101 protein-coding genes and 1 riboswitch (1 of these 102 running past the window's edge) are annotated in these 115,343 nt (G+C 40.8%); of the genes, 64 read left to right on the forward strand and 37 right to left on the reverse strand.

Annotated elements, in window-relative coordinates; translation table 11 throughout:
• The first annotated feature begins 56 nt into the window (after window positions 1-56).
• A complete protein-coding gene (folP, locus tag I8752_RS04650; protein ID WP_214431159.1) occupies window positions 57-905 on the forward strand; it encodes a dihydropteroate synthase in 849 nt (282 codons plus the stop codon).
• A 96-nt stretch (window positions 906-1,001) separates the two neighbouring features.
• Here folP and I8752_RS04655 read toward each other — a convergent pair whose 3' ends face one another.
• Together I8752_RS04655 and I8752_RS04660 are read right to left on the reverse strand one after the other, a co-directional pair.
• On the reverse strand, window positions 1,002-1,844 hold the full coding sequence (locus I8752_RS04655; RefSeq protein WP_214431160.1) for an SPFH domain-containing protein: 843 nt from the start codon (window positions 1,842-1,844) through the stop codon (window positions 1,002-1,004).
• Window positions 1,845-2,496: 652 nt separating this feature from the next.
• Window positions 2,497-3,549: an aromatic ring-hydroxylating dioxygenase subunit alpha gene (locus I8752_RS04660; RefSeq protein ID WP_214431161.1), complete on the reverse strand. Its 1,053-nt coding sequence runs from the start codon at window positions 3,547-3,549 to the stop codon at window positions 2,497-2,499.
• Between the two features lie 434 nt (window positions 3,550-3,983).
• Here I8752_RS04660 and I8752_RS04665 point away from each other — a divergent pair, with 434 nt between their 5' ends.
• Window positions 3,984-5,696: a putative bifunctional diguanylate cyclase/phosphodiesterase gene (locus I8752_RS04665; protein WP_214431162.1), complete on the forward strand. Its 1,713-nt coding sequence runs from the start codon at window positions 3,984-3,986 to the stop codon at window positions 5,694-5,696.
• 396 nt (window positions 5,697-6,092) lie between these two features.
• On the opposite strand, the gene I8752_RS04670 is transcribed toward I8752_RS04665, so the two are convergent.
• Entirely contained in the window at window positions 6,093-6,308 is a 216-nt protein-coding gene (locus tag I8752_RS04670; protein WP_214431163.1) for a hypothetical protein, read from the reverse strand.
• Between the two features lie 259 nt (window positions 6,309-6,567).
• Between I8752_RS04670 and I8752_RS04675 the strand changes: the two genes are divergently transcribed.
• Window positions 6,568-7,917 (forward strand): serine/threonine-protein kinase, encoded by a 1,350-nt coding sequence (locus I8752_RS04675; RefSeq protein WP_214431164.1) that lies wholly within the window; start codon window positions 6,568-6,570, stop codon window positions 7,915-7,917.
• A gap of 311 nt (window positions 7,918-8,228) precedes the next feature.
• Window positions 8,229-9,923, forward strand: a complete 1,695-nt coding sequence (locus tag I8752_RS04680; protein ID WP_214431165.1) for an iron uptake porin — start codon at window positions 8,229-8,231, stop codon at window positions 9,921-9,923.
• Between the two features lie 243 nt (window positions 9,924-10,166).
• On the opposite strand, the gene I8752_RS04685 is transcribed toward I8752_RS04680, so the two are convergent.
• A complete protein-coding gene (locus I8752_RS04685; protein WP_214431166.1) occupies window positions 10,167-10,541 on the reverse strand; it encodes a nuclear transport factor 2 family protein in 375 nt (124 codons plus the stop codon).
• A gap of 189 nt (window positions 10,542-10,730) precedes the next feature.
• Between I8752_RS04685 and I8752_RS04690 the strand changes: the two genes are divergently transcribed.
• The 8 genes from I8752_RS04690 (at window position 10,731) to msrB (ending at window position 16,576) form a co-directional block, all read left to right on the forward strand.
• Window positions 10,731-11,291, forward strand: coding sequence for a DinB family protein (locus I8752_RS04690; protein ID WP_214431167.1), 561 nt, complete (start codon window positions 10,731-10,733; stop codon window positions 11,289-11,291).
• A 265-nt stretch (window positions 11,292-11,556) separates the two neighbouring features.
• Window positions 11,557-13,023 (forward strand): signal recognition particle protein, encoded by a 1,467-nt coding sequence (gene ffh, locus I8752_RS04695; protein WP_214431168.1) that lies wholly within the window; start codon window positions 11,557-11,559, stop codon window positions 13,021-13,023.
• A gap of 116 nt (window positions 13,024-13,139) precedes the next feature.
• On the forward strand, window positions 13,140-13,400 hold the full coding sequence (rpsP, locus tag I8752_RS04700) for a 30S ribosomal protein S16 (RefSeq protein WP_214431169.1): 261 nt from the start codon (window positions 13,140-13,142) through the stop codon (window positions 13,398-13,400).
• Window positions 13,363-13,797 (forward strand): KH domain-containing protein, encoded by a 435-nt coding sequence (locus I8752_RS04705; protein ID WP_214431170.1) that lies wholly within the window; start codon window positions 13,363-13,365, stop codon window positions 13,795-13,797. Before rpsP ends, I8752_RS04705 begins: the two co-directional genes overlap by 38 nt.
• Before the next feature lie 128 nt (window positions 13,798-13,925).
• Window positions 13,926-14,102 (forward strand): 30S ribosomal protein S21, encoded by a 177-nt coding sequence (gene rpsU, locus I8752_RS04710; protein WP_214431171.1) that lies wholly within the window; start codon window positions 13,926-13,928, stop codon window positions 14,100-14,102.
• Between the two features lie 377 nt (window positions 14,103-14,479).
• Window positions 14,480-15,433, forward strand: coding sequence for a PhoH family protein (locus tag I8752_RS04715; RefSeq protein WP_214431172.1), 954 nt, complete (start codon window positions 14,480-14,482; stop codon window positions 15,431-15,433).
• A gap of 57 nt (window positions 15,434-15,490) precedes the next feature.
• The gene (locus I8752_RS04720; protein ID WP_214431173.1) at window positions 15,491-15,895 is read left to right on the forward strand and encodes a ChuX/HutX family heme-like substrate-binding protein; all 405 of its coding nucleotides are present in this window, start codon (window positions 15,491-15,493) and stop codon (window positions 15,893-15,895) included.
• 180 nt (window positions 15,896-16,075) lie between these two features.
• The gene (gene msrB / locus I8752_RS04725) at window positions 16,076-16,576 is read left to right on the forward strand and encodes a peptide-methionine (R)-S-oxide reductase MsrB (RefSeq protein ID WP_214431174.1); all 501 of its coding nucleotides are present in this window, start codon (window positions 16,076-16,078) and stop codon (window positions 16,574-16,576) included.
• A 117-nt stretch (window positions 16,577-16,693) separates the two neighbouring features.
• Here the strand turns inward: msrB and I8752_RS04730 are convergent, their stop codons facing one another.
• On the reverse strand, window positions 16,694-16,951 hold the full coding sequence (locus tag I8752_RS04730; RefSeq protein WP_214431175.1) for a hypothetical protein: 258 nt from the start codon (window positions 16,949-16,951) through the stop codon (window positions 16,694-16,696).
• A 99-nt stretch (window positions 16,952-17,050) separates the two neighbouring features.
• On the opposite strand from I8752_RS04730, the gene I8752_RS04735 reads away from it, so the two are divergent.
• From I8752_RS04735 to crtO, 3 genes are all read left to right on the forward strand, one after another.
• Window positions 17,051-17,884 carry a carbonic anhydrase gene (locus I8752_RS04735; RefSeq protein WP_214431176.1) on the forward strand — a complete coding sequence of 278 codons (834 nt, stop codon included), beginning with the start codon at window positions 17,051-17,053 and terminating at the stop codon, window positions 17,882-17,884.
• A 327-nt stretch (window positions 17,885-18,211) separates the two neighbouring features.
• A complete protein-coding gene (locus I8752_RS04740) occupies window positions 18,212-18,952 on the forward strand; it encodes an LmeA family phospholipid-binding protein (RefSeq protein WP_214431177.1) in 741 nt (246 codons plus the stop codon).
• Window positions 18,953-19,084: 132 nt separating this feature from the next.
• Window positions 19,085-20,779 (forward strand): beta-carotene ketolase CrtO, encoded by a 1,695-nt coding sequence (gene crtO / locus I8752_RS04745; RefSeq protein WP_214431178.1) that lies wholly within the window; start codon window positions 19,085-19,087, stop codon window positions 20,777-20,779.
• A 116-nt stretch (window positions 20,780-20,895) separates the two neighbouring features.
• Here the strand turns inward: crtO and I8752_RS04750 are convergent, their stop codons facing one another.
• Entirely contained in the window at window positions 20,896-21,699 is an 804-nt protein-coding gene (locus I8752_RS04750; RefSeq protein ID WP_225895444.1) for a hypothetical protein, read from the reverse strand.
• A 516-nt stretch (window positions 21,700-22,215) separates the two neighbouring features.
• Between I8752_RS04750 and I8752_RS04755 the strand changes: the two genes are divergently transcribed.
• The 6 genes from I8752_RS04755 to recG all read left to right on the forward strand — a co-directional run bounded on the left by I8752_RS04755 (window position 22,216) and on the right by recG (window position 30,164).
• The gene (locus I8752_RS04755) at window positions 22,216-23,190 is read left to right on the forward strand and encodes a glycosyltransferase family 2 protein (protein ID WP_214431306.1); all 975 of its coding nucleotides are present in this window, start codon (window positions 22,216-22,218) and stop codon (window positions 23,188-23,190) included.
• Window positions 23,191-23,537: 347 nt separating this feature from the next.
• Window positions 23,538-23,918 carry a hypothetical protein gene (locus I8752_RS04760; protein ID WP_214431180.1) on the forward strand — a complete coding sequence of 127 codons (381 nt, stop codon included), beginning with the start codon at window positions 23,538-23,540 and terminating at the stop codon, window positions 23,916-23,918.
• Between the two features lie 296 nt (window positions 23,919-24,214).
• A complete protein-coding gene (gene rpsB, locus I8752_RS04765) occupies window positions 24,215-25,012 on the forward strand; it encodes a 30S ribosomal protein S2 (protein WP_214431181.1) in 798 nt (265 codons plus the stop codon).
• Between the two features lie 284 nt (window positions 25,013-25,296).
• A complete protein-coding gene (tsf, locus tag I8752_RS04770; protein WP_214431182.1) occupies window positions 25,297-26,241 on the forward strand; it encodes a translation elongation factor Ts in 945 nt (314 codons plus the stop codon).
• A gap of 264 nt (window positions 26,242-26,505) precedes the next feature.
• On the forward strand, window positions 26,506-27,552 hold the full coding sequence (locus I8752_RS04775; RefSeq protein ID WP_214431183.1) for a hypothetical protein: 1,047 nt from the start codon (window positions 26,506-26,508) through the stop codon (window positions 27,550-27,552).
• Between the two features lie 110 nt (window positions 27,553-27,662).
• A complete protein-coding gene (gene recG, locus I8752_RS04780; protein WP_214431184.1) occupies window positions 27,663-30,164 on the forward strand; it encodes an ATP-dependent DNA helicase RecG in 2,502 nt (833 codons plus the stop codon).
• A 73-nt stretch (window positions 30,165-30,237) separates the two neighbouring features.
• Here the strand turns inward: recG and I8752_RS04785 are convergent, their stop codons facing one another.
• From I8752_RS04785 to I8752_RS04795, 3 genes are all read right to left on the reverse strand, one after another.
• Window positions 30,238-32,742, reverse strand: a complete 2,505-nt coding sequence (locus tag I8752_RS04785; protein ID WP_214431185.1) for a caspase, EACC1-associated type — start codon at window positions 32,740-32,742, stop codon at window positions 30,238-30,240.
• 29 nt (window positions 32,743-32,771) lie between these two features.
• A complete protein-coding gene (locus tag I8752_RS04790) occupies window positions 32,772-33,149 on the reverse strand; it encodes a hypothetical protein (RefSeq protein ID WP_214431186.1) in 378 nt (125 codons plus the stop codon).
• Window positions 33,150-33,318: 169 nt separating this feature from the next.
• A complete protein-coding gene (locus I8752_RS04795; protein WP_214431187.1) occupies window positions 33,319-34,101 on the reverse strand; it encodes an ABC transporter permease in 783 nt (260 codons plus the stop codon).
• 166 nt (window positions 34,102-34,267) lie between these two features.
• On the opposite strand from I8752_RS04795, the gene I8752_RS04800 reads away from it, so the two are divergent.
• Together I8752_RS04800 and I8752_RS37935 are read left to right on the forward strand one after the other, a co-directional pair.
• A complete protein-coding gene (locus I8752_RS04800; RefSeq protein ID WP_214431188.1) occupies window positions 34,268-34,873 on the forward strand; it encodes a DedA family protein in 606 nt (201 codons plus the stop codon).
• A gap of 91 nt (window positions 34,874-34,964) precedes the next feature.
• Complete coding sequence (locus tag I8752_RS37935) at window positions 34,965-35,090, forward strand: hypothetical protein (RefSeq protein ID WP_263985284.1); 126 nt, start codon at window positions 34,965-34,967, stop codon at window positions 35,088-35,090.
• A gap of 92 nt (window positions 35,091-35,182) precedes the next feature.
• Here I8752_RS37935 and I8752_RS04805 read toward each other — a convergent pair whose 3' ends face one another.
• Window positions 35,183-35,680 (reverse strand): hypothetical protein, encoded by a 498-nt coding sequence (locus I8752_RS04805; RefSeq protein WP_214431189.1) that lies wholly within the window; start codon window positions 35,678-35,680, stop codon window positions 35,183-35,185.
• Between the two features lie 380 nt (window positions 35,681-36,060).
• On the opposite strand from I8752_RS04805, the gene I8752_RS04810 reads away from it, so the two are divergent.
• Complete coding sequence (locus I8752_RS04810) at window positions 36,061-37,329, forward strand: glycoside hydrolase family 10 protein (protein WP_214431190.1); 1,269 nt, start codon at window positions 36,061-36,063, stop codon at window positions 37,327-37,329.
• Window positions 37,330-37,523: 194 nt separating this feature from the next.
• Here I8752_RS04810 and I8752_RS04815 read toward each other — a convergent pair whose 3' ends face one another.
• From I8752_RS04815 to I8752_RS04830, 4 genes are all read right to left on the reverse strand, one after another.
• Complete coding sequence (locus I8752_RS04815; RefSeq protein WP_214431191.1) at window positions 37,524-39,008, reverse strand: site-2 protease family protein; 1,485 nt, start codon at window positions 39,006-39,008, stop codon at window positions 37,524-37,526.
• Between the two features lie 374 nt (window positions 39,009-39,382).
• Window positions 39,383-39,625 (reverse strand): hypothetical protein, encoded by a 243-nt coding sequence (locus I8752_RS04820; protein ID WP_214431192.1) that lies wholly within the window; start codon window positions 39,623-39,625, stop codon window positions 39,383-39,385.
• Between the two features lie 81 nt (window positions 39,626-39,706).
• Window positions 39,707-39,901, reverse strand: coding sequence for a hypothetical protein (locus I8752_RS04825; protein ID WP_214431193.1), 195 nt, complete (start codon window positions 39,899-39,901; stop codon window positions 39,707-39,709).
• A gap of 312 nt (window positions 39,902-40,213) precedes the next feature.
• A riboswitch (cyclic di-AMP (ydaO/yuaA leader) is annotated at window positions 40,214-40,391 on the reverse strand.
• Window positions 40,392-40,731: 340 nt separating this feature from the next.
• A complete protein-coding gene (locus tag I8752_RS04830) occupies window positions 40,732-40,944 on the reverse strand; it encodes a hypothetical protein (protein WP_214431194.1) in 213 nt (70 codons plus the stop codon).
• Window positions 40,945-41,743: 799 nt separating this feature from the next.
• Here I8752_RS04830 and I8752_RS04835 point away from each other — a divergent pair.
• The 12 genes from I8752_RS04835 (at window position 41,744) to I8752_RS04890 (ending at window position 53,643) form a co-directional block, all read left to right on the forward strand.
• Window positions 41,744-43,759 (forward strand): AGE family epimerase/isomerase, encoded by a 2,016-nt coding sequence (locus I8752_RS04835; protein WP_214431195.1) that lies wholly within the window; start codon window positions 41,744-41,746, stop codon window positions 43,757-43,759.
• Between the two features lie 10 nt (window positions 43,760-43,769).
• The gene (locus tag I8752_RS04840) at window positions 43,770-44,432 is read left to right on the forward strand and encodes a DJ-1/PfpI family protein (RefSeq protein ID WP_214431196.1); all 663 of its coding nucleotides are present in this window, start codon (window positions 43,770-43,772) and stop codon (window positions 44,430-44,432) included.
• Window positions 44,433-44,448: 16 nt separating this feature from the next.
• On the forward strand, window positions 44,449-45,354 hold the full coding sequence (locus tag I8752_RS04845; protein WP_214431197.1) for an EthD domain-containing protein: 906 nt from the start codon (window positions 44,449-44,451) through the stop codon (window positions 45,352-45,354).
• Window positions 45,355-45,385: 31 nt separating this feature from the next.
• On the forward strand, window positions 45,386-45,745 hold the full coding sequence (locus tag I8752_RS04850) for a carboxymuconolactone decarboxylase family protein (protein ID WP_214431198.1): 360 nt from the start codon (window positions 45,386-45,388) through the stop codon (window positions 45,743-45,745).
• 62 nt (window positions 45,746-45,807) lie between these two features.
• Window positions 45,808-46,620 carry a VOC family protein gene (locus tag I8752_RS04855; protein WP_214431199.1) on the forward strand — a complete coding sequence of 271 codons (813 nt, stop codon included), beginning with the start codon at window positions 45,808-45,810 and terminating at the stop codon, window positions 46,618-46,620.
• Between the two features lie 20 nt (window positions 46,621-46,640).
• Entirely contained in the window at window positions 46,641-47,459 is an 819-nt protein-coding gene (locus I8752_RS04860; protein ID WP_214431200.1) for a nuclear transport factor 2 family protein, read from the forward strand.
• 82 nt (window positions 47,460-47,541) lie between these two features.
• A complete protein-coding gene (locus tag I8752_RS04865) occupies window positions 47,542-47,958 on the forward strand; it encodes a nuclear transport factor 2 family protein (protein WP_214431201.1) in 417 nt (138 codons plus the stop codon).
• A gap of 39 nt (window positions 47,959-47,997) precedes the next feature.
• Window positions 47,998-48,801: a hypothetical protein gene (locus I8752_RS04870; RefSeq protein ID WP_214431202.1), complete on the forward strand. Its 804-nt coding sequence runs from the start codon at window positions 47,998-48,000 to the stop codon at window positions 48,799-48,801.
• A gap of 21 nt (window positions 48,802-48,822) precedes the next feature.
• Window positions 48,823-49,395, forward strand: a complete 573-nt coding sequence (locus I8752_RS04875; RefSeq protein WP_214431203.1) for a hypothetical protein — start codon at window positions 48,823-48,825, stop codon at window positions 49,393-49,395.
• Window positions 49,396-49,415: 20 nt separating this feature from the next.
• Window positions 49,416-50,045: a DJ-1/PfpI family protein gene (locus tag I8752_RS04880; protein WP_214431204.1), complete on the forward strand. Its 630-nt coding sequence runs from the start codon at window positions 49,416-49,418 to the stop codon at window positions 50,043-50,045.
• A 37-nt stretch (window positions 50,046-50,082) separates the two neighbouring features.
• Window positions 50,083-52,608, forward strand: coding sequence for an alpha-amylase family glycosyl hydrolase (locus I8752_RS04885; RefSeq protein ID WP_214431205.1), 2,526 nt, complete (start codon window positions 50,083-50,085; stop codon window positions 52,606-52,608).
• A 153-nt stretch (window positions 52,609-52,761) separates the two neighbouring features.
• Entirely contained in the window at window positions 52,762-53,643 is an 882-nt protein-coding gene (locus I8752_RS04890) for an SMP-30/gluconolactonase/LRE family protein (RefSeq protein WP_214431206.1), read from the forward strand.
• A gap of 104 nt (window positions 53,644-53,747) precedes the next feature.
• Here I8752_RS04890 and I8752_RS04895 read toward each other — a convergent pair whose 3' ends face one another.
• Window positions 53,748-53,990 (reverse strand): hypothetical protein, encoded by a 243-nt coding sequence (locus I8752_RS04895; RefSeq protein ID WP_214431207.1) that lies wholly within the window; start codon window positions 53,988-53,990, stop codon window positions 53,748-53,750.
• 610 nt (window positions 53,991-54,600) lie between these two features.
• On the opposite strand from I8752_RS04895, the gene I8752_RS04900 reads away from it, so the two are divergent.
• A complete protein-coding gene (locus I8752_RS04900; RefSeq protein WP_214431208.1) occupies window positions 54,601-54,786 on the forward strand; it encodes a hypothetical protein in 186 nt (61 codons plus the stop codon).
• Between the two features lie 302 nt (window positions 54,787-55,088).
• Here the strand turns inward: I8752_RS04900 and I8752_RS04905 are convergent, their stop codons facing one another.
• Window positions 55,089-55,973 carry a pirin family protein gene (locus I8752_RS04905; RefSeq protein ID WP_214431209.1) on the reverse strand — a complete coding sequence of 295 codons (885 nt, stop codon included), beginning with the start codon at window positions 55,971-55,973 and terminating at the stop codon, window positions 55,089-55,091.
• A 155-nt stretch (window positions 55,974-56,128) separates the two neighbouring features.
• Here I8752_RS04905 and I8752_RS04910 point away from each other — a divergent pair, with 155 nt between their 5' ends.
• Window positions 56,129-57,286 (forward strand): transporter substrate-binding domain-containing protein, encoded by a 1,158-nt coding sequence (locus I8752_RS04910; protein WP_214431210.1) that lies wholly within the window; start codon window positions 56,129-56,131, stop codon window positions 57,284-57,286.
• 100 nt (window positions 57,287-57,386) lie between these two features.
• On the opposite strand, the gene I8752_RS04915 is transcribed toward I8752_RS04910, so the two are convergent.
• Window positions 57,387-58,208 (reverse strand): SDR family oxidoreductase, encoded by an 822-nt coding sequence (locus I8752_RS04915; protein ID WP_214431211.1) that lies wholly within the window; start codon window positions 58,206-58,208, stop codon window positions 57,387-57,389.
• Between the two features lie 18 nt (window positions 58,209-58,226).
• Window positions 58,227-59,348 carry an alpha/beta hydrolase gene (locus I8752_RS04920; protein WP_214431212.1) on the reverse strand — a complete coding sequence of 374 codons (1,122 nt, stop codon included), beginning with the start codon at window positions 59,346-59,348 and terminating at the stop codon, window positions 58,227-58,229.
• A 667-nt stretch (window positions 59,349-60,015) separates the two neighbouring features.
• Between I8752_RS04920 and I8752_RS37180 the strand changes: the two genes are divergently transcribed.
• Window positions 60,016-61,005: a hypothetical protein gene (locus I8752_RS37180; RefSeq protein ID WP_225895445.1), complete on the forward strand. Its 990-nt coding sequence runs from the start codon at window positions 60,016-60,018 to the stop codon at window positions 61,003-61,005.
• 484 nt (window positions 61,006-61,489) lie between these two features.
• Here the strand turns inward: I8752_RS37180 and I8752_RS04935 are convergent, their stop codons facing one another.
• Entirely contained in the window at window positions 61,490-61,690 is a 201-nt protein-coding gene (locus tag I8752_RS04935; protein WP_214431213.1) for a hypothetical protein, read from the reverse strand.
• A 353-nt stretch (window positions 61,691-62,043) separates the two neighbouring features.
• Between I8752_RS04935 and I8752_RS04940 the strand changes: the two genes are divergently transcribed.
• Window positions 62,044-62,250, forward strand: coding sequence for a hypothetical protein (locus I8752_RS04940; RefSeq protein WP_214431214.1), 207 nt, complete (start codon window positions 62,044-62,046; stop codon window positions 62,248-62,250).
• A 46-nt stretch (window positions 62,251-62,296) separates the two neighbouring features.
• Window positions 62,297-62,614: a hypothetical protein gene (locus I8752_RS04945; RefSeq protein ID WP_214431215.1), complete on the forward strand. Its 318-nt coding sequence runs from the start codon at window positions 62,297-62,299 to the stop codon at window positions 62,612-62,614.
• An 84-nt stretch (window positions 62,615-62,698) separates the two neighbouring features.
• Here I8752_RS04945 and I8752_RS04950 read toward each other — a convergent pair whose 3' ends face one another.
• A complete protein-coding gene (locus tag I8752_RS04950) occupies window positions 62,699-64,435 on the reverse strand; it encodes a mechanosensitive ion channel (protein ID WP_214431216.1) in 1,737 nt (578 codons plus the stop codon).
• Window positions 64,436-64,573: 138 nt separating this feature from the next.
• Here I8752_RS04950 and I8752_RS04955 point away from each other — a divergent pair, with 138 nt between their 5' ends.
• A complete protein-coding gene (locus tag I8752_RS04955) occupies window positions 64,574-65,374 on the forward strand; it encodes an SDR family oxidoreductase (protein ID WP_214431217.1) in 801 nt (266 codons plus the stop codon).
• 70 nt (window positions 65,375-65,444) lie between these two features.
• Here I8752_RS04955 and I8752_RS04960 read toward each other — a convergent pair whose 3' ends face one another.
• Window positions 65,445-65,786: a 4Fe-4S dicluster domain-containing protein gene (locus I8752_RS04960; protein ID WP_214431218.1), complete on the reverse strand. Its 342-nt coding sequence runs from the start codon at window positions 65,784-65,786 to the stop codon at window positions 65,445-65,447.
• A 535-nt stretch (window positions 65,787-66,321) separates the two neighbouring features.
• Between I8752_RS04960 and I8752_RS04965 the strand changes: the two genes are divergently transcribed.
• From I8752_RS04965 to I8752_RS04975, 3 genes are all read left to right on the forward strand, one after another.
• Entirely contained in the window at window positions 66,322-67,491 is a 1,170-nt protein-coding gene (locus I8752_RS04965; protein WP_214431219.1) for a patatin-like phospholipase family protein, read from the forward strand.
• Window positions 67,492-67,669: 178 nt separating this feature from the next.
• Window positions 67,670-68,623, forward strand: coding sequence for a serine/threonine-protein kinase (locus I8752_RS04970; RefSeq protein WP_214431220.1), 954 nt, complete (start codon window positions 67,670-67,672; stop codon window positions 68,621-68,623).
• 122 nt (window positions 68,624-68,745) lie between these two features.
• A protein-coding gene (locus tag I8752_RS04975; RefSeq protein ID WP_214431221.1) for an IS5 family transposase occupies window positions 68,746-69,560 on the forward strand; the annotation gives its coding sequence in 2 pieces (ribosomal slippage) (window positions 68,746-69,112 and window positions 69,112-69,560; 816 coding nt in all).
• Window positions 69,561-69,830: 270 nt separating this feature from the next.
• Here the strand turns inward: I8752_RS04975 and I8752_RS04980 are convergent.
• From I8752_RS04980 to I8752_RS04990, 3 genes are all read right to left on the reverse strand, one after another.
• Window positions 69,831-70,172 (reverse strand): 4Fe-4S dicluster domain-containing protein, encoded by a 342-nt coding sequence (locus I8752_RS04980; RefSeq protein WP_214431218.1) that lies wholly within the window; start codon window positions 70,170-70,172, stop codon window positions 69,831-69,833.
• Window positions 70,173-70,185: 13 nt separating this feature from the next.
• A complete protein-coding gene (locus I8752_RS04985; protein ID WP_225895446.1) occupies window positions 70,186-71,820 on the reverse strand; it encodes an FAD-dependent oxidoreductase in 1,635 nt (544 codons plus the stop codon).
• Window positions 71,821-72,093: 273 nt separating this feature from the next.
• Entirely contained in the window at window positions 72,094-73,149 is a 1,056-nt protein-coding gene (locus I8752_RS04990; protein WP_214431222.1) for an LLM class flavin-dependent oxidoreductase, read from the reverse strand.
• 264 nt (window positions 73,150-73,413) lie between these two features.
• Between I8752_RS04990 and I8752_RS04995 the strand changes: the two genes are divergently transcribed.
• Complete coding sequence (locus I8752_RS04995; RefSeq protein WP_214431223.1) at window positions 73,414-74,106, forward strand: HAD family hydrolase; 693 nt, start codon at window positions 73,414-73,416, stop codon at window positions 74,104-74,106.
• A gap of 98 nt (window positions 74,107-74,204) precedes the next feature.
• Here the strand turns inward: I8752_RS04995 and aroA are convergent, their stop codons facing one another.
• Together aroA and I8752_RS05005 are read right to left on the reverse strand one after the other, a co-directional pair.
• The gene (aroA, locus tag I8752_RS05000; RefSeq protein WP_214431224.1) at window positions 74,205-75,485 is read right to left on the reverse strand and encodes a 3-phosphoshikimate 1-carboxyvinyltransferase; all 1,281 of its coding nucleotides are present in this window, start codon (window positions 75,483-75,485) and stop codon (window positions 74,205-74,207) included.
• Window positions 75,486-75,821: 336 nt separating this feature from the next.
• Window positions 75,822-76,454, reverse strand: coding sequence for an HAD family hydrolase (locus I8752_RS05005; RefSeq protein ID WP_214431225.1), 633 nt, complete (start codon window positions 76,452-76,454; stop codon window positions 75,822-75,824).
• A gap of 208 nt (window positions 76,455-76,662) precedes the next feature.
• Here I8752_RS05005 and I8752_RS05010 point away from each other — a divergent pair, with 208 nt between their 5' ends.
• The 15 genes from I8752_RS05010 (at window position 76,663) to I8752_RS37185 (ending at window position 99,279) form a co-directional block, all read left to right on the forward strand.
• Window positions 76,663-77,772 (forward strand): LLM class flavin-dependent oxidoreductase, encoded by a 1,110-nt coding sequence (locus tag I8752_RS05010; protein WP_214431226.1) that lies wholly within the window; start codon window positions 76,663-76,665, stop codon window positions 77,770-77,772.
• Window positions 77,773-77,863: 91 nt separating this feature from the next.
• Window positions 77,864-78,679, forward strand: coding sequence for a hypothetical protein (locus I8752_RS05015; RefSeq protein ID WP_214431227.1), 816 nt, complete (start codon window positions 77,864-77,866; stop codon window positions 78,677-78,679).
• Window positions 78,680-79,084: 405 nt separating this feature from the next.
• Window positions 79,085-80,170 (forward strand): aliphatic sulfonate ABC transporter substrate-binding protein, encoded by a 1,086-nt coding sequence (locus I8752_RS05020; RefSeq protein WP_214431228.1) that lies wholly within the window; start codon window positions 79,085-79,087, stop codon window positions 80,168-80,170.
• A 60-nt stretch (window positions 80,171-80,230) separates the two neighbouring features.
• Window positions 80,231-81,142, forward strand: coding sequence for a MetQ/NlpA family ABC transporter substrate-binding protein (locus I8752_RS05025; RefSeq protein WP_214431229.1), 912 nt, complete (start codon window positions 80,231-80,233; stop codon window positions 81,140-81,142).
• A 35-nt stretch (window positions 81,143-81,177) separates the two neighbouring features.
• Window positions 81,178-82,155: a methionine ABC transporter ATP-binding protein gene (locus I8752_RS05030; RefSeq protein WP_214431230.1), complete on the forward strand. Its 978-nt coding sequence runs from the start codon at window positions 81,178-81,180 to the stop codon at window positions 82,153-82,155.
• Between the two features lie 69 nt (window positions 82,156-82,224).
• The gene (locus I8752_RS05035; protein ID WP_214431231.1) at window positions 82,225-83,562 is read left to right on the forward strand and encodes an LLM class flavin-dependent oxidoreductase; all 1,338 of its coding nucleotides are present in this window, start codon (window positions 82,225-82,227) and stop codon (window positions 83,560-83,562) included.
• Between the two features lie 305 nt (window positions 83,563-83,867).
• Window positions 83,868-84,896: a sulfonate ABC transporter substrate-binding protein gene (locus I8752_RS05040; RefSeq protein WP_225895447.1), complete on the forward strand. Its 1,029-nt coding sequence runs from the start codon at window positions 83,868-83,870 to the stop codon at window positions 84,894-84,896.
• Between the two features lie 331 nt (window positions 84,897-85,227).
• A complete protein-coding gene (locus I8752_RS05045) occupies window positions 85,228-86,040 on the forward strand; it encodes a class I SAM-dependent methyltransferase (protein WP_214431232.1) in 813 nt (270 codons plus the stop codon).
• Window positions 86,041-86,151: 111 nt separating this feature from the next.
• The gene (locus tag I8752_RS37940) at window positions 86,152-86,280 is read left to right on the forward strand and encodes a hypothetical protein (RefSeq protein ID WP_263985285.1); all 129 of its coding nucleotides are present in this window, start codon (window positions 86,152-86,154) and stop codon (window positions 86,278-86,280) included.
• A 116-nt stretch (window positions 86,281-86,396) separates the two neighbouring features.
• The gene (locus I8752_RS05050; protein WP_214431233.1) at window positions 86,397-87,683 is read left to right on the forward strand and encodes a hypothetical protein; all 1,287 of its coding nucleotides are present in this window, start codon (window positions 86,397-86,399) and stop codon (window positions 87,681-87,683) included.
• Window positions 87,684-88,041: 358 nt separating this feature from the next.
• Entirely contained in the window at window positions 88,042-92,841 is a 4,800-nt protein-coding gene (locus tag I8752_RS05055; protein WP_214431234.1) for a response regulator, read from the forward strand.
• A gap of 190 nt (window positions 92,842-93,031) precedes the next feature.
• A complete protein-coding gene (locus I8752_RS05060; RefSeq protein ID WP_214431235.1) occupies window positions 93,032-93,688 on the forward strand; it encodes a hypothetical protein in 657 nt (218 codons plus the stop codon).
• Between the two features lie 180 nt (window positions 93,689-93,868).
• Window positions 93,869-96,067: an OmpA family protein gene (locus tag I8752_RS05065; protein WP_214431236.1), complete on the forward strand. Its 2,199-nt coding sequence runs from the start codon at window positions 93,869-93,871 to the stop codon at window positions 96,065-96,067.
• A 31-nt stretch (window positions 96,068-96,098) separates the two neighbouring features.
• A complete protein-coding gene (locus I8752_RS05070; protein WP_214431237.1) occupies window positions 96,099-96,623 on the forward strand; it encodes a Rab family GTPase in 525 nt (174 codons plus the stop codon).
• Window positions 96,624-96,627: 4 nt separating this feature from the next.
• On the forward strand, window positions 96,628-99,279 hold the full coding sequence (locus tag I8752_RS37185) for a PAS domain-containing hybrid sensor histidine kinase/response regulator (RefSeq protein WP_225895448.1): 2,652 nt from the start codon (window positions 96,628-96,630) through the stop codon (window positions 99,277-99,279).
• A gap of 65 nt (window positions 99,280-99,344) precedes the next feature.
• On the opposite strand, the gene I8752_RS05080 is transcribed toward I8752_RS37185, so the two are convergent.
• A complete protein-coding gene (locus tag I8752_RS05080) occupies window positions 99,345-99,761 on the reverse strand; it encodes an ATP-binding protein (RefSeq protein WP_214431238.1) in 417 nt (138 codons plus the stop codon).
• Window positions 99,762-100,036: 275 nt separating this feature from the next.
• Between I8752_RS05080 and I8752_RS05085 the strand changes: the two genes are divergently transcribed.
• Window positions 100,037-101,227 (forward strand): PP2C family protein-serine/threonine phosphatase, encoded by a 1,191-nt coding sequence (locus I8752_RS05085; protein ID WP_214431239.1) that lies wholly within the window; start codon window positions 100,037-100,039, stop codon window positions 101,225-101,227.
• A 32-nt stretch (window positions 101,228-101,259) separates the two neighbouring features.
• On the opposite strand, the gene I8752_RS05090 is transcribed toward I8752_RS05085, so the two are convergent.
• From I8752_RS05090 to I8752_RS05115, 6 genes are all read right to left on the reverse strand, one after another.
• The gene (locus I8752_RS05090) at window positions 101,260-101,586 is read right to left on the reverse strand and encodes an STAS domain-containing protein (RefSeq protein WP_214431240.1); all 327 of its coding nucleotides are present in this window, start codon (window positions 101,584-101,586) and stop codon (window positions 101,260-101,262) included.
• A 111-nt stretch (window positions 101,587-101,697) separates the two neighbouring features.
• Window positions 101,698-102,402 carry a PIG-L deacetylase family protein gene (locus tag I8752_RS05095; RefSeq protein ID WP_214431241.1) on the reverse strand — a complete coding sequence of 235 codons (705 nt, stop codon included), beginning with the start codon at window positions 102,400-102,402 and terminating at the stop codon, window positions 101,698-101,700.
• Between the two features lie 141 nt (window positions 102,403-102,543).
• Complete coding sequence (locus I8752_RS05100; protein WP_214431242.1) at window positions 102,544-104,529, reverse strand: glycosyltransferase; 1,986 nt, start codon at window positions 104,527-104,529, stop codon at window positions 102,544-102,546.
• Between the two features lie 31 nt (window positions 104,530-104,560).
• Entirely contained in the window at window positions 104,561-106,024 is a 1,464-nt protein-coding gene (locus tag I8752_RS05105) for a DUF3131 domain-containing protein (protein WP_318780812.1), read from the reverse strand.
• A gap of 137 nt (window positions 106,025-106,161) precedes the next feature.
• On the reverse strand, window positions 106,162-108,912 hold the full coding sequence (locus tag I8752_RS05110) for a DUF3131 domain-containing protein (RefSeq protein ID WP_214431244.1): 2,751 nt from the start codon (window positions 108,910-108,912) through the stop codon (window positions 106,162-106,164).
• A 139-nt stretch (window positions 108,913-109,051) separates the two neighbouring features.
• A complete protein-coding gene (locus I8752_RS05115) occupies window positions 109,052-109,276 on the reverse strand; it encodes a phage integrase N-terminal SAM-like domain-containing protein (protein WP_214431245.1) in 225 nt (74 codons plus the stop codon).
• 242 nt (window positions 109,277-109,518) lie between these two features.
• Here I8752_RS05115 and I8752_RS05120 point away from each other — a divergent pair, with 242 nt between their 5' ends.
• Together I8752_RS05120 and I8752_RS05125 are read left to right on the forward strand one after the other, a co-directional pair.
• A complete protein-coding gene (locus I8752_RS05120; protein ID WP_214431246.1) occupies window positions 109,519-110,358 on the forward strand; it encodes a hypothetical protein in 840 nt (279 codons plus the stop codon).
• Window positions 110,359-110,406: 48 nt separating this feature from the next.
• On the forward strand, window positions 110,407-110,787 hold the full coding sequence (locus I8752_RS05125; RefSeq protein WP_214431247.1) for a hypothetical protein: 381 nt from the start codon (window positions 110,407-110,409) through the stop codon (window positions 110,785-110,787).
• Between the two features lie 304 nt (window positions 110,788-111,091).
• On the opposite strand, the gene I8752_RS05130 is transcribed toward I8752_RS05125, so the two are convergent.
• The 4 genes from I8752_RS05130 to I8752_RS05145 form a co-directional block, all read right to left on the reverse strand.
• Window positions 111,092-112,699, reverse strand: a complete 1,608-nt coding sequence (locus I8752_RS05130) for an FAD-dependent oxidoreductase (protein ID WP_214431248.1) — start codon at window positions 112,697-112,699, stop codon at window positions 111,092-111,094.
• Between the two features lie 177 nt (window positions 112,700-112,876).
• Entirely contained in the window at window positions 112,877-113,923 is a 1,047-nt protein-coding gene (locus I8752_RS05135; RefSeq protein WP_214431249.1) for an ABC transporter substrate-binding protein, read from the reverse strand.
• 39 nt (window positions 113,924-113,962) lie between these two features.
• Window positions 113,963-114,361: a 4Fe-4S dicluster domain-containing protein gene (locus tag I8752_RS05140; protein ID WP_214431250.1), complete on the reverse strand. Its 399-nt coding sequence runs from the start codon at window positions 114,359-114,361 to the stop codon at window positions 113,963-113,965.
• On the reverse strand, window positions 114,358-115,343 hold the 3' portion of the coding sequence (locus I8752_RS05145) for an FAD-dependent oxidoreductase (RefSeq protein WP_214431251.1). 643 nt of this gene lie beyond the right edge of the window; the window shows 986 of its 1,629 coding nt (coding positions 644-1,629); the start codon falls outside the window, past its right edge — the gene reads right to left on this strand; the stop codon is at window positions 114,358-114,360. Before I8752_RS05145 ends, I8752_RS05140 begins: the two co-directional genes overlap by 4 nt.

Raw genomic sequence — 115,343 nt, forward strand, 5'->3', positions numbered from 1 at the left:
CCCTCATCTTCCCCTGCTCCCCCTGCTCCCCAGTCTCTCTAAGCAAGAGCATATTTATGTCCAGCAAGTTGATAATTCGGGGGCACTGTTTCGATTGGGGACAGCGTACTTATTTGATGGGTGTTTTGAATGTAACGCCTGATAGCTTTAGTGATGGAGGTGATTTTAACAGTGCTTCTGCTGCTTTGGCACAAGCGCAAGCAATGGAGGCTGCTGGTGCTGACATTATCGATGTGGGCGGTCAATCAACTCGACCAGGAGCAGAACAAATAACTCTTGGAGAAGAACTCGACCGAGTAATCACTGTATTGCAAGTGCTACGAGAAAAAATCTCAGTACCGATTTCTGTAGATACAACTAGGGCTGCTGTAGCCAAAGCATCTGTAGAAGCTGGAGCGGATATTATTAATGATATTTCTGGTGGGACGTTTGACTCAGATATGTTGTCAACAGTGGCGAGTTTAGATGTGCCGATTATTTTGATGCACATCAAGGGAACACCGTTGACGATGCGACAAATGACTGATTATCAGGATTTAATGGGAGAGATTTATAATTTCCTGGCAAAGCAAATAGCGGCGGCGACTGCTACGGGTATTAACCGAGAGAAAATCATCATCGATCCCGGTATTGGTTTTGCGAAGAACTACGAGCAAAATTTAGAAATTTTTCGCCGCTTGCAGTCATTAAAAGCGCTCAACAGCCCTATTTTAGTTGGAGCATCGCGTAAAAGTTTTATCGGCCGCATTTTAAATCAACCAGAGCCAAAAGCACGAGTTTGGGGAACAGCAGTTGCATGTTGTGCTGCTATTTTCAATGGCGCAGATATATTACGAGTTCACGATGTTCGAGAAATGCGTGATGTTTCGCTGGTTGCTGATGTATTGTTGCGACAATCTAATTAAAACTCACACAGATCGATTTTAGATTTGGGATTTTGGATTTTAAATTGTACCTTTGATGCGTTCTGCCTTTTCACAACAAGAAATATTTACACCTACCTACTTAGAACTTTTCTCGGAACCATTGCCTTCAATTTCATGACTTGCTGCTTCGCCAATCATCTGATCCAATGCTCCTTCTGATAATGCTGGATTGAGAAAGACAATTTTAGCATTTTGGCTGGCACTGAGCCTTTGGCTAGCTTCCAGATGTTCTTGAGCTACAAGATACTTGAGAATGTCTTTAGTTTCGGTCTTGGACGTTATGGCTTCAGAAAGTATGCGAATAGATTCTTTAGTTGCTTCAGCTCTCTTAATTGCAGCTTGCAAATCTCCTTCTGCCGCACTAATGGTTGCTTGTTTTTTGATTTCAGCGGCTTGCTGCTCTGCCATTGACTTCTGTACGCTCTCAGGTGGTGTAATGCTCTGAATATCCACCCGAATAATTTGAACTCCCCACTCTGCACTTGTATCGTTCAAAACCTGTAACAGTGATTGGTTCATCTCGTTTCGAGAGGCTATGGTTTGCGATAGTGTTCTATCGGCAATATTGGCACGGAGTTCGACCTGAGCTAGGTTTGTTAATGCAATCTGAATATCATCGATTCTATAAAAACTTTTTTCCATATTAGTAATCCGCCAGTTGACAACGCCATCAACTTCTAGGTAGACGTTATCTTTGGTAATTACATTCTGCGGCTTAATGTCTAAAATTTGTTCGCGTGTAGTATCTTCCATAACAATGGAATCAACTAGCGGAACGATGAAGTTAAGACCTGGCGTAAGTTTGCGATGATATCGCCCTAAACGTTCGACTAAAGCTTCATTTCCTTCATTAATAATTTTTGCAGATCCTAAGGCATAGCCTACAAGCGCTAAGACAATAGCAATGATTGGTTCCATATATGCTCCAATTAGTCTAGCTTTTAGAGAAATTTTAGTTTAAAGGACATGGTACTACCTTGTCCTTTCTTTAAGTCTAATGTTTCGAGTCTGTAATTTTATGAACATAGCAGCCATGTATGATGACAAGGCGCTATGGGTTTGTGCATCTTTTGCCACTAGGACTATGTAGCAGAACGCAATCGTTATTAAAGCACCTAGATTACATACTGGCAAGGAGTATTTTTGTAATTAACTTTACTTCCCCACTGTTTGACTCATCTGTTATAGTATACTTCTTAAAAAAATTGTAAATTTTTAATACAAAAAATTAAATATATAGAATTTATGCATTTACAGAAAAGCCGAAATGGCAGATATACCTTTTTCATCCAAAAGAGAGCCGCTATAAAATAAGCTAATCTGCTTTGAAGTTGCACAATCCTTTGCCTTAGAAAGACGCAAAGATGAAGTTGCGTGCAAAGAGAAGTGCGGTCTTGGGGAGACACTGCTAGCCCTTGGTTCCCTCGGTTGAAGCAAGTGTCATCTTTGCCCCTTCGGGTGACGCTCCTGCGTCGCTAACGCTTCGCTAACGGCAGTTCGGACTCGACGGAAAGCGGAGTCCAAACTTCCGAACCTGAAAGGGGATGCAATTTGAATGATTATTAGCTTATCAATTTAAAATCTTAACTTGACTTTTTATTAATCTTTGCACGCTCACTAAGGCTCGATTCAACTCATAATTCCGCCTTTGGGAATTATGCAAATATGCTTGCTGTTCTTCCTCAATCATTTGCACATCTTGAAAAACTAAACCATCAAGTAATTTTTGTGCTGCACCAAATAAACTATCTTTCACAAATCTGCGAAACCACACAGGCAATTTATGCAATCGCCAAAAGGCATTTAATGAGGTGAAATGAATTAAATAAGCCTTTGTTTGTGTCTCATTTATCGGACACAATAAACAGTAAATTTTAAAATCTTTGCCTAACGTAGAAACCCAATGAGGATAAACATAACTGACATTTAAGGCTTCAGTATGTAACCGTCGCAGTGCAGGAATAAATAACTGTGATATAGACCAAATTTTATCTATTTTATAATAACTTTGTGCTGTGTAATGAGCATCGACACGGTTATCATCTTCATCAATGTCTTGCAATGCTGCTTCTGCCCAAGCTTGTAAATCTTGATGCAAATGCCCGTGATACATATCCATCAAATTTTCAATTAAAAAAGAATAATGAGCCTGACAATTAATAACTGAAACTGTAGCAATATAATTAAGATGTTCCCATTCTGGTAAACCCAACGGTTCTACAGATGGTTCTACATCTCCAGGAAATAACCAAATAAAACCGTCTTGTTCTTTTACTGGGTAACGACGAATTGTGCAATTTGGTAGTTTTTGATTTGCTGCTAGATACGGAACTGCTGCACATTCACCTTTATAATTGAAGCGCCAACCGTGATAAGCACATTCCAATTCATCACCAACTACTTGTCCGTGACTGAGTTTAACTTGACGATGGGGACAGCAGTCTTTTAAGGCGTGAATTTGTCCTTGGCTGTCGCGGTAAAGTGCGATCGCTTGCTGCCAAATTATTATACCTATGGGTTTCTTTGTTACCTCAACACTACGTGCTACCACATACCAATGATTTGGGTTAATATCCAACTGACGGACATCACTACTTTGCACAGTTTGAGATAAAGAGGACATAGACTCGTGCATCTTTTTTAGCATTAGGCTCTAAAAGTACTGCTGACTTCTGTATCAGGTGCAGTTAAGAATATCTTACAAGTAATAAATTTTTTCAACGTTAGTAATATTTTTTACCATTTAACTCTGACGTTCGCAAACCGCGATCGCAAAACTACTTAAGTCTAACCTTGACAAAAATTATATTTATGAGAATTTTATACATAAATTAGTAATTCTACGAAAAGCAAATTTAATTATCAAAAATATCATTGGAAACAGCTTTACAGAAAAAATATCAACAAAGCTATTAAGTAAAAAGTAATATTGGGAAGCATAATATATAACTTGTAGCTAAGAGTTTTCCGTGTAAATTTATTCAACTCGATTGCGAACTAAGACACTGTTTTGCCAAGTTTTTTGACAGGTAATTTGCTAACTTCACACCAGGATATATGAAACCCGATCGCCAACTTTATCTCTACTCATTCCTAGCTCATTTCCGATTGCTCAAGAAAAGTTACCCTGCGAAAATCATGTTTGTGGCATTTGTGGGCACTCACGTACCACTTCTAACTTTACTCTTGAGTTTTTTGATTTCAAACTCTTATTCTCTGGAGATGGCGGCACGAGTTTTGATTATTGCTCTGCTAGCTACTTTAGCAGGTACGGCAGCTACCCTGTATACGCTACGCCATCTTCTCGCCCCAGTGATTTTGACATCTGCTGCCTTGCAAGACTATCTCAACACCAAAACATTACCCGAACTGCCTACAGACTATGCTGATGAAGCAGGTACGTTAATGGCAGATACCTCACAAACTCTTCAGAAATTAGATGAGTTAATTCACTACATTAGCAATTACGATAATTTAACTGGCTTACCCAATCGAGATTTATTCCGCGATCGCTTACATCAAATTTTATCTCAACCGCAGAATAACCAACGGTTGATCGCTGTATTTTTACTGAGCATTGATGATTTTACCGATCTGAGTCATGCATTCGAGCATAATACATTAAATTTGTTATTAAGAGCAGTTGCCCAGCGTTTGACAACCTGTATGGGGCAAACAGATATTCTTGGCAATTTGAGTAGAAATGAATTTGCGATCGCTCGGACAGAAATTCCGTCTTTTGAGAACGTCATCAAGCTATCCCAGTTATTATTAAATACGCTGGCAAAACCTTTTTCTATAGAAGGTAACTCAATACACATTACAGCCAGCATTGGTATCACCATTAATGACCTCAATGATAGTAATGGTGTAGATCGACTCTTGCAACAAGCTAATATCGCACTGTACCAAACAAAGCAACAACATCGTAATCGATACCAATTCTATTCACCAGAAATGAATGCTCAATTGCAGGAGCGACTGGCGTTAGAAAATGAATTGTATGGAGCGCTTGAGCGCAATGAAATACAAGTTCATTATCAACCCTTAATTGATTTGCATGCCAGGCAAGTGACCGCAGTTGAAGCGCTAATTCGGTGGCAGCATCCGACTTGGGGTTTGGTTTCTCCAGCCAAGTTTATTCCAATTGCTGAAGCCAATGGTTTAATCGTACCAATTGGGGAATGGGTTTTGCGAACTGCCTGTGCTCAAAACCGTGCTTGGCAGTCGGCTGGACTTCCCCCAATTCGGATATCTGTGAATCTATCTGCGCGACAGTTTGAACAACCGAATCTATTGCAAGTCGTTAGCCAGATTCTTCAAGAAGTTGAACTAGAAGCTTCGTACTTGGAACTAGAAGTGACAGAAAGCTTGTTGATGGTTGACATTCAGCGATCTGTTACAACCTTAAAACAATTACGAGAACTGGGTATTTGGCTAGCTCTAGATGACTTCGGTACTGGTTATTCCTCTTTGAACTACTTAAAGCGTTTTCCCTTTAACATGCTCAAAATCGATCGCTCATTCGTGCATGATGTTACATCCAATCCTGATAGCGCTGCTGTGACTGATGCCATCATTGCCTTGGCAAAGAGCCTCCGCTTGAACATCACAGCAGAAGGTGTAGAAACTCAAGAACAAGTTGACTATCTAGAAATGCGAGGATGTCACGAAGTCCAGGGATTTTATTTTAGTCCTGCTGTTACTGCCGAGCAAATTGTCCAAATGTTGAAGCAAAATTCTCAGCCGAACCAGACAATAGCAGCATAGGAAAAATCTAAAAAAAATATTATTTTAAGAATTGAGGGAGGCTAATAACCTCCCTTTTATCTAAATAGAATTCCAGAGTCAGGAGCGAAAATTCAGTATGAATTGGAGTCCTACTGGTGACTAGTAAGCTAATCTGCCTTTAAGTTGCACAATCCTTTGCCTTAGAAAGACGCGGGGATGCAATTTGAATGATTATTAGCTTATACGTGCGACTTTTCAAACATCCTCTGAATTTCCACGCTTTTGATTTTTATTCCAGTATTCTGACTTCTGGATTATTCAAGAAGCCTAGGATATTTACTTTTATAGCCGTAGTTACACTTTTAAGGACAGTTGCGCTCGCTCAAAGGCTTAAAGCAACTGGTTTTTTACTCAGCACTCAGCACATTGCTATATTTAGTGATTAGATGATTTCTCCTGCTTGGCTTTTTTAATTACTTCCATGTAGACATTAATCTCATTCACTTCTATATCATGTTCAACTCTAGTTACTTTCCATTGTTCCTTTTTTAGGTAAACCTCCTCTCCTACTCTGGGAGTGAATTGTATATCGTAGAACTTCTTGAGAAAATCTTTTTGGTTTTCTTCCCATAAGATGACTTTGTTACTCATGTTTATCTCTTTTTTGCTACTTAATTAAAATCAGTACTTTGATGCATACACATGGTAAGTTTATCTTACTAATTCAATTGAATAGCGTAGTTAAAACCACATTTTTTACGTTGATATTTTGATGATTTTTTAAGAGCCTCAAAAAAATAATTATCTAATTTTGGTATTTATTCAGCTTTATCTGCTTGGAGTTAGCAAAGGGGCGATCGCCTGGGAATACTTTATATATAGAAATTGCAACAAATAGTATTAATCTACTATGAGCTACTGTACCAATATTGATTGCCTGCGTCCGCAAAATTGCGATCGCTCTCGTTTTTGTAATAGTTGTGGTCAGGAATTGTTACTCAAACAGCGATATCGCCCACTCACTGTTATTGGATGCGGTGGCTTTGGTAGAACATTTTTAGCTATTGACGAACATCTTCCCACTAAACCCCAATGTGCAATCAAACAGTTATGTTTCCCAGAGGAAAATACTGAGGTTTGGCATAAGGCAGTCAAATTATTTCATCAAGAAGCGCTTCGTCTCAATGAATTAGAATACCCTCAAATACCTAAATTATTAGCGCACTTTGAACAAAATCACAAGTTTTATATTGTCGAGGAATTCGTCGCTGGCAAAACACTCGCACAAGAATTACAACAACAAGGTGTTTTTAAAGAACCACAAATTTGGGAGATATTAAAGGGTTTATTGCCCACACTGCAATTTATCCATTCCCGACAAGTAATCCACCGAGATATTAAACCAGAAAATATTATGCGCCGTTCTCTTCGAGGAGACCTAGTTTTAATAGATTTCGGAGTTGCTAAATTTAGCACTAATATCAGACAATCGCGTACAGGCACAATAGTAGGTAGCCCAGAATTTATTGCTCCCGAACAAATGCGAGGTAAGGCATTACCAGCCAGCGATCTTTATAGCTTGGGGGTAACATGTATCTACTTACTCACCGCTATTTCTCCCTTTGATTTGTTCGATATTACTAGCGATCGCTGGGTATGGCAAGAACATTTACCAGCAAATAATATTGTTAGCGATCGCCTCAGCCAAATTTTAGATAAACTTTTACAAAATGCCGTTTCGCAACGCTTCCAATCTGCCACAGAAGTATTGCAGACAATGGAACAACACTCAAATAAATTGCTAAATATTTCTATTTCTCCCACATTCACTACTATTGATTACACGCATTTGCACGATCTATTAGCAAAAGGAAAATGGCAATCAGCAGATCGAGAAACTTGGGATTTGATGTGTCAGGCATTAGCAAAGCCTAGAGGTAGTTATATATTTAGTAGCGATATTGATAAATTTCCCTGTAAAGATTTGCAGACAATCGACGAACTATGGGTCAATTACAGTCGGGGACGCTTTGGTTTTAGCGTCCAAACACTTATTTATAAAAAGGCGAATAGAGACTATGGAATTTTTTGTAATTTAGTTGGTTGGCATATATACAATTCTACTTTTGCCAATGAATTAAATTTCAGCCTCAAAGCACCAATCGGTCATCTACCTTCACGAATTTGGATTGGTGGTTCTCAATCATGGCGATACCCTAATACTTTAGCCGCAAAATTAGCAGCCTGTGGTATAAGTTAGTTTTTGGCAAAATTACTATCTCAATAACACTCGAAAAGATTGTTGAATGAGACGAGTAATAAACCCACTTGCAATACTTATCGAATTTTTGATAAATTTTATACCTAGAATATTCAAGATAGAGATTATCTTGAAAACAACACATAAACAACGGAAAACACCACAAATCGTTTTACTGTATCTTGTATACCCATTGACCTTAAATAATCCTTTAGGTATTGTATAAAGTTAACCTATAATGTTTCAAACATCAGGATTTTCTCTGTACATAGGTGTATTTGTGGTCAATTACGTCTTCTAGGGAAAATAAAATGTCAGATTTATGGTGGAAAACTCTGGTATTGAGTCCAGTAGTTTTGGGAGTGACGGTGTTGTGTTCGTCTAGAGTAATTGCTGCTAAAACTCTAGACTCCGCTAAAGATATCAAAGCAGAAGTATTTCTCGCAGAAGCACCAACAGCTTCTAGGCAGTTAGTTGCTCAAGCGAAAACTGATGACAATAACGTTTTAGAACAAGTTAAGCGTTATAGCAGTGAAGCGAACAATCAAAATTCACTGTCTCAAGTAACATCAGTTTCTCAGTTTTCTGACGTACAACCAACTGACTGGGCATTTCAAGCATTACAATCTTTAGTTGAGCGCTACGGGTGTATTGCTGGGTATCCCAATGGAACTTACCGTGGCAACCGAGCACTGACTCGCTATGAGTTTGCCGCAGGTTTGAATGCTTGTTTGGATCGAGTTAACGAATTAATTGCTACAGCAACCGCTGACTTGGTAACAAAACAAGATTTGGCAACCTTACAACGCTTGCAAGAAGAATTCTCCGCAGAATTAGCAACTCTGCGCGGTCGAGTAGATTCTCTAGAAGCACGTACTGCGGAACTAGAAGCTCATCAGTTCTCTACAACAACCAAGTTAGTTGGTGAGGCAATTTTTGCTGTGACTGACAACTTTGGTGGCAACGACGATAATAACACTGTCTTCCAAGACAGGGTACGTTTAGACCTACAAACCAGCTTCACAGGTAAAGATACCCTGCACACTAGGATTGCTGCTGGTAATGCCGTCGGATTGACTTTGCCAAATGACACGTTTGAAGGAACTCAAACTTTTAACTTAGCCCCCAATACGACCAATAGCGCTGCTATCGACTGGTTGTCATATTACTTCCCGTTGGGGAGCAACTCCCAAGTTTACATTGCTGCTACTGGAGGTATTCACAGCGATTACGTTCCTACCGTCAACCCATACTTTGAGGATTATGACGGTGGTAACGGTGCTTTGTCTACCTTTGCTTCTGAAAGCCCCATTTATCGCATTGGCGGGGGTGCTGGTATTGGCGTTAACTTGGGCTTTGGTGGTGGCAGTACCTTCAAACCTTCATTAACTTTGGGCTATTTTGGATCTGAACCAAATAACCCGCTAGGAGGTTCGGGTTTATTTGAGGGTAACTATGCTGCTTTAGGACAGTTGAATTTGAACGTTGGCGATCGCTTTACCTTAGCAGCAACCTACGTCCACGGATATCATGGTGGCGGTACTGCTTTATTCGATGCCGGTTCGGCAAGTACAACGAGTGGCGTAGTCGGTACTCTCCAAGCCAACTTTGTTGGTGCTGGCAATGCATATGCTAGTAACTCCTACGGTGTTGAAGCCGCTTTCAAACCAAGTGACAAACTATCGATTAGTGGCTTTGTAGTTTATAGCGACATCACAGGCTTTGGTGCTGGTGATGATGGCGAAGTTTGGAGTTACGGTGCTGGGGTAGCCTTACCAGACTTTGGTAAGAAAGGCAACCTCTTAGGAATTTTCGCAGGCGCACAACCATATTTAGGAAGTGCAGGTGGCGATCGCCCTTATCACATTGAAGGCTTCTATCGATATCGCGTCAGCGACAACATTTCCATTACTCCTGGTGTGATTTGGTTAACAAATCCCGGTCAATCTACAACTGACAACGAAGATGCGGTGATTGGTACGTTGAGAACTACCTTTAACTTCTAATTGATGCAGTATTTAGATGCCCTTTGGGCTTCTTGAAAGTTTAGATGAAGGATGAATTTTTATCCTTCATCTTTTTTTGGCTAGACTTGCGACAATCATGCTTATTTGACGTTTTTAAGTAGCAACCTCAGAAAAAAGTTCTAATTGTAAAAGATATTACTGTGATTGAACTAAAGGATAAATTCTTATAACCTGTTCTAACTTGAAGTTGCGAGTGTTTCTTGTCCTTCTTATTTTGCTTCCTTAGTCACCTACTTGGCTAACATGACCAGCGACGACTTGCCAATTTCCTTGGGGTTGTGACTTAGCCCAAACTCTTGTGTATCGGTATATGCCTACAAAAGCTTTGCCTTCAAAAGTGCCAGCAACCTCCATTTTGACTGTTACTACTGCTGTATTACCATAGACTTTAACTTGTTGTTGTTGACCATTGAGTAGGACAAGTTTTTGAGTATCAGAGCGATGTGCTTCTAAGTCAGTCTGCTTATCAATTAATTCACCAGTGTGGGTGGTAAAAACTAAATCATCGGCAATTAGCTCTTCTAAGGCTGAGACATCATTTTTGAGCATAGCCTGCCGTAGCCTTTCTTCCAATTGTTCAATTAAAGTGATTTCCATCTTGCTTAGACAGTTAAAACTTCACAATTTGATATTACCCCTACAGAGCAAAATCAAGGGTGAAGTTTCGCTTCCCAACATCAAAGCCGTATACCTTCCACGCCAGTTGCTACCCAATTTGAAATATGTTACAAGCAATATTCCATGTAAAATCCTGCAAGATGTTTGAATATTGAGGGTTTGTAAATAATGTCAGATTCGACTCACCTCAGCCAGTTTCGCTTGATGTCTCAATACAATTCCTGGGCAAATAACCAAATTTATGACATTGCAGCATCTCTTACAGAAAAAGAACGAGAGCGCAACTTAGGAGCATTTTTTGGGTCTATTCACGGAACGCTGAATCATCTGCTTTTGACCGATCGCGTTTGGCTAGGGAGATTTGCTATTACTACGTGCTATACATTTCAAGCTTTGCAGGATGCGAAGCTGTTATTAGATTACGAGTCTTTAGGGCAGATACTTTATACTGACTTCGCCGAACTGCGTCACGAACGAAACCAAACGGATGGGGTAATAGAGAAATGGATGCAGGAACTTGAGCCTGAGATGCTATCAACTTCTATGCGTTATCGTAACGTTGCTCGGCAAATCGAACGAGAACATTCCCTATGGTTCGCCCTAGCTCATTTTTTTAACCACCAAACTCACCACCGCAGCCAAGTGACGACTCTTTTCCACCAGCTGGGTCGAGATTATGGTGTCACAGATTTTCTTGCCATGTACGATTTAGCTAAAGATAGCGTGTAGTAATTCGTAATTCCGACACACAGAAAAATAAAGTTGGTTTGTGTTTAACTAAAAATTCTCTATGCACCCAATAGAAAGATATTAAAAATTCAAATTTCTATACAAAGGACGGTTTACCACCCCAGCACAGTCAGGTATTAGATTGCTCAAGTCGCAGTGAAAACTACTAAGCTGGTAAATAGCACGTTTAAATTTGCAGGAAATTCTGAATCGCATTCATCGGCTGTTCGGACTTCCCCATTGGCTAACTACTTGTGATTACATTATGTTTGAAGCTCTATCTGACCGTTTAGAAACCGCTTGGAAGAAACTGCGGGGACAAGATAAAATTTCTCAATCCAACATTCAAGACGCTTTGCGGGAAGTACGCCGCGCTTTGTTGGAAGCAGATGTCAACCTCCAAGTAGTCAAAGATTTTATTAGTGAAGTTGAAGCCAAAGCTCAGGGAGCCGAGGTGATTGCTGGCGTGCGTCCCGACCAACAGTTTATCAAAATTGTTCACGATGAACTGGTACAGGTGATGGGAACAGAAAATGTTCCCTTGGCAGAAGCCCAAGAACAACCTACTGTTGTATTGATGGCTGGGTTGCAAGGTACTGGTAAAACCACAGCTACTGCCAAGTTAGCCTTGCATCTACGTAAATTAGATCGTAGTTGCTTGTTAGTAGCGACAGATGTGTATCGCCCAGCAGCAATCGATCAGCTGCTGACATTAGGTAAGCAAATTGATGTGCCAGTCTTTGAACTAGGAAGCGACGCTGACCCAGTAGAAATTGCCCGCCAAGGTGTAGAGCGTGGCAAAGCAGAAGGTGTCAATACAGTAATTATTGATACTGCTGGTCGTCTGCAAATTGACGAAGACATGATGGCGGAATTAGCCCGCATCAAACAAACAGTCCAACCCGACGAAACTTTGTTAGTCGTGGATGCGATGACTGGTCAAGAAGCAGCAAATCTCACCCGGACTTTCCACGAGCAGATTGGGATCACTGGGGCGATTCTCACCAAACTAGATGGCGATAGCCGTGGTGGTGCAGCGCTGTCAGTGCGACAGATTTCGGGAGCACCGATTAAGTTTGTGGGTGTGGGTGAGAAAGTCGAGGCACTACAACCATTTTATCCCGATCGCATGGCATCCCGAATTCTGGGAATGGGCGATGTCTTGACTTTGGTAGAGAAAGCCCAAGAAGAAATCGACTTAGCAGATGCCGAAAAAATGCAGGAGAAAATCCTGTCAGCGAAGTTTGACTTTACAGACTTTCTCAAGCAACTGCGCTTGTTGAAGAATATGGGATCGCTGGGAGGCATCATCAAGATGATTCCGGGGATGAACAAGCTCTCAGATGACCAGCTAAAACAGGGAGAAACCCAGTTAAAGCGCTGTGAGGCGATGATTAACTCCATGACTCGCCAAGAACGCCACGACCCAGATTTATTAGCCAGTTCTCCCAGTCGAAGGCGGCGAATTGCTGCTGGTTCCGGCTATAAAGAGTCGGATGTGAGCAAATTGGTAGCTGATTTCCAAAAAATGCGATCGCTCATGCAGCAAATGGGTCAAGGTAGTTTCCCTGGTATGCCAGGCGGAATGTTTGGTGGTGGCGGTATGGGCAACGCTTTTGCAGGTGGGGGTGGTAATCGTCCTGCCCCTGGATGGCGAGGTTATACTGGCGGCGCAAGCACCAAAAAGAAAAAGAATAAAGATAAGAAGAAAAAAGGTTTCGGCAATCTCTAGTCAGTGGTCAGTGGTCAGTGGCTAATGACAACTGACACTGACTCATAGCAAGAAAAGCTGGTCAAGTGCTAAAATTAGCATTTCAGTATTACAAATAGGAGAATGATTCCTCAACCATGATCAAACTGCGCTTGAAGCGATACGGCAAAAAGCGGGAAGCGAGCTACCGCATTATCGCCATTAATAGCCTCGCTCGCCGCGATGGTCGTCCTTTAGAAGAATTGGGATTCTACAACCCAAGAACTGATGAAGTGCGATTAGACGTTCCCGGCATCGTCAAGCGACTGCAACAAGGCGCTCAACCCACTGACACCGTCCGTCGCATCCTAGTAAAAGCTAATGTTTTTGAACAGGTCAGTGCCCCAGCCGCATCCTAAAGTTGGAATAAAATCCGTGACAGCTAGTCCTAACTACGTTGAGCTGGTACGGTTTTTGATACAACCGTTCTTAGAATCTCCAGAAAGTTTAAGCGTCGATTGTGAAATTTCTCAGACCCTCAATCGGGCTTGGATTCGCATCGCCTTTGACAGCACAGATAAAGGCAAAGTGTTTGGTCGAGGAGGACGCAACATTCAGGCTATTCGGACAGTGATTGCCGCAGCTGCCGCAGCTGCTGGGCAGTCAGTATACCTGGATATCTACGGCAGCGCTACCCCAGGTCGAGAAGGTACATCTTTTGATGAGGACACCGAAGAGCGATCGCCACCTCCCAAACCGAGGGAACGACGCGGAAATGGCCCTAGTATACCTATTGCTAAACCCCGTTTCCGTTAGGTTAAAACCTAAAGAGCAAATCTGATACAAAATGAAGGATGAAGAATGAAGGATAAAGGATAAAATTCCACACTTCAAACTTCATACTTCACACTTCAGATAACTCTCTAAGGAGGTGAAATTAAGGAGTGGCTGAAGTCCGTTTAGGAGACAATGAGTCGATTGATTCTGCATTAAGACGTTTTAAAAAGAAAATTCAAAAAGCTGGGATTTTATCTGAAATTAAACGCCGAGAAAGATATGAAAAACCCAGTTTGCGTCGTCAGCGCAAAGCTGAAGCCTTACGCAAAGGCGTTCGCTACTAAATCTAAACAATAGCTTTGGTTAAAGTAGCTAACGTATGTAATTGTGTAAGTGAAGTTTTGAGAGCATTGTTAGCTCAAATTTACACAAAGTAGAGACTGAAATACGAGTGTCTCTACTTTTACTTTCTAAGTCGGGATCGAATAAAATAATAATTAATTTAAAATTGAAGTATTCTTAATTACTGAAATATAATTTGATTATAAATTAGGTAGTAGTTTTAACCGAGAAAATTAATGCAACCTTGGTTAGAACTAGTAATATCAAAATTTATTATAGAATAGTATAAAAATAAACTCAAAAAATTGCATTTTTACGCCCTGTCAGTCAAATATTATCCTTTGTCAAAAACAGCATCCTCAGAAATTCAGAAATACTTATGGCAGATGCCTTAATAATTCAGCTGCCTAACATTCCTAGTGCGATCGCTCTAGCAGGTGATGGTGAAGAAAATCTCAAAATTTTATCGCGGCAAACAGGAGCTAGCTTAGTACTACGCGGACAGGAAGTATACATTTCTGGTACTGAAGCGCAAAAAGACTTAGCTTCCCGATTAGTGCGATCGCTTGAAGACTTGTGGATTAAAGGCAATACTATCTCCACTGCCGACATTTTAACAGCTCGTCAAGCCCTAGATAACCATCGAGAAGACGAACTACAAGAATTACGACGAGATGTCTTAGCTAAAACTCGTCGAGGCGAAGAAATTCGCGCTAAAACCTTTCGACAACGGCAGTACATTGATGCCATACGCAAACGCGACTTGACATTTTGTATCGGTCCTGCTGGTACTGGTAAGACTTACCTTGCTGTTGTCGTTGCCGTGCAGGCACTGTTAGCTAACCAAGTAGAGAAACTGATTTTAACTCGTCCTGCCGTAGAAGCAGGTGAAAAACTTGGCTTTTTGCCTGGAGACTTACAGCAAAAAATTAATCCCTATCTACGTCCGCTTTACGATGCTATTTATGAATTCATCGATCCCGAAAAAGTCCCTAATTTAATGGAACGCGGTGTCATTGAAGTAGCACCGCTTGCCTATATGCGGGGACGTACATTGAATAATGCTTTTGTGATTGTGGATGAAGCCCAAAATACCACACCCGCTCAGATGAAAATGGTTTTGACTCGTTTAGGCTTCCGTTCTCGCATGGTGATTACAGGTGATATTACTCAAACCGACTTACCACTCAACCAACAATCAGGGCTAACAGTAGCTTTGCAAATTTTAAAACATGTTGAAGGCATTACCTTTTGTGAATTTTCACAGCGAGATGTCGTCCGCCATCCTTTAGTTCAACGCATTGTTGCTGCTTACGAACAATACGAAAAATAGTATTGTACAGACAAGGATTAATCGCGTCTCTAACAACTAACAACTAACAACTAAATTATGAGTACTAATCTGAAAGACTTTTTAGAAGCTTGCGAAAATTTGGGAACTTTGCGGTTAATTGTCACTAGTAGCGCTGCTGTTTTAGAAGCACGCGGCAAAGTGGAAAAGCTATTTTATGCTGTATTGCCTAAAGGTAAGTACGCGAACATGCACACAGAAGGATTTGAGTTTCACTTGAATATGGACAAAATTATTCAGGTAAAATTTGAGACAGGTGAAGCAAAAAGAGGTAACTTTACAACCTACGCTATCAGGTTTTTAGATGAGAAACTTGAACCTGCTTTAAGTCTATTTTTGCAATGGGGTAAACCAGGAGAATACGAACCAGGTCAGGTAGAAGCTTGGCAAGCTTTACGGGAGGAATATGGAGAAGTCTGGGAACCTTTGCCAGCAGAGATTTAACAACAAAGTTAAACAAAGAGGACGCAGAATTTCAGTACAACTGTTTGCGTCTGTTTAGTTTCTAATACTTAGCTGATTTTAATCATTTTATCAGGTCTAATTCAGAGCGATCGCCGACTCTAGTAATAGAGGATTCCTCTACTAGAGGAGATTGACGCTTAATTAGAAAATAATAGATGTATGAACAAACGCTATTTTTTAGAGGCTAGTGCTGTATTAGTTGGTGCAGCCTTTTTATCGCGCTATATCAATATCAATCAGAGGTCAGAAATCATGGCAACTTCTAATACTGAGTTTGAAATTAGCAAACCCGAACAAGAGTGGCAAACAATTTTATCGCCGGAACAGTTTCGTGTATTGCGGAAACATGGAACAGAACGGGCTTTCACCAGCCCACTTGATAAGCAATATGCAAATGGCACTTATGTGTGCGCTGGCTGCGAACTCCCACTGTTTACATCTGACACCAAATTTAACAGTGGTACGGGCTGGCCTAGTTTTTTTCAACCAATTGAAGGCGCAATTGACACGACTGTAGATAGATCGTTGTTTATGACCAGGACTGAAGTACATTGCCATCGCTGTGGCGGTCATTTGGGTCACGTGTTTGATGATGGGCCTGCACCCACTGGTAAACGCTACTGTATGAATGGAGTGGCAATGAAGTTTATTTCAGCCTAAGATACCGCGAGAATATCTGCAAAGATGCTTGCAGCTTTTCATAAGCTATCTCACTGCCGAATCTAATCATAAATAGTGAAATAAAGCAAGCGATTGCACCTCTATTTACATCTCAAATTAAAGGTTGAGATGTGAAAAATTTCTCCGATTTTTTGCCTGAGCGCAGATGCTAATACCCAATTCACCAAAATCTCGCTCGACATAAAATAACTTGTAAGGGCGAACCGCCCGTGAACCCGCAAGGTTCGGTGGTTCGCCCTTACGCTTATTGTTTGTATCGTCTATAAAGTGAAATAGTACAAGCGTCCGCGCCAAAGATGATACGATGCAGTTAAATGTAATTGTCGGGTAGTAAAGTAAAGTACCTACAGCCATACGCGCAAATGTGCCTAAGGCAGTTCCAGCAAACAAGGAACTAGGGAATGGAGAAGAATTTTTATCCTTCTAAGAAACAACAAAAAAGATAGAGAACTTATGAAAAAATTGATTAGAGGGCTGCGCGAATTTAAAGCTAGCTATTTCAGTACGCATCAACAATTATTTGAACAACTTTCTCACGGTCAAAAGCCTAGAGTACTATTTATTACCTGTTCTGATTCGCGGATCGACCCCAACTTGATGACACAAGCCCAGTTGGGTGAATTATTTGTGATCCGTAATGCAGGTAATATTATTCCACCATTTGGTGCTACTAATGGTGGTGAAGGAGCGACGATTGAATACGCTATTCAAGCATTAGATATTCAACAAATTATTGTCTGCGGTCACTCGCATTGTGGTGCGATGAAAGGGTTGATGAAGTTAGACAGTCTGCGATCGGAAATGCCACTCGTACATGACTGGCTAAAATATGCAGAAGCAACCCGAAGACTAGTTTTAGACCATTACAGCCACTACGAAGGGGAAGAACTTTTAGAAATCATCATAGCTGAGAATGTACTCACTCAAATTGAGAATTTGCGGACTTATCCGGTGATTCGTTCTAAGCTCTACCGAGGGCAACTCAGCATCTATGCTTGGATTTATCAAATTGAGACAGGAGAAATTTTGGCATATGATGCAAACGATCATGGCTATGTATTACCTCAAAGCCAGCTTCCCCCATCGGAGATAGATAATACACTATTTGATCCGCCTGCAATTAGGAATCGAGAAACTCCTGCTATTAAAACTCAGCAACAAGAATTTCAACAACCTGAAGAATTTACTATTTCTGCATCTCAACGTTTTCCGATGACATTACTTTCTCCCGAACAAATGGATCGAATTTATCGAGGGTCGGCATCTAAAAAGTCAAACGGAAGCTAAGTTTAGTGGTAAAATAGCCGGGGAAGAATATTCCCCTAAATGGATTTATAGCAGTCGAAATGCTCTGAGTTACGTCAACAATCGCAGTTAATTTTCCAGCGGTTCGGGAAGTTCAAATATGGAAGCGATCGCCATATCTCAAGAAACACCACAATTTTACTCGAACGCTGAAAATGGCGAGTTGTCAAAAAGCAAAAACCAATAGGTATAAATTCTTGATTAGGTAATAATTCTATCTGTCAATTTAGATATATCATTTTATAGATACACTCTCAATATTTAACATTTACAGTAAAAAGTAATAGGATATTGGGAGATTATGATTTTATGCCTGACGAGCAAAGCTTAGAAGGAAAATTGCTATCGCAGGAAGCAGAAAGAAAGATATTGCACGAATTGAATGAAGCAGAAAAAATAGATATAGACGTGCAAACTGATGTCTTAAAAATAGTTCAAGGACAGGCAAACGCAGTTTCATTTACAGGTCAAGGAATAGTAACAAAAGAAGACATCCGCGTACAGGAAATCAAACTGCAAACAGATAGCATTGCCATCAATCCGTTGAGCGCTCTTTTTGGTCAAATGAAACTAGATGAGCCGATAAATGCTGTCGCTCGTATTATAATGACAGAAGTTGATATCAACCACGCTTTAAAGGCAGATTTTACTCGTGATTTCGCCAAAAATTTTCAGTTAAATGTAGACGGCGAAATTATTAATTTGGAGTCGCAACAAGTGCAGATGTTTTTGCCTGGAGATAACAAAATTGAATTTCAAGGAAAGGTATTATTAAAAGAAAAGGGGAATACTCGCTCATTAAGTTATACGGCCAGTGTCTATCCGCGTACTCACTCACAACCATTGACAATGGAAAGTTTTAACTGCACTGAGGGAGGAGGCATATCAATAGAAATAATCGTGGCATTAATGCAGAAAGTTAAAGAACTAGTAAACCAAACATACTTTGAGTGGGAGGATACAGTTTTTAGAGTTAAAGATATGAAAGTAGAAAAAGGAAGTTTAACACTTTTGATAGAAGCTTATATGAAGCAAATACCCTCATCTTAAAAAAGACTATCTCCATAGTAAGAGATGCAGTAGAATTAACGAGAAAAGCTAATTTTTGTGACTAATGAGTGATGGCAATTTATGAAAAATTTTCTAAGCTAATAAAAGTGGTTTTTTCTAAAAAAAGCAAATATGCAAGAGTATGATGTTGTTATTATTGGTGCAGGACACAACGGCCTAGTCTGTGCAGCTTATTTGCTGAAAGCTGGATATAGTGTTCTGCTCCTAGAAAAGCGTTCCGTTCCCGGTGGTGCAGCAACAACCGAAGAATGTTTACCACAAGAAGCCCCAGGATTTAAATTTAATTTGTGTGCCATTGACCATGAATTTATTCACCTCGGGCCAGTAATTGAAGAATTAGAACTGAAAAAATATGGTTTGGAGTATCTGGAGTGCGATCCAGTAGTCTTCTGTCCTCATCCCGACGGCAAGTACTTCTTAGCACACAAATCTGTAGAGAAGACTTGTGCAGAAATTGCCAGATATAGCGATCGCGATGCCAGAAAATATGCAGAATTCACAGATTATTGGCAACGGGCACTTGGTGCAATGATTCCTATGTTCAACGCACCACCAAAATCAGTTATAGATATTGTCGGCAACTACGACATCACAAAACTAAAAGATTTATTTTCTGTCATCGGTTCTCCTAACAAAACGCTGGACTTTATTCGCAACATGCTGACCAGCGCCGAAGATTTGCTTAACGAATGGTTCGATGAAGAATTTCTCAAAGCACCACTAGCAAGACTAGCAGCAGAACTCGGTGCGCCGCCATCGCAAAAAACCATTGCCATCGGTGCAATCATGATGGCAATGCGTCATAACCCCGGAATGGCAAGACCTCGCGGCGGTACTGGTGCGCTCGTAAAAGCTTTGGTGAATCTAGTTACAAGTAAAGGTGGCACTATTCTCACAGACCAGCACGTAGATAAAGTTTTGATTGACAATGGCAAAGCAGTTGGTGTGCGGGTAGCCGGTGGTAAAGAATATCGTGCTAAACATGGGGTGATTTCTAACATCGATGCTAGACGGTTATTTTTGCAAATGACTGACAAAAGCGATATCGATGCAGTTCAGCCAGACTTGTGGGAAAGATTAGATCGTCGCATCGTTAACAATAACGAAACTATCCTCAAGATAGATTTGGCTTTAGATGAACCTCTGCACTTCCCATACCACGCGCACAAAGATGAATATCTGATCGGATCTATCTTGATTGCAGATTCCGTGGCTCATGTCGAACAAGCTCATAGTAAGTGTACCTTGGGCGAGATACCTGATTCTGACCCATCAATGTATGTCGTCATGCCTAGCGCCCTTGACCCAACCTTAGCACCACCCGGTAAGCATACCGTGTGGATTGAGTTTTTCGCGCCTTATCAAATTGCGGGTGCAGAAGGCACAGGCTTAAAAGGTACTGGTTGGACGGATGAATTAAAAAACAAAGTTGCAGATAGAGTAGTTGACAAATTAGCAACTTATGCACCGAATGTGAAAAACGCAACCATCGCTCGGCGTGTGGAAAGCCCCGCAGAATTAGGCGAAAGATTGGGTGCATACAAAGGAAATTACTACCACATTGATATGTCCCTAGATCAAATGGTATTTTTCCGTCCTTTACCAGAATTGGCAAATTACAAAACCCCAATTGATAATTTATTTCTAACTGGTGCAGGAACTCACCCAGGTGGTTCTATTTCCGGAATGCCAGGACGCAATTGCGCCCGTTTATTTTTACAAAATAAGCATCCCATTGCCCAGACTTTGAAGGATGCAAGAGATTCGATCAAGTCAACTGTTGGCTCGGTGTTTGGAATTTCTTAGACTTGGTTAAGTCAAGTCATGACCTTATAAAGTGTGCCTTGTCTAGCATTGTTAAATTTGCTGGACAAGGCACACATTGATTTTTTGGTAGACACATTTGCACTTTACTTTCTGTTCTATCTAGGTATGACAGCTACTATTTCCGCCAACCGACGCTCACCATACCAAACCAAATCGAGTTTTTTGAGCTGCTCGACACTCATATTACCTTCTTTGTCAGTGAGGCTATGAGATTGGCGTTCTCCAAGCGAAGCTAGTAAATCCTGGCAGATGATAGTTTCATCGAACTGAGGATTTGTTTCTTCATCATTGATGATTGCCGTTGCTCGCTCTGGCGACAACCCTTGGAGAACCTGAAAAATAAATCGTGTGGGAAAATCAACCTCTTGGAGTGCGGGATGACGCTTTACCAAACCAGCTAGCAATACTCCTAGATAAGCAGCCGCCTGAGAATTACTCAGTACCTGCATTTTTTCGGATGCAATCTGAGCTAAATTCGTAAAAAATGCACATCCCAACTGTTGTTCAATGGCAATCATTGGATTTAAAACTGGGGAGGATTGCAACTGTGCCTCAAACAATGCCCGATGTTGTTGTGGCAGTTGGTTGAGTAAGGTTTGTTTAGCGCGATCGCTAATAATCATCTCACTGTCTAGCCCAAAACTGAAGTCTTTCCCAGGTTCTAAGCCTGTATTCACAAGAATATGAAAAACATGATTTTGGGCTTGTTGCTGCATTTTTTGATACTTTGATTGTCCGAGAAAATGTTGCACAAACCAACGGTGGCTATCAGAATCGCACTCGACTATTACCTGGTTAACTATCACATCAGTTAACTTTTCTTCCCCTATAGTTTTTTGCCACCGTGCAATTAAAGTATTAATAGCAGCTAGATCGCGACAACGGAGCGCCTCGAGCAATTGACGCTTCGCAGTCGTCGCTTGGTCTTTGTCTCGTCTAAATAAGTTAATTTTCAATCTACTATTTGGGATTAGGTTTTTATTGATTCAGATTACAATTCTTTTATCGCATCTGTAGATCCAGTGTCATGGGTGGGATCACTGAAAGAATTGTTAAACAAACCCAAAATCTATTTGTTTTTTATTCTCTGTGTCAAGTTTGTTCAATTGGATACAGCAATCTGAATATTACATATTAACGATTCTTATCTTGCAAGATTTAGCTTAGTAGTTGCATCAAAATAACTAAGCAATACCCCCTAGAAAATTACTCGGTTTTTTTGATTTTTTGTCAGCAAAGTTTATACATCTTCTCCAATAACAGTAATAACACTAATTAAATAGCTTGAATTTTTGTATAAAAAGCTATGAGATAATGGACATCTTAAATTTAATTTGAACATAAAATATTTTGAGGATAAAAACTGCTACTTCCATAAGGAACAGTGTCTAGTGCCCGCCTGTCCTATCCTGGAGATAGGTAATACTGTTGTGGGTGAGACTGTGTTTTTCAGCGTTGTTATACCGACTTACAATCGCCAGCCGATTTTAGAAAAGTGCCTGCGAGCCTTAGAAGTACAAGAGTTGGGTGCATCAAGTGTAGTTACTAGTTATGAAATTGTCTTAGTAGATGATGGTTCTACTGATGGCACATTAGAGTGGTTGGCAACACACAAAAATGAATTTCCTCATGTGCGTTGGTTTCAACAGGATCATGCTGGCCCAGCGGCGGCACGGAATTTAGGTGTAGAAAAAGCATTGGGGGACACTATTATTTTTATTGATAGCGATTTAGTGGTGTTGCCAAACTTCTTGCAAGCTCATGCAGATGCATTGTTGCAAGGAAAAGAGCAATTGAACAGCGATCGCTTTTTTACTTATGGTGCAGTTATTAATACTGCTAATTTCGATAATCCTACTGCTGAACCCTATAAAATTACAGATTTTTCCGCTGCTTTTTTTGCCACTGGTAATGTAGCAATTTCTAAACACTGGTTAGAGAAAGCTGGACTGTTTGATACTAGCTTTCAACTCTATGGATGGGAAGATTTAGAATTAGGTGTAAGGCTCAAACAGCTAGGTTTAAAACTTATTAAATGTCCAGATGCCGTGGGTTATCACTGGCATCCAGCATTTAAATTAGAACAAATTCCTAACTTGATAGAAAAAGAAATCCAACGCGGACGAATGGGAGTTTTGTTTTATCAAAAGCATCCCACATGGGAAGTGCGAATGATGATTCAAATGACTTGGCTACATCGCTTACTTTGGGGTATTCTTTCACTCAATGGCAGCCTGAACGAAAAGACAATGGCTCCATTATTGCAATGGCTGATTAATTTAGGTAAACCCCAGTTAGCTTTAGAAATTGCGCGGATTTTTCTGAACTGGTACAACGTTAAAGGCGTTTATGAAGCTTATAAACAAAATCAGCAAATCGAATTAAGATAATACACCAGGGTAAGCTCATCTAATTGTGTATGAAGGTGGACTTGACAAATTAAATAAAATAAGCATTAGCGAACGTCTAAAAAACACTTAATATCAAAGCAAGATAAATGAGATGACAACTTCTTAGTTATTGTTTCATTGGCAATGTATTAGATTTTTCTAATTTATTGCATCAAGCATGATTAAGATGCTCTTACCCTGATGATACACATCTATTAAATTCATTTAATTAAAGATTTTAATACGACAGAACTATTGCATCTTTTTGTAAATTTTTAAAGTAAATATACGCAAATTTTCGTTTAATAAATAGTTATATATACAGATGAAAATAAGGTACATATAACATGAATTACTGGGCATTAATTTGTAGAGTTTGCCTTGCTTGCTCTGCATTTTTTATTTTAGAAGGTTTGATGGCACAAGAAGCAAGAGGTGAATGGGTTCGCTCCCTGTACGCTGGACAATCTGATTGGGTAAAGTGGAACCTTAGTCAAGGTAGTTATGTTCTTGAGGCAAGTACCCTCCTAAATGCTGGCGATGTTGATATCGAGTTCTATGACTACACAGGTCAGAACTTGTTGTTCAAAGGCAACAAGGCTGGAGGCGAAATTATTCCATTTACTGTTAATCAGGAAGGGGATTTCTACATCAAGTACAGTATGCCTGTATGTATCAATCCATGGGGTGCATGTGCTGTCGAAATTAATGTCAAAAGGGTACAGTAAATGATACTTTTACTTATTGCTCCGGCTCTCAAAAATGGTAATAGGAATTCAGCAAGAAAGTAAAAGCCGAAAGCTTAAGTTCGCAACAATTAGAAAACGATCTTCTTCAAGAAGATGAAAAGTTTGAGGCGATCGCCGAGCGTATAACTGATAAACTTTTATAAGATTATGCGGTTAGCATAAATATGTTATCCTAGGATAGTTGACTAATCTCGCACACCTAAGAATTCGGGTGTTTCCTGCTTAAGGAAATACGCTTGGGTGGAGGTTTAACCCGAATAGGAGTTAAAAAATATATGCCAGTCGTTTCATTGGCTCAAATGATGGAGTCAGGTGTTCATTTTGGGCATCAGACCCGCCGTTGGAACCCGAAAATGTCTCCCTACATTTATACTTCTCGCAATGGCGTACACATCATTGACTTGGTGCAGACTGCCCAGTTGATGGAAGATGCTTATGCTTACATGAGAACCCAAGCAGAGCAAGGGAAGAAATTTCTCTTCGTCGGCACAAAGCGGCAAGCGGCAGGAATTATTGCCCAAGAAGCCACTCGTTGTGGTTCTCACTACATTAACCAGCGCTGGTTGGGTGGAATGCTCACCAACTGGGCAACCATCAAAACCAGAGCAGACCGCCTCAAAGATTTAGAACGCCGCGAAGAAAGTGGTGCTCTCGATTTATTGCCGAAAAAAGAAGCTTCTATGCTGCGTCGGGAAATGGCAAAGCTTCAGAAATACCTAGGTGGCATTAAAACAATGCGGAAAGTACCCGATGTTGTGGTAATCGTAGACCAACGGCGGGAGTACAACGCAGTTCAAGAATGCCAAAAACTGGGGATTCCGATTGTGTCTATGCTAGATACAAACTGTGACCCAGATGTAGTGGATATTCCGATTCCAGCTAACGACGATGCTATCAGATCGATTAAGTTGATAGTCGGCAAATTGGCGGATGCCATTTATGAAGGTCGTCACGGTCAACTGGATGCAGAAGAAGACTACGAGGATTACGAAGGCGCTGAGGAAGATTACGAATACGATGAAAGCGAGTATAGCGACTCGTTGATTCCTGACGACGAAGAGGAAGAAGAATAATTAAAGGCTGTTCGGCATTCGCTTTACAGCCCTTCTCCTAAAGGAGACGCTACGCAAACGAGCATCCTACGGCGGGCGTTGCCGTACCCCTGTTAAGTAAACTAGCAAGAGCGGCGACCTGAAAAAAAGGCTAGCCGTTCCCAAAAGCGAGGATAAAGTATGAAGTTGAAGATAAACAGACTTCATACTTTAGATTTCATCCTTGTCCTCGTCCTGAGTAAGATAGAAATACTCAACACCCGTGAGCGATTACAACTCGAGGTCAAGTTAGGAATTGAGGCAACATGGCGGAAATATCTGCAAAACTAGTCCAAGAGCTACGCCAAAAAACTGGTGCAGGCATGATGGACTGCAAAAAAGCGCTGAAAGAAACTGATGGCGATGTAGAACAAGCTATAGACTGGCTAAGAAAAAAGAACTTAGTTTCAGCGGGTAAAAAAAGCGATCGCATTGCGGCAGAAGGTATAGTGGACACATACATTCAGCCTGGCGGTCAGGTAGGTGTACTCATTGAAGTCAACTGCCAAACTGATTTCGTTGCCCGCAATGAAGCTTTCAAAAGTTTAGTCAAGAACCTAGCTAAACAAGCAGCAACTGCTGATACTGTTGAGGCTTTATTAACTCAACCCTATATTGAAGATGAAAGCTTGACCGTAGAAGACTTCATCAAGCAAGTCATCGTCAATTTAGGTGAAAATATTCAAGTACGTCGCTTTGTTAATTACTCATTAACAGAAGGTACACCAGGTGTAGTAGACAGCTACATTCACACCGGCGGTCGAGTTGGTGTATTGGTCGAACTGAAATCTAAAAGCGAGTCTGCGGCTGGTAATGAAGAATTCCAAACCTTGGCACGGAACGCGGCCATGCAAGTTGCGGCTTGTCCGAATGTTGAGTATGTAGGCGTAGACCAAATCCCTGTCGAAGTAGTTCAAAAAGAAAAAGACATTGAAATGGGGCGGGATGATTTGGCGAACAAACCAGATAACATCAAAGAGAAGATTGTCCAAGGGCGGATTGAAAAACGTCTCAAAGAATTGACTTTGCTAGATCAACCTTACATTCGCGACCAGAGTATTTCTGTGGAAGACTTGGTCAAGCAAGTTAAGGCTAAAGTAGGCGAAGACATTCAAGTAAGTCGCTTTGTCCGCTATGTACTAGGCGAAGGCATTGAAAAGCAAGAAAGTAATTTTGCTGAGGAAGTTGCCGCACAAATGGGTGGCAAGTAATTTAGTCATTAGTCAGTGGCCAGTAGTTAGTAGCAAACAACAACTGACCACTGACAACTGACTCTTTTAACAACAGGTCAGTTAAACTACACTGACCTGTATTTTATTAGTTCTTAGAGATGGTAACTAATTAATCGACTTGGGTAAAAGCTAAAAGCATAGTTAATATAAAGTTTAAAATCTAAAATCTTTGAGATAGTTATTTTAGAATAAATACGTACATTTGTACCATAGTTTGGTTCTGATGGACAATCAACAGAAGATATGGCAAGAGCAATTGAGCAAATTGAGCGGGATATTGCAGCGCTGCAAGAAGCAATACGGGCGATCGCAGCAGAACTTCACAACGCTTATGCCAGTTATTTAAACTCTTTAGGGCAAGCCTTACAGAAACAGTTAATTCTGGCAATTTACCACTTGTGTACTCAAGGGTATCCGGAAAACTTCCTGAAGTTGTCATTGCATCAGCGGCAACAATTGCAACAAGCCATGCGTAAATTAGGGCAACAGTCAGCTAGGCAGTTGCTTACTTATCTTAACAGTGAGGGGGATGAGGGAGATGAGGGAGATGAGGAGGATGAGGGAGATGAAGGAGATGAGGAAGATGAGGGAGATGAGGGAGATGTAGAAACTGAAAACATCATTGCCTCACCTTTCGAGTTGGCAAGTGATGCTGCTAATGTCCCTAACATTGCACTCACGGACTTGCCGGAAACCGCAGCCAATCTGTTGGGTAATTCTGCCGACTTGGAGGCAGTAGCGTCTCAAACTCCGACCTCCTCACCGCATCCCCCTATTCCCATGTCCCTATCTTCATCTCCTGTGTCCCTCAGTGCTACCCAAGAGTTTCTCACTCCCGATCTTTCTAACCCAGTAGAATTAGTAAAATGGCAACAGAGTCTGGAATATCTGACGCAGCAGACACTGAAAAAAGCTTCTCATGAAGCTAATGTTTTATTACAAAAAGTTGGTATTTTACCTAAAAAATTACCCGAACCGATTTTAGAAGCGGCTGCGGCTGTATCGGAAGCATCTGCTGAAGTTATGCCAGGCCCCCCTAACCTTTTAAACTTAGTAATTGAAATTGAAAATGAGCAGGATGCAGAAAACAGCGGTCTGACGCAAATTATGACTATTAACCTACGGCTGGGGGAAATTGAATTTGCTGACGCGATGGTTTCATCTGGTCGCAAGCAAATTCGCAATATCTTAGTTCAGCTAAACAAAGTAGGACGCGAGTATCAAAAAAAGCAACGGGAACGCTCAGTTGCTGAAGCTGAAGCTGCATGGCGTGCCAGTTGGTTTGAATAAGTGCTGAGTGCTGAGTGCTGAGTGCTGAGTGCTGAGTAGAGACGCGATTAATCGCGTCTGTACAAGAGTCAGTAGTCAGTAGTTTGTGATTTTCCACTGACAATTGACCAATGACTAATGACACCCCAGATTGGATACGATTGCATAAAGCTTTGACAATAGAGGCAGAACAAGGCTTTACAGATTTGATGGGTAAGCAATACCGCTTCAGTGAATTTCTTAGCCTGACTTTTGGGAAATTTCCTACAGTTTTACCTTCTATTGAGCGCCGCTATTGGCAAGAACTAGCGGTTAAATTTGCTAGCTATCCCGATCTGGTTTTAGAAGACAGACAGCACTTATTGGCAGAAACTCGCAGATATCTCTATCAACTGCAAAAAGAGCAAGAGGGCGAAGGAGCAGATGGGCAGAAGAGCAGGGGAGCAGGGGAGCAAGGGAGAAGTTATCCAACCAAAATCCAGCAAAATTCTACCTCTCCAATTGTTGCTGAGGTGAGTCGCAGGCTGGGTCCTAAAATAGACCAAAAACTCAGCGATTTACCAGAAATAGGCTTCAGAAAAGCTGACAAATTGGCGGCTCTGCGTTTGTATACTGTGCGCGATTTGCTTTTCTACTATCCCCGCGACCACATTGACTATGCGCGTCAGGTGAATATCCGCGAGTTACAGGCAGGTGAGACTGTGACAATTGTAGCAACGGTGAAGCGTTGTAATTGCTTTACTAGCCCCAAGAATAAGAAATTATCAATTTTAGAACTGATACTCAAAGATAACAGCGGTCAAATTAAAGTTGGTCGCTTCTGGGCTGGTACGCGTTTTAGCAGTCGTGCTTGGCAAGAAAGTTTAAAACGCCGCTACCCAGTGGGTAGTATTGTGGCAGCGTGTGGGTTAGTGAAAGGAAGCAAGTACGGCTTGACACTGGATAACCCAGAACTGGAAGTTTTGGCAAATCCAGGAGACACGATAGAGTCATTAACTATCGGGCGGGTAGTGCCAATTTATGCCTTAACTGAAGGTGTGATGGCAAATATGGTACGACAGGCAGTCATTGCCGCTTTGCCAGCTGCGACTCACCTCAAAGACCCGTTGCCTCCTGGTTTGCGGCAGAAGTATGGTTTGATGGAATTAAAGGATGCGATCGCTAATATACACTTTCCCGATGAGAGCGCTACTTTACAAGTTGCCCGTCGTCGCCTAGTCTTTGACGAATTTTTCTACCTGCAACTCGGTTTACTGCAACGTCAACAACAAGCAAGGGCTATCCAAACTAGTGCCATTCTTGCTCCCAAAGGTCAGTTAATTGAAGAATTCCACAAGCTATTGCCTTTTCAACTGACTGGCGCACAGCAACGAGTCTTGAACGACATCCTTAACGACTTGCAAAAACCCGTGCCGATGAATCGTTTGGTACAGGGTGATGTGGGTTCAGGTAAAACTGTGGTTGCCGTGATTGCGATCTTGGCAGCTATTCAATCTGGCTACCAAGCTGCCTTAATGGCTCCCACGGAAGTTTTGGCAGAACAGCATTACCGCAAGTTAGTTAGCTGGTTTAACCTGCTGCATTTACCAGTGGAATTACTAACAGGTTCCACCAAAACCGCTAAAAGACGAGAAATTCATTCCCAGTTACAAACTGGCGAATTACCTCTATTGGTGGGAACCCATGCCTTAATTCAAGACCCTGTAAACTTTCAGCAATTGGGGTTAGTGGTAATTGACGAACAGCATCGCTTCGGGGTAAAGCAGCGGGCGCTATTACAGCAAAAAGGCGAACAACCCCATGTATTAACTATGACTGCTACGCCCATTCCTCGGACACTAGCATTGACCATACACGGGGATATGAATGTCAGCCAGATTGATGAGTTACCACCGGGACGGCAAAAAATTCAGACTACTTTGTTAACAGGTCAGCAACGCACCCATGCTTACGACCTGATTCGCCGGGAAATTGTCCAAGGCAGACAAGTTTATGTAGTGTTACCACTAGTGGAAGAATCAGAAAAGCTAGATTTGCGATCGGCAGTTGAAGAACATCAAAAGCTACAGGAAAGTGTTTTTCCAGACTTTCAAGTAGGATTGTTACACGGTCGCATGAGTTCAGCTGATAAGGATGAAGCAATTACTAAATTTCGAGATAATCAAACGCAGATTCTAGTATCTACTACTGTTGTTGAGGTTGGAGTTGATGTGCCGAATGCAACAGTTATGCTCATTGAAAATGCAGAGCGATTTGGTTTATCGCAACTGCACCAATTACGCGGGCGCGTTGGTCGTGGCGCGGCTCAGTCTTATTGTTTGTTGATGAGCAGTTCTAGAAGTCCTGATGCTCAACAACGGCTGAAGGTGTTGGAACAGTCCCAAGATGGCTTTTTTATCTCGGAAATGGATATGCGTTTTCGCGGCCCTGGAGAAGTTTTAGGAACTCGACAATCGGGAGTGCCAGATTTTACCTTGGCAAGTTTAGTGGAAGATGAGGAAATTTTACTGCTGGCGCGACAAGCAGCCGAGAAAGTCATAGAAACGGATGCAACTCTAGAACGTTGGTCTTTGATGAAACAAGAGTTAAAGTACCGCTATGAGCGGCTGATGGGTGGAGCGATTTTGACATAATATTATGTAAAGTGCTGAGATAAGAAGTATTTGCCTTGTCTTCTTGCTACACCCACTCCCTAGTTTATGAGGGCTAATTAGGAAGCAGTACAAACTCATATTCGTTAGTACCAGCTTTTTGTTGAACTTTGACTAAAAAGATGCGATTATTTATGCGATCGCCTGATTGTTCAAACTGAATCTTTCCAGTTGCACCCTCGACTGAAAAATTGGAACTATGGAGTACTTTTTGTAGTTCCTCACGGGTGCTAGCTTGCTTCAAACCTGCTATTAGCGCTAGAGTTCCATCATAAGTTGTCGCCGTTCGCCAATTTACACGTCCACCCCAAAGTGCCTGAGCTTTTTGCCCAAAAGGATTATCGGGAATTGCTTGAGGATGCCAAGGTGCAGCGAGTATCATTCCATTAATATCAGCTTTCCCTTCCGCTAGGGTTTGTTGCGTATACATTGTAGGACTACTAAATAGCGGCAATCGTCCTTGATTAGCTCGTGCCAGTTCTAGAGCTTTATTTATTTTGCTGATATGAGGAGCCAGAAACAAACCATTTGCTCCACTTTTGATAGCTTGAGAAAGTATTACATTGGAGTCGAAACTAGAGTCAGAAAAATTACAATTAGTAGGATTAATCTTACCGTTAGTCTGTTCTATTGCTTTAGCATATTCATCTGCGAACCACTTATTATCAGGAGACTCAGCATCAACACAAATAACAACGTTGCTTGTAGCCGCACTATTGATTTTGTAATTAGAAAGGCTTTTTACTAAGTTATTAGTACTAACAATACGGAATATATAATTGCTAAGACCAGACAAGCGTTGGTCAAAACTGGTGGGAGAAATCATCACTAGCTTTCCACTTTTGTACACGTATGCAGCAGGTACAGCAGCTTCGCTTGCGTTGTGCCCCACCACAGCTAGAATGCTTCGATCTTGGACAAAGTGTTTAGCAATATTTTGGGCTTCATCTGTGTCATTATCATCATTAGCGATCGCCACCTCCAAGAGTTTGCCATTGATGCCACCACTATTATTTACCTCATCTTGAGCTTGAGCTACACCACGTAGCATCTCTTTTGCGTTATTAATAGTTGTCCCAATGGGTACACTCACAGCAATTTTAAGCCGATCTCCTTTCTGACGAGCTTTAGCATTGTTCAAGTAAATCAATGCTTCTGGGTCTGTGAGATTAGCTTTACGATATAAATTGAATTTCTCAATAGCAGTCTGACAATCACCTTTAGCAAATGCCTGAGCACCTGCTTCTTTATCTGGATTAGTATCTTGTTTCTCTAAAATTTCTTCACCCAAGCTAACATTGTCATTCAAACTATATGTCTCTTTAGCACAGGAGTTTTCTGTGGGCTGAGTTACAGGAGATGGATCTCTATGTAGAAAAAAGTAAACTACAGTACCACCAATAACTAATCCGATTACTCCAAAGATATATTGTCTAAGATAGTATAAAAAATTCTTATCTGGAGGTGGGGGAGCAGACGTAGGTGGTTGTTCGGTATTTATAGGGGCTTCGATTAAGGCTATATCTTCATCTCTTAGTCCTGACATTTGTTGAAGACGGTTTAAATCAGCACGAGCTTGGTCACTGAGAGGAAAATTACGTTCAATCTCATTGCGGTACGCCTGCTCATATCGGTGTAACTTTTTTTTGTAAACTTCAATAGGTGCTAACACTTCAGTTTCAATTGCAGCAGTCTGCTCAGGTGTTAGTTGCAGCCTATCTTGTAGCCCGTCCAATGCAGCGCGACCAATAAAAGAAATCTCACCGTTACCGCGCTTTACCCAATGCTCAACTTCTCTACGATATTGGAGATTAGGATCGTCAACAGGTGCTTTGGCAAGGTAGATTTTATAGCCTTCTTTGATGGCATATATTTCCGGTTTCATGGCTGGAGCTGCTTCTTGTACCTTCTTGCCAGCATATTCATGCAATTCATCAACAGAAATCCAACCATCTTCATCCCGGTCTGCTGCACCAGTTTTTAGCCCCTCAACTATGTAGCGGGTATAAGTTGAGATATCTGCCCCTTGTTGTTCAAAAGAATACTGGGTCGAAGTTGAAGATGTGAGAACAGCGCGTCCTTCTCCACCTAATTGGTTCCTAACATCCACGAAACCATCATCTCGCGCTAAAAGGCCCTCGGCAAATGCACCACTAAAGCAACAATCAAGAATTACTACCTCGCGTTTAGAGCGGCTATTGCTCATAACTTCATGCACAAAGTTAGCTGGTACTGTTGTTGCCTTAACTAATACTCCTCTATCAGTTTTACAGGTGTTGCAAGTAGCAAAGTAAAGTTTTCCATTCTCGTCTTTAATACCATGACCAGAGAAAAATAACAGTATGAGGTCATCTCTTTGACGACCATCAAACAAAGTTTCGATGGCTACTGCCATCTCATGTTGTTGAGGATTTATCAGTACTTTTACTTCATCAAAACCGCCAATCTCTGGGTTGTGCAAAACTTGCCGCATTGCTTCAACATCATTTGTCGCCGCTGGCAATGGGGTAAGACCAGGCTCGTACTCACTTACTCCAATTAAAAGAGCTACTTTTGCCATTTGGCTATTCTTCCTTGCTGATAAATTTCTCAGTTACCTGCGATAAACTTTTGAGCTTGTTCAATGGCGGCGGCTAACTCTTGTTGACTGCTAGCTTTGACTTTAAGCTTTTTGCCGTTTGCCTCGACTTCTAATTCAATGGTTTTATTACCCAAGCGATCGCGCAAAAATCCCAGGAATTTCTTAAAATTGGCAAGACTCACCTCTGCTTGCAATACCCCTACCAGAAAACCTCCAACAGATTTGGTATCTTTGGGTATTTCGGTCACTGGTACGAGTTCCGCACTTTCTACATCTAAGTCTCTGATTTCTCGCAATAGATTTCGCGTTTCCTGCTCTTGCTCCTCTGGCTCTAAATCTGGATTAGTCAGAGCGATTGTCAGTTTGACGTTAGATTTAGAACTCATTTTGTGTCCTTTGAGGTTTTCTAGCAGTTGACAGTCAATAGTATTTACGTGATATTACTATTGACATCATATCGACTATGTAAAAAACCTAAAATCTTTCAAGATTTTTACAGAAATTTATAAATTTTAAGTGAAAATATCTAGAAATACAAGCGACCGCTTTTATTTGTTAACTGGAAGCGCTAGTATAAAACCGCAAGGCAAACCGCCAAAACCACGTGGAAACGAAAAACAACACCAGTGCTAACACGGCTGCACCTATCAACCAAGTAGTTTGACCTCGCCCTAAAACTATCTCTGCGGGTACAGTTGTTAAAAAGGTTACTGGAACTACAAAAGTGAAGAAGAAGCGGTAAGCTGTGGGGTAAGCTGCGATTGGATATCTGCCAGCTTCTAATAAACCTCGTAACACTTCGGTGGCATTGTATATTTTCACAAACCAAATGCTAGTTGCTCCCAGCATAAACCACAAGCTATAAAGAATCACCAAGCCGAAGAAAAACGGCACTACACTAATTAGATAGTTACTGATTTCTAAACCAAGGCGTTTACCTGCGTAGCCAATTATTAAAATACCGAAAATTATATCCGACAGTCCCCAAGGAGAAATGGTATGAGTAGAAAGCCAAAACTGACTGCGAATCGGTTTTAGTAGTACAAAGTCTAAAGTACCTACCTGAACATGGCTAACAATGCGATTGAGATTTGGAGCCAGAAAGGTAGCAGAAAAGCCTTGTAGCAAGGTAAAAACTCCGACAACAACTAAAGCTGCTTCCCATGACCAGCCGGCAAACGTGTAGCCTGTGCGGTAAAACAAGAATAGTCCAAACAGACTGCCTCCAAGATTGCTCAAGCTGCTGAGAGTGGCTATGACAAAGTTGAGGCGATACTCCATCTCTGCTGCGATCGCGGTACTCCAAAATAGCCTTAGTACTTTCCAATATCTTTGCATTTTACACCCGTCATAGGGATTAAGTTAGAAGGGAAAAGGGGAAAGGGGAAGATTTTGTTTAATAATGATGCTAAATAAATTTACTTAAACTTAATAATATTAATCATTTAGAAAAATTGCTGAACGTTAAGATGTTGAATGCATATGCTTGACAATGTGAAATTCTATGCATTTTGACTTACCACAGTTGATTAAATCGCTAGGCTACTTTGGTGTTTGGGCAATTATCTTTGCTGAATCTGGCTTACTGATTGGTTTTTTTCTCCCAGGAGATAGCTTACTATTTACCGCTGGATTCATCGCCTCTCAGAATTTGCTGAATGTTTGGATTTTGATGATTGGTGCTTTTATTTGTGCCTTCCTAGGTGATAATGTCGGCTACACTACAGGTCACAGATTTGGGAGAAGATTATTTCAAAGAGAAGATTCTTGGTTATTTCATAGAAAACATGTTGTCAAAACTCAACAGTTTTACCAACAGTACGGTAAAAAAACGATTGTTTTAGCAAGATTTGTGCCGATAGTACGGACTTTTGCACCAATTGTAGCTGGACTAGGTGCTATGGAGTACCGAACATTTTTATTTTACAACTTAATCGGCGGCTTTGTTTGGACATTTGGAATTACCCTATTAGGCTATTTCTTAGGAAAATCTCTCCCTGCCGAACAGTTAGATAAGTACTTATTACCGATAATTGGATTAATTATTGTATTGTCTTTACTACCATCGATTCTTCACGTAATTAAAGAATATAGAACCAATAAAAAATAGGAGTTAGAAGTATTTTTGATCGAATGAACATTTGTACTAATAAATAAAGTATTGCAGACACTGGCTATACTTCGTAGTACTCGATTCGCAATTGCAGCTTGTGCTAGGTGTTTTTACCTTTGAAGATACCTACACTCGCAAGGATGCACAACTCAAGACTGTAGTAGCCCAAACCAGTGGATTGGCGATCGCAACTAGTATACTCGTTCAATTTTAATTAGTATCCCAGAGTAAAAAGTGTATTTTGTTGGATAATTGCCATCCCCGGTATTGATTAGCCAGTAATTAGAAGTCTTTGTAAGACCAATATCAAGCACTAAGAACTGGACTTTCAATTAACTGGTTGTTAGAGACATCAAATCTAATAGTGCTAGCTGCCCAGTTTTTCATATCAGGTGCTAACCACACTAGCTTGCTGAGAATTTCATCATTTACCCACAAGACTAAGGGAAAGCGAAAATTTTTCCGAAACTCATCTCGCATGAGATTCGTGCTGATAACTAATTGATTAATTGCCACTACAGATTCTAAACCCTGTATAACTAAAGCTTCGGGTTGAGAAGCACCAAGTGTATTTGTAATAGTTGTGTAAAGTGTCTCCACTGAAGGGGAGAGAGTAATTTCTTGGATATCTAGCGCTGAAAATTCCTTTACCAAACTTAGTATTTGCTGCTGTTTATTCACAGAGTTACAACACGCCAATATTAGTGCAAACTCTCCAGTCGCAACCATTACAGCCCTTGCTAGTCTTTGAATAGCTGCTGTAGCGACTACCTGGTTGTTTTGAGAGTTACCTAAGCTTTTCATGATAAACCCTGTTTTTGGTTTTCAAAGTTGCATCTACTAACAGTAGAATTACTTTTTGTAAAGTATTTTGGATTACAGACTACTTAAATTATAATTCGATTGAAATTTACTTTTGATAACACTTAACAGAATCTTAAAGATTCACTAGTTAAGTCGGCAAGACGTGTGTTATCCCACATCTGGAGATAAGAAATAGTGTAGTAATAATCACAAGTTAATGCAAGCGTCATAGGATATAAGGGTAAAAATTTTAAATAATCAAAAGATACAAGCCGCTTGCAAAAATTAATTAAACTCCTAATCAGTAGACACAAATGCAACTTCTGTCAAAATATACCAAACATAGTTCATGTTTTCTTTTCTGAAAGCTGTAGCAAATTATGCAAAAATTTGTAAAGTGGTGTGTGAAGTTTTTACAGGGAAAAATTATTTCCAGTAGAAAGGGAGCGTTTGTTGCGATCGCAACCTTGAGCGTGGTAGCAACGCTGATATTATCGTTACCTTTGAACGCTCAAACAACTCCTTTGCCATACCCGCGCCGGGCTACGCCAAAGCCAGCAACTGAGTTAAGAGGAGTGTGGTTAACAAATATTGATAGTGATGTGCTGTTTGAAGGCAATCGTCTTAAAAATGCTTTGCAAACCCTTGATGAATTAAACTTTAACACCGTTTATCCTACGGTATGGAATTGGGGTTATACACTTTATCCCAGCAAAGTTGCAGGCAAAGTTATTGGGCGATCGCTCGATCCCACCCCTGGACTGCAAGGGCGAGATATGCTCAAAGAAGTTGTCAGTGAGGGACATAAAAAAGGGTTAACCGTGATTCCCTGGTTTGAATTTGGCTTCATGGCTCCTGCTGATTCGCTTTTAGCTAAAAATCGTCCCCAATGGCTCACCAACCGCAGCAACGGTACACGAATTGTCAAAGAAGGCACACATGACCGCGTTTGGCTAAATCCCTTTCGCCCAGATGTGCAACAATTCATCCAAGATTTAATCGTTGAAATCGTCAGAAACTACGATATTGACGGCATTCAATTTGACGACCATTTTGGCTTACCATCAGAACTAGGCTACGATGCTTATACAGTGGCGTTATACAAAAAAGAACATCGCGGTCAAGCTCCTCCCATAAACTTCAAAGATCCTGAATGGGTGCGTTGGAGAGCTAACAAAATCACCGACTTTATGAAGCGGCTATTCACAGCTATTAAAGCCAGTAAAAAAGACTGCCTTGTTTCCGTTTCACCTAATCCTCAACGTCTTTCTTATGAATTCTCTTTAGCAGACTGGCAGAAATGGGAGCGGATGGGACTGATTGAAGAGTTGGTATTGCAGGTATATAGTAAGGACTTGAATTTCTTTATCAGTGAATTAGAGTATCCAGAAGTCAAAGCAGCACGAACTCACATCCCTGTGAGTATCGGCATTTTAGCTGGTTTGAAAAACAGAACCATACCCATACAAGAGATTCAGACACGAGTGCAAAAAGTACGCGATCGCAACTTTGCTGGAGTTTCCTTCTTTTTCTATGAAACCCTCTGGAACCTGAGCCAAGAAACAGCTCTCAAGCGTCGCTCTGGCTTCCAGCAAATCTTCCCCGCACCAACGACTTATCCCAATTTGCTTACAGGTTGGAAACCTTAAGAGAGCAGGGGGAGCGCAGGGGCGGAGGGGCAAAGAAGATGAGAGAGTAGGGGGCAGACAAGGGAGACAATAAATAATAATTACTCCTGCCTCTTGTACAGACGCGATTAATGAGCCAGCGCGTTGCGGGGGTTCCCCCCGTTGTAGCGACTGGCGTCGCGTCTCTACGACAACTGACCACTAACAATTAACTCCTAACTTCCGATACCCAATCGCCCAGCCAAGGCGGGAGTTAGGGGTAGGAGAATAGTAATCATCAAAAACAGAGCCAAAAGACCCAGAGCGGCTCTGGCATCATCGGGTTCGCTGATTTCATTCAAGCTGGGGCGTTCTAGATTCCGTTGTAAGAATATAATCACGATCGCCCAGTACAAGGCAAGAGAATTACCAAGAGCTACTAGCCCTAACAAAATTAAAGTCGCAAAAGTTGCCCGTCCTGCGGTTTTACGTCCGTAAATTGCCTGGACAATGCGACCACCATCTAATTGTCCTGCGGGCATCAAGTTTAAAGCAGTGATTACCAACCCCAACCAACCAATTACCACTAGGGGATGAACATTCACTAAAGGAGATTGTAAAGCTGAACCCAGAACAACGCGCGCCAAGCTGCCCACCAAAATCGAGCCTTGAAAAAATTGATTGGGTAATTGAAATAAACTACCTGGGTGGGAAAGCAGCAAGCCGACAATCAGCATTAATAAAGAAACAATACCGCCGACGGCTGGCCCTGCCAAAGAAATATCAAATAATACCTTGCGATTGGGTATAAGAGATTCAAAGCGCGTAATCGCACCAAAAGACCCAATTTGCACCGCAGGTAAAAAGAAGGGCCAGCTAAGGCGGACTTGATGGCGGCGTGCAAGTAACCAATGACCGATTTCATGAGCTACCAAAACCGTTAATATGCCAGCACTGATAGGTAAAGCCTCTGTTAACCGCGCTGGATTGGCAAATAAATCAAAATTTAGCAGCAGTCCAGCAGTTTCAAAACTAGTGCCAATAGTTGCTATAGCCAAGATACCTGCAAAGGCTTTTTGTGGTAACGTTGTCGGACGTGGCTCATTGCTGCTGGGTAAAACAATCACTACGGGTTTTCCGTCCGTATTTTCCACTAAAAACAGACGATAGCGATCGCCTAGCCTTTCTTTTAAACTAGCAGTGAGGCGGTTAAAAACTTCTTCTGGCTCTCCTCGAAGATTACCTTTAAAAATAGCTCCTTCTTGGTAAGCGATCGTTTCTGTAGCAAAAAATGTGTCAATACCAAAAATGCCTTTAATCGCGCTCAAATCCTCTTCTGGAATTGGCAATACTTCAACTTGCAGTCCAATAACTGGCTGTGGGTTATTTTCCGCTTGTGGCGAGGAATCAGTCGCTAGCCTTTGCGTTGCTCGTTGCCTGAGTATGGCATCTTGCCCCGCCGCTCGCAATTGTCTTCCCAAGAAGATATACAACCCAGCGGAAGCCACTACTAAGAACAATATCCCAACAATATTAATGTAAATCCCTGCGGCAAATAAGCCAAAGAATAACAGCCAGGGAGCCATTAACACCACAGACTGTAACCAGGCTAAGATTCCCAGCCTACCAAAAGGTCTGGCACGATAGAAGCCCCAACCCAAAATACCCAAAGCTACTAGTAAAATTGTCCCAATTATAGGAGTCTCTGACGAAGTAAACATTTCCAAACCCTTCGCTGTAAAAGACCAAGCCCGAATTAGTCAGGTGTTATAGATACATTTATTAATCTATAACGAGGGTTGTAGTCTACCCAAATCGAAAATGGCGTGATTCCCCAACTCCTCACATCTAAGTTAAGTAGTCGTTAGTGAATATTACTACTAAATTTAATACCAGAGGCGATCGCCTCTGGTATTTTTAAGGTGTATTTAACTTTACTTCAACCGCAGTTGCGAATCAAAAGATGGAGATACTACACGTAGCTTGCTGAAGCGAAGGGGTACGATAAGCGGGCAAAACAATTAATAGCAGGTTTTAAACCCTACTTTTTTATTCTAACTTCTGAATTTAGAATAGCTAAATTCTTCTTCAGTTCCTAAATCTTTTCACTAATTTTGATTTCCTCTTGACTACACTTCATCAATTCATAGAGATCGTAAGCATATAATTTTTCCTGGCTTGGCTTACTAGTTGCGCTTGTTGCTACTATTGGATCGCCATAACCATTGCTTTTACCAATAAGTAAAAGTTTTTGACCTGCGTACTCTCCTATTAATTTGAAATCAGTTTCCGGGAAAAAACTTACATCAGTCAAGCAGCTACAGTTTTGAATGGGCATTTTTATTCCTAAGTTCTTCCAAAATCTTGAATATTTCAGTTTTTTGATAGGTAGTGTCAAACACTACCTATCAAAAAAATGTTAATTTTGTGCTTTGCTCCAAGTGGAATACACATCTTCTACAAATCTGCTGCGATCGTCGTTGCCCTGGTAAGTTGTTAGCATTACTTTCAAAGTAGTAAAATAAGCACCATTTATAATTTGATGTCCGTAACCAAAGACTTGACCTAATTGCCCTGTTTTTTGATGCAAGGCATAATCTCCAATACTTAACATGATGGGAACCCCTAAATTAGCTAATTAAGTGGTTTATAGTTGACTATTTGTGGAACTGGACAAGACATTCAAGTAGATAGACGAACAAGCTATCTCGACAAATGAACTGGGTTTACCCAGCTTTTAACCTATGAATTCTTCAATTAGAAACATTTTAAACTTTTACCTCAAGGCAACTAGTCTGCCTCAGATGCCAGAAACACTGGTTATATTATCCTTGTCTCAGGATCGAAGCTAGGTACAACGAAGCGCAAAGTTACCAGCCAAGGATACTGACGAGACAAAGCATTTATCTTAAATTATGCTGCTCGTTCAATCTCCCCTCAATGCCGACGAAGTTAGCTGACGGGCTAGAACTGAGAGATGTTCTTCTCCAGATAATTCCAGCTTTGTGTTTGAAGTTTATTCTTCGCACCTAAGCTTTGAACTATCTTAGAGATACGCCCCCGATTTGGTTCCTCCGCTCCTTGTTTACTTCCATAGATAAATTTCTTTGAAAGCAACAATGAATTAGGCAGACTGATTCAAATATTATCTATCATTCTAACTTTTACATGTTAGGAATGTCAAGTAAAAAACACACATTAATTATGATACATTTCACACTTATGTATTGCTAATTTATGTGTATCAATTCTGATATTACGTTAGTTGCTAAAAGACTTACACTATCCTTAGAAAGATTAAAAAATCTTCCACCTCTTTCATTTGACTCGATCTATTTCCCTGTCTATACCGTCAGGTTAGAGAGATATTTGTGTATATCGAAAGCACTTGATACTGCGAACACTCACTATTTACTCGCTAGCAAATTGCTACACTTAGTTTCTTCAGGTATTAGTGTTTGATTTTTCACCTGGGCGTTGGGTAGCAGGAGGATACTTAACACTTTCTTCAACTCTACGGATTTCTGTGTTAGTTTGCTCTTCAGACAGCAACTCATCAGGATTTAATGATTTATCAGCAGCATCATCAATTACTCCATTGGCATTAACATTGGATTTATCAGAAGTGCCTTTATGGCTAGCATGTCCACCAGGCATAACTATTACCTCTCATGTTTATAACTAAATACTCTCAGCCTAAACTCTTTTGTTTGGAGAAATACACTATCAGAAGGTTGATGGTGGGAAATAATCTAACGCGAGCGATCGCTCAAAAGCTCTGGATTTTGGCTTATAACTCATCCCTATTTCTCAACCCACCGAATGTGTTAATTGAAAGTTAAGAATGAGTTAGTTAAAAATCAAAATCAAATAATATATATTTAGGAACATAGGAAAATAGTTGATTTCTATCTCAAGCAATACGAGTAACTTAATTTGTATCTGAATACACTAAATATTATCTAACTCAAGATAGACGATTGCTACTTTTTGCTAAATTACATTCATAACTAATAAAAGCAGGTAGCTTATATGAATGTAGAACTAATTGCTAATTAACAATAGTTTCAATTTGATTCTTACCTACTTGACTATCTATTTCGTTGGCAAATTATGAGTTACACCTGAGAACGCATTTGAGGAGATAAATTCAGGGTGTGAAAATCACAAAAATTTTGCATTCACTTGACAAATTTTAGATATGAAGCAACGATGAAGATTTGTTTTGGTGACTGCGCTTCATTTCACTCTTTTTTTGAGGCTAGATTTTGACTTATTGATTTAATATTGTTGGCATTTAAAAATAAATGCCTAATTTTTTACGAGCTTGAAAATAGTTAAAATTTTGAATCTTTGGTGTAATTAGAGATAGCTTTTCAGCGATTGAACATTACTAAATATTTAAGCAGACTAATTCAACCAGAGATTTTTAATACAAAATAACAAGAAGGGCTTTATGAAGCAATTTACTGTCAACACAACCCTAATGGGCAAAGTAACGGATATTGCAGAGGAGGAAGGCAAATTTAGTATTAAATGTCGTAGTGGAGATGAATTCCAAGTTGCAGTAGGTAAGGAAACACGATTTCAATTTTTACAAAATTTGGATGGTGTAAACCGCGATCGCGTCCCAACTCCTGAAAATTTCCATCAGTATTTGCCAGCAGATTTAGTAAGGAAATACATCCAGCCTCATAGCTTAGTAGTCCTACAAGGGGTATATTTAGAAAATAACGGTAGCTGCCAATATGATGCCCGCATTGTTAACTTACTAAATTCATATAAAGGTCAAGACGAATTAGTTTTTGAGCAGACCCACTGGTGGCTAACCCAAATTTCCCGTTTAGCAGATAGTTGGTTAGGCTTTTTATTTCCCAATAAACAAACTTATGAAATCGATGATTTTGCTCTTTACCGAACTAACTTAAATATCATCGGTTTACCAACAGATGATGAAATCCAAGAATGTGCTACTCTTTCCAGGCTGATTTATGGTCTTTCCTCTGCTTATTTACTAACTGGAGGTGAACGCTATCTTTCAGCTGCTCGTGCTGGAGTTCAATTCCAACGAGAAACTTTTCGTAGTTTAACATCTGATGGCAAACATTGTTTTTGGGCTTTTGGTAAACGCAAGACGAAGTACAGTTATCAGTTATATATACGCTCTCTCAACGAAGATGATAGAGATACCATCCCACTTTACGAACAAATTTACGCCTTAGCCGGATTGGCTCAGTATTATCGAATCACTTTAGATTGGGAAGTACTAGATGATATCAAGCGGACAGTTCGCGTCTTCAATGATTTATTTACCGATCCTGAATCAGAGTACGGCAAATATGCTTACGGTGATTATTTTTCACACCTTGATTACGTGACATTAAATTGGGATAGTCCTGCTCTTGGTGATAACCAATCCAGAAAAAATTGGAATTCGATTGGCGATCATATCCCGGCATATTTAATTAACGTGATTTTGGCATTAGATCCCTTGCCATTAACCGATCGCGGTCACGAAGAAATTGAGGAATTTTTAGCAACCTGCAAAAAGATTCTCAAAACAGCGTCCACAATCATTGTCGAGAAATTTCCCGACCCAGATCCCAGCGTTCCGTTTGTGAATGAGCGATTTTTGCGGGATTGGAAACCAGACCATAATTGGCGGTGGCAACAAAATCGTGCCGTTGTCGGACACAATTTGAAAATAGCCTGGAACCTGACTCGTGTTGCTAACTATTATTACTCCTTAGCCGCTCAATCTGCTGTTGATAACGCCCAACAAGCTGAAGAAGCACAACGCTTAGGCGATAAGTTAATGAAGCTAGCAGACAATTTAGGCATGAAGATGGCAGAGATTGGCGTAGATTTATTTAGGGGTGGAATTTTTGATACTTTAGAACGTAATCCTCAAAATGGAACGTCACTGGAATTTCCTTGGTTTAATACTAAAGACTTCTGGCAACAAGAACAAGCCCTATTAGCCTACTTAATTCTTCATGGTTGCAGTAATGAAAATCATGACCAAAAACAAGAGTATTTACGGTTAGCACGAGAAACTGCCGCATTTTGGAATTTATTCTTTCTTGACCAAGACAATAAAGGAATTTTCTTCCGAGTTAGTGAAAGTGGCGATGCAATTACTGTAGGGCAGTATGGACAGAAAGGCGGACATGCGATTTCTGGCTACCATGCTTTTGAATTGAATTATTTGGCTCATATCTATATCAGTACTTATGTGACCAAAGAACCCTTCTGTTTGTATTTCAAACCTAATCCTGATTGTCGAGCGCGATCGCTTAACGTTTTACCTGATTTCTTTAGACCCAATGCTTTGCAAGTGACCAGAATCAGTATTGATGGTAGCGATCGCACATCAATAGACCCTGATAATTTCCGCATTGAACTGGGAGAACAAGAATTTCAACTTGGTTCAGCAGCAGAAATCATTGTGGAATTTACACCTAAGAGTTAGGTAAGCAGTTATGGCAACCCGAATGCTAGAAGGAAAGAAAGTCGCCATTCTTGTAGAAAGTGAATTTATTCCAGAGGAAATTGCTGCTTATCAACAACGCTTTGGCGAACTTGGGGCAACTGTAGATTTCATGTCTCGGTTGTGGGGCAATGAAAGTCTGCGTTTTGTCAGTGATGTTGATGCAGTAGGCAAGTCGTTGAAATACCTAGATGTGAACATTGACTTTCAAAATGTAGACATCAATGATTATGCTGCTGTGATTGTCTCTGCTGGCTACACCAGTGTACGTCTGCGTTATTTTGAGGCCACAGCAGGTCGTCCCATCAGTTCAGAACAGACTCGCACTGCACCAGCTGTCCAATTCTTTGCCCAGGCGATGGCAAATCCCAAAATTGTCAAAGGAGCTATTTGTCATGGATTGTGGCTGTTGACACCAATGCCAGAACTACTGCAAGGACGAAAAGTTATCTGTCACGAAGTTACTCTTGCAGATATTGCTAATGCTGGCGCTGTTTATGTTCCTTCTGCTTCGGGAATTGTTGTTGATGGTGAATTAGTTACAGGGCGGTCAGGTCATGACGTGGGTGCATTTATCGAAGCGATCGCTCAACTAATTATCCAACAAGATACAGAATCAGTCCAAAAACAGGAATTTATCGGAGTGACATCGTAACTTCAGGAGGAAAGCAATGAGAACAACTAATTATGCACAGCGAGATCGAGCCGCACAAGTAGTTTTTTACGTCCCATTGTGGAAGAGAAAGGGAATTTGTTTAGAGTTGTTCGACGATTATTGGCGAAATGTTCACGGCCCAGTCTGCGCCCGCTTACCTGGTCAGTACCAATATTGGCAGTTTCATGTGGCTCACAATGAAGGAGGTATCTGGCCTAGCATTGAGGGTATAGACTACAACACACCCGCAGAAGATCAGTTTGATGGGATTGCGGAATTAACCTTTAAAACAGTCGCAGATCGTCAGACATGGTTTCAGGCTTCTAGCATTCTTATGGATGACGAGCATAACTTATTTCGCAAGGCGATCGGTTATAACACTAATCCTGGTAACTCCATCACCTATGTTGACGGGATTGAAAACGCCACACCTAACGGTTTAGTCGGTGTCGAAAAGTTTCATGTCATGTTTAAGAAAGCTGATGACATTAGTGTAGAAGATTTCCGTCAATATCTGCAAGAAAGCTTTGCTTCAGAGTTAGTCAAGAGTGACTTAGTGCTGAAGTTACGCATACATTTGTTTGAAGAAGTTGATAATTCTCGTCCCGATGCGGCTGGTGTATCTCATTCTGAACAACCAGAAAAAAACTATCAAGCAGCTTTAGAAATTGCCTTTTCTAATCACCTAGAAATGGAACAATTTTTCACTTCCGAAATATACACCACAGCTACACAGTACCAAGCAAAATACGTTAGACAAATTAGCATATTCCCAGAGAGAACAGCTTTTACATTCGTCTATAACAGTCAGATGACACTAGCAGGGCAACGCAGTTCTACAGTTGCTGATTTGATTACAAATATAGGAGCCATCAATCAGCTTCAAGATGACATTTCTACTTTGATGCTTGGTAAAAGCTAATCAAGTTAATGGTTTTTCACAGGACAAAATTGTGTCTGAAAATTCTCTTAAAAAAAACGCAGTCCTTGACGATCGACAACTGCAAGAAAATCTCAAAGCAATCAATCCCAAATTTGGAGATTTTGTGATTCGTGTCGCAGGTGAAGCTTGGGGTCTACCATTAATCGACCAAAAAACCAAAGCTTTAATTACCATTGCTGTTGATGTAGTGAATCAGGATCGTGTTGGCCCAGGTAATCCCTTTGACGCTCATGTTCACATGGCTATGCAGCAAGGCGCTACCCGTGAAGAAATTGAAGAACTACTTTTATTTCTGTGTGTTTACGCGGGATTTAATAAGGCGGCTGGTTATTTTGGTGCTTTAAATAAAGTTTTAGACAGTGCTAAATAACAAGCTCATGAAGAAGGATGTTCAAATTAGAATCAACTCGAAAATATGGAGTTACTTTTTTTATGAACAACAAAAATAATATTAAATCTAATTTTGGAAACTACCTACAAGGAGTACAACATGTTGGTATAACTGTACATAACATGGCTAAATCTCTGGAATTTTACACAGAGGTATTAGGTGGTAAATTAGTAGTCAGTGGTGATGCATACAGTGGTAAAATTCTACATCACACTCTATTTCAAAAAGAGGAAATTGAGGCATTAAACCTAGAACAAAATTCACCATTAATTGAAATCCCTGACATTAGAGATGGTAACAAACAAGTACTAGATATCAGATTTATTTCTTTTGGAAATATAGCTGTAGAACTATTACATTTTCGAGATGCAAAGCTAACACCTAATGCCCGCAATTGGATTAATCAGCAAACAAAATGTCATTCATCGGAAAAAACATGTGTTGCTTATGTTCCTATTATGTATCTTTCGTTTCATGTCAAGGATGATGTTGATTTAAATAAGTTTGCCAAATCCTTAGAAGCAGAATGTAGAAAAAGGGAAATTGATTTAGTTTGTAACAGAATTATTCATGTAGATTCTGAAGAAGCAAGAAGACAAACTGCTTTTAAGTACACTGCTAATAAATTTTGGTATGACCCAGACTACTTTATAGAAGGCTACTCAGATTCAGATTTTGGAGACTTCTATGGTTGGTCATTGTTTTACGCTAAAGGCCCAAACGGAGAGCAACTAGAATTTAACCAAGTAACTCGCAAAATTAAAGACCTTTTTATTAAAGGTCAAAAGGAATATAACCAAGACTACAGCACAACTTTTAATTGGCCATCAGCCCTTATTAGCAGCTATCAATAAAAAATAATTAATTTTATTTTATGACAGAAATTACAGAAATAAAAAAATGGTCAAAATTTTCTGGTAAAAAAGTAGACATTTTAAAAAAGCTATTTTTAGCTGGAGAATCGATGAATTTGGATAAATTTGTACAATTCTTTACTGATGATGCTATATACCAGTTCAGCAACTTACCCATAGTATATGGGCCAGAAGGTATTCGAGATTCTTCTATAGATTTTTTAAAGAAAGTAGAAGGATTGCACCATCATATTAAAAATATTTGGGAACTAAAAAATGAATTATTGATCTGCGAAATAGAAGTTACTTATATTCGTCATGACGGTAAAGTATTTACTTTGCCATGCAGTGATATTATTCGATTTACTGGGGACAAAATCCAGGAAATGTTGATTTATATGAATATTTTTCCAGTTTATATCACACCAGAAACCGAGCAAAAATCACTTACAGACAAAGTATCAAAGATTAACTTAATAGATAGAGTTAATAATTTGTTTGCCTTGACTGATGTCAAAATTGAGAATTTTGATCTCAATGCTTATATTTCTTTCTTCACTGAAGATGCTTTTTATCAAGCTGGTAATGCTAAACCTGTATATGGATATCAAGGGATTAGAGAGTTTTCTGTACCTATCATTCAAAAGTTTAAAAGTTTAGCTCATGAAGTCAAAAACATTTGGCAATTAGAAAATACGGTTATCTGTCAAGTAGTAGTTATATACAATCGTAAAGACGACAAGGTGTTTAAGCTGCCCACTCTTAATATTATTCAATTTAGGGGTGACAAAATTAGCTCACTGCAAGCTTTTGGAGACCCTTCTCCTACTTTTTCATGAGGATTATTTATTGTCAAAAACATTTAAATTTGTTTCTAGCTCTTTCTAATACCAGTTGAATCAATTTAAAAGATGGGGATTTATGATTAAACCTGAAAATAATATTTTCCAACAAAATAATAAAGCTAATTTTCCAAATAAGACTGAACTAGTTAAATATCTTTTGGCAAATTACGATTTAACTAATGAGTATGACATTAGTTATTTTACAGACGATATAGTTTACAGAATAGGAAATATTGAGCCACTAATTGGTTCAAAGAAAATCTTAGAATTTGGGTTGCGCTTGAAAGATAAAATTGAACATACAAGTCATGAAATTAAGAATATTTGGGAAATAGAGGATACAGTAATAGTCGAATCAAATGTTATTTTTAAGCCTAAAGAGGGTAATGTGATTCAGCTACCTAATGCCACTATTATTAGATTTCGTGATTATAAAGTTCGACATTTACAGGCATTTATAGATATTTCTCATATTTTAAATAAAAATATTTGAAAAAATATCATATTTAAAACCTCAATATGGAAGATGTTTATGTACTTATCTAATGAGTTCACCAATGCTACTCTTAATGGTAATTATTCAGTTGCTATCACTGGGCATAGTGGGCAAGTTCCAGAAGCTGGTGTTGGAATACTAAATTTTGATGGTAAAGAAAAAGTTGTTGGTTTTATGATTTTTAATTTGCCTGGACTTTCATTTGGAGAAAGAAGTTTATGTAAATCTTTGTTTGAGGGAAAATACGCAGTTGATAATAATGGATCTGGCAGTGCTACAGCAAAATTTACTCTCGATGATGGTTCAATTAGTGAAACAAGTTTCATCTTTGTAGTTAACACAATAGAAATAAATAAAGTAGCAAGAGAGGTTTTTTTCATACAAAAAGATTTAACAAAAACTACAGGTAGTCTAATTACATTCGTAATTACTAGGTTGCCTGAAGAAGGAGAGTTTACACTTGCAAGCTTTAAAGGTACTTTTGCATTCAATGGTATTACACAAGGTTGTCAAATACCTGCTGCTGGCATAGGTACTATTACCTTTGATGGTCAAGGCAAATATTCTGGTATAGATATTCTCAATTTTCCAGGAAGTGCTTTTCCAGATAGAAAGATAACCCAATCTCCCTTTGATGGAATTTACACAATGAAAGAGCCTGGAATTTATCCTACTATTTCGACTACTACTCAGTCTAAAGCTATTTTCTTAATCACGAAAGCAATGACAATTTCTGGTATTAATGTAGCGCAAGAATACTTTTACATTGTGCCCAGTAATAATTTAGAGTTTACTGGAGGAAATTTAGTTATATCTGTTGGTAAAAAAATCTTAGATTAACTAATCGATAAGTATGTAGTTATGAAAAGACGTATTAACTATTATCAGGATTTAGCTGCTAATTATTCAAAACCAGGGCTAGTTTCTCCAGAATTAGCAGAAAAGCTCATCTTTGAAGCTGAAAAATTTATTTCCTTAAAAGAAGACAATTTTCCAGCAATTACTCCAGATTATCCATTAGAGCAGATTGAACAAGAAAATAAAGCATGGTGGCCTACTCATTGTGAAGCTTTGAGACAAGGTAGAGGAGATATTTTAACAGGAGAATACCGCCAAGATTTAGTTTATTTTTGCCAGGATGGCCCGTATTACGGTTTAGAAGAACAAAAAGAACGCGAGCAACATTGGTGGGCTTTAATCGCTCAACCTGGCGTAACTATGTGCTGGCCAATTGTCATGTTTCATGGTGAATTTGTCTGGTTTGAATGGAATTGCCTTGATAATGCAACTAACGAAACAATTGCTAAAGGTAGTGTTGCTTGGTTGCGTCGAGGTCATCGGGGTGGGTGTTATCTTAAGGGCGAACAACTAACTTTCTATCGTGATGTTTTTGCACCTAATGAACTTTTGAAATTGATGACTACAGCTAAATAAACAATTAATGGGGGGATAATATGACTACTGAAGGTAAAGGCAAAATTGGTGTACTTATTGAAGAGCATTTTGACCCATTGGAATTTCGGTCTTTCAATGAATACTTTCCTCAACAGGGTTATCAAGTAGAATATATTTCTCATTTATGGGGTAATCCAAACATAAATTTTCACAGCAATTCTGAGGATGGTGTAATTAAAGAACACGTAACTGTCACCACAGAAGTTAATGACATTAATCCAACCGATTACAAGGCAATAATTTGTATTGGCGCTTATGCAATGGATCGGCTGAGATATGAGACAAAGGTGAGAAAGGGTCAACCAAATCAAGCCCCAGCAGTTGTATTTATTCGTAAAGCCATACAAGAACCTCATGTCAAAATAGGAGTGATTTGTCATGGTTTATGGTTACTTTGTGCTGCTGATGTTTTGGAAAATCGGCGAGTAACTTGCGCTCATAATATTCTGATTGATGTGGAAAATGCTGGGGCTGAGATTATTTACGAAAATGATTTAGCTGCTGATATTGTAATTGATGAAAATTTAGTTACAGGTAGACATCCTGACCTGGTAAATAAATTTATGGAAACCTTGATAAGAGAAATTGAGAATAAACAGCGCAGCCTCCATGCGGCTATGACTGTTTAAATGTTGTAGTTTTGAATGCTCCTAAAGGGATATCAATATGGCTCAGATTACCGTTCAGTTTACCTATTTTACAGGTATTAAAAGAGCAATTTTTCACAATCTCCATTTAATTGGAAGTTGGGATGAAAACGGTCGCTATTCTCAACAATGGCGATCGCACCAAATGCAGCAAATCATTGCTGAAGATGGCTGTCCTGGTTTCCAAACTACGGTTGAACTTGATGATTTCCAACTTGGTTGGTTATTTCACTGGGGTGTAATGCTAGATAGTCCAGCCGGAAATAAGTTGTGGGGAATCCCTACAGAGATTAGCGATCGTTCGAATTGCGATCGCTATCGTAGTTTTACGTTACAATCTCCTGATAACGGTCAATCTCAACAACAGAGATATTATCTAGTTCATAGCCGCAGACTAGGCGCGCAACCATATTATCTTCCTAGTGAATCTCAGCCTGCGCTGCGGTTTGCTGTCTGGTCGCCAAATGCCCGTAATGTAGAAGTTGTGTTTGGTAACAGCAGTAGTGGGTATATTGCAGACGATGTTTTTCGAGACGATCCTGAGTTTGGCATGAATCCCCACCTGGGGCCATTTCCCATGTTGAGAACAGAAGAAGGGATTTGGCAAACAGATGTGACAATATCACCAGAATTGGCTGATTTATCCCACTTTGACCATGTTCCTTATATGTTTAGAATTACCAACGAAGGAGGACGGGTAGTTTATCGCACTGATTTGTACTCCCGTTGTCAAATTGGTAAAGGCAATACCAATCCTGATGGTAAACCTTTCTCTAGTCGATATCAAGATAAATACGCAAGACCTTTTTCAGGAAAATATCAAGATTTAGATGGTACTAAAAGCTGTTCTGTAGTCGTCAATCCAGAGACAGTAACTAAACATTTTCAAGAACCAGTCTGGCCAGAACAAGAATTTATCCCAGAACAGGAGTTTTGGAGTGATGAGTTTTCATTGGAACGCCCTATACCCCAGCGTGTTGAAGATTTAGTGATTTATGAACTTCATGTAGGGTCTTTAGGCTATGGTCGCAATAGACCAGGAAACTTTGAGGATGCGATCGCTTTACTACCCTATTTAGTAGACTTAGGAATTAACGCTGTCGAACTCTTACCAATGGCAGAATTTCGAGACAAAGTAAATTGGGGCTATGAAACATCCCATTACTTTGCTTTGGAATATAGTGCGGGTGGTAGAGACCAACTGAAACATTTCATCAGGGAATGCCATCGTCATGGAATTGCCGTGATTTTAGATGTGGTGTACAACCACTTCAATCCTGATGGAGAACGGGCTGAATGGGCATACGACTCGGATATTCCCGAACATAATATCTATTACTGGTATGAGGGCAACTCTGGTGATTATTTCTACCCAGACGGCAGACATTTCCCAGAAGGCGGCTATCTTGATAATTGGTCTACTGGTTACGCACCTAGATTTCATGAAGAGATGGTGCGGAAAATGTTCGTTAGTAGTGCAGTCACTTTAATGGAAGAGTTTCATGTAGACGGCTTTCGGGTCGATCAAACAACTTCAATGCACTCGTATAACCAGCTGCACGCTGATGGTAGACCTATTAGTAATGCCAATATTTTTGGTGCTAAATTCCTCAGAGAATGGACAAGGACAATAAAGCAGATCCGACCAAATGCCCTGCTAATCGCAGAAGACCATTCTGATTGGGATAAAGTTACTGAATCACCTGATGTTGGTGGTTTGGGCTTTGATGCAGCTTGGTATGCCAATTTCTATCACCATTTAATTGGTGATGCTAGACAAGGAACCGAATATGCCAAATTAATTCCTACTGCTGGATATGGTACGAATGAACCTCTAGCAATGGATAAATTTGCTGGGGCTTTAGGATGGTCTGGTCATAAAAAGGTGGTCTATCATGAATCCCATGACGAAGCAGGCAACTCTTATTTTAAGGAAGGAAACCATAGAATTGAATCGCGGCGCACGATTGTAGCAGCAGCCAACGCAGCACCCTTGATTGGAGACACTCGACGTTATGCGGAAGCGCGTTGCCGCTTTGCGTTTGGTATGTCTATTTTGTCGGCTGGTACACCAATGTTTTTGATGGGTGAGGAAATTGGCGCACAAAAACCCTACAGATTCAGCGATTTTATGGATAATCGAGAGGATTTGTTAAGCGATCGCCAAACTCATGGTCAAAGATTATTCCAATTTTACCAAGACCTGATTCAGATGCGACGCAACCATTCCGGACTGCGATCGCACTTGATTGATATTCTCTCTGTGCACAATGCCAACCGAGTTATTGCTTTCAGACGTTGGGATATAAATGAAGAATTTTTAGTTGTAGCTAGTTTGAATAATCAGTCCTTTTCCTTTGGTTACACTATTAACAATTCCCGAATCGAAGATGGTCAGTGGCGCGAGATTTTTAATAGTGATGCTTCACTCTACGGAGGAAATAGTGTAGGCAACTTTGGATTTGATATATTTGCAGCTAATGGATATATTAATCCCATAGTTCCGGCAAACGGATTTGTTGTTTTCCAACGGCAAAGTACATAATACTGTTAGCTACAAATAGCAAGCAGGGAAAGCATCAGAAATCATTTTTAACTTTGATTGATAATTTGGTAAATGTTTGTTTTTTGACTTTCAGCCAAAGAAAATACTGATTTTTTTGGCTGCCACTTCATATACATTTTTTCCAGATGTAATATGTGTCAAATTGTGCAAGATAAACTCTACAACGTTTCAAACGCACGCGCCCGCCTAGGTGAAGGCCCAATCTGGAATATTAACGAACAATTACTTTACTGGGTTGATATCTATAATTACCGAGTGCATCAGTTTCATCCTGCTAGTGGAAAAAATGTGTTTTTTGATGTAGGAGATGTAGTAGGAGCGATCGCTCTTGCAGGAAAAAATCAATTGATTATGGCGCAACGCCATCATTTAGCATTTCTCGATACTCAAACAGGTATAGTCACGCCAATTGTTGAGCTTGAAACTGATTTGCCAGATAACCGTTGTAATGATGGTAAATGCGATCCTCAAGGTCGTTTTTGGTTTGGCTCTATGTCTTCTTCAGGAAAAGCTGAAGCTAGCCTCTATCGCTATGACTCTGATGGCTCATTACATACAATGGAAACAGAACTGACTGTTGCCAATGGTTTAGGGTGGAGTCCCGATCGCAAAACATTTTACTTGACAGATTCTCCACAACAAAAAATATATGCTTACGACTTTGATGGAACCACAGGTAATATTAGCAACCGCCGCATTTTTGTGGATTTAATGGGTGAGTCTTTCTTCCCCGATGGCTTGACTATAGATAGTCAGGGATATATCTGGTCAGCAATGTGGAATGGATGGTGCGTGATTCGTTTTAGCCCAGAAGGTAAAGAGATTTTTCGGTTACACCTATCAGTACCACTTGTCACCAGCTGCACCTTTGGAGGCGAGAATTTAGATATACTTTATATCACCACTGCCTCGGTTGGTCTTAGTCAAAAAGAAATCGAAAAAAGTTTTTACTCTGGTGATTTGTTTGCTTTTAAAACAGATGTTACTGGATTGTTAACTTATGACTTTAACTGATGCCTTTAGTTGATAAGTAATTATAAGAAAAGTTTTAAAAGTCTTCATACTAGATTTAGACTAACAACCTATTTTAGTTGTTAGTCTAAATTCAAGTAGAAATATTAAACTCTTACATTTACATAACGAGCAGGAACTCGGACTTTAACCCACTTGTTACCGCGTCGTACTGTTTCCCAATGTGCAGGAATTAGCTTCCGTTGAATTCGTTTAACAACAGGTTTATGCACAATAGCAACTTTATGAACATTAGGTCTAACAATGACCTCTGCTGCTGATGCCTGTGATGGTAAAGCAGAAATTGCAAATGGCAAAGCAAGTAATGTACCTAATAGAATACGTTTCATGTTCAAACCTTTATCAATTTATTTGCTTGAGTTTTTAGAGCATTTATTAATTCATAACGAACATCTATGCTTACTTAATCTTGATGATTACAGTAACTTCTGCTCGTATCATGATTAATTTATTTTGCTCTGTTGTTCTCAGTTTAAAATACTAAATCATCAGATACATGGTAATAAAGTCATAATTTCGGTATGACTTTATTCATATTCAGCAATTCCAAATTGCACCATCATCTGATGTGAAGTCGTCAACATGATATCCTGCATTCCTGATGGTATGCTTTGAAGGGCGTTGTGCAAAGGGCAGAAGCAGAGGCGAAGAGGCGATCGCTTAACAACCAGTGCTGGACTATTCTCTATTTCTGGCTCCTACATTTTTATATACAGCTTACACAGCCTAACAACAGGGCGTTACATAAATGCCGGATGAATTGGCGATTGAAAGCATTGAAAATTCTTTGCAAATACGACAATAGATTTAATTCCAATATGTCTGACGATAGAAGACTTATAGGGAAAGATAAAGCTAATTATTTTATAGAATCAGCAAATAAATTGGATGAATTAAGTAGAGATGAATATACAAATTCAACATTTATTAATACAAGCAATGGCAAACTCTCTTGACGAACCATTAATTGATTGGCAAGCAGAAAACCTGCTAAAGATATTAGTATTTGTTGTCATATTTGGAATAGCAGTTGCAATTAATATTATTAGTAAAAAAGTGGAACACGCTATTGCATTTGCTTTCATCTGCACAATCATTGCTGGGGCTTTTTTGATAATTAAATAATCTTATGCCAATTCACTATTTGAAATCTTGAATCTATGACAGTAGCAATGGCGAGGGTGGCGTTCTGATTGCTACTGCGACAATAAGCTATTAACGAAGGCAGGGGGCAGGAGGCAGGAGGTCGTTTTTGTAACGAGGATTTATACCCCGTTCCAAAAACTTTTCGCCTTTTAAGGCGAGGTTTTAGACCCGATTGTTTCGATAATCATTCAAATTGCATCCCCACGTCTCCCCTTCTCCGCGTCTCCGCGTCTTTACTAAAGCAAAGGATTGTGCAACTTCAAGGCAGATTAGCTTAACTACTATAAGGGATTAGCCTCTGTAACCACTTCTGGCAGTGGAATGAACTCTGTTTCATCTGGCACAGTAACAAAGCGGCTGTCGCGCCAATCGGCTTTTGCTTGCTCTATTCGCTCTGGTCGGCTAGAGACAAAATTCCACCATTTGTAGCGCTTACCCAATGGCTCGCCGCCAATCACAATACACCGAGCAGCGGTAGCAGCAGAAACCTCAATTTCATGATATGGCTCTAGGATGGCGAGGCGATGTGCCTCTAGCGGTTCATCATTAATGCTCAATCCCTCTGTGACACTGTATACTGCTATCTCTGAATAACCCGCGGGAATAGTGAAGCGAGCATTGGCAGATAATACCCCATCTAAATAGAGGATGGGTGAAAAAACTTTAACAGGTGAAGTATAACCATATGCTTCTCCAGCAATGAGTTTGATGACAACGCCGTTCTCTTCCCAGGTAGGAAGGGTTTGAGCAGGATAATGAATAAACCAAGGATCGGTTTCTTCATGTTCAATCGGCAAAGCAATCCAGGTTTGAATCCCATGAATGGTGGCTTCCCTGTGACGGTCAAAGTTGGGCGATCGCTCTGAGTGTACAATTCCCTTTCCCGCCGTCATCCAGTTTACTGCACCCGGTTGAATCTCCTGTACAGTACCTAAACTATCGCGATGCATTAAAGCACCATCAAATAAATAAGTTAGCGTTGCAAGATTGATATGAGGATGCGGTCGTACATCAATGCCTTTGTTGACTGGCAAAACAGACGGCCCAAGATGGTCGAAAAAAATAAACGGCCCGACCATTTGGCGATTAGGATATGGCAAACTGCGGCGGGCAACAAACCCACCCAAGTCTTTTACTTCAGGTTCAATTAGTTGAACTATTTTCATAAATCATGGGGGGTAATTGGTAAATGCTGGAATCATTATAAATAGATTCGCCTGAAAAAAAGTTAACCTTTTTTTGCAGCCTATAAAGAAGCTTATGTAATATTTGTCATCGGTTGGGAATGATAGATATTGCATATAACCCCCAGAAAATACTTATGATCTATGCGTTCGCCAGGAAACTGCACCAATTTCTTGCTACTGGGAAGATGAAGTGTTTCCCAAAACCGCATATCTGGTTGGGACTGGTATGCGGACTCCTAGTGTTATTGCTGGTAGTCCATCCAGTACAGTCCCAAAAACCTGACGCTAAACAATCATTACTAGTAGCAACCAGAGCCATTCCACCCTTTGTATTTGCAGACAATGGCGAACTATCTGGATTCAGTATCGATCTTTGGCGCAGCATCGCCAGCTATATCGGTGTAGATTCTAAATTTGTGGAGTATCCAAATGTAGCTAATTTGCTTTCTGCTGTTAAGGATGGGAAAGCCAACGTAGGTATTGCAGCCATCTCAATTACTGCCGAACGCCAGCAGGAATTTGATTTTTCCTTACCCATGTTTGCTGGAGGGTTACAAATTTTGGTACGCGACCCAAAAACAAACAGTACCGAGCCACCTAATATATTGCAACTATTTTTCTCTGTTGCACTCTTGCAAGTCATAGGTCTGGCAATGCTGCTGATTGTTATAGCCGCTCACATCATTTGGTTATCTGAGCGCCATCACAAAGAAGGCATGATTTCTAAATCCTACTTTCCTGGGATTTTTAAAGCCTGTTGGTGGGCAGCTGCTACCTTAGCTACCCAAGCTGATGAGATGCCCAAAGGAGTAATCGGTAGGGTGTTAGCTATTATTTGGATGTTTATCGGAGTTGTTTTTGTTGCCTACTTTACAGCAGCAGCTACCACCTCGCTAACTGTGCAACAGCTACAAGCAGATATCAAAAGTGTAGACGATTTACCTGGTAAGCTCGTGGCAACAACAGCTGGCAGCACAGCTGCAACATACCTAAAAGAACATAAAATTTCAGTCTTAGAAGTCGCCAAAATTGAGCAGGCTTACGATGCTTTGGAAACAAAAAAAGCTGACGCTGTTGTATTTGACGCTCCTGTGCTTCTATTTTATGCTGCTAATCAAGGTCAAGGCAAAGTAGAGGTTGTGGGCAGTATCTTCCGCGAAGAAAACTACGGCATTGTTTTGCCTAATAATAGCCCCTACCGTAAACCTATCAATAGTGCCTTGCTGAAACTCAAAGAGAATGGCACTTATCAATCGCTGTACGATCGCTGGTTTGGTACTAAAAAATCTTAAAAATGTGGATGCGATCGCTATTAAAGTTAGAGCGATCGCATCTTGTCAACAAAAAAATCCCATTCTTAACAATCCTCAGATTAATTGCATTAAATTATGCTTATTGACGCTGAGAAAAAAGCATTTCCCAGTCAATAACTGGTGGTCTAGTTCCCTTGTTTATCAGTTCAAAAACTTGCCTTTGAGTTGATGGGTGAAAAATAGATTCCACACAAGCTGCTGCTACGTCAATTCGACTGGCATCACCGATAAGGGTATCACCTTTACCCACTACAACATTAAGCTTGCCTCCTGTTTTTGCTTTTAAGAGGGTGTTGAGGTCGTATGAAGTATACGGGCCATCAATTAAACGTCCTGGGCGGATAATGGTGTAAGGCAATCCCGAACTGACGATCGCTTCTTCACCTTTTTGTTTTGCATCAAGTACACCAAACGCATTGAGAATACTGAAGGGAAATTTATCTTTGCGGAGAACGCCAGAGGAAGACACAAAAACAAAGCGCTTGAGATTACGAGGTGCTGCTAATACTAAGTTGCTGATGCCTTGTGCATCAACCTTGGCTGGAGTATTCTTTGCTTTTGCATCTCTGTATGTGGGGTCAAGAAAAATCATTGCCCATTCTATTAAGTTAGGATTTGGAGTAAATCCCCACCTAGCAGAGGGAAAGGCAGTAGTCCCCGTACAACATATAATGTGTGTGACATCCTGCATTGCAGCTGGCAGTGTAATCGGTTCGCTTGTGTCACCTACAGCAATTTCTACGCAATTATCAAACATTTTCTCAGCGTTTACCGCATTGCGTGTTAATATGCGAACTTTTAAATTTTTCTCCAACAACTTTCCGACTACGATCTGTCCCACTCCCCCAGTAGCACCCGCAACTAAGATTAAATTTTCATCTGATGCTCTTACTTCAACCATAACTGTCCTTGAGATAATCTATTTATTTAGAATGTTTAATAAAACCTGCCGATAAATATTTATTCCCTGGTTATTCAAATGAGCACCATCTTCGGAACTGAAATTATCTTTCAAAGCATCGTTCTGATTTAACGATTCAACTTGTTGTATTTCAAATGCTATCTGATTCTTCACTGCAACTTGATGGATGACTTGATTAATTTGTTTAACTCTAGCATTGGTTGCAGAAATATTTGGGTCTTTACTAGCTACTACTGTTGAGTAAAAAGCTGGAATTAGAAATATTTGACTGCTACCTAACTTTTGCACTAAGGAAATTGATTCTTGGAGTTTGTTTGCAAATAAAGTATCGCTTAATCCATACCAAGCATCATTCGCACCAATAGCTATTACAGCTTTATTACATTTAATCTTATTCGGAATTAGTAATTTCAACTGCTCAACAAGTGAAATCCCACTTAAACCATTCAAAGCAAAATTAAAAGTCCCTTTTCCCATAGTCTTCCCTAGTTCAGCAGTTACAGAATCGCCAAATAAGCAAGCAGAAAATTCCTTTCCTTTAGTCGCAAATTCTTGATATTGGACTTCCATTTGCCATGTAGATGTAGAACTTAAGTTATCTTTAGGTGGAATTTCACTTGGAAAGAGATTTAACTTATTTACGACTTTTAGAACTGCTGGAATATTAATAATCAGTCTAGAACTGGGATAAGCTTCTATAAAGCTAACAATTCCCAAACCTTCTTGAGAATTAGCTCCGAGAATCACAGCAGCATTTAGTGCTTGTACCCCCGCTGTATCGCGACGGGCAATACTTTGGGAAACAAGTGATAAATTTTCTTTCGCCAGTTCTGTATTTAATAGCTTATCCAAAGCTGCAAGCTCAAGAGACATTTTTACTTGTAGCGCCTGATGAAACTCTTTTTGTTCTGCCAAACTGAAAAAATTGAGAACATATTGCAAATTTGAAGAAACTTCTTGTCTTTGTGCATACTTGCGTAAATCGGCAACAGGTAGCGACTCTTCAAAGACTCCGTAGCGAAAAATAATTTGTTCGGCGGCAAAACACGGAATTGAAGCCGTCTTCAGTAACACCAGACAACTAGATATACTCAGCAATAAATGACGTAAATATCTCATAAATCCTAGCAGAGTAGTTATCTAGCTTCTCATTTTGGCATTTTATTTCTTAAAAAACTATCTCAAGCCACTACACGATTTGCTTGAGTACCTAGATTATCTTACTTTACATACGAATGGCACTAAGTAGAACGGTGTGGAAAAACAAAACTATGTTAAGAAAAACTAAATAGGCTCAAACCCTCTTCCCTCCTAGCTTCTGCCTTCTGCCTTCTTCAATGATGATACAGCGGTTTCCAGTGAAAGAGTAAATAACAGGTAATCAAGAAGAGTCATTTTAGGGCTGCTGAAAAATTAGTTGAATAATTTGCTTAATTGTCTTAACTGTCCTTGCATTTTTACTCTAATGGTGAAAATATTTTTATGGCGTACTAATTTTATTATTTAAATCTTTAAAAAAGGAATTTATTGATATGACATAGTATTCCATTAAAACTATTAGAAGTAAGGCAAGGGCGAATAAATTAATACTAGGGACGGCTTTACTTACCGTTATGATAAAGATATTCATATGCTGAAATGGATAAGAATTTAATGTCTATTGGTATTTTAAAGTTATAGTTTATTTTTGTTTAGAAATTAAAACAGTATGGCCAAAATAATAAATACATAAACGTTTGTGATGGGCTTATTTTCACTAAAAATTGAGGATCGATAGGTAAGTAAAATGGATGAACTCGTCAAGAAAATTGCTGGTTTCGGTCTTCCTGGTATACTTTTTGTGATTGCAACTGCTACATCAGGGGGTAGTGTCGTCGCTGTTGTTACTCTACTCTCATCATTGGGAGGGCCATTAGGCTTGTTAGGCGGTTTAGGATTGCTCGGTCTTGTAGGTATTGTCGGAGAATATATAGCGGGTTTTGGAATTGAAAATATTCTCAAGCTCATCTATTCAGAACGTAGTAAAAGCGAATCTGTAAGATTGCTGCTCAAAGAAATTCAAGATTTGCCCATTACAGATGACCTAAAACTCAAACTGAAACATAATATCAGCCCAGTAGTAATTACTGAGCCGCAACAAGGCCCTGCTCCAAAAACAGTTGAAAAAGTTGTCGAAGATACAATTCAAGCTACAGATGCGAATATTAATGACCTACTAAACAAACCTGTTCTGATTGAAAATCAACAGACAAAACGGTATCTGTTTTCCGATGGAGAACCAATCAAAGGAAATCGAGGAGATGAGGGTGGTTGGCTAGCATCAAGTGGTTTTGAAAGTCCGAAAATCGTTGGTACTGATGCTAATTACTACAACCGTGCTTTATGGAAGATTATACCAAGTGGTGATAGTTTTCTGATTGAAAATCAACAGACAAAACGGTATCTGTTTTCTGATGGAGAACCAATCAAAGGAAACCGAGGAGATGAGGGTGGTTGGCTAGCATCAAGCGGCTTTGAAAGTCCGAAAATCGTTGGTACTGATGCTAATTACTATGATCGTGCCTTATGGAAGATTATACCAAGTGGTGATAGTTTTCTGATTGAAAATCAACAGACAAAACGGTATTTGTTTTCTGATGGAGAACCAATCAAAGGAAATCGAGGAGATGAGGGTGGTTGGCTAGCATCAAGCGGCTTTGAAAGTCCTAAAATTGTTGGTACTGATTCTAATTACTACGATCGTGCCTTATGGAAGATTACACAGTCATTTGTATAGTTGCTTGGTTATGAGTGGGTGTCAAGCTAGGGTGTTGATTTTGTGGAAAGAACCTACATCATCTCTCTATCGGCGATCGCGGTTACTCATGCCATTAGCGCGCTCTTTTACATGAAAAGCTGTAATCCTTATCCTGCACATTTTACAGCTTTTCTTAGTGCCATTCCTTTACCTCCCCTTCGGGGCGGGAGTGGGGAGTAGGGAGTAGGGAGTAGGGGAAGAAATTAGCCCCGAAAAAGGTTAAAGCCTCGCCCGCAAGTGGCGCGAAAAATCCTTGTATTGCACAAGATAGGTTGAAACCCCGCCCCGAAGGGGGCGGCTTAGTTTCCCTACTCCCCAATCCCTACTCCCTACTCCCTTTTATATACCTTGGTTTATTTGCACCTTTCTACAATGCAGCCATAAAAAGCTCCCCACGACTTAACAGGGGAAGCTTAAGGCATAAAGCTCTAGCATTTTCATCTTGATGCTACCATTTTGAAGTTTATTTGCGATGAGGGGCGATCGCCCTTTTGAGTTTGTAATCATTAACTGCCAAGCGATATAGCAAAGTGCTGAGTGCTGTAGACGCTTCTGCGGCTTCCCGCAGGGTGGAGTCAGTGCGTTGCGGTGAGCAGTCCGTTGGGCGGCTTCGCCGACTTGAAGGAACTGCGAACCCGAAGGGAGGTTCCCTCCGTTGAAGCAACTGGCGTTGCTGAGTAGAAAGCCAGTTACTTCAAGGCTTTGAGCAATCAATACTGTCCTAACCTATGTGACTATAGCGATACCTTGCCAGAGCGAGTGGACGTGTCAGGGTAAAAACTGCTTCTGGCTTGGCTCAAAGAATTGCGATCGCAGTCTGTGGCTTTAGGAGACTACGAACATACGCCCCTAGTCATTTCTCCTTATTCATACAACAACGCCGTTTTTCAGCGCTTCTGGAAAAGTTACCTTTTGATGAACATCAATCTAATTGAATTCCTTCTTCAGACAGAAGATTGAATTCAACTGTTTTTCGTAAGTTATCTGATATAAACAACAAAAATTTAGAATACAATTATGCCACTGCAAAAAATAAGTGAAGTTGATACAGACTGCTGTAATACTATTCAAAGTAACGATGCAAAAGTCAAAGAAGTGTATATTGAATCAACTGATGAGAAGATTCGGACAGTAAAAGATATTATAGTAGATGAGCAAGGAGTATTCCGCAAGAGACGACCAAGGAACATTCCCCTATTTCATAGTTCTGTAAAAAATAAATAATTAAAATAATTCAAGACTTTGAGCAATCAACACTGTTTTAACCTCTGTGACTACGGCTATATTTATTAGACCAATCTCTCAAATAAAGATTACTTTTCTTTGGGATTGTGCTTCTTATCATCGTTCGCATAAAGTCCCATCACACAAGCCCTTGACGCAGTCATTTCCAGGAAGCGATCGCCACGCTCAGTTTCCGTTCAACGGTCTAGGTCATGTGCGGGGCGTAGGGAACATGTCTTTAGACGGTATGATAATAGCAGTAGACACTTCCCTACCCGATGCCTTGGTGTATGCGCTGATTCAAGGTTTCTTTAAGATTATCGAAAGCGTGTTGCTCTGGGCTGCTGGATTCACAACAACATGATGCAAGCTGTGATATTCATTTGTCAAAAATGACAGAAAGTGTGTGAGGAAGGCAAATACACCAATGGATGTAAACTAAAATCTGCTATGAGCGAGGAGGTTGGTTGCGTTTGCTTTTGAAAGATGCAAGCAATTCTCGCACCTGTTCTCCTGCGATTTCGCGTGCGCCTAAACCAAAGGCCAGGGCAGTTGCTACTGCGATCGCACCTAACAACAATCCAAATGCTAAATTAACAATGTTGCTAGCAACACCAATCTGTTGTAGTGCCATTGCTGAGACTAAAGCAATAATTGCTATCCGTGCAATTTGTCCTAATATTTGTGCTTGGCGATCGCCAGAACTGGTAATGATGTTATAAGCCAGATTTGCTAAGAATAGTCCCACGGCGAATACTGCTAATCCTGCCAATATCCGACCAAAAATCACTACAATACCGCTTACCAAACTAGTTAGCGCTGGAATATTGAGGATATCAACTGCCGCAACAGTAGCAAATAACATGATACCCACTAGTACTACAATCCCAACTATTTCTGATGGGGTACGGCTTGTAGTTGCTGCTGCAACTGCATCTGGAGGTGTGGAGTAATCCCGTGGTACGTCAACAGGAGGAGGTGTAGTTCGTCTTACCCTTGTTTGTGGTAAACCGAGAATAGAAAAAATGTTGTCGAAGCCCAGACTAGAGAGAATATTGGTAACGAGATCCCCGACAAATCGCCCTAAGAAGTAAGCTGCAATTAATACAAATACTGCTGTGAAAATAGCAGGGAGGGCGTTGAGGATTTGTTGCAGCATGGCAACAGCTGGAACAGAAATCGCGTCAATTCGTAAAGCATTGAGCGCGGCGATCGCTACCGGAATTAAAATCAATACGTATACAATAGTGCCAATAATTGCCGAAAGCGATTGTCCTGTTGTCCTTTGCTGCAAACCAAATCTCGTACCGAGGCGGTCAATTCCTGCTGAGGCTAGCAAGTTGGTGACAATCCGACGTACTACAGTAGCAAGTAACCAGCCAGTGAAAGCAATCAGCACTGCTGCCAGAATATTTGGCAGAATCGAAATAATTTGGGTAATTAAAGTCTGTACGGGTAGTAGTGCTTGATTTAACTCTAGGGTATTGAGAATCGGCAACAGAAAAAGTAAAAAGATGAACCAATAAAGGGCATTACCAATCGTATCGCTTAGAGACAATTGATTTTGGTTAGGAGGTGTATCAACGTTAGTTTGTTGATTTAACTGCTCATCTAGCCTCAAGACACGCAGTGACCGTGTTGCGATTAGCTTGACAATTGTTGCTACTACCCAGGCGATCGCCAGAATAATTGCCGCACCGATTAATCTAGGTATAAACCCAATCAGTTGATTGAGGAAAGTATTGAGAGGTTGAGATACTGCCTGTAAATTTAGTGCCTGTAAAACGGCAACTATGGTTAGTAAAACAATAACCCAAAAGACTATGCTAGAGATTACGTTCTCAACTTGAGGTAGTTCTGTGCTATCCGTATGACCTGTTAGCCCAGCTGCAATGCGGTTATCTATGTCAGTGCGGTTAAGAATGCCCCGCACGATCGCAGAAGCAATGGCTGCAATTAGCAAGCCAACTAATAAAATAGCTAGTGCTGCCAGCACAGAAGGAAGAAAAGCAACTATCTGTGCCGTTAGTCGTTCTAAATAGTCTACTCCAGACTCAAAAGCTTGTCCTGGTTGAGTTGGGTCAATAACTTGTGGTGGTGGTGCTTGTGCTAAGATTTGCTGTAATCTAATTGATACGTGACTATTGCCCAGACTTGCGCTCATTTCTTGCCAAGTTATATTCATAGTTTCTGAGAGTTGCGTTGCTGCGTAACATCAGAATATCCGAATATTGTGACTAACAAACAAATCGTTTCAGTAATTATATTGATATTCGGTGATTTTCATATCTATCCATAGATAATACCCAACAAATAAATTCTCATGAGCTTAGACCTAAAACTATCGGGTAAAACAGCAATTGTCACAGGTGGAAGTGCAGGTATTGGTTTAGCTACGGCCAAAGCCCTCTATAGTGAGGGTGTAAATGTAGCGATCGCAGCTCGCAATCAAGAAAAACTAGACAAAGCTGTAGCCGACATCCAATCTTTACCCACCCCTGGGGCTAAGATTCTTTCTGTTAGTGCCGACCTCACCCAAGCAGATAGTATCGATCGAATTGTTTCTACAACCCTGGCAGAATTTAGTCAGATTGATATCTTAATTAACAATGCTGGGTCAGCGCGTGCTGGTTCTTTTTTAGAGTTAGGTGATGATGTTTTTTTAGATGCTTGGAATCTGAAACTGTTAGGCTACATCCGATTAGTTAGAGCTGTTGTGCCACATCAAAAAAGTCGGCATGATGGGAGAATTGTTAACATTATTGGTGGCGCAGGACGCACACCTCGTCCGAACTTTCTCCCTGGTGGTACAACCAATGCCGCTTTATTAAACTTTACGCGAGGAATTTCTCAAGAGTTAGCCCAATACAATATTCGGATCAATGCTATCTCTCCTGGTTTGACTGGCACTGAACGCGCCGAACGTTTGGCAGAACAAAATGCCCAAGCTCGTGGCGTGAGTGTAGAAGAAATTAAAGCAGAATCATTGAAAGCTATACCTTTGGGCAGAATTGTCAAACCAGAAGAAATTGCATCACTGGCTTTATTTTTAGTTTCTGACTTGGCTTCTTCAATAACTGGGGCAGAAATTTTGGTTGATGGTGGTACTACTCCTGGTGTTTGATCGAGAATAAGAGCGATCGCATTCTTCAAAGCTGAAGATAAATTGCGATCGCCTCTTAACTCTGTTGAAATTAACTTTGATAAGGGCGCGGCAGTTGGCGTAGTTTATGGGCAGTATCTAATTCACTATTGTTTTTTCTGCCATATCCCCAACCTAATATCTGACGATATTCACCCATGATGCCACTTTCAATTAACTCATCCTCATTGATAGCAATCTCAGTGTGAGATTCAGGGGCAACATAAAGCGCATCCGCAGGACAATATGCCTCACACATAAAACAAGTTTGACAGTCTTCCTTACGGACAATTACGGGTGGTTCGTCAGGAACTGCATCAAAGACATTAGTAGGACAAACTTGAACGCAGAGATTGCAATTGATACATAGTTTATGGCTGACAAGCTCAATCATGATATTACTCCTGCTACAACTTTGATACAGCGGGTGTGCTTTGGGTGGTTTGTAATGGTAGTGTGGCAGAAGCATCCGTTATTCAAATCGATCGTAGCGATTGCCTGCTGCTACCCAACTGTGCATATTCATACATAGCGAGCTTTTTGCCTTTTTCTAACCGTCGAACTCATAAGAAACATTTTCATATTGAATTGGTATAAGCTATCAAAAATCTGCTTAAATTGATAAAATTTCCTGGAATGACATCTAGTTCATTTGTAAATCTATTAGATGCTGTTTCTAAAGAGTCTGCTATCTGTACTAATTATGCACACTAGTATCACATACGACATAAATAATATGATTTCACGCAGCCTGTATCATCCGTGGGCTGAAGATGAGTCCAGTATTAACAGAACTAATTGGGCAGTGATTGAAAACCAATGAAACTTCTCAACTGTAAGAGAAACAAAGAATTAACTTAGATTCCTTACACAATGGCTTTGTAGGAGTAACTTTACTTGTCCTAGATGTAATTTAGAGGAGTAATTTCATGTCTTTTAAACTCGCAGTGTTAGCAATTGATGGTGGTGGTATTAAGGGTATTGTTCCAGCCATTATTTTGGCAAAAATTGAGGAAATAACAGGTAGAAAAATACATGAACTATTTGACTTAATTGCAGGAACGTCAACAGGGGGAATCTTGGCTTTAGGTCTTACTAAACCAAATCAAGGTGGAACTGAAGCAGAATTTAGCGCTGAAAATTTAGTCAAGTTATATACGGAAAAGGGAGGAGAAATTTTTGAAGAGAGAAAAGAGATTTCTTATTTCCCGTTCAACAGCTTGCCAATCCAATTGTTAGAATCTTTATTTAAATCACTCCACTTTCATATTAAGTTCCTAGAACTGTTTGAAAGCAAATATAAACGAAGTGGAAAGGATAAAGTCCTTAAAGATCGTCTAGGAGAAACACTTTTAAACAAAGCACTGACGGAAGTCCTCATTATTAGCTATGAGGGCGAAAAACGAGTACCATTCTTGTTTACGAGCAACTGCGCCAAAGAGAATTTAAATTCTGACTACTTTCTTGAAATTTGCTCAGGCTGTGAAATGTATGATGCAGCAATGGCGACTTCAGCAGCGCCAACATTTTTTAAGTCTCACCCTTTGCAATTAAGGAATAGTAAGAAAAAATACACATTAATTGATGGAGGAGTTATTGCTAATAACCCAACTCCTACAGCCATTGTAGAGGCTATGAAATCTTATGATATTGAGAGAAAAAGTGATATATCTTTACCGAAAATTTCTTTACCGGAAATTTTAGTAGTATCGCTGGGAACGGGAAGAATGACCGATCCACTCTCTGCTAAAGAAACAGATAAATGGGGGTTAATTAAATGGGTAAAACCTTTAATAAACATAGTTTTGAGTGGTCAAAGTGAAGTAATTGATTACCAAATGGATCATTTGTTGTTGCCGGAACAATATTACCGATTTCAACTTGATTATATAAATAGAAAGGGTAATAGTCTTCTGTCAAACGATGATGATGTGGATGATGCGATGGATAATACAAAGCCAGAAAATATCAAGAATATAGAAACAGCCACCAAAAAATTTCTGAAAATTGAAAAAGTACAACGTGACTTAGAAAAGTTGAAAGATGTTCTAATTGCTTCATTAGAAACAAGAGAACTACGAAATAAAAAGAAAGTCTAGTACTCCACTGTATGAACTTTGGTAGGTGGCTAAAAGTTCGTTTTTGCGTCTTTGAGGAGCGCTCATTAAAGCTAGAGTTTTCATTACAAGCAGTACTGCCCTACAAAGTTTACGGCGGAACATTATTACTATAAAACTATTAAGTTCAAATAACTAATACCAAGAAGGAAATCGAAAGATGACTTTATCAGAGGGTGATAATTTAAAAAGTGGTAAATACACTATTTTGGAGAAGTTACCAAAAGAAGAAGGAGAAGGAGGTTATGGTGTTGTCTACAAAGCAAGAGATAATTATTTAAATGATAGAGATAATTCTTTAAATGATATTGTAGCCATTAAAAGTTTAAAAAAGGAAGAAGTAACTCCACAAAAATATAAAGATAATTTAGAAAGGTTTAAAAGAGAAAAAGATACATTAAAGAAATTGCAGTCGCCAGGTCATCCTAATATTGTTAAGTACTATGAATATTTTGAAGAAAATGAGATACATTACTTAGTCATAGAATTCCTTGATGGAAATAATTTGTCTAAATTATTGGAAGAAAAAGGGAAATTAAAATATCAGCTTGCGTTTGATTACATTTACCAAATTGGGTTAGGATTAAAATATGTACATGGTAAAAATTTGGTACATAGAGATGTTCACCCAAAGAACATTATGATAGTGAAAACTAAAGTTAAAAATAAACAAAAAACTAGAGCTGTTCTCATTGATTTTGGCAACGTGAAATATCGCGAATTAATCACGTCCCTGCATATCTCTATTCCGCATTATACTCATCATAAACAAAGGGATGGTGACTTTGACCCAAAATTTGATGTTTATAGTTTGGCAGCTTGTTTATATTACACTCTTACTAATGAGGATCCGACACGTTCAGAAGAGCGCGAGCGCAGGCGCAGCCGCAAAGAGACGGATTTACCACCAATTAAAACACACAATAAAAAAATCAAAAAAAATGTGCAAAAAGCAGTATACAAGGGCATGCCGTTAGAACCTGAAAAAATACCGTCAATGAAGGACTGGTTAAACCTGCTTCCCAAACCGCTACCCTGGCGCTGGCAGCAGTTGACAAAAGTCGCGCAGGCGACAGTAAAGAACTTAAATAGATTTCTCCGGCATATGCTATAAGTTTCACCGCACCAACAAATAGCTCTACATTAAGAGCTGATTCGTAAATAAAATCTAAAGAAAACTGAATCCGGCTTTGTTCAGGTTATAGGCTAAGTCGAGTGTAAATTATGTTGTAGTCGATGAGCCGTCTACCTGCGATTGAAAATCCACAGCGTAAACCCTACCCAAGTGATTTAAGCGATGCCGAATGGTTAATTATCAAGCCCTTTCTACCAAAACCTAAAGGGTTTGGGCATCCTGTAGAAGTAGATTTACGAGAAATTTTGAATGCTATTTTCTACGTGCAACGTACCGGGTGTCAGTGGGAAATGCTGCCCCATGATCTTCCACCTTACACAACAGTATACGGCTACTTTCAGAAATGGCAACGCAAAGGAATATGGCAGAAAATTCACGACCAAGTGCGCCATCAACTGCGACAAGATTTGGGCACAGACGAACACTCTAGCGTTGCGATCGCTGATTCTCAGTCAGTGAAGACAACGGAAAAAAAGGGGAGGTCTACGGTTTTGATGGTGGTAAGAAAGTTAAAGGCCGTAAGCGACATATAGTTGTGGATTCTCAAGGTTTGTTGATTGGCGTTTTAGTGACTGAAGCTAATGCGTCAGAACGTTTGGGGGCTGTGGTTGTACTCCATGAAGCGGCTCAGGAATTGTCTAAATTGGAAGTTGTTTGGGTAGACCAAGGCTATTCAGGTGAAAACTTTGCTCAAGCAGTTAAGCAAGTTTGCGGTGAGCAGGTTCGTGTTGAAGTAATTCAAAGGCACTCGAAAACATTTGAGCGATTACCGAAACGATGGATTGTGGAGCGGACATTCGGGTGGCTTAATCGATTTCGCCGTTTGAGTAAGGATTATGAGCTATACACCGAGTTAAGTGAAGCAATGATTTATGGCTCATTGATTCGTCTGATGGTAAAACGAATGGCAGCTTAATCTTTTGTTTACGAATCAGCTCTAAAGCCGCAGTCTCTTTAATCTCAACTTTCTCACGCTTATCTAAAAATTAATACTTAATACTTTAAAGTATTGTGGGCATAGTTGCATTTGAACAGAAATTTTGATTCATGGTGGTACTACTCCTGGTGTTTGATAAATCAAATATTTGAACGTCAGAGAAAGAAAAAATAGAGGCGATCGCATTCTTCAAAACGCCTCTTGATAGTGCTGAAGATAAATTGCGATCGCCTCTTAACTCTATTGAAATTAACTTTGATAAGGGCGCGGCAGTTGGCGTAGTTTATGGGCAGTATCTAATTCACTATTGTTTTTTCTGCCATATCCCCAACCTAATATCTGACGATATTCACCCATGATGCCACTTTCAATTAACTCATCCTCATTGATAGCAATCTCAGTGTGAGATTCAGGGGCAACATAAAGCGCATCCGCAGGACAATATGCCTCACACATAAAACAAGTTTGACAGTCTTCCTTACGGACAATTACGGGTGGTTCGTCAGGAACTGCATCAAAGACATTAGTAGGACAAACTTGAACGCAGAGATTGCAATTGATACATAGTTTATGGCTGACAAGCTCAATCATGATATTGATCCTGCTACAACTTTGATACAACAGGTGTGCTTTGGGTAGTTTGTAATGGTGCTGTGGCAGGAGCATCCGTTATCCAATCGTGCCTCACCCAAAGGTTATCTAAGCCGCCAGCGGCTTGATAATAACGCTGATTGGGATCGGTATCAGGATAGTCTACCCGAATATGTTCGCTGCGGGTTTCCGTGCGATGCAAAGCACTAAAATATGCCCATCGTGCTACAGCTGTGAGAGCAACTGCCCGACGAGAAAATTCTATATCGCGCACAGTGTCTTGTTTTGGGTTTCCTTGTACTTGCTGCCACAAAGTTTCTAATTTGGCTAGAGAATCGAGAAGTTTCTGTTCAGAACGCAAGTAATTCTTTTCTAACGGGAACATCTGGGCTTGGACACCACGTACAATCGCCTCGTTATCGAATGTTTCAGACGCAGGATTTGAGCGCATTCCCACTTGACCAACTGCACGTGCAACTCGTTCATTTGCATGTGCGCCCAAACTCTTGGCAAAGGCAGCTGCTCCTTCTCCTGCCCATTGTCCTGTAGAGATTGCCCAAGCTGCATTAGGGCCACCACCACCAGAAGCTAACCCAGCTAAAAATTCCCGCGATGCTGCATCACCAGCAGCATAGAGTCCAGGCACTTTTGTCGCGCAACTATCATTCACAATCCGAACGCCACCCGTACCCCGGACTGTTCCTTCTAAAACCAGTGTTACAGGTATTCGTTCTGTGTAGGGATCGATGCCAGCCTTTTTATATGGTAGAAAAGCAATGAAATGAGACTTTTCAATTACTGCTTTGACTTCATCTGTGGCTTTATCTAAACGAGCATAAACGGGGCCTTTGATTAGAGCATTCGGCAAGAACGCAGGATCGCGACGACCATTGATATAGCCACCTAGATCGTTACCTGCTTCATCGGTATAACTAGCCCAGCCAAAGGGAACACCCCGCGTTACTGTGGCATTAAAAGCAGTCGAAATTGCATAGTGATTGGACGCTTCCATACTAGAGAGTTCGCCGCCAGCTTCTACTGCCATCAGCAGTCCATCACCTGTATTAGTATTGCAACCTAATGCTTTACTCAAGAATGCACAACCGCCATTAGCTAGGACTACTGCACCAGCACGAACGGTATAAGTCCGATGATGTTGTCTCTGTACACCTCTTGCTCCTGCTACTGAGCCGTCAAGAGCCAATAAAAGCTCTAGAGCCGGACTTTGGTCGAGAATTTGTACGCCAATACGCAAGAGGTTTTTGCGATGTACTCGCATATATTCAGGGCCATAATAACTCTGGCGCACAGATTCCCCATCTTCCTTGGGAAAACGATAGCCCCATTTTTCTACTAAGGGCAAACTCAGCCAAGTTTTTTCGACAACACGCTCAATCCAACGTAAGTTAGCGAGGTCTTTTCCTGCACGATAACGCTCCGATACAACTTTGTCCCAATGCTCTGGAGAAGGAGCCATAATCCCATTACCACTAGCCGCAGCTGCACCGCTTGTACCCAGAAAACCTTTATCAGCAATGATGACTTTGACACCTTGGGATGCGGCTGCCCATGCTGCCCATGCTGCGGCAGGGCCACCACCAATTACCAGCACATCAGCAGTTAGTTGTAGTTCATTTTCTGTTAGCAATTCTTTTCCTCCTGTTTGGTAGTTAGCTTCATACTTTGCTACTGTCAGCGGCTTAATACAGGCAAAATCTACCCGTCTGCATTTTCTGCTAGTAATTCGTCATCAGTGTCATCTTCGACAATGAGCTATAGGACTTACTTACAGCAAATCACAAATAGCATGATACTCTAATTATTAGTATTTCTAACAATAAGTAGTGCAAGTTAATTTTCTATAGCAATTTTACACCTAGTCCCCAATCCCCAATTCCCAGTCCCCAGTCGCTTTTACCAACTAAACAACTTTTTGCAAGTGTCGTACGCGAGGCATAACTTCTTGGGCAAAACGTGTCATCTCTTGTACAAAGGGATTAAATTGCAGCATGAAAGTATCGATACCTGCATCAACAAAAGCTGTAACGCGAGCGGCTACTGTATCATAGCTACCAACTAATCCTGCGGCTGTGCCACCATTGCCGCCAACAGCCGGATTTTTGGCGAAGAGTTGGAACATAACGGCTTCTTTGTCAACTCCTTTGGCAACACTTAATTTATATTGTTCTTCTAGCTTTTGCAGTGCCATAAGTCGTTCTAGTTCTGCTTGTGCTTCTTCGTCTGTCGGTCGAGCTATCACAAAGGCTGACAAACCAAAACGGACTGGTTGAGGTAGAAAGCGGGGTCGGCTTAAAACCTGTTTAATTACTTTGCGAACATCTTCAATTGGCTGACCATTGATGAAATAAACATCGGCTTGTTGGGCTGCTAAAATCTGCGCTGGGTCTGACGCTCCTCCTAAATATATACGAGGATAGGGTTGAGCAACAGCAAAGGGTCGCAGGCTCAAATCTTGGATTTTAAAATATTCACCCTCGAAGTTTACCTTCTCACCACTCCACAAAGCTCTAACAACCTGCAACCATTCATCAGAGTAGCGATAACGTTCATCATGGGGTGGGAAGGGGATATTAGTACGCTCCATTTCTGGGCGAAACCAAGCACTGATGAGGTTTATGGCAAAACGCCCGTGACTAATAGCATCAATTCCTAAAGCCATCTTTGCTAAGATGGCTGGATGAAATAACAAAGGTTTAATTGCAGCGATAATTTCGATGCTTTCTGTAGCTTCAGCCAACGCCGCACAAGCTGTCCAAGTTTCTAACTGGTCTAACTCTAGACTGCGGGGGTTGGCAAGGTGCTGTGCTACTAAGGTTGTGACATATCCTAAACGTTCTGCTTCTAATACTAGCGATCGCGTGCGTTCATAACTAGCATCAATCGGTTCATCTGGTGTATTGAGAGGGCCAAAGTTACCGCCCACAGGCGACCAAATACCGTAGCGTGGTTGTGACATTTTTATCTCCAGATTAAATGGGAACTGGCTAGATACAGAATTTAGATACCCTCTTGTTTTTTATCCTCATATATGCGAATCTCATAAAATACTACTATAAATCTATCGAATTTAAGTAGTATTTTGCAGCTATAAAAGTAAAGTTTTAGTGCTGACTACAAAGGTTCGAGAAAGCTATGTCTGAACCACGCTATGGGATTTGGATTCCTGTTTACAGCAACTGCGGCGTAATGACCCATCCTCTTGAACCTTAGTCCATCACCTATGATTAAAGCCGTACTTTTTGACCTTGACGATACACTTATAAATCGCGATGCAGCAATTAGAGATGCAGCAAGTGCATTATTTAATAAGGTCATACCTCATAGCGAAGATGAGTTAAATATATTTCAAGAACAATGGATATCCTTGACCCGAAAGTGGTACAAAAAGTTCTATGCCAAAGAAGTTACGTTTCAGGAATCGGGTAGAGGAAAACTGCGAGAAGCATTCTTGAAATACGGTTATGAATTTTCAGATACAAATGCTGATACTTTATTATCAGAGTATTGGGAACATTACGTGAGTATGTGCCATTTATTCAATGATGTCGATGAGTGTTTTGCACAGTTAGACAAATGCAAGATTGGGGTGATAACAAACGGTCAGGAGGCGCAACAGGTTGAAGTACTTAAACGATGCGGTATTCTGTCAGTTATGGATATCGTTGTTACTTCAGAAGCGGCGGGATTTGCAAAGCCTGCGCCCCAGATTTTCCAGGTAGCTTGTGCCAAATTGGGAGTACAAGAAACAGAGAGTGTCTATGTCGGAGATAATCTTGAACTAGATGCGATCGCAGCCAGAGATGCCGGATTAATAGGAGTCTGGCTTAACCGTCTTCACGGTGGTTTGCAAGCATCTCCTCGGATTGGAGAACAAATCAATCGGCTGACTGAACTATCAGAGTTAATGTTATAGAAGCTGACATCAAGCCCAAACTAAACCATATAGTTAATTTTTACCAACTTCTACAAAAGTTTTCGGTCTACTAAAATTAGTAAGCAATAGTTTAGCCTCTATTGTTCTAACATTTGAAAGAATCGGGCAAAGAAATCTGGAAAAGTCTTTGCTGTACAATCAGGGTCTTTAATTACGACCTCTGGAACTTTTAGTCCAGTGATAGCAAATGCCATCGCCATTCGATGATCTTGATAAGTTTCAATTAGCGATGGTGTAACTGAACTGGGATCAATCTTGAGTCCATCGACAAATTCTTCAACCTTGACTCCTAGACGACGTAACTCAGTGACAACAGCTTGAATACGTTCGGTTTCTTTATATCGAATATGCTCTACATTGCGGATGATAACAGGTGAACTGGCAAAGGGAGCGATCGCTCCTAATGTTTGCACTAAATCCGAAATATCGTTCATATCAATGTCGATTCCCTGTAATTGCTTTGGCCCAATGACTTCAGTGTAATTATCACCCTCATAAATCTGACAACCCATTTGTTCTAAGACATTGAGCCAAAGAATATCACCCTGACAAGATTGTTTAGTCAAATTGTTGACCCTAACCCGACCTCCCGTGACGGCGGCGGCGGCAAAAAAGTAAGAGGCATTCGATGCATCGGGTTCTACATTGTAATGTTGAGGCTGATAATGCTGACCTGCTTTGATCTGAAATTGATTTTCATTAGTTTGCAGCACTTGTACGCCAAAATCCGCCATCAGGCGACAAGTCATTTTCACGTAAGATTGAGACACCAGTGTTCCATCAACCTCGATAATTGTGTCCTGTTTAGCATAGGGCGCAATCATCAGCAATGCCGAAAGTTGCTGACTAGTTTGGTTAGACTTCAAGCGAAAATGCCCACCTGAGAATTGCTGACTGTAGATAGTGTAGGGCATAAAACCAGGGTTGCCCTCAAAATTAACTGTTGCTCCGCCCATTTGCAGCACTTTCAGCAAGTCGCCCATTGGTCGTTCTCGCATCCGAGGTACACCATCTAAGCAATATTCCCCATTTCCTAGTGCCACCAATGCTGATATAAATCGTGCAGCTGTCCCTGCTAAACCTACAAATAAATCAGCTTGTTTAGTTGGTATATCACCTCCTCTTCCCATTACCTCAATATTGGCCAGATTAGGGTTGAGAGTGATAGAAATGCCCAATTGTTCTAAACATTTCACAAAATATTTGCTGTCTTCACTAAATAAGGCATTTTCTAAAATAGAGTTGCCTTGGGCTAAAGCTGCAACGAGTAATGCACGATTAGTAAGACTTTTAGAACCAGGAATTTCTACAGTAGCATTGACTGGGCGATTCAAAGCAGGAATTGCAATGGTATCCATGTTTGACCTCTATACAAACAGATAATTAAGTAGGTCGATGTTAAAAATTGTTGTTATAACAAGGCAGGAGGCAGAGGGCAGAAGGCAGAAGGAAAGAGGGTTTTAGGCAACTTTACTTTTTGTTACATACTTCGATTGATTTGCACCGTTCTACTTAGCTACAACATACAGACTATCTGCCAAAACCAATTCAAATAGCAAGAAAGTCATTCAAGAGTTCATGAAAGCTATGTCTGAACCACGCTATAAGATTTGAATTCCTGTTTACAGCAACTGCGACGTAATGAACCATCCTTGCTCTGTGGAGTGGAAAAAAGTTAATTTTTTTTAATGCTGTCACAGCAAAGAAGGTAGTTGGTACATGGAGTAAAAGACTCGCGCTCCACAGTCTTCGAGTAAAGAAGCCTCACTCGGATTAGTGTAACCTAAGACCTTCATCCCAGCGGCAACACCTGCACGCACACCCAAAACGCTGTCTTCTACAACAGTGCAATATGCAGCTTGAACTCCCATATTTTTAGCTGCATATAAGAATAAGTCGGGTGCTGGCTTCCAACTTCCAATTTCATACGAGCTAAAGATACGTCCTTCAAATCGAGGCAGCAAATTAGTGACACGCAGAGCTAACTTAATTTTTTCGGGTGGCCCACTCGAAGCAACACAGATAGGTAAATTGATTTTGTCAAGAGATGCCTCTATTCCTTCCACACTCAGCAGTTCACGCTCGAATGCCTCGGCAGTACGGACACGAAGCTGAGTCACAAAATCTGGCGGCAATTTCTGCTCAAGCCTTTGCTCAATAAAGTTAACACAATCAGCCATTTTGCAACCTTTGAATAATAAAATGGCTTCTTCAAGTTCTAGCGCGAGTCCGAACTCTGCGACAAATTGGACAAGAACGCGATTGCTCAACGTCTCGCTGTCTACCAACACTCCGTCACAGTCAAAAATAACTAGTTCTGTTGGCATTTGTATTCAAGTTCAAGATCGACTGCGGATTTTTAAGCTGCACCCATCAAGATTATCAGAATTAAACTTCCTAAATACCCCCTTGTTTTTAATGCTCATCTGTGCGAATCTCATAACATACTACAGTAAACTTACTAACTTACCGTAGTATATAGTTTTGGGTGCAAAAATAAAGTTTTAGTGCTGACTACAAAGGTTCTAGAAAGCTATGTCTGAACCACGCTATGGGATTTGGATTCCTGTTTACGGCAACTGCGGCGTAATGAACCATCCTCTTGAACCTCGTGATGCTAGTTACTCACGAGCCAAGAATTTAATCCAATTGGCGCAAAGATGCGGGTTTACCACAACTTTAATAGCGCAACATATCATCAACCCCAGAAACCAAGAACTCGATCAACTAGAAACCTGGACAACAGCAGCAGCGTTGGCAGAAGCAACGAACTCAATTGAAATTATTGCAGCTGTCAAGCCATTACTATTTCATCCTGCTGTTTTGGCAAAGATGGCTTTAGGTATTGATGCAATTAGCCGTGGACGTTTTGCAATTAACTTAGTCAGTGCTTGGTTCAGACCAGAAATAGAAAAACTAGGGATAAACTTCCTTCCCCACGATGAACGTTATCGATATTCTGATGAATGGATTAGAGTTGTCAAAGCTCTGTGGAGTGGAGAAAAAGTCAACTTTCAGGGTGACTATTTTCAGATCGACGATCTAAAGTTTAGTCCATCATCAATAGCCAAACCACATCCGCGTGTATATGTAGGGGGAGAGTCAGAACCAGCTCAAGAATTGGCTGCAAAAGAAGCACATACATTTTTCCTTAACGGCCGTCCGATGGAAGTCATCCGCGAAACCATTACTCAGGTTGCGAAAAAAACTCAGTTTCGCTCTCAACCATTGGGCTTTGCTATGTCAGCTTTTGTCATTGCTCGACCGACAGACGAAGAGGCAGAAGCAGAATATCAAAACTTGAGAGCAATGGTACTAGCACAAGACGATCGCTCAGAATTACTTAAAGGAGTAGATTCAGAAGTAGTCATGTTCAAAAACATGGCTAAGTATCCTGGTGTGGGGAGCAATGGCGGTACAGCAGCAGGATTAGTTGGTAGCTACGAAACTGTAGCCCATCGGATTGCTGAATTTACCAAAGTAGGAATTGGTACTTTCATGCTCCAATTCCAGCCTTTTGCCACAGAAATGGAGCGTTTTGCCGCGGAAATTATACCAAGAGTGCAGGCGTTAACGGTAGATAGTGAAGCGATGTCTACGACGGGCTGCGCCTACGCTAATTTGAAAATAGGAACTAGAGGCTAAGAATTTTGGATTTTAGATTCAAGTCGAATCCAACATTATTCCCCAATACCTAATCCCCAGTATCCAGTCCCCAATATCCCAAGGAAACTTTATGACGGCAATACTTACTCGTCCGGCTTGGACTACTAATTTAGAACTGGAAATTTTCGACAAACTGCTTGATAAGCACGCTCCTCACCTACCCAAAAAGCGGCTACAAGAACCCAGACCGCCCCAAACTGAAGAGGAAAAAGAAAATTTCTACCACTTCCGTGTGGCTGGTGCAGCCCATGACCTGTTTATTGTTCAAGTCTGCGCTAAGATAATTGACTCCTTTGCTGACCCCGAACTACAGCTATTTTTGAGCAGACAAATAGGAGATGACGGCGCACACGCTCAAAATACTCGTCTTAGAGCACAGGCTATTTCAGGACGTGACCCAATTGAGGATATCCAAAAGCAGGTGCAGAAGCATTGGGATTATATGGGTGATTTACCTATTCGTAATTGGCAAGGCTTTTTAGCATTTGAGTTGCACTACGAACTTCATATTGTGGCTTTGTTATTCCTCAATAGCCGTACCAGTAAAATAAATGACCCAGACTCAGCCAAGTTTGCGGCGGAAAGAATCTTGCCAGATGAGGCAGTTCATCGCTTGGGTGTTGTAGATTGGTGGCAACGTAAGTTTGATCGAGCCTTGCCAGCAGAGAAAGGGGATTTGATTGCACAAGTTCTAGAAGCGGATGAAGAAGGTCAACGTCGTCGCAATCCCTATCTTTGGGATCATTGGCAGTTGAGTCACAAAGCTATTGGTATTGAAATTGATGATTTGCCAGTACTTTATGACGCTTGGCGGCGAGAAGTTCTCTCTTACTTTTTGGATATTCCTGTATCTAAACTACCTAAACTCGTGAGTGCGAATGATTAGGGTTAGAAGACGGTGCTAAGTCAGAAAAATTAGATACCCGACTTCTAAAAAATCGGGTATCTGGATACGGCGTATTTTTACAAATCAAATAAGATTGCTACATTACTAATTCAATTAGTAATACTTTTTGCTGTTAATTATTTTAAACAAAGTTTTATTTAGATTATTTAGCTATTACTAATTTTTGATTGCTCTAAAACTTTTTAAAATTTAGTCGTTACAAACACAATAATTTTATAGTTAATACTTGTATGATGTTCTGTCTAACAAGATGATGAGATTTGAGAAATAATTAAATTTCAGCATAGAATAACAAGCTTTTTTATATCTAACATTGATTTTAAATATTGACAACAAACCCAGGATTTAATATACGAAATGTCCTAAGAGGCAAAGAGTTAAATTATGTTACATCGACTGATAAATCAGTTTTTAGCTGTCCTAAAACAGAGAAACTTATTTAAGCATCAAGGGATTAAGATTTTTGGTGTGTTGTTCGTGCTTGGTATTGGATTGAGTTTAGCGATCGCCTCCTGCACTCCCAGTAATTCAGCTGATACATCTACACAAAAACCCCAAATTCCTAAATTAACAGTGCTGAAAATGGGACATCAAAAAGGGATGGCGCTGCTGAATATTATTAAGGCGCAAGGAAGTTTAGAAAAACGTCTGCAACCTCAAGGTATTTCAGTAACCTGGAATGAATTTTCCTCTACAGCACCTCTATTGGATGGCATGGGTGCAGGTGCGATCGTTTTTGGTGGCGGTGGCGGTACAGGGAGCGTCTTTGCTCAAGCAGGAGATAAACCATTTGTCAGAGTTGCAGCCAGTACAGGTAGCACTAGAGGTTCAGCAATTTTAGTCCAAGAAAATTCAACGATTAAGACACTTTCTGATTTAAAAGGTAAGAAAGTTGCTTTTGCAAAAGGTTCTGGTCAGCACTACATTATTGTGCGTGCTTTAGAGAAAGTAGGTTTGAAATACAGTGATATTAAACCTCTCTACCTGACACCAGCCGAAGCTTTACCAGCGTTTGAGCGTGGTGATATTGATGCGTGGTTAATTTGGGACCCTTATACTGCTGAAGCTGAACGAAAACTGCGTACTCGTCTGTTAGCAGACAATAGCACTGTATTTGGGGACAAAGCTGCACTAGAAAGCCCAAGCTTTTATTATGCTGCTCCAGATTTTGTGCGCGATCGTCCAGACATTGTCAAGACAATTTTACAAGAGTTAGAAAAGGCTGGTGCTTGGTCTAGAGATAACTATCAGGATTCAGCCAAACTTCTTTCTAAGCTGTACAAAATTGACCTAAAAACAATGGAAACTGTAGAAAAACGCGGTGGTCAACGTCAGGTGTTACCTGTAACAGATGAAGTTTTGAGCGGGTTGCAACGAATGGCAGATACATTTTACGAACTCAAAATTATTCCTAAAAAAATTGATGTCAAAGATAAAAATTACAACTGGGTTCCTGAGCAAAAGTGGTAAAGCGAGATAATTTGTAATTCGTAATTTGTAATTAAGAAAACGTAGATTTTTATTACGTTGTTGTTGGTAAAAATAGGCGATCGCATGAATATCATCAATATTAAACGTCGATTCTTTTTAATAGCCATTACATCCTTTGCGGCTTCTACAGTATTTTCTAGCTGTAGTTCACCACAAAATAATTCTGCTACTAATACATCTGCAAATCCATCAGCAACCCCAGCCGCAAATACCACAACTGCAACTAGAGAAAAAATTAAAGTTGGGGTAACGCCAGTTCCAGCCGGAGAAATTTTAGAGTTTGTCAAAAAGAATTTAGCACCTGAAGCTGGGCTAGATATCGAGATAGTTACTTTTAACGATTTTGTGCAGAATAATACTGCTTTAAAAGATGGGGTAATTGATGCTAACTATTTTCAACACATCCCTTTCATGGAAGACTATGGTAAAAAACATAATTTCGAGATGTATGCCTTTACTCCCCAAATTCATTTAAATCCAGTGGGCATTTTTTCTAAAAAATATAAGTCTCTCAAAGATGTGCCTAATAAAGCCCTAGTTACAATACCTGACGATCCTAGCAATGCCCATCGCGCTTTAAAAGTGTTGGAAGAATCAGGGTTTATCAAACTCAAGCCAAATGTCCGTCCAGCGAGTCCTAAAAATATTGTTGAAAATCCCAAAAATATCCAAATTAAAGAGATACCAGGAGCGCAAGCAATCCCAAGTCTTCCTGATGTGGACTTAGCAGGAGTCACAGGTAATTGGATTGTCCAAGCCGGATTGAAAACTGATAAAGACGCTTTGGCATTAGAGTCAGCGAACGATCCGATTTATGCTGTTACTGTCACAACATTAAAAGGGAAAGAAACCGACCCCAGAATTCAGAAACTATATAAGTTATTGCGGGATGATAAAGTCAAGCAATTCATTAAAGATAAATATCAAGGTGCAGGGATTCCCATTCCTTAGAAAGTAGTAATGATTTGTTGTGGGGAAATTATGAGATGATCGCATTTACCGATGTCCACAAAGTTTATAACCAAGGAACACAAAAAGTTGTAGCTTTAGATGGTGTAAGTGTTCGCATTAAACCAGGAGAAATTTTTGGTGTTTTAGGTCAAAGTGGTGCAGGCAAAAGTACTTTAATTCGCTGTGTTAATCAACTAGAAAAACCAACATCAGGTTCAGTTGTAGTTGATGGTCAGGAAATGACAAAACTATCTGGAAATCAGTTACGTCGCGCCCGTCAACACATTGGCATGATTTTTCAACACTTTAATTTACTTAGTTGCCGAACTGTCACAGAAAACATTGCTTTTCCTCTGGAAGTGATGGGTTACAGCAGATTGCAACGTCGGGGGAAGGTGGAAGAATTGATTTCACTTGTCGGATTGAAAGGTAAAGCAGATGCTTATCCAGCCCAACTTTCTGGTGGTCAAAAGCAACGAGTAGGTATTGCCAGGGCTTTAGCTGGAGAACCAAAAGTGCTACTTTCTGATGAAGCGACATCAGCACTCGATCCCCAAACTACGAGGTCAATTCTGGACTTGTTACGTGACCTGAACAAGCGCATGGGTTTGACAATCTTACTCATCACCCATGAAATGGGTGTAGTCAAGCAAATCTGCGATAGTGTTGCGGTACTCAATGCTGGCAGAATTGTAGAAAAGGGATATGTTAGCGATTTAATTGCTAAACCCGAATCATTTCTAGCCCAGGAAGTTTTTCCTCGTCGTAATGGTTATAGACCAAAACCTGGTGCTGTTATCGCAACGATCGCCTTTGCGGGAGAACAAGCAAGTCAACCAATTTTTGCCACCTTAGCCCGTCGTTTTGATGTGGATGTTAATATCCTCAGTGGGAGTGTGGAAACAGTAGGCGATCGCCGCGTTGGTCAATTCCATGTTGAATTAATAGGACAAAAAGTAACGCAAGCTTTGAAATTTTTACACGAAGCAGAATTTGAAGTAGAGGTGCATTGAATTGGGGATTGGGGATTGGGAAGAAAATCAAAATTACAAATTACGAATTATGCATACGGAGGCTTGCTAATGAGCGGATCGAAGCAATTAAAACTAGGTGCATTCATGCGTCCAGTCAGCATACATACAGGTGCTTGGCGCTATCCTGGGGCTATACCTGATGCTAATTTTAACTTCCCAGCACTGAAAAAATTTATCCAAAAACTAGAGCAAGGCAAGTTTGACGCATTCTTCATGGCGGATCACTTGGCGGTGCTGAATATGCCAATTAACGCGCTGAAACGCAGTCATACTGTCACTTCATTTGAGCCATTCACCCTGCTTTCAGCCCTCGCTGCCGTTACCGAACACATTGGGCTAGTAGCCACCGCTTCTACAACCTATGATGCGCCTTACCACATCGCTCGCCGCTTCGCATCTCTCGACCATATCAGTGGCGGTCGCGCTGGCTGGAACATCGTCACTACAGCCAATCCAGACGCAGCACTCAACTTCGGATTAGAAGAAGAGATAGAGCATGATGAACGTTATCGGCGGGCTAGAGAATTTTATGATGTCGTCACGGGTCTTTGGGATTCCTTTGCTGACGATGCCTTCATTAGGGACGTGGAAGCAGGGATTTATTTCGATCCCGCAAAGCTTCACGTTCTGAATCACAAGGGAAAATATCTCTCGGTGCGGGGGCCATTGAACATTGCTAGACCAATCCAAGGCTGGCCATTAATCGTGCAAGCGGGTGCATCCGAAGCCGGCCGACAATTAGCTGCCGAAACTGCCGAGGCTGTGTTTGCACCTGCTAGTAATCTGGAGGCTGGCAAAGCCTTATTTGCAGACATTAAGGGACGGGCGCGGGCGATCGGACGTGACCCAGACAGTATCAAAATCCTTCCAGGTGCTTTAGCCATTGTGGGCGAAACTGTCGCCGAGGCACAGGCCAAGCGTGTTTATTTGGACAGCTTAGTACATTATGACAGTGGGATTGCTAGCCTAAATGGTGCGCTTGGTTACGACGTTTCGGGTTTCGATCCGGATGGCCCCTTGCCAGAAATCCCACCGACCAATGCTGGTCACTCTTCACGAGAAAGAGTAATAGCCTTAGCGCAACGTGAAAACTTGACTATTCGACAACTAGCTCAACGTGTTGGCAGTTACGGCGGGCTGGCTTTCGTCGGCACACCCCAAACCATCGCCGATGAGATGGAGCAATGGCTGTTTGAGGAAGGCTCTGATGGCTTCAACATCATGTTCCCGTTTCTTCCTGAAGGGTTAAACGATTTCGTTGACAAGGTTGTACCAGAACTCCAACGGCGTGGCATCTTTCGCAAAGAGTATGAGGGTAAGACTCTGCGTGAAAATCTCGGACTAGCGCGCCCTGCTAACCGCTTCTTCCAGACTAGTCTGGTGTGAGCTGCGATCGCTTTGCTAGTAGTCTGGCAACCTAACTTTGAGAGGTAAAGGAACGAACCGCAAAGTACACAAAGTACACGAAGGAAGAAGAGAAATTAAAAAGTTGATTCACCTAGCAAAATTTCCTTGCCAGACTACTAGTATCACACCTCAAATTTAGTAGTACTTTAAGCGTGTATTTTATACAAATTATCTAAAATCTGGCAACATATTCAAACCCCCAAACCCAAATTAAATCTGACTTTCTTAACTACGAATTACAAATTACGAATTGATTTTAAACCCTAGAAAATTGGCAATACATCATGGTAGCAATATTTAAAAAACGCAGCTTTCTAATGTTTTTAGTAGTTGGAGTATTTAGCCTGTCTCCAAGCTTAGTTAGTTGTAGCTCACAAACTACAGACAAAACCGCTGTTGCCTCTAGTAACATCAAGACCAAAGTATTAAGAATGGGCTATCAGTCGGCTGGAGACATAGTCAAGGTTAAAGGAGTTTTAGAAAAGCGTTTAAAGCCACTTGGTATTTCTGTAGAGTGGTCGAAATTTGCCGCCGGGCCGCAACTTCTAGAAGCAATGAATGTCGGAAGTGTGGATTTCGGTTTTGTTGGTGAAACTCCACCTATCTTTGCTCAAGCCTCTGGTGTTCCTTTCGTCTATGTTGCTAGTAGTAAACCTGGTTCTGGTGAAGCGACTGCTGTTGTAGTAGATAAAGATTCTCCAATCAAGACTGTAGCTGATTTAAAAGGTAAGGGACTAGCTTTTCAAAGAGCTACAGCACAACAATACTTTGTTGTCAAAGTTTTAGAAGAAGCCGGACTCAAACTTAGTGATGTTAAACACATCAACCTTACACCATTAGAAACTCGTGCAGCATTTGAACGTAAGAGTGTGGAAGCAGCAGTAATTGGCGATCCCCATTTGGCTGTATTTCAAAAAACTGGTAGGGTTCGGGTTCTCCGGGATGGGAAAAATATTACTACCCAAGGAGGCTACTGGTTAGGTTCGCGCACCTTTGTTAAAGATAATCCTGAACTAGTCAAAGCCATCTTAGAAGAGATTAACAATATTGGTAAATGGGCTGAAAGCAACCCGCAAGAGGTTGCCGAACTAATTTCACCCGAAGCAAAAATTGATGTTCCCACATTGGAATTAGTTTCAAAACGGCGGCTGTACACTTTAAGACCCCTGAGTGAAGAAGTTTTATCAGGACAGCAGAAGATTGCAGACTTGTTCTACGAACAAAAGTTCATTACAAAGAAAATCAACGTTAGAGATGCGACTCTCTCTCCTCAACAGTATGCTGCTTTTACTCCAACAGATGTTAAGCCTTAAGCTTTTGTCAAATTATGGTATGACCAAGCCCCTTTGGGGCGGGTGTAGGGGAGCCAACGCCGTGGGCGGGTTTCCCACGCCACTTGCCACAACGGGGGGAACCCCCGCAAGACAGTGGCTCGACTTGAGGCGACTGGCGTTGTGGGGTGTGGGGTGTAGGGAAAGAATCTAGTCCCAATAGAATTGGATACAAGCCCCTGTATTTATACATGGAATTAAAAGAAATATGTATTCTTAGTTATGTAGTACGAGAAATACAGCGTCTTTGGGAGAAACCCTTGCTTTTAAGCCTGGGGTTCCCCACACCCTACACCCTGTTCATTACAAACACATGACAGATGAAAGAAGTCAGTTAAGAACCACTTTTAATCGAGTAGCACTGTTGTATGACCAAGTTCGACCAAGATATCCAGAAGCGCTTTTTGAAGATGTGGTGTCTTTTTCAGAAATCACTCCAGACGGAAGGATATTAGAGATTGGTTGTGGTACTGGTCAGGCAACTGTGCCCTTTGCCCGCCGGGGTTATCGTATACTCTGCATTGAGTTGGGTGAGAATCTTGCTACGGTTGCCCAAAAAAATCTGGCTGCTTATCCGCAAGTAGAAGTGCGTAACATCGCTTTTGAGGATTGGGTGACCCAAGAAAATACTTTTGATTTAGTAATTTCGGCAACTGCTTTCCATTGGCTTGACCCAAGTATTGCTTACAAAAAAACGGCTCAAGCCCTCACATCTAAAGGAGCGATCGCGCTATTTTGGAATGTACACGTACATAGTGATGCTAGTAATGGCTTCTTTGAAGAAGTACAGGAGCTATATCAAAGTTTAGCTCCTCAACTGGTTAAAGACGATGAGCCTCCTTTGCGCGAGCAGAAAGTCCCTAATAAAACAAGTGAGATTAAGCAAACAGGTTTGTTTGGTGAAGTGACATATCGCTCTTATCGATGGGATGCAACATACAACAGTGCAAGTTATCTCAACCTTTTAAATACTTACTCCGGTCATCTAAATTTAGACAGCATTACAAGAGCGCGTTTTTTTGATGCGATCGCCCAATTAATTAATACCAAGTTCAATGGTCAAATTACTAAAGGTTACTTAACTACTTTGTACGTAGCCCACCTATTGAAGAAGTTCACAAATTAGGCAGGCGGCTGGCGTTATCCCTGGGCTTACTCCGTAGACGCTTTTTTGCTATCAACTTTGAGTCTTTCCGGCAAAACAGACGTTAAAAGAACGTGAGTTCTTTTACAAGATATGCGCTCTGTTCATAGTCTAGATGACCCCATATCAGCGTTGGGATTGTTGCTAGGTGATTTAACGCTACAACAGCGGGGAGATTTTTATAGCGATCGCCACATCACTAACGCCAAAAAAATTAACTAGCTGGGAGATCGCAAGCATCATCTTGTGGGCATCATAATCCCAAGCCGAATACATCAGCTAGCAGCCAGGAAACTTTTTGGCAGCGTGTTTTTTATATACAACTGTAGTCTCAACCGATGGTAGATAGTTCTGGACGTTATCTATTTGTTCCTCGATATACCTTGTACTGGGGATGCCTACATCTCAAATTGGGATTGCTCTGTAGCATAGGTATTTGGACATTATCAGCAGCTAAGTTACAAGCTACCCAACCACATCAAAACTGGAAATCACCTTCAGAATTGCTCGAACAAGTCACCAAAGAAAATTCTGAGTCAGCACAAGACTCAAGACTCAAAACTCAGAACTTGGAACTCCCGATACAGCTCCCCTATCGAATAGAGCCAATACCTATTTTGATTGCGGCCCCCGAAAACTTTAATCCCGATCTGCGATTACCGCCACCAATACCTAAACCACCGCAGAATTCCACCCCACCAAAAACTTCCACCAAACCAGGAATGCCAGATGCAATTTTGGAAAGTATTGATACGGACTATCGCTATGACACAGACAACTTTGGTCAAACTAATTTATTCATTGAACCAACGGTTCAATTTCGATTGAGGAATGGCAATAAAATATTTTTCAAAACAGGTTTTGACCTTTTTAATCAACGCAATGTTGAATCAATTACTAATATTCCCTTGCAAGTTGGATGGCAGGGAAAAATTGGTCAAATGACGCTGCAAACAGCAGTTGGAGTCGATTTGTTCGACCGTTTACCCACAGCTATTAATCTCAATACTAAGGTTGAGATTCCGATTTCCCAGCCAAAAGTTTCGCCATCAGGTCGATTGTTATCCTTAGCAGTACTATCAGCTAACTTAGAACAAGGGCCTTATAAATCCAATGCTCGAACTTTAGACAATCAAATTACTGCTTGGCGATTTGGGCCTGATTTATACTGGCAGATTGACCGTGATACTAGTCTGTTTTCGTCATTGCGTTTGGGCAGCTATAACGATGACAATTCCGAAGTGCAGTCTTTTAGTAGGCTAGAACGCAAGTTTGGACAGTTTTCTGTGGCAGCTAACTTATTCACTTGGAATTACGATCGCGATTTAGAACGCACAAGTGGCTATTTCTCTCCACCAGATTTCCTAGTTTACAACGCTGAGGTAGCTTGGGAGGGAAATATTACTAATTTCTTACGCTGTCGCTTCGCTGCTAACTTAGGACGACAGCGACTTAAAGGAGAATTCGACAACGCCAATACCTATCAAACACGCTGTATGGTAAAGCTTTCGCCCAGTGTAGAGGCAGACTTGGGCTACAGCTTTAGTAATGTCCGCAATCAAGATACAGGACAAAGCGCTTATAGTGGTAACTCTGTAACAGGACAGTTGCGTGTCAAATTTTAGCTGAAGTATAAAGAAGTCCATCTAGTTATACCAATTCGTAATTCGTAATTTGTAATTAAGAAAGTCAGATATAGCAAGGCTTTGAGGGTTTGAATGTGTTGCCTCATTTTAGAGAATTGGTATTAGCCTTGCAGTATTTGTAACGGGTGTTTTATCTACGCCATTTTTACAGTATTTTCACTTATTACTACCACTTAGAAAGGGATGAGGGAGAAAGAGGACACAGGGACGCGGAGACGCGGGGACGCGGAAAATATGACAACTTCTAACTTCCGGCTTCCGACTTCCAACTTCCGACCTCTATCTCCTAACTCAGTACTCAGTACTCAGCACTCAGCACTCAGCACTTAAAAAGAGGATGAAAGCACCATTACCTGATAACGAAACACAGCGAATCGAGTCTCTTTTAGACTATAAAATCCTCGATACTCGTTCGGAAGATGCCTTTGATGACCTCACCCGTTTAGCCTCATATATTTGTGGGACTCCCATTGCTTTGATCAGTTTAATTGATGCCAATCGCCAGTGGTTTAAGTCAAAAGTTGGGTTGGAGGCACTAGAAACACCCAGAGATGTGGCATTCTGTGCCCATGCCATTTTGCAACCCGAAGTTTTTGTTGTGCCTGATGCCACAGAAGACGAAAGGTTCGCTACAAACCCCTTAGTCACCTCTGACCCTAACGTTCGGTTTTATGCTGGTGTACCGCTAACTAACTCTGAGGGATATGCCCTAGGAACGCTTTGTGTAGTTGACCGTGTACCCAGAAACCTCTCGCCAGAACAGATTGAAGCGTTGCGAATTTTAGGTCGCCAAGTAATCAAGCAACTAGAAATACGGCGCAACTTAGCAAGTTTGGTATTAGCAAGTGATACACGCAAACAGGCGCAAAAGGGACGCAAACAATTTTTTAAAAGGGTTGCGGTGGGGTTTGGGTTGGCATCAACAATTTTAGTTTTGATTGGCGTGATTTCTTATCAGAATACATCCATATTGATTGATGACAATAATCAGGTACAAAAAACCCAAGAGAAAATCAATCGGCTCGAAGAACTACTGTCCGAGATGAAAGATGCTGAAACTGGACAACGTGGCTACATCCTGACTGGGCAAGAAAGTTATCTAGAACCTTATCAAGCAGCACTTGCGAACATCGATCGAAAAATTGAAATCCTGAAGGATTTAATAGCAGATCAACCTAGCCAGCAAAAGCAGTTCGCAATCCTTAAACCCCTGATAGCTGCAAAACTTGCCATACTCAAGCAGACTATATACCTGAGACAAAATCAGGGATTTGAGGCGGCATTGCAGTTAATCCAGACAAATCAAGGAAAGAATCTCATGGATGATATCCGCAAGGTCATCTATGAAATGCAAAATGAGGACAGAAGTTTGCTTCAGCAGCGGTCACAAGCTGCCAAAGCCAGTGCTAGTAACACAATCTTGACAATTGCGATCGCGATTTGCCTCAGTTTTCTCGTTCTAGCTATAGTCTACTACTTGATTTATCGTGAGGTCATAGAGCGGAAATTAACAGAGGAGACACTGCACCAAGAACGCAATTTTATTTCCGCAGTCCTGGATACAGCCAGCGCTTTGGTAGTAGTTCTTGATGCCCAAGGGCGAATTGTTCGCTTCAATCAAGCTTGCGAACAAATTACTGGTTACTCATTTGATGAGGTCAGAGGCAGGCATTTCTGGAATTTGTTTTTAATACCAGAACAAGTAGAGCCAGTGAAAGCAGTTTTTGAGCAGTTGCGAGCTGGTGAAGGCGCAAAAGAATACGAAAACTATTGGCTCACAAAAGATGGCAGTCGGCGGCTCATTGCCTGGGCTAACACTATTTTGCCAGACTATGAAGGTTCAGTAGAATACATTGTTGCTACTGGTATTGATATTAGCGATCGCAAACGCACTGAACAACATCTCAAAGCACAGTATGCGACAACACGAGTCTTAGCAAAATCCACTACCATTGATGAAGCTATGCCTCAAATCCTGCAAGGAATCTGCGAGAGTTTGGCATGGGATTTGAGTGAAATTTGGATGGTAGACCAGCAAGCAAATTTACTGTGTTTTCTAAATATTTGGTATAAAACATCATTTAATCTGCAAGAATTTGAAATACTTAGTCGGCAGACCACCTTTGCACCAGGAATTGGGCTTCCTGGTCGAGTCTGGGCTAGTGCTGAACCTGTTTGGATTGCTGATGTCGCTTGCGATCGCAATTTCGTCCGCTTTCAAATTGCCGCAAATGCAGGATTGCATGGAGCTTTCGGTTTTCCGATTCATAGCGGTAATAAAATCCTCGGTGTGATTACCTGCTTTAGCCATCAGATCCAGCAACCAGACCCAGATTTAGCAAAAGTCATGAGTTCTATTGGCGAGCAAGTCGGGCAGTTCATCGAGCGCAAGCAGGCAGAAGAAGAACTCCAACGCCAAAACTTGCGATCGCAACTATTTACGGAAATCACTCTCAAAATTCGCCAGTCCTTGCAAATCGAAGAAATTCTGCAAATCACTGTGACAGAGGTGCAAAAAATTCTTCATAGCGATCGAGTTGTAATCTATCAGCCTTTGCCAGATGGATCTGGAAGCACTGTTGTAGAGGCAGTAGTTTCTGGCTGGCTGACAATCAAAGAGAAAAAAAGCATTCACTCTTATCTGCAAACGGAATACATTCAACAGTATTATCTACAGCAGTATCGTCAAAAAAGGAATTTCCGGCTTGCTGACTTAGATATAGTTGAAGTTCAACAAAGCCATCTGGAATTACTGCAACAGTTTTGGGTAAAGTCCAATTTGGTTGTGCCTATTCTTGTCAAAGAAGAACTCTGCGGTTTGCTAATTGTCCATCAGTGCGGTAGTTCTCGCCAATGGTCTAGCTTTGAAACTCAACTTTTGCGACAAATAGCTGACCAAGTAGGTATTGCTTTAGCCCAAGCCCAAATGTTGAACGCAGAAACTCAACAAAGACAGGAACTTGAAGTTGCCCGTCACCAAGCGGAATTAGCTTCTAAAACCAAAAGCGCCTTTTTGGCCAACATGAGCCATGAAATCCGCACGCCGATGAATGCTGTCTTAGGAATGACAGGCTTAATGTTAGAAACTCCCCTCAACTCGGAGCAACAGGATTTTATCGAAACAATTCGGATTAGTGGAGATGCCCTCTTAAGCCTAATCAACGAAATTTTGGATCTGTCCAAACTGGAGGCTGGGGAAATGATGCTAGAAACTTTAGATTTTGACTTATCTACCTGTGTAGAAGAAGTGTTGGAATTATTGGCTCCCCCAGCCCATAAAAAAGGATTAGAAATTGCAGCTTTGATTTACCGCAACGTCCCTACCCACCTCCAAGGCGATGCTGGTCGCCTACGACAAATTCTGATGAACTTGATTGGCAATGCCATCAAATTCACTAGTAGTGGAGAAGTAGTGGTACGAGCAGAATTGCGATCTCAAACCCCTACTACAGCCACCATCCATTTTGCGATCGCAGATACTGGTCTGGGCATTACCCCCGAAGACCAATGCAAACTCTTTACGCCATTTACCCAAGTAGATGCTTCCACCACCCGCAAGTATGGCGGCACAGGTTTGGGATTAGCCATCTGCAAGCAACTAGTGAATTTGATGGGCGGAGAAATTGGCGTAGAAAGTTGGCTGGGGAAAGGATCTAGATTTTGGTTTGAAATACCTTTTGCCAAACAAATTCACCCGATTTCTGCAACCCGCGATTACGGACTTCTGACTAATCGGCACTTGTTAGTGGTGGATGATAATGCTACAAATCGCAAAATCATCTACCATCAAGCTACCCGTTGGGGGATGCAGGTAGATCAAGCTGCTTCAGCTACTGCTGCCCTCAAAGCTATTCAGGAGGCTGCTAGGCAAAATAGTCTCTATGATGTTGCTGTGATTGACATGCAAATGCCAGAAATAGATGGCATAACTTTGGGAGAGCAAATTAAGAAAAATCCAGCGATTTCTAAGCTACCTTTGATTATGCTTACCTCTACCAACCAACGAGATGAAATCCAACGAACGCTAAAAATCGGATTTGCTGCTTATTTGGTCAAACCAGTTAAGCCATCCCGACTCCTCGACACCATTATGACTATCTTAGGAGAAGAGGACGCAGGGATTAGGGGCAACGGGGAGGAAGAGGACGCGGGGACGCGGGGACGCGGTGAGACAGCGCTGCGGGAGGGTTTCCCTCCGCAGGCGACTGCGTTAGCGAGGAACGAGCGTCACCCGAAGGGGGACGAGGAGAAAGAGGACAAGGGGAATGTAATAGATAGATTTTCCGCGTCTCCCACTCTCGGTGTAGCTGTGTCTTCCTCGCCGAATCACAACTTTCCGAAATTAAGAATTCTCTTAGCTGAAGATAATCTGGTGAATCAGAAAGTAGCTTTGAAGCAGCTTCAGAGTCTGGGCTACAGTGCTGATGTTGCTGGTAATGGTAAAGAAGTGTTGGAGTTATTGGAAAAAATTCCCTACGATTTAATTCTGATGGATTGCCAAATGCCGATTCTCGATGGTTTAGAAACTACAAAAGAAATTCATCGTCTATCGGAAAGCTACTTTGCTAGCAGTCGTCGTCCTGTGGTAATTGCAATGACAGCTAATGCCATGAAAGAAGACCAACAAATGTGTCTAGATGCTGGAATGGATGACTATCTGAGTAAGCCAGTGATGAAAGAAAAATTGGCTGCGGCGCTAGAACGTTGGGCAAGCGCGATCCTCAAAGCCCAAGAGGCAATTGCATCCGAGCAAACGGTTTCGACAGCAAATGTCGGTTCAGTTGACCTGCCAATTGATTGGGAACACTTGCATCAAATATCAGAAAACGACTCAGAATTTGAATTAAATTTACTAGAAATATTCGTTGAGGATATTCAGCATCATTTAGAAATAACCAAAGCGGCGATCGCATCTCATGACTTTGAGCAACTAGCACGAGAAGCTCATCAAATTAAAGGTGCTAGTGCCAATATTGGAGCTATAAATATGCGTCTTGCCGCAGAAAAACTCGAACAACTAGCTCGCAACCAAGAGCGTCGAGGTACTACTAACTTACTCTTAGAGTTAGAAGACTTTGTTAAACGTATTAAAAAGTTTTTAATCTTTAAAGAAAGTAACACGGAAAAATCTGACTAACCTTGCCATAAAAATCTCTTTCCCAGTCCCCAGTACCTATTTTCAAGATAGAACTTATGGACAACTGGGAATAATAACAAAGTAGGTTCGGTGATTTAGCTGTATCCTATGCTGAGTATTTTTAGCCTAAATGTCAGTTAAATGCATCACCTCCTATCCCCGTTGATTCCCAAAAAGTGAGGTTTTCCTGATGAGTCAGATGAGTAGAGACGATGTACGAGAAAGGCTTGGTAATATCGATCAGATCCGCGACATTATTTTGGGAACACAGCTAAGAGAATACGAAAATCGATTTAGCAAGTTGGAATCAGATATATCTTTATTGCAACAACAAATGCGATCGCAAGTTGAACAACTTAAGTCAAACTTCTCAATTGAACTAAAAGCGGGATTTGAGACGCTAGACAAAAAGCTGAAGTCACTCAACCTGACAACTCAAGAAGAAACTTTTGATTTGCGGCAACAAGTCGATCGACTTAATAAAAAGTTCTCTAGCAGCGTTCAGTCGCTTGATGAAGTGTTAGATAGCCAAACTACCTCGATTCGAGATGAAATCTTTCAAACTAAAGTTCAATTACAAGATGATGTCACGGCGTTACGCGATCTGATTTTAGAAGAAATAGATAGACGTTTCTCGCAGTTGACAGACACCAAAGTTTCTAAAGACGACATAGCCGAAACTTTATTTGCCTTGGGAATGCGCTTAAAAGAAACTGAATTCATTCCCAAGTTGCGAGAAGCAGCCGATGAACACAGCGAAGAGTATACTGCCGTACCACTTCTAGAAACTACAAAATTGTCAAAAGTGTTTACTCACTCCAACAGTACGGCAGAATTACACTCCTAATTAAGGTAGAGGAAGAGGACACGGTGACGCGGGGACGCAAAGATACAGAGAAAGAGGGATGAGGGAGATGAAGAGGATGAGGCGGATGAGGGAGACATTGATACTATTTCTTCTTTCCCTACCTCCTCTGCTCCTCCCCACTCCTGACAACTGACAACTGATAACTGATAACTGACTAATATGACTCAGGTGGAAAATTCAATTTCTCAATCTGTTGAGTTAAAGCAAGAAGAAGCTATACAGCTTGATAATTTAGTGCATCTACTCGTCGAACTCAAAATTATTGAATCACCTGAGCAATCTTTTTCTTATTCATCATCAGAAACTGATAATTGTCACGAGTATCCTACAGAAGAAATTGAATTACTACAACTTACTCCCGTGACATTAGAAGTATGTGAAGCTTATTTAGAGTCAGCTTTTAATTATTCTCAAAATGTACCTAATTCATCACATGTTACTGTGGAAGAATTAGAACAAACTCTGGAAATATTTGCTACCTTTGAGGAAAATTTAGAAAACTCAGAAGATGCATTGCAAAAATTACAAGAGATATTAGTTGGAACTGAATTAGCACAAATAAACAATCTTATAGCTAACCTTGAACAGAAAATCACAAAAATAGATCGTCAACTGTATCAGCCTCAAGAGCTAATCAATCTACTACTACCGTGGATTTCTGAGCTTTTAAAGCTAAAAATTACTGAATCAAAAGAGGAAATTGCACAGGTAATTGCTCCTATTATCGATCGGGCTATCAGCAGTCGCATTGAACAAAATAAAAATAGTATGAGTGCAGCGATCGCACCTGCTGTTCCCTCTGCTATTTCCCAGCAAATTATTGTTGCTCCAGAAGAAGTTTCAGATGCGATCGCTCCTGCAATGGGACGAGCAATCAAAAAGCAAATTGAAATTGAACAGAATATTGTTGTAGATGCACTCTACCCAATTATTGGTAGTACCATTGCCAAATATATGGCAGAGACAATTCGTGCCATCAACCAACAAGTTGAAGAAACCCTCAGCGTTACAGGAATTAAACGTAAAATTCGTGCCAAGTTACAAGGAGTTTCCGAAGCAGAATTAATTCTTAAAGAAGCTTTGCCATTTACAGTTCAAGCTATTTTCTTGATTCATAAAGCATCTGGTTTAGTTATCTCAAATATTCAGCGCTCTGATACACAGCAGTTAGAAGCTGAAATGGTAGCAGGAATGCTAACAGCAATTCGCAGCTTTGCCAATGATTGCATCAATCAATCTGGAAATGTGACAGAATTAGACGCAATTGAGTATGGTACATCCAAAATAATTTTAGAAGTTGCAGGATACTGTTATTTAGCGCTCGTAGTACAGGGAGAACCAACTAAAAAATTCATTAAAGAAATGCGGCAAATCTTTAGCAATATTGTGAAAAAACATGGTGATTTAATTGAAAAATTTGACGGCGATCCGGATTTAATACCTAGTGAAGTTCATACACTTATAGAAAAACTTAAATATACAGAAATTCAGCAAAAAAATCAAAAAAATAAATTCTCGCCACTACTAGTTTTAAGTTTAACAATTATCAGCACCATTTTCATTCCTTGGGGCATTTGGCAATACTATAGTGGAGCGATACGTTCCCTTGAAAATCAAACTTCGTTAGCTCTAGCTTCTATTCCAGAACTGGCTGTATATCGACTTTCAGTGCAGGTAGAACACAATAAGTTAAAATTAACTGGACGAGTACCCAATCAACTTATTCGCCAGAAAACCGAACAAATCGTTAAACTAACCTCCCCTAATTGGTTGATAGACAATCAAATTTTAGCAGTAGAAGTACCAGCAGATCCAGTATTAGCTGCTGCTGAAGTCAAACGAGTTACAGCAATTTTAAATCAGACGGATGGTACAACTATTTCTGCTCAATATATCGCTGGTAAAGTAGTTGTCGAAGGTACTATCAACCGAATTGCAGATGCTCAAACTATTACTCATGTATTTGAGCAAATTCCAGGCGTAAAATCTGTATCTAGCACAGTGCAAGTACAACCACAGCAGATTGAAGTTCGATTTTACTTTGAACCCAATTCAGCAAGTTTAATTAAGGCAGATTTAAGATCCAAGATTCAGCAGGTCAAGTTTTTCCTCAATCAGCACCCAAATAAGCATTTAAAGGTTATCGGTTATAGTTACGATCGTACTGATGCAAATAGAACACAAAAATTAGCATTAGCGCGAGCAAAAGCTGTACAACAAGCACTAATTCAACTGGGTATTAACCCATCTCGTTTACAGGTCATTGGTCAAACAAAATTACCACCAGGAATTGATACAACTCATCCTTTGTGGTTAAGCCGTTGTGTCGTTATAGAATCGATAAACAAGCAGTTTTAACTTATACAATACTCCTAAGTTTTTCACAAATATGTCTACAGTTTCTAAAAAAATATGCTTATTTGGTGATTTTGGTGTTGGTAAAACTAGCCTAATTCGCCAATTTGTTGAATGCCAGTTTAGCGATCGATATCTTTCAACGGTAGGAGTAAAAATTTCTCGCAAATCAGTTGATATTTTGAAAAAAGACCTGCATGATTTGCAAAAACTGCAACTGATAATTTGGGATATTGAAGGTAGTAATAAATTTAAAGCAGTTGCCCAAAGTTATTTTCAAGGTTCTAAAGGTGCTGTAATAGTTGGTGATGTAACACAACCAGAAACACTCGACAATATTCAGCAACATATTCAAACTTTTTTAGCTGTTAATCCTAATAGTTATATTATTGTGGCATTAAATAAATCAGATTTGATTGCAACAGAGTATTTAGAAAATATCCGCAAAATGTATCAATTCAAAAATCAAACTAATATATTAGACACCTATGCAACTTCAGCTAAAATCGGCAACAATGTCAATGAAATATTTCAAAATTTAGCCACTTATTTAATTTAAGCAAATGAACTCGTTATTAACAAAACTATTAGCTGTATGCCAGATTGAATATTTAATAATTGATGAAAAATTTAAGATTTTAGAGCTATCTCTTGGACTAAATCATTTTATTGGCATTCCCCATGAAGTGCAGCGAGACCAGGATGTTCGGATTGTGTTTCCAGAATTAGAAGGACTTGAAGACATTTGTGATGCAATTCGACAAGAAGAGCAAAATAATTTTGAATTAAAGGGAATTAGTCGTTTACAAGATATAGCTTCTCCTTTATATATTGATATTTGTATTACAAAGAATATACAAGAAGACCATTCTAGCAATTCACTACTCATTCTTGTGGAAGATGCTACAGAGCGAATGGTTCTTGAGCAATCTTTGTTTCAAGGTGCAAATGAAGCAAATCTTTTGCTACGTAATCTCAAGGCTTCTAAACAATATATTGACCAAATTTTGACATCAATAGCAGATGCATTATTGGTAACAACACTGTCAGGAAAGATTAAAAAGCTGAATCCATCTGCACAAGTTTTGTTGGGATATGACGAAGTAGAACTCATCGGTCAACCTATTACCAAAGTTATTAAAGAAGTTGATATCTATAAGTTAGAGATAGGTAAGACTGAAAGTATTGATCTCTCTCAAACATTCAAAGAGGTCGAAACAGTTTGCCATAGCAAAAGTGGAAAAATAATTCCTGTAGCTTTTTCATACTCATTAATTCAGACAGAAATTGAACATTTCCAAGGTTATGTTTATATTTTGCGAGATATGACCGAACGCAAGCAGATGGAACTTGCGAAACAGGAATTTTTAGCGATGATTAGCCATGAGGTTCGGACTCCGATAACAGCAGTAACTGGTATGGCTAGTTTGTTGCAAGATACTAAATTAACGGCTGAACAGCGAGACTTTGTTGATACTATTTATAACAGTGGAAATTCTTTACTCAAAATTATTAATGATTTTCTTGATTTTTCTAAAATAGAATCAGGCAACCTGGAGCTAGAAGAGCAACCATTTGCTCTGCGAAATTGTATTAATGAAGCTCTTGATTTACTTGCGCCTCAAGCCAGAGAGAAAGCGTTAAAACTTACGTTTTTAGATTCGCCTGAACTCCCGACAAAGATTGTAGGAGATATTACTCGACTGCGCCAAGTATTGATTAATATACTTAGTAATGCTATCAAATTTACTCAAACTGGAAGCATAGAAATTTCAGTTATAACCCGCACAAATAGCGATATTAATGATTCTTCTGCTGCAAATACTTACGAAATTCAGTTTACTGTCAAAGATACAGGCATTGGAATTCCACGCGATCGCCTCGAACGTTTATTTAAAGCTTTCAGCCAAGTTAACTCCTCCATTACTCGACAGTATGGCGGTACTGGCTTAGGTCTTGCCATCTGCAAGCAACTGTGCGAGTTAATGGGTGGCAGAATTTGGGTTGAAAGTGAACTAAGTAAAGGTAGTACATTTTATTTCACGATTACCGCTTCTGTAATTTCAGAGAAGTCAGCAGTAGAGACGCGACACCAGTCGCTACAAGGGGGAGCCACTGCGTTGGGCGGCTTTGCCGACTTGAAGCAAGTGGCGTGGGAACCCCCCTACCCTTCGGGAACGCTAAGAGCGAACGGGTTCGGGGATGACGCTCCTTCGCTCTTAGCGTCTCCCCTTGGGAGAAGACTCGCTAACGCTGCGCTAACGCAATCGACGCAAAGCGGAGGCACTCCTTTGGACGGGTTTCCCGGCTTGAAGGAAGTGCCGTCCAAGACTGCGACCCCCTCACCGCAACGCGCTAGCTCATTAATCGCATCTGTACAGGAGTTAGCAGTGACAAATCACGAAAACAATGGCAATTATCCAGTTCCTAACTGCCATGAACTTAGAATTCTCTTAACTGAAGATAATCTGGTAAATCAAAAAGTTGCTCTCAAGCAACTCAAAAGTTTGGGTTACAGTGCCGATGTTGCTAATAATGGCAAAGAAGCTTTAGAGCTATTAGAAAAAATTCCTTATGATTTGATTTTGATGGATTACCAAATGCCAATTCTTGATGGTTTGGAAACCACAAAAGAAATTCATCGTTGGCAAGAAAGCTGCTTTGCTAGTGGTCGTCGTCCTATAGTCATTGCAATGACAGCTAATGCCATGAAAGAAGATAAACAAATGTGTCTAGATGCTGGAATGGATGACTATCTAAGCAAGCCGGTGATGAAGGAAAATTTAGCGGCGGCGTTAGAGTATTGGGCAAGTGTGATATTTAGAGAAAAAGAAGCATTTGCTTGTGAGCAGACAGTTTCGACGACAGATATAGGTTCAACTGACCTCGCAATTGATTGGGAACGCTTGCATCAACTCTCGGAAAACAACCTAGAATTTGAATTAGAATTACTGCAAATATTTGTTGAAGATACTCAACTTCGTCTGGAGGTAATTAAAATAGCGATCGCAGCTTCTGACTTTGAGCAACTAGCACGAGAAGCTCATCAAATTAAAGGTGCTAGTGCCAATATTGGAGCTATAACTATGTGTCTTGCCGGAGAAAAACTAGAACAACTAGCTCACAACCAAGAACGTCGAGGTACTGCTAACTTCATCTCAGAGTTAGAAGAGTTTGTTAAACGTATCCAAGAGTTTATCAGCAATAGAAACTAGAAGTAAGCGCTTTAGCGCTAAAACGCTTACTACAAACCTTTGTATGGTCAATAAATAAGATGATTTTAGTAAAATTTACTAATAAATAAGCAATAACGATTATCTACTGTTTGTTCATAACTTAACTTGTCGGCAATGGCGGACATGATTTTTAAACCACGCCCGCGCTCTTGCTCATTCTCTTCAAATTCTGCTGTTTGTGCCAATTGTTGCTCTAAGTCAAATGGTTCACCTTGAGACCAAATGCGAATTTCTATGGATTCTTGTAATCGCACAGCTTCTATCTCAATAGGAGTTTCGATGGATAAATTTTTGTGGGCATGTTCCACGATGTTGGTAAAACCTTCTATCAGAAGTGTTTGACATTGCCACCAAATTTGTTTATCGGGAATGGGTGGTTGATTCATCTGCTCGAACCAAGACAAAACTTGAGGTAAAGCTGTCAGGTCTGTGTTGACTTTTAGGTAATTTTTTTTATTCACTTCTCAAACAATAAAATATCTTAAAATCATCATATTCGGTAATTAATTTATTTAATTTGAGTAGTTTCACTATACATGACAAACTAAATTGCATATAAGTTTAATTTAAGAAGAATGCATAATTCAGAATTCAGAATCAATTAGTGGAGGCTTAAACCCCTTTATTCATCCGCCAGTTACACAAAATTCCATTCTCAATTCTGGCTTCTTACTCCTGAATTCTATTTTTTTAAAGCAATTACTTACTTGTTATTCTACTGATTCAACTGTAATTTATGTTTAAAATTCTAGTTATTGATGATGACCCTATAGTGCGAGCGGTACTGAAAAGAACACTCCAAAAGCAGGGTTATGATATCACTGTAGCTAGCAATGGTGAGGAAGGAATTACACAAGCAAAACTGCTACGTCCTGCTTTGATTATCTGTGACTGGATGATGTCCCAGCTAGATGGGCTAGAAGTGTGTCGTCGAATCAAAGCAGATCCAGAATTGGCAACTACTTTTTTTATCTTGCTGACTGCTAAGGGAGCGGCTCCAGGAGAGGAGGAAGATAGAGTTAGGGGACTTGACGCTGGAGCTGACGAGTTCATCTCTAAACCAATAGAGATGAATGAGTTGAAAGCACGGGTAAGGGCAGGATTAAGATTACACCAACTTAATCAGGATTTACAAAGTAAAAAGCAAGCTTTGGAGACACTCAATCAGAATTTGCAAACCCAAAAGCAAATTTTGGAAGCAGAATTGGCTGAAGCAGCTGATTATGTGCGATCGCTTCTTCCCTCACCACTGGTAGGCGCAGTCACTACAGAAGATTTGTTTATTCCCTCAGCACAGTTAGGAGGTGATTGCTTCGATCATCATTGGCTCGACGACGATCGTTTAGCAATTTATCTGTTGGATGTATCGGGACATGGGGTAGGTTCGGCTCTTTTATCGGTATCTGTGCTGAATGTTTTGCGATCGCAATCTCTACCGAACACCAACTTTTGTCAACCTAGTGAAGTTCTAAAAGCACTCAATAACGCCTTTCAAATGAGAAAGCACGGTGATAAATACTTCACAATCTGGTATGGAGTTTATCACCGCCTTAAACGTCAACTCATTTATGCCAACGCCGGACATCCACCAGCTTTACTGTTATCTAGTACTTCTACAACAGGTATCCAAGTTAAACAGTTAACTTCTTTAGACCTACCAATTGGCTTTTTACCTGATGTCCAATTTGATGATGCTGTTTTAGAAGTTGCAGAAAACAGCACTTTATACATTTTTAGTGATGGTGCTTATGAAATTAATCAGCCAGACGGTAAGATTTGGGGTATCGATGCATTCATTGACTTACTAACCAAATACAGCCAGGAAGATACCTGTAATCTAAATCAAGTATTAGCAAAGATTCTTACCTTAAATGCTCAAGATAATCTTGATGATGACTTATCTTTAGTAAAAGTTAACTTTGGTTAGCTTGTCAAATGTTTGTATTGATATTTTGCCGATTATTGTGTTGCTAGTACTTGACGATTGAATTCATCTCGATCGGCGAAGGTTTGAAAAATTCTATCCATTTTAGTTAGTTCAAATAACATCCTAACTTGGTCGCTGATGGAACAGACAAAAAGTTTACCATTAGCATTTCGTACCATTTGCATTGCTGATACCAAAGCACCTAAACCAGAACTATCGATAAACTTTACTTCTTTCATATCGAGTAATAAAATATCGGCTCCGTTTGCGACAATAGTGCTAACTTCACGACGCAGTTCATTACCTCTAATTCCATCTAATATCCCAGATAATTCTAGTATTTTTACACTTTGATTCATGGTTTTTTCCCTATTATTTTGCTCAATAAGTATATGTTGATATTTTGGCACTTACCTAGTATAAACGGCAAGATATCCTACAATAATTTTGTGTTATCCATGCAAGTTATTCTATTTCAATGCTTGGTTGTTACTATTTGCTAATGCAGCAAAAAAGCTAGCATCAACCCATTGCCTAGAAATTTCAAAAGCTTCAAAATAACCATCTTTTTGACCTAATTCTCGCGCCCAAAAGCGGGACAAAACAAGGATGGCATCGAGTTGCATGAATGCTTTATTTACCTCTGATTCATAACAACCAATAGCTGCGACCTTTTCTTCAATTACAGAAGTAATATCTACAAAAAAGTTTGGTTCAAAACCACGTAAAAAAACAGGTGGTGCAGAATACCATAATGGTATGTTTTTGCGGGTAGCAACATTAGAAACCGCGATCGCGCACACTTCGTGATCTCTGTGCCCATATTTTTCAGGTTGTGGTGTGTGAGTAATAATCAGATCCGGTTGCCAACGTCCAATAGCTTCTTCAGTAACTTTAATCACTGCTTGTGTTGAGAAATTACACTCCTCAAGAGCATAAAACTCATAACTAGCACCGATGATTTTCCCGGCTTCCTCTGCTTCTTGATGACGCGTACCCTTGATAGAAGAACTAGAAAGACTACCATCAGTCAAAATTAAGCAACGAACATTCCATCCTGCTTTAGACATCAGGCTAAGAGTACCAGCAGCAGGTAACACTTCATCATCAGCATGAGCATAAACTGTTAAGACAGTACGTTGACCAAACTTGTTTGAATCTAAATAAGTGTTCATAGGAGTTCGTTGTCAGTTGTCAGTTGTAAAGAGTGCTGAGTGCTGAGTGCTGAGTGCTGAGTGCTGAGTGCTGAGTTAGGAGTTAGGAGTTAGGAGTTATTTATTCTCCTCTCCCCTGCTCCTCATCCCCGCGTCCCCCCGTCACCGCGTCCCCGCGTCCTCTTTCGTCGGTTGCCAAACGGATGCGCGGATGATGGCCCACAAAAGTAATAAGTTATAGATAGCCCAAGCACCATTTAGTAGGTGAACTTCTGGATAATTCAGATGACCGATCGCAAAGCGGTAAAGGCTCCACAGCATTCCTAGAATAGTGAGAGTGAAGACAACCAACTGCGGCCACACAAGCCTAAGATAAATCCCGGATTGCCGTTGCTTGGGTGTTACTTGGAAATTGAGTTTTTGTCCTGTGAATACACTCAATACAGCTTGGATTAATAAGGGGAATAAAGCGATCGCATATTGTTCGGAGCGCCAAACTTCTCTAGCTGGAATGCCCCAAGTGGCTGCTAAGAAAGTTAAACGGTTAATAATAAAAGCTGGGAAAAAGTGTAGGGCAAAGTCAGGGCCGTAGGTTTTAACTGGAATAATGTCCGTGAAAAAATAGATAATTGGACAAGCAATAAAAACCAGCGTCGCAAAACCAGAGAAATAGCTATACATCGTCTTAAAATAGTGCAACCTTTGCCAAAACGTTAGCCCCGATTTTGTCAGCGGATTTTCTCTTAGTAGTACTTGGATAGTTCCTTGTGCCCAGCGTAGCCGCTGTTTAAGAGTAGAACTCAAATCATCTGGTGCTAAACCTTCTGCCAGAAGTTCATTGTGATAAATAGATTTCCAGCCAGCACCATGCAGACGCATAGCTGTATTCATATCTTCTGTAATACTGTTGCTGGATACACCACCAATTAATTGAAATTCATTTAAACGTTTTTCATCTTTGGCAAACTCATCAGCAAAATATTGCAATCCAACGCTAATCAGTGCTTCCCGCCTTAAAATTGCATTTGTGCCTGTATAAAAAGCGGCATTCATGCCATCTTTACCTTGTTGGAGCGGGCCATAAAATAAATTCGCTCGATGTCCAAAAGGATCGCCTGGCGGAATGTTGTAAAAGTCTTGGCGTGTTTGGACAAAAGCAATTTGATTCTGGTCGTATTTCCCTGTGAACAGATTATAGGTGTAGAAATAAGGCAGAACTCGCTTGATAAATTGTGGTTTGGGAATATGGTCAGCATCTAGGGTGAGAATAAATTGTCCTGAAGTTTCTCCAGAAAAAATTGCGTAATTAAGATTACCCGCTTTCGCGTGATGGGGTACACCAGCAGGTTTCGGACGAGCAATGTAGCGAAACCGAGCGAGTTCAACTAATTCTAGTTCTTTCTTGCGAATAGCTTCTTCTAAGGCTTTACGTTCGGTAGTTAGGCGATCGCTAATACTATAATGCTCTGGAGGCAACCAAAGAATAAACTGTCGCAGACTTTGCACAAATCCAGCCCTAACCTCTGATTCTGATGATGCTTGCAGCCATTGTTCAGCAGCTTGAGTATCAGGTGTGAGATTTTCCAGTTGCTTCAGCCGTTCCAATAAATAAGAGTGTTCTGCATAGATCCGCTGTGCTTCTTGCTGTAATTGTGGTGACTGCAAATCTGCAATACACAATCTTTCTGTCATCGCTCGCATGTCAGCCGAGTTACCATCATCCAGCACATAAACGCGTAACTTTGTTGCTGGGTAATCCATCGCCAGAGCGGCTTTGGCAGTTTCTTCGACAATTTCCGGCGGTTCGTTATAGCAGGTGACAAACACATCCACTGTCGGCCAGTCGGATTTCGGTATAGATGGGGTCATTTGGTCGAGAGACTTAATCTGTCGGACTAAAGGTCGCCACAACCCAATTACAAACATTACACCGCCGAAATAGCTATAAATTTCTGCTATTAGCAAAGGAATAGAAATCCAAAGCGCATCAAAATTGATCGAATGGGTGATGCGCCATTGCAAATACCAGATACCGAAAATTAAATTGATTTCTGCTAGATAGCGAAATAACAGCGTTCTTTTTTTGAGTAATGAGCGACTGTTGCCGGGAAAGTTGGAAGAATTATCAATAAGAGAAACTGAAGTCATCTTAGTACCAGTGATTAAAACGATTTAATTTTTAATTTCCGACTAGTGGATGTCTGCCTCTAGCTTTATAAAGCAGACTTTCTAAAACGATCGCATTTGTATTAACGTCAACTGAAGCATTAACACCGAGTTGAGAATTCTCATATCGTCCTGAAAAATAACCGCGATTTTTATCTGATAAATTTTGAGCAAAGTTTCGTAGCATTTTCGTGTAAGGGTCATCTGGCATGAGCGCAAACCAACAAAATGCCGCTTTCGTACTAAAAAACCGGAATTGGGGATAGGCTTTTCCTCTGGTGTTAAAGGCTTGCCAAGGTTGACCATCGGCGTAGACACTGTAATACAGAAAGTAAGGAGGACGATCTAAAGAATCTTCATTTACAGCAGTCAAAATTCCAGTCCGCTGAAATCTTTGTACTTGCACTTTCAAAAGATTTTGCACTTGAGGCTTAACTGCATCATTCCAACCCATTTCTAAACCCCAGAGCAGATAAGGATCGTTAGTCAGATAGTTAGTCGCTCCAGAGTTTTTGAAATTACGCTCGTCGATTTGTAGAGTAATACCATCCACTTCAACCGCCTTGATTGGTGGATTAAACAAAGCATTTGGGGCTTGAATATTCCACAACTTTAAACTGTGAGCAGCGTATTGCTCGTAGCCTAACCGTCCTTCCTGTACTTCCAGAAGTCCCCCTGCTTTGGGAATAGCACCATTTAACCAACCATCTTTGACAAGCTTCGATAGATTCCAACGGGCGACGATGCGATTGATGCGATCGCTATACTCTGGATAATGCGATCGCATCACATGTAATCCTAATAAAAATCGCGCCATATCCAAGGCTGACCAACCGCTGATCCCCTTGGGATCGGGGGTGTCATTGAGTTGGCGCATTTGGGCAGTATGGGTGCTATAAGCTTTGTTGGGTAAATTAGTTGCAGGTAGTGGTAGTTTTTCCAACGTCTGGAGCAAAGTGTTCATCCGCTGTTGAAACATTTCTTTCGGCAATAACCCTAACTGACGAGCCGCATGAATTCCTAATAAAGCGCTACCCTGATCCCACCAAGTTGTCCAAGGCAAATTGTCTACCGAATTGACAAAACCTGTTTGGGGATTCCAATTGCGATCGAAATACTTCCAGGCCCGCCCCGCAGCAATTCGATCCGCTTCTTGAGTCAATCGTGGTAAAGAAATTGCTGAAGCAGGAGTAACAGGTCTTTTGGGAGTAGCTTCTGGTGTAGGAGTGGGTGGAATCACCCTAGGTATCGGAGGTTTTGGTGCAACTGAGGGCGTTGGAAACGGCAAGTCAAGATTAAAGTTATCTGGTGCAGCAATTAATTGACGACGTTGTTCAAAGCTATTCCCATCTTTGAGGGGAACAGTTTGCCACACACAACCATCTCTTGCTGTAGAGGTAGATTGAAACATCCGAGGAATGGAACAAATCAGGGGTTGCTGAGTTGTCGTTGCATACAACACTGATTGCAAAATCACGCTTGTTATCCCTGTCATCTCCATTTAAATCATTTGCATACCCACTCAATAAGTATTCCCTAGTTACATTCATGGCTAACAACCTATTTGGGTAGGGATGGGGAAAGAGGACGCGTCCCCGCGTCCCCGTGTCTTCCTTAGCTACCTGAAACCCAGTAACTTCTAGAACTATCAGACATTAATCGAGTTTGTTGTCTCGCAGCGTTGGGTAAACCTCGCCCAGAATTGCCCTTGTTAACTGCTTCCCACCAAGGAGAGTTCATGGCGGTAGTTGGACGAATTAAGGGTTGTTGATTCATCACCTTGTACAGCAAGGATTGCAAAACCATACTGTTGGTGCTACTAGTGAAACCAATTGCTGTTTTACCCGTGGTTTCATAGAAGCCTTCATAAAATCCCGCTGATGGATTATATAAGTCAGTTGTTCCTTGCAGTAATTGTTGACTATACTTGTCTTCTGGAAGCAGGGCATGATAAGCAAAAGCTACTGCTGTACTTACCACTCGCCCCTTTGGTACAGGTTGACCATTATCTGCTAAAGCCACCCAAGGTTCACCTTGCCCAGTAATTGTACTGTGGACAGTGTAAGGCTTGCGATCTATTAGGGTAGTGGCTGAGGCTGTAAGAGTGTCGGTGCGACGGTAGCGTTCGGCTTGCACTTGGAAAATTGGTTCAAAGAGCGATCGCATTTGTGGATCTAGTCCAAACTCCAAAGCATAGAGTAAGAAAGGATTGCTGACTGTGTATTGGTTTTTAGAGTTAGTATCCTTTCGGCGGCGTTGGATTGGTACTTTCACTCCCTCAATTGAGGCGGTTTGATATTCACCCCCAACAGCAGAATGCTCTACATTAAACCCCCATAATTGAAAAGCACGAGCGGCATATTCTTCATAGCCTAAGCGGGTTTCAGGAATGACACGGGTAAGCGATCGCTCATTATCTTTTGCGGTTGTAGCACTAGAAAGAATACCTTCGCGCACCACACGTAAGTATGACCAATCCAGCACAATTTTATCTACGGCAGCTGTGTATTCTGGATGACAAGTTTTTAAGTTGTAAAGCGCTGCTAGTATCCTGCCTAAATCTAAAGCTGACCAGCCATTTCCTTGGGGAACTGGATTTCCACCATAATCTATTGATTGCAGGGTTCGCGTATCGTAACCCCGACTCGGTAACTCTCTAGCAAACAACGGTAACTTTGTCAAGGCTGCTAAAAGATGCCGCGTGCGCTGGTCAAATTCTTTGGGAGTGATTAGATCGAGCGATCGCGCTGCATGAAGAGCTGCGAGATAATCTCCTAAGCCCCAGAGAGTCGCACCTTTGAAATCGCTGCGATCGTCAATCAGCCCACTTTTGGAGTGATAATTTGCCTGAAAGTATCGCCAAGCCGCCTCTGCATAGCGGCGTTCAATAACTGTCAACGGTCTTTCTAGTTTGAGATTTAATGGCTTGGGACTATCCACTGGTGGAATAGGTGCAACGGCCACTTCCATCACTTTAGAAGTATCTACAGGAGTTGCAGTCGGAGGCGTAACAGGAGAATTTGCAGGCGTAGCAGGAGAAGCATTTTCACTGGGCTTACCAGTAGACACACTCACAGAACCAGAGGCAATTAAAGGGCGATTTCCCCTAGCTTTGTAGTATAAAATCTCCAAAATCAGCCCATTAGTATTACCTGTCAAAGCTTTATTGGGTTGCTTTGATTCTTCATAGATACCAGCATAGTAACCACTATCATCAGGACTGCGGAGATCCTTAACAGCATCAAAAACCTTTTGGGCATAGGCATTATCAGGAAAAAGATAGCGCCAGCCAAAAGCAGCTTTGGTGCTGATGCTACGAAACTGTGGATAAGGCTGGTTGGCATCCGTGATTGTTGCCCAGCTTGCACCGTTAGCGTAGATGGTATTGTAGAGAAAATAAGGTGCTTGGTCAATATTGTCTTCTGTGACCGCAGTCAATTGACCTGTGGTATCATAACGCCGTTTTTGCACGTCTAAAACTCTGGCAGCAAAATCAGCTAACTCACCTTGCAAGCCAAATTCAATCCCATCAAGGATATAAGATTCACTAACAACATAATTATTGGCGTTGGTGCTTTTAAAGTCACGGGTATCAACTGGAATTTGCACGCCATTAATTTCAACTAACTTGAACGGTTCTAGGGAAATAGCCTTGGGTGCTGAGAAACCCCAAAGTTGATAGCCTCTGGCGCTGTATTCTTCGTAGCCGAGTCGTCCTTCTTGTACTAGTAATGTTTTGTTGTCTGGGAGAACAGCAGCTCCAAAAAGTTGTCCATCTTTGAGCGATCGCCCTAGTTGCCACTTCGCTACAATTCCTTTGAGCCAATCATTATATTGAGGATGACAGGTGCGGATGACATCAAATGCAGCTAAAATTCGACCGACATCTAAAGCAGACCAGCCAATACCCCGCTCTAGCGGATTATTACCATAATCAACCATCTGTGCATTGGCGGCGTTATAGACTTTATTTGGTAAAGTATCCTCAAACAACTTCAGATTGCTGAAAGTCTGCAAAAACTTGTTGAGACGTGCATCAAAGTCTGCTTGGTCAGTCAGATTTAGCGATCGCGCTGCATTCAACGCCATCAGGTAATTACCCATATCCCAGAGCGTACCTGAAGGATAACCCCCAGTGGAATTAGTAAATCCCGTTTCTGGTTGATAATTTTTGACAAAATACTGCCAAGCAGCACGAGCGTAAGTTTGTTCTTCAGGAGTGAGTGGGGCTGTAATATTGCTACAACTATCGGAATTTTGGGATAAGACTGGTGTTGGGATGTAAAGCAACAATTGCAGAAATGTTCCAACTAGGAATAATGCAATCCATCTCAACAGCTTTTGTTGACGGAGTTTGTATATCATAATGCAAAAAAGGAGTTAGGAGCGTCATAGCTCATCTGTACAGCTATATTCGTAAATCGAGCTTTGTCAGGTCTATTCTTTTCGTAATGGCTTTATCAATTCAGTCAGTAGCGCCAGCGAACAACATCAAATCGCGCACTCATGATGGATTTTGAGTTGATGCAGCGATGTTTTCTTTAACAGCTAAATGTTTTGTGAATGCTTCTATTTCCGCATTCTCCATATCTTGAGGATGGCGCTTATTATGAACAAAGATGTAACGCCTAATCCGGTCAATGTGGCTTTTTTCTGTTTTGTAAGAATAATGCTTAAGCCGAATTGTCTTGTGAACCTGTTCTAGTAGCTTTTTTGAGCGTTCTTGCATAGAGTAATATCTAGAAAATTTCCGTATAACGTCATGAATCGGATATTATCTGGAAAAATTTTGGATATCACCAAGAAATATACTGAAAATTAGGTATTTAAAACTAAAATCTGGTATTTACACGGAAATCTTCGATCTAATATCTAAAATAGGGTATTAAACCTAAAAATTTTGTAAAATAAGCCAAATTTAGATACTTAATATAGGAAAATCCTATACAATACACCGATTAGGAAACATTGATGACTGGAAGGATTGTAGAGCAAGGGAAAATTGTTGACGTTGGAGTTAGTAGTTTCAAAGACCCAGCAAACTCAGCAGGTCTATACATAGCTTCATCTAGCCTATACCAAACATATCGTGTTGACCGCAATAGGGTTAAACAGATTTGTGAAAGACTATATCAACATTTAATTGAAAAAGTAAGCAACCAGAACTTAGGGGATGCAAGATTCCGCATAGTCACATACAGAGAAGATTCAACAGGCTTTAGCCAAGTCAGCGCCAAAGAGTATGACAATCAAGAGCGTACCTATATTCTTATTACTCGCGATACTCTTCGCTCGACACGTGCAACTATTCTGGTACGCTTTCTAACATATGGTGAAAATCTTTATGTTGGTGTTGGTACTTATGTACTTGGTAAACTAAATCTTTGCGCTTTCATACGGAAGATAATATTAACACTTATTATCCCTTGGTTTGCAATCGCTCCTCTATCGTTTTTTCCTGGCATCAATCAATTACTTTTTCTTCTGTATCTTTGTCTTATTGCTTTTTCTTGGGCAGGATTAGTCCAAAGAATCATAGAAGTGGGTGATATCAAAACAGCACTTCGTCTGGAGTTCAATAAAGCTCTAGACCTTGGCTCTTTCAACCTTGATGACGTAGTAATGTTTTTAAAGAGTACTCTACACACAACTGTGACATCAATACGGGATGTTTTAAAGCAGGAGGGACTCCCTGTTGAAACGTTAGATGCCTTTGTTCAGAACATTAATAATAATATTAATCAAAATTTCACGGGTCCGGTAGGAGGAGTGACAGGAACAGGTGTTGTCAAGGTCAATCCTTTAACCTGAAAACGATCAATAGCAGTGCAAAGAAAATTATGTGAGGTTCCAAAACTTATGGCAGAGGTTAAACAGACCTTTCATGCACCAGTTGGTGGTGTAACTGGTACGGGTGATGTAAATGTTACGCAGACCAACCAGACTACTGAGCAAAATTTTGATGTACTCTTCTCCGACTTCAAGCAGTTCCTTGCCGATCTTCAAACCAGATATCCTACTATCAATGACGAAGTTGTTGTTACACAAATCATTGATGTAGAGGCTAAACTCATCGAAGCCAAAGACCAAAAGCGTTGGCAAAACTTTCTAAATCTAAAACGTCTTTGGAATGGTGGTAAAAAAGCGGCAATCAAAGTTGGGGAGCATTTTGTTGAACAAAATCCTTGGGGCAAGGGGGCGATTGCTTTTCTTGAAGGTGTGAGTGAAGACACGAAATGAAGATACAAGAGATCGTGTGTTATTTAGACATCTCCATAAATTAAATATGCATTCGCCAAAACCCTTTTTAGCGAACGCTGGCGTTTAGTTCAGTCATTATTAACTTCAATTCAACAAGAAATGCTATTGTTTAGTCCTCCAAACCCAAGTGTAGTTATTGGCTTCAATAACGGCACTATCGTACATTTAGCTATTTTTGGTTAGACGCTTGACTTGCCAGTGTTACCAAACTGCTTCTGTAGAGAACAAGAAGAAATAAGGCTATTACCTCATTTCTTCCTACCTCCAAGGTGTGGCTTGAGAATCACACTGTTACTAATTCCCGTTTTGCAACCACAGATTCAGGCTTGACCCAAATCCGATCTAAACCACCACTCAACAGACGATATTGTTGGTTGGGGTCTTGTCCCGGATAATCCATACGCTTGTGCATTCCTCTGGTTTCTTGGCGTTGCAAACCACTGTTGTACATCCAGCGTGCAGTTGCAACCATCGCTGCTGCTTCGCGCGATCGCACAATTTGGCTATCATCGAGTATTTGGCTATTACGGATTTCTTGCCAGAGGTCATCCAGTCTCTCCAGCGAGGCACTTAAACCTGTAGCAGTGCGGAAGAGGTTGCGATCGTAGGGGAAAACTTCAGCTTGAGTTGTGGCGATCGCTTCATCCGGTGAGAATGTACTATTACCTTCACCATGCAATCCCGCTTCTCCCACACCCTGTACACTACGTTGGGTGGCTTTTCCTCCCAAACTCAAGGCATAGCTAGCAGCAGATTGTCCAGACCAATAGCCAGAAGACATTGCCCACGCTGCATTATGACTACCACCACCTGTGAAGCCACCACAAATTAACTCTCTAGTAGCTGCATCTCCTGCTGCATAGAGTCCACTAACTGAGGTAGCGCAGGTGTAGTCTGCAATCCGAATCCCACCAGTACCGCGTACAGTCCCTTCTAAACGTAAGGTTACAGGGAATCGTTGAGTAAAGGGGTCAATCCCAGCGCGATCGAAAGGAACAAAGAAGTTAGGCTGAGACGATCGCATCCAGGCTATCGTCTCCTCATTCATATCTCGATCTAGACGTGCATATACTGGCTGAGTCAGCAAAGTTTTAGCAATCACCGAGCGACCGCGCTTAGAACCTGCACCTTCAATTACAGTGCCATCTTCATAAGTAAAAGATGCCCAATCGTAATAACGAGTCTTGGTGACAGAAGAAAAAGCCGGAGAAATTGCATAAGCATTAGAAAATTCCATCCCAGAGAAGTCAGCACCCGCCTCGGCTGCCATCAATAAACCATCCCCAGTGAGGACATTACAACCCAAAGCCTTACTCAAGAAAGCACAGCCACCTGTAGCAATCACAACTGCCCCGGCTCGGACTTTCCAACGTTCCCCAGATTGACGATTGATACCCTTAGCCCCAGCCACAGCACCTTCTGCATCCACCAACAACTCTAAAGCCGGACTGTGGTCTAAAATTTTTACACCTGCTTGCTTAATTTTCCTCCGCATAAACCGCATATAATCTGGGCCTTGCAAGGAACGACGGATAACTTTGCCATCAGCATCCACACTGAAAGGATAGCCCTCATCAGCCAGGAAGTTAATATTGTTGTAGGTGCGATCTAATACCCTAGTCATCCAATGACGATCTGCCAGAAAGCCTCCCATCGCTTCCCGACTCACCATTGCTGCTTCTCGTTGTTCTGGATCTGGTGGAACATACCACACACCATTCCCAGAAGCTGCGGCTGCTCCACTTGTACCGCAGTAACCCTTGTCTACTAAAACGACTTTTGCCCCACTGGTTGCAGCACTCCAAGCAGCCCAAGTACCAGATGGGCCACCGCCGATAATTAATACATCGGTCACTAAATCTAGATTAGAAGCATCTTGACTGATATTCATGAAATTTACTCCTTATAAAGTTAAGAAAAGGGGAAGGGTAAAGCTTCCCCAAGAATGCGAGAGTAGCTTTTATAGCAAAGTGCTGAGTGCTGAGTGCTGAGTAGAAATCCATTTGTTTCAAAGCTTTGAGCAATCAACACTGTCCTAAAGGGTGTGACTACGGCTATACAAAAAGTTTTAGGGATTGGAGATTTGCCAATCTTTGATCTCAAAATCAGATTTCAACAATTTCTGATCGGCTAAAAATTGCTTTGTTGAATTTAAGAGTTTCAATCCTTCTGGTGTAAAAGGTTCAGTGGGATAAAGGTCTAGTGGATAGGATTCTTTAACGATCGCCAACGGCACATTCCCACTTGCCTGAGCCGCAAACTGGTAGAATGCCTCTGGATTTGCCTTAATTTCCTGCAATGCTTGTCGTCTAATCTGATTCCACTTTTGCGGGAGTTCTGGGTGTCGAGAGAGGAAATTTTCTGTCACCACACTGACCCCCGTCCCCACTAACCCCTGATGATCTTTGGCTCGATCTATTGCAGGAAATCCTTGAGAAACTAATGTTGGCCCTGCTCCCATAGCAAATGGATAAGCGGAAATATCACCTCTTTCTAATGCTGGTTTTGCATCAGCAGCAGGAATCTGTACTACCTTCACATCCTTAGTCAGTCCCTCTTTTTCCAGTAAACCCATCAGATAGCGATGAGGATAAGTGCCTTTAGCAACTCCTATTTTTGTACCTTTAAGTTGTGCAACTGAGCGTACACCATTTTTCTTAGTAATTAACCAAGCATTCTGACCAACTCTTGTCTGATTAATTAATCGAGTTGGCAAACCAGCTGCTCTACCAACTAAAGCTGGCGTATCTCCATACAAACCCATATCTAATTGACCACTAACTAGAGCTTCGTTAAGTGCCGGGCCTCCGACAAAGGGAATAAATTTCACTTCTGTCACACCCAGGCTTTTGAGCGCAGGTGTCAATGTCCCTTTTTGCAACGTCCAACCCTCTGGGCCTATAGGTAACTTACTTTCGGAACTGATAAAGCCAACTCGTAAAACTAGAGTTTTCGCCTCTGTCGAATTTCCTCCAGTATTGGATGAAGCTACTGCTAAGTTATTAGACTGGCTTTGTTGAGAAGCACAACTGGCAAGACCGGATAAAAGCACAACAGTTGTGACTGAAGCCAAAAAACGATGTCTAAAACTGCGCTCAAGTGCATGGGTACTCATAGACTGAAAATAGGAAACTTCTCAATTAAGAACTACGAATTACGAATTAGTTTGCGGCGTTCCCCAAGGAAGAATTCTGCCTTGAGCATCTGTAGGCAAATTGCTGTTACTTTGCATAACTGGATAGTAGTAGGCAGATTTCTCTGTTTTAGCCGCAGGTGTGCGTCCCTTTCCCCAGCCGACGTTTTTGCGATAACTGCCAAGTAACCCAGCTGCTATCAAAGTCTCCTCATCCACTGGAACTGATTCATCAGCGTTGGGATCGACATACAGTGCATCTACAGGACAATAAAGTTCGCACATATAACAAGTTTGACAATCGCTCTGGCGGGCAATTTTAGGCGCACTTCCTGGTACTGCATCGAACACATTGGTAGGACAAGCAGTGATGCAAAGATTACATTTAATGCAGCGAGATTCACTGACTAATTCAATCATCGTGCTACTAACTCCCTCTTGACGACTTCTTTTTCAGGCTTTGTCCAAACTGTATCTAATCCACCACTAATTAACCTATCTTGCTGATTAGCATCTTGCAGAGGATAATCCTGGTGCTTATGCATTCCACGAGTTTCTTTTCTAGCTTGTGCTGAAGTATACATCCATCTGGCAGTGGCGACCATTGCCGCCGCTTCTCTAGCTGGTAATGCTTGGCTATCAGAGGGGGCAGCACTATGGCGGATTTCTCGCCACAAAGTATGCAATCTTTCTAAAGAATTGCTCAAGCCTCGTTCAGTGCGAAAAAGATTGCGATCGTAAGGTAGTACTTCGGCTTGCACAGCGCGGATAACTTCTTGGAGGTTAAAAGTATGGCTACTTTCGGAACTAACTGCTGCCTGTCCAATTGAATGCACTAGTCGTTGATTGGCCTTGTTTCCCAATTGACGAGCATATTCAGCCGCCGCTTGGCCTGACCAATAGCCAGAAGACATTGCCCAAGCTGCGTTGTAACTACCACCACCTGTAAATCCACCACAAATTAATTCCCGTGTGGCTGCATCTCCAGCTGCATAGAGTCCGGGTACTGAGGTAGCACAAGAATTATCTACAATCCGAATACCGCCAGTACCTCGTACTGTACCTTCCAAACGCAAAGTGACTGGAAAGCGTTGGCTAAAGGGGTCAATTCCTCGCCGGTCGAATGGCAAAAAGAAATTGTGCTGGATGGTTCGCATCCAAGTCCGGACTTCTTCTGGAGTTTCGTGGAGGCTACAGTATACAGGCTGAGTCAGCAATGTCTTGGCAATTACAGAGCGTCCCCGTTGAGAACCAGCACCTTCAATTACTGTGCCATCTTCATAAGTAAATGTTGCCCAACGATAAAAAGCTCCTTTAGTTACAGAAGCAAAAGCAGGAGTGAGAGCATAGGAATTAGAGAATTCCATCCCAGACATTTCCGCACCAGCTTCAGCTGCCATTA

It is taken from the genome of Dendronalium phyllosphericum CENA369, assembly GCF_016056275.1.
Lineage (GTDB): Bacteria > Cyanobacteriota > Cyanobacteriia > Cyanobacteriales > Nostocaceae > Dendronalium > Dendronalium phyllosphericum.

What these genes read in the sequence shown, in the direction of transcription:
- folP (WP_214431159.1), top strand. Translation starts at nt 57, where the DNA reads ATGTCCAGCAAGTTGATAATTCGGGGGCACTGTTTCGATTGGGGACAG.
- I8752_RS04655 (WP_214431160.1), bottom strand. Translation starts at nt 1,844, where the DNA reads ATGGAACCAATCATTGCTATTGTCTTAGCGCTTGTAGGCTATGCCTTA.
- I8752_RS04660 (WP_214431161.1), bottom strand. Translation starts at nt 3,549, where the DNA reads ATGTCCTCTTTATCTCAAACTGTGCAAAGTAGTGATGTCCGTCAGTTG.
- I8752_RS04665 (WP_214431162.1), top strand. Translation starts at nt 3,984, where the DNA reads ATGAAACCCGATCGCCAACTTTATCTCTACTCATTCCTAGCTCATTTC.
- I8752_RS04670 (WP_214431163.1), bottom strand. Translation starts at nt 6,308, where the DNA reads ATGAGTAACAAAGTCATCTTATGGGAAGAAAACCAAAAAGATTTTCTC.
- I8752_RS04675 (WP_214431164.1), top strand. Translation starts at nt 6,568, where the DNA reads ATGAGCTACTGTACCAATATTGATTGCCTGCGTCCGCAAAATTGCGAT.
- I8752_RS04680 (WP_214431165.1), top strand. Translation starts at nt 8,229, where the DNA reads ATGTCAGATTTATGGTGGAAAACTCTGGTATTGAGTCCAGTAGTTTTG.
- I8752_RS04685 (WP_214431166.1), bottom strand. Translation starts at nt 10,541, where the DNA reads ATGGAAATCACTTTAATTGAACAATTGGAAGAAAGGCTACGGCAGGCT.
- I8752_RS04690 (WP_214431167.1), top strand. Translation starts at nt 10,731, where the DNA reads ATGTCAGATTCGACTCACCTCAGCCAGTTTCGCTTGATGTCTCAATAC.
- ffh (WP_214431168.1), top strand. Translation starts at nt 11,557, where the DNA reads ATGTTTGAAGCTCTATCTGACCGTTTAGAAACCGCTTGGAAGAAACTG.
- rpsP (WP_214431169.1), top strand. Translation starts at nt 13,140, where the DNA reads ATGATCAAACTGCGCTTGAAGCGATACGGCAAAAAGCGGGAAGCGAGC.
- I8752_RS04705 (WP_214431170.1), top strand. Translation starts at nt 13,363, where the DNA reads ATGTTTTTGAACAGGTCAGTGCCCCAGCCGCATCCTAAAGTTGGAATA.
- I8752_RS04715 (WP_214431172.1), top strand. Translation starts at nt 14,480, where the DNA reads ATGGCAGATGCCTTAATAATTCAGCTGCCTAACATTCCTAGTGCGATC.
- I8752_RS04720 (WP_214431173.1), top strand. Translation starts at nt 15,491, where the DNA reads ATGAGTACTAATCTGAAAGACTTTTTAGAAGCTTGCGAAAATTTGGGA.
- msrB (WP_214431174.1), top strand. Translation starts at nt 16,076, where the DNA reads ATGAACAAACGCTATTTTTTAGAGGCTAGTGCTGTATTAGTTGGTGCA.
- I8752_RS04730 (WP_214431175.1), bottom strand. Translation starts at nt 16,951, where the DNA reads ATGGCTGTAGGTACTTTACTTTACTACCCGACAATTACATTTAACTGC.
- I8752_RS04735 (WP_214431176.1), top strand. Translation starts at nt 17,051, where the DNA reads ATGAAAAAATTGATTAGAGGGCTGCGCGAATTTAAAGCTAGCTATTTC.
- I8752_RS04740 (WP_214431177.1), top strand. Translation starts at nt 18,212, where the DNA reads ATGCCTGACGAGCAAAGCTTAGAAGGAAAATTGCTATCGCAGGAAGCA.
- crtO (WP_214431178.1), top strand. Translation starts at nt 19,085, where the DNA reads ATGCAAGAGTATGATGTTGTTATTATTGGTGCAGGACACAACGGCCTA.
- I8752_RS04760 (WP_214431180.1), top strand. Translation starts at nt 23,538, where the DNA reads ATGAATTACTGGGCATTAATTTGTAGAGTTTGCCTTGCTTGCTCTGCA.
- rpsB (WP_214431181.1), top strand. Translation starts at nt 24,215, where the DNA reads ATGCCAGTCGTTTCATTGGCTCAAATGATGGAGTCAGGTGTTCATTTT.
- tsf (WP_214431182.1), top strand. Translation starts at nt 25,297, where the DNA reads ATGGCGGAAATATCTGCAAAACTAGTCCAAGAGCTACGCCAAAAAACT.
- I8752_RS04775 (WP_214431183.1), top strand. Translation starts at nt 26,506, where the DNA reads ATGGCAAGAGCAATTGAGCAAATTGAGCGGGATATTGCAGCGCTGCAA.
- recG (WP_214431184.1), top strand. Translation starts at nt 27,663, where the DNA reads ATGACTAATGACACCCCAGATTGGATACGATTGCATAAAGCTTTGACA.
- I8752_RS04785 (WP_214431185.1), bottom strand. Translation starts at nt 32,742, where the DNA reads ATGGCAAAAGTAGCTCTTTTAATTGGAGTAAGTGAGTACGAGCCTGGT.
- I8752_RS04790 (WP_214431186.1), bottom strand. Translation starts at nt 33,149, where the DNA reads ATGAGTTCTAAATCTAACGTCAAACTGACAATCGCTCTGACTAATCCA.
- I8752_RS04795 (WP_214431187.1), bottom strand. Translation starts at nt 34,101, where the DNA reads ATGCAAAGATATTGGAAAGTACTAAGGCTATTTTGGAGTACCGCGATC.
- I8752_RS04800 (WP_214431188.1), top strand. Translation starts at nt 34,268, where the DNA reads ATGCATTTTGACTTACCACAGTTGATTAAATCGCTAGGCTACTTTGGT.
- I8752_RS04805 (WP_214431189.1), bottom strand. Translation starts at nt 35,680, where the DNA reads ATGAAAAGCTTAGGTAACTCTCAAAACAACCAGGTAGTCGCTACAGCA.
- I8752_RS04810 (WP_214431190.1), top strand. Translation starts at nt 36,061, where the DNA reads ATGCAAAAATTTGTAAAGTGGTGTGTGAAGTTTTTACAGGGAAAAATT.
- I8752_RS04815 (WP_214431191.1), bottom strand. Translation starts at nt 39,008, where the DNA reads ATGTTTACTTCGTCAGAGACTCCTATAATTGGGACAATTTTACTAGTA.
- I8752_RS04820 (WP_214431192.1), bottom strand. Translation starts at nt 39,625, where the DNA reads ATGCCCATTCAAAACTGTAGCTGCTTGACTGATGTAAGTTTTTTCCCG.
- I8752_RS04825 (WP_214431193.1), bottom strand. Translation starts at nt 39,901, where the DNA reads ATGTTAAGTATTGGAGATTATGCCTTGCATCAAAAAACAGGGCAATTA.
- I8752_RS04830 (WP_214431194.1), bottom strand. Translation starts at nt 40,944, where the DNA reads ATGCCTGGTGGACATGCTAGCCATAAAGGCACTTCTGATAAATCCAAT.
- I8752_RS04835 (WP_214431195.1), top strand. Translation starts at nt 41,744, where the DNA reads ATGAAGCAATTTACTGTCAACACAACCCTAATGGGCAAAGTAACGGAT.
- I8752_RS04840 (WP_214431196.1), top strand. Translation starts at nt 43,770, where the DNA reads ATGGCAACCCGAATGCTAGAAGGAAAGAAAGTCGCCATTCTTGTAGAA.
- I8752_RS04845 (WP_214431197.1), top strand. Translation starts at nt 44,449, where the DNA reads ATGAGAACAACTAATTATGCACAGCGAGATCGAGCCGCACAAGTAGTT.
- I8752_RS04855 (WP_214431199.1), top strand. Translation starts at nt 45,808, where the DNA reads ATGAACAACAAAAATAATATTAAATCTAATTTTGGAAACTACCTACAA.
- I8752_RS04860 (WP_214431200.1), top strand. Translation starts at nt 46,641, where the DNA reads ATGACAGAAATTACAGAAATAAAAAAATGGTCAAAATTTTCTGGTAAA.
- I8752_RS04865 (WP_214431201.1), top strand. Translation starts at nt 47,542, where the DNA reads ATGATTAAACCTGAAAATAATATTTTCCAACAAAATAATAAAGCTAAT.
- I8752_RS04870 (WP_214431202.1), top strand. Translation starts at nt 47,998, where the DNA reads ATGTACTTATCTAATGAGTTCACCAATGCTACTCTTAATGGTAATTAT.
- I8752_RS04875 (WP_214431203.1), top strand. Translation starts at nt 48,823, where the DNA reads ATGAAAAGACGTATTAACTATTATCAGGATTTAGCTGCTAATTATTCA.
- I8752_RS04880 (WP_214431204.1), top strand. Translation starts at nt 49,416, where the DNA reads ATGACTACTGAAGGTAAAGGCAAAATTGGTGTACTTATTGAAGAGCAT.
- I8752_RS04885 (WP_214431205.1), top strand. Translation starts at nt 50,083, where the DNA reads ATGGCTCAGATTACCGTTCAGTTTACCTATTTTACAGGTATTAAAAGA.
- I8752_RS04890 (WP_214431206.1), top strand. Translation starts at nt 52,762, where the DNA reads ATGTGTCAAATTGTGCAAGATAAACTCTACAACGTTTCAAACGCACGC.
- I8752_RS04895 (WP_214431207.1), bottom strand. Translation starts at nt 53,990, where the DNA reads ATGAAACGTATTCTATTAGGTACATTACTTGCTTTGCCATTTGCAATT.
- I8752_RS04900 (WP_214431208.1), top strand. Translation starts at nt 54,601, where the DNA reads ATGGCAAACTCTCTTGACGAACCATTAATTGATTGGCAAGCAGAAAAC.
- I8752_RS04905 (WP_214431209.1), bottom strand. Translation starts at nt 55,973, where the DNA reads ATGAAAATAGTTCAACTAATTGAACCTGAAGTAAAAGACTTGGGTGGG.
- I8752_RS04910 (WP_214431210.1), top strand. Translation starts at nt 56,129, where the DNA reads ATGATCTATGCGTTCGCCAGGAAACTGCACCAATTTCTTGCTACTGGG.
- I8752_RS04915 (WP_214431211.1), bottom strand. Translation starts at nt 58,208, where the DNA reads ATGGTTGAAGTAAGAGCATCAGATGAAAATTTAATCTTAGTTGCGGGT.
- I8752_RS04920 (WP_214431212.1), bottom strand. Translation starts at nt 59,348, where the DNA reads ATGAGATATTTACGTCATTTATTGCTGAGTATATCTAGTTGTCTGGTG.
- I8752_RS37180 (WP_225895445.1), top strand. Translation starts at nt 60,016, where the DNA reads ATGGATGAACTCGTCAAGAAAATTGCTGGTTTCGGTCTTCCTGGTATA.
- I8752_RS04940 (WP_214431214.1), top strand. Translation starts at nt 62,044, where the DNA reads ATGCCACTGCAAAAAATAAGTGAAGTTGATACAGACTGCTGTAATACT.
- I8752_RS04950 (WP_214431216.1), bottom strand. Translation starts at nt 64,435, where the DNA reads ATGAATATAACTTGGCAAGAAATGAGCGCAAGTCTGGGCAATAGTCAC.
- I8752_RS04955 (WP_214431217.1), top strand. Translation starts at nt 64,574, where the DNA reads ATGAGCTTAGACCTAAAACTATCGGGTAAAACAGCAATTGTCACAGGT.
- I8752_RS04960 (WP_214431218.1), bottom strand. Translation starts at nt 65,786, where the DNA reads ATGATTGAGCTTGTCAGCCATAAACTATGTATCAATTGCAATCTCTGC.
- I8752_RS04965 (WP_214431219.1), top strand. Translation starts at nt 66,322, where the DNA reads ATGTCTTTTAAACTCGCAGTGTTAGCAATTGATGGTGGTGGTATTAAG.
- I8752_RS04970 (WP_214431220.1), top strand. Translation starts at nt 67,670, where the DNA reads ATGACTTTATCAGAGGGTGATAATTTAAAAAGTGGTAAATACACTATT.
- I8752_RS04980 (WP_214431218.1), bottom strand. Translation starts at nt 70,172, where the DNA reads ATGATTGAGCTTGTCAGCCATAAACTATGTATCAATTGCAATCTCTGC.
- I8752_RS04990 (WP_214431222.1), bottom strand. Translation starts at nt 73,149, where the DNA reads ATGTCACAACCACGCTACGGTATTTGGTCGCCTGTGGGCGGTAACTTT.
- I8752_RS04995 (WP_214431223.1), top strand. Translation starts at nt 73,414, where the DNA reads ATGATTAAAGCCGTACTTTTTGACCTTGACGATACACTTATAAATCGC.
- aroA (WP_214431224.1), bottom strand. Translation starts at nt 75,485, where the DNA reads ATGGATACCATTGCAATTCCTGCTTTGAATCGCCCAGTCAATGCTACT.
- I8752_RS05005 (WP_214431225.1), bottom strand. Translation starts at nt 76,454, where the DNA reads ATGCCAACAGAACTAGTTATTTTTGACTGTGACGGAGTGTTGGTAGAC.
- I8752_RS05010 (WP_214431226.1), top strand. Translation starts at nt 76,663, where the DNA reads ATGTCTGAACCACGCTATGGGATTTGGATTCCTGTTTACGGCAACTGC.
- I8752_RS05015 (WP_214431227.1), top strand. Translation starts at nt 77,864, where the DNA reads ATGACGGCAATACTTACTCGTCCGGCTTGGACTACTAATTTAGAACTG.
- I8752_RS05020 (WP_214431228.1), top strand. Translation starts at nt 79,085, where the DNA reads ATGTTACATCGACTGATAAATCAGTTTTTAGCTGTCCTAAAACAGAGA.
- I8752_RS05030 (WP_214431230.1), top strand. Translation starts at nt 81,178, where the DNA reads ATGATCGCATTTACCGATGTCCACAAAGTTTATAACCAAGGAACACAA.
- I8752_RS05035 (WP_214431231.1), top strand. Translation starts at nt 82,225, where the DNA reads ATGAGCGGATCGAAGCAATTAAAACTAGGTGCATTCATGCGTCCAGTC.
- I8752_RS05040 (WP_225895447.1), top strand. Translation starts at nt 83,868, where the DNA reads ATGGTAGCAATATTTAAAAAACGCAGCTTTCTAATGTTTTTAGTAGTT.
- I8752_RS05045 (WP_214431232.1), top strand. Translation starts at nt 85,228, where the DNA reads ATGACAGATGAAAGAAGTCAGTTAAGAACCACTTTTAATCGAGTAGCA.
- I8752_RS37940 (WP_263985285.1), top strand. Translation starts at nt 86,152, where the DNA reads ATGCGCTCTGTTCATAGTCTAGATGACCCCATATCAGCGTTGGGATTG.
- I8752_RS05050 (WP_214431233.1), top strand. Translation starts at nt 86,397, where the DNA reads ATGGTAGATAGTTCTGGACGTTATCTATTTGTTCCTCGATATACCTTG.
- I8752_RS05055 (WP_214431234.1), top strand. Translation starts at nt 88,042, where the DNA reads ATGAAAGCACCATTACCTGATAACGAAACACAGCGAATCGAGTCTCTT.
- I8752_RS05060 (WP_214431235.1), top strand. Translation starts at nt 93,032, where the DNA reads ATGAGTCAGATGAGTAGAGACGATGTACGAGAAAGGCTTGGTAATATC.
- I8752_RS05065 (WP_214431236.1), top strand. Translation starts at nt 93,869, where the DNA reads ATGACTCAGGTGGAAAATTCAATTTCTCAATCTGTTGAGTTAAAGCAA.
- I8752_RS05070 (WP_214431237.1), top strand. Translation starts at nt 96,099, where the DNA reads ATGTCTACAGTTTCTAAAAAAATATGCTTATTTGGTGATTTTGGTGTT.
- I8752_RS37185 (WP_225895448.1), top strand. Translation starts at nt 96,628, where the DNA reads ATGAACTCGTTATTAACAAAACTATTAGCTGTATGCCAGATTGAATAT.
- I8752_RS05085 (WP_214431239.1), top strand. Translation starts at nt 100,037, where the DNA reads ATGTTTAAAATTCTAGTTATTGATGATGACCCTATAGTGCGAGCGGTA.
- I8752_RS05090 (WP_214431240.1), bottom strand. Translation starts at nt 101,586, where the DNA reads ATGAATCAAAGTGTAAAAATACTAGAATTATCTGGGATATTAGATGGA.
- I8752_RS05095 (WP_214431241.1), bottom strand. Translation starts at nt 102,402, where the DNA reads ATGAACACTTATTTAGATTCAAACAAGTTTGGTCAACGTACTGTCTTA.
- I8752_RS05100 (WP_214431242.1), bottom strand. Translation starts at nt 104,529, where the DNA reads ATGACTTCAGTTTCTCTTATTGATAATTCTTCCAACTTTCCCGGCAAC.
- I8752_RS05110 (WP_214431244.1), bottom strand. Translation starts at nt 108,912, where the DNA reads ATGATATACAAACTCCGTCAACAAAAGCTGTTGAGATGGATTGCATTA.
- I8752_RS05115 (WP_214431245.1), bottom strand. Translation starts at nt 109,276, where the DNA reads ATGCAAGAACGCTCAAAAAAGCTACTAGAACAGGTTCACAAGACAATT.
- I8752_RS05120 (WP_214431246.1), top strand. Translation starts at nt 109,519, where the DNA reads ATGACTGGAAGGATTGTAGAGCAAGGGAAAATTGTTGACGTTGGAGTT.
- I8752_RS05125 (WP_214431247.1), top strand. Translation starts at nt 110,407, where the DNA reads ATGGCAGAGGTTAAACAGACCTTTCATGCACCAGTTGGTGGTGTAACT.
- I8752_RS05130 (WP_214431248.1), bottom strand. Translation starts at nt 112,699, where the DNA reads ATGAATATCAGTCAAGATGCTTCTAATCTAGATTTAGTGACCGATGTA.
- I8752_RS05135 (WP_214431249.1), bottom strand. Translation starts at nt 113,923, where the DNA reads ATGAGTACCCATGCACTTGAGCGCAGTTTTAGACATCGTTTTTTGGCT.
- I8752_RS05140 (WP_214431250.1), bottom strand. Translation starts at nt 114,361, where the DNA reads ATGATTGAATTAGTCAGTGAATCTCGCTGCATTAAATGTAATCTTTGC.